115 protein-coding genes (2 of these 115 cut by a window edge) are annotated in these 111,317 nt (G+C 65.4%); 46 read left to right on the top strand and 69 right to left on the bottom strand.

Annotation, left to right across the window (positions count from 1 at the left end):
* From FYJ91_RS09170 to FYJ91_RS09140, 7 genes are all read right to left on the bottom strand, one after another.
* Positions 1 to 355: the 5' portion of an endonuclease domain-containing protein gene (locus tag FYJ91_RS09170; protein WP_149521946.1), read on the bottom strand. It extends 29 nt beyond the left edge of the window; only the first 355 of its 384 coding nucleotides appear in the window; it begins with the start codon at positions 353 to 355; the stop codon falls past the left edge of the window.
* A gap of 77 nt (positions 356 to 432) precedes the next feature.
* Complete coding sequence (nagZ, locus tag FYJ91_RS09165) at positions 433 to 1,476, bottom strand: beta-N-acetylhexosaminidase (protein ID WP_149521945.1); 1,044 nt, start codon at positions 1,474 to 1,476, stop codon at positions 433 to 435.
* Positions 1,473 to 2,273, bottom strand: a complete 801-nt coding sequence (locus FYJ91_RS09160) for an SPOR domain-containing protein (protein ID WP_149521944.1) — start codon at positions 2,271 to 2,273, stop codon at positions 1,473 to 1,475. The genes nagZ and FYJ91_RS09160 overlap by 4 nt, the downstream gene beginning before the upstream one ends.
* A 1-nt stretch (position 2,274) precedes the next feature.
* Complete coding sequence (argS, locus tag FYJ91_RS09155) at positions 2,275 to 4,005, bottom strand: arginine--tRNA ligase (protein ID WP_149521943.1); 1,731 nt, start codon at positions 4,003 to 4,005, stop codon at positions 2,275 to 2,277.
* A 41-nt stretch (positions 4,006 to 4,046) separates the two neighbouring features.
* Complete coding sequence (locus tag FYJ91_RS09150) at positions 4,047 to 5,936, bottom strand: M20/M25/M40 family metallo-hydrolase (protein WP_149521942.1); 1,890 nt, start codon at positions 5,934 to 5,936, stop codon at positions 4,047 to 4,049.
* The gene (locus FYJ91_RS09145; RefSeq protein WP_149521941.1) at positions 5,926 to 7,089 is read right to left on the bottom strand and encodes a deoxyguanosinetriphosphate triphosphohydrolase; all 1,164 of its coding nucleotides are present in this window, start codon (positions 7,087 to 7,089) and stop codon (positions 5,926 to 5,928) included. The genes FYJ91_RS09150 and FYJ91_RS09145 overlap by 11 nt, the downstream gene beginning before the upstream one ends.
* 27 nt (positions 7,090 to 7,116) lie before the next feature.
* Complete coding sequence (locus FYJ91_RS09140) at positions 7,117 to 7,383, bottom strand: hypothetical protein (protein WP_149521940.1); 267 nt, start codon at positions 7,381 to 7,383, stop codon at positions 7,117 to 7,119.
* A gap of 192 nt (positions 7,384 to 7,575) precedes the next feature.
* Between FYJ91_RS09140 and FYJ91_RS09135 the strand changes: the two genes are divergently transcribed.
* The 3 genes from FYJ91_RS09135 (at position 7,576) to FYJ91_RS09125 (ending at position 10,643) form a co-directional block, all read left to right on the top strand.
* Positions 7,576 to 8,106: a hypothetical protein gene (locus tag FYJ91_RS09135; RefSeq protein WP_149521939.1), complete on the top strand. Its 531-nt coding sequence runs from the start codon at positions 7,576 to 7,578 to the stop codon at positions 8,104 to 8,106.
* A 100-nt stretch (positions 8,107 to 8,206) separates the two neighbouring features.
* Positions 8,207 to 9,457 carry a sulfotransferase family protein gene (locus FYJ91_RS09130; RefSeq protein ID WP_149521938.1) on the top strand — a complete coding sequence of 417 codons (1,251 nt, stop codon included), beginning with the start codon at positions 8,207 to 8,209 and terminating at the stop codon, positions 9,455 to 9,457.
* Between the two features lie 13 nt (positions 9,458 to 9,470).
* The gene (locus FYJ91_RS09125) at positions 9,471 to 10,643 is read left to right on the top strand and encodes a DUF1214 domain-containing protein (protein WP_149521937.1); all 1,173 of its coding nucleotides are present in this window, start codon (positions 9,471 to 9,473) and stop codon (positions 10,641 to 10,643) included.
* 15 nt (positions 10,644 to 10,658) lie between these two features.
* Here the strand turns inward: FYJ91_RS09125 and FYJ91_RS09120 are convergent, their stop codons facing one another.
* A complete protein-coding gene (locus FYJ91_RS09120; protein ID WP_219822573.1) occupies positions 10,659 to 11,135 on the bottom strand; it encodes a carboxymuconolactone decarboxylase family protein in 477 nt (158 codons plus the stop codon).
* Positions 11,136 to 11,287: 152 nt separating this feature from the next.
* Here FYJ91_RS09120 and FYJ91_RS09115 point away from each other — a divergent pair, with 152 nt between their 5' ends.
* On the top strand, positions 11,288 to 12,346 hold the full coding sequence (locus FYJ91_RS09115) for a GGDEF domain-containing protein (protein ID WP_149521936.1): 1,059 nt from the start codon (positions 11,288 to 11,290) through the stop codon (positions 12,344 to 12,346).
* 12 nt (positions 12,347 to 12,358) lie between these two features.
* Here the strand turns inward: FYJ91_RS09115 and FYJ91_RS09110 are convergent, their stop codons facing one another.
* From FYJ91_RS09110 to FYJ91_RS09010, 21 genes are all read right to left on the bottom strand, one after another.
* Complete coding sequence (locus FYJ91_RS09110; protein WP_149521935.1) at positions 12,359 to 13,771, bottom strand: SPOR domain-containing protein; 1,413 nt, start codon at positions 13,769 to 13,771, stop codon at positions 12,359 to 12,361.
* A gap of 127 nt (positions 13,772 to 13,898) precedes the next feature.
* Positions 13,899 to 15,380, bottom strand: coding sequence for a cell division protein FtsZ (gene ftsZ, locus FYJ91_RS09105; RefSeq protein WP_149521934.1), 1,482 nt, complete (start codon positions 15,378 to 15,380; stop codon positions 13,899 to 13,901).
* A gap of 169 nt (positions 15,381 to 15,549) precedes the next feature.
* Positions 15,550 to 16,809, bottom strand: a complete 1,260-nt coding sequence (gene ftsA, locus FYJ91_RS09100; RefSeq protein WP_149521933.1) for a cell division protein FtsA — start codon at positions 16,807 to 16,809, stop codon at positions 15,550 to 15,552.
* Complete coding sequence (locus FYJ91_RS09095) at positions 16,809 to 17,747, bottom strand: cell division protein FtsQ/DivIB (protein ID WP_246152542.1); 939 nt, start codon at positions 17,745 to 17,747, stop codon at positions 16,809 to 16,811. The genes ftsA and FYJ91_RS09095 overlap by 1 nt, the downstream gene beginning before the upstream one ends.
* A 47-nt stretch (positions 17,748 to 17,794) precedes the next feature.
* Positions 17,795 to 18,718 (bottom strand): D-alanine--D-alanine ligase, encoded by a 924-nt coding sequence (locus tag FYJ91_RS09090; RefSeq protein ID WP_149521932.1) that lies wholly within the window; start codon positions 18,716 to 18,718, stop codon positions 17,795 to 17,797.
* A complete protein-coding gene (murB, locus tag FYJ91_RS09085) occupies positions 18,715 to 19,668 on the bottom strand; it encodes a UDP-N-acetylmuramate dehydrogenase (protein ID WP_181008419.1) in 954 nt (317 codons plus the stop codon). Before murB ends, FYJ91_RS09090 begins: the two co-directional genes overlap by 4 nt.
* Positions 19,665 to 19,859: a hypothetical protein gene (locus tag FYJ91_RS09080; protein ID WP_149521931.1), complete on the bottom strand. Its 195-nt coding sequence runs from the start codon at positions 19,857 to 19,859 to the stop codon at positions 19,665 to 19,667. The genes murB and FYJ91_RS09080 overlap by 4 nt, the downstream gene beginning before the upstream one ends.
* Positions 19,856 to 21,265, bottom strand: coding sequence for a UDP-N-acetylmuramate--L-alanine ligase (murC, locus tag FYJ91_RS09075; protein ID WP_149521930.1), 1,410 nt, complete (start codon positions 21,263 to 21,265; stop codon positions 19,856 to 19,858). The genes FYJ91_RS09080 and murC overlap by 4 nt, the downstream gene beginning before the upstream one ends.
* A complete protein-coding gene (gene murG, locus FYJ91_RS09070) occupies positions 21,262 to 22,422 on the bottom strand; it encodes an undecaprenyldiphospho-muramoylpentapeptide beta-N-acetylglucosaminyltransferase (protein WP_149521929.1) in 1,161 nt (386 codons plus the stop codon). The genes murC and murG overlap by 4 nt, the downstream gene beginning before the upstream one ends.
* A complete protein-coding gene (locus FYJ91_RS09065; protein WP_149521928.1) occupies positions 22,419 to 23,648 on the bottom strand; it encodes an FtsW/RodA/SpoVE family cell cycle protein in 1,230 nt (409 codons plus the stop codon). The genes murG and FYJ91_RS09065 overlap by 4 nt, the downstream gene beginning before the upstream one ends.
* Positions 23,645 to 24,943 carry a UDP-N-acetylmuramoyl-L-alanine--D-glutamate ligase gene (gene murD, locus FYJ91_RS09060; protein ID WP_149521927.1) on the bottom strand — a complete coding sequence of 433 codons (1,299 nt, stop codon included), beginning with the start codon at positions 24,941 to 24,943 and terminating at the stop codon, positions 23,645 to 23,647. Before murD ends, FYJ91_RS09065 begins: the two co-directional genes overlap by 4 nt.
* The gene (mraY, locus tag FYJ91_RS09055) at positions 24,940 to 26,010 is read right to left on the bottom strand and encodes a phospho-N-acetylmuramoyl-pentapeptide-transferase (RefSeq protein WP_149521926.1); all 1,071 of its coding nucleotides are present in this window, start codon (positions 26,008 to 26,010) and stop codon (positions 24,940 to 24,942) included. The genes murD and mraY overlap by 4 nt, the downstream gene beginning before the upstream one ends.
* Positions 26,010 to 27,404, bottom strand: a complete 1,395-nt coding sequence (locus FYJ91_RS09050; protein ID WP_149521925.1) for a UDP-N-acetylmuramoyl-tripeptide--D-alanyl-D-alanine ligase — start codon at positions 27,402 to 27,404, stop codon at positions 26,010 to 26,012. The genes mraY and FYJ91_RS09050 overlap by 1 nt, the downstream gene beginning before the upstream one ends.
* A 112-nt stretch (positions 27,405 to 27,516) precedes the next feature.
* Positions 27,517 to 28,944, bottom strand: coding sequence for a UDP-N-acetylmuramoyl-L-alanyl-D-glutamate--2,6-diaminopimelate ligase (locus FYJ91_RS09045; protein ID WP_149521924.1), 1,428 nt, complete (start codon positions 28,942 to 28,944; stop codon positions 27,517 to 27,519).
* Complete coding sequence (locus tag FYJ91_RS09040) at positions 28,922 to 30,685, bottom strand: peptidoglycan D,D-transpeptidase FtsI family protein (RefSeq protein ID WP_149521923.1); 1,764 nt, start codon at positions 30,683 to 30,685, stop codon at positions 28,922 to 28,924. Before FYJ91_RS09040 ends, FYJ91_RS09045 begins: the two co-directional genes overlap by 23 nt.
* Positions 30,682 to 31,347: a hypothetical protein gene (locus tag FYJ91_RS09035; protein WP_149521922.1), complete on the bottom strand. Its 666-nt coding sequence runs from the start codon at positions 31,345 to 31,347 to the stop codon at positions 30,682 to 30,684. The genes FYJ91_RS09040 and FYJ91_RS09035 overlap by 4 nt, the downstream gene beginning before the upstream one ends.
* Positions 31,344 to 32,306: a 16S rRNA (cytosine(1402)-N(4))-methyltransferase RsmH gene (rsmH, locus tag FYJ91_RS09030; protein ID WP_149521921.1), complete on the bottom strand. Its 963-nt coding sequence runs from the start codon at positions 32,304 to 32,306 to the stop codon at positions 31,344 to 31,346. The genes FYJ91_RS09035 and rsmH overlap by 4 nt, the downstream gene beginning before the upstream one ends.
* A complete protein-coding gene (locus tag FYJ91_RS09025) occupies positions 32,303 to 32,827 on the bottom strand; it encodes a division/cell wall cluster transcriptional repressor MraZ (RefSeq protein ID WP_149521920.1) in 525 nt (174 codons plus the stop codon). Before FYJ91_RS09025 ends, rsmH begins: the two co-directional genes overlap by 4 nt.
* Positions 32,828 to 33,209: 382 nt before the next feature.
* Positions 33,210 to 33,476, bottom strand: a complete 267-nt coding sequence (locus tag FYJ91_RS09020; protein ID WP_149521919.1) for a hypothetical protein — start codon at positions 33,474 to 33,476, stop codon at positions 33,210 to 33,212.
* A 39-nt stretch (positions 33,477 to 33,515) separates the two neighbouring features.
* Complete coding sequence (locus tag FYJ91_RS09015; protein ID WP_149522334.1) at positions 33,516 to 34,514, bottom strand: cysteine synthase A; 999 nt, start codon at positions 34,512 to 34,514, stop codon at positions 33,516 to 33,518.
* A 140-nt stretch (positions 34,515 to 34,654) separates the two neighbouring features.
* On the bottom strand, positions 34,655 to 34,909 hold the full coding sequence (locus FYJ91_RS09010; protein ID WP_149521918.1) for a hypothetical protein: 255 nt from the start codon (positions 34,907 to 34,909) through the stop codon (positions 34,655 to 34,657).
* Between the two features lie 63 nt (positions 34,910 to 34,972).
* On the opposite strand from FYJ91_RS09010, the gene FYJ91_RS09005 reads away from it, so the two are divergent.
* The 3 genes from FYJ91_RS09005 (at position 34,973) to FYJ91_RS08995 (ending at position 36,209) form a co-directional block, all read left to right on the top strand.
* Positions 34,973 to 35,230: a hypothetical protein gene (locus tag FYJ91_RS09005; protein WP_149521917.1), complete on the top strand. Its 258-nt coding sequence runs from the start codon at positions 34,973 to 34,975 to the stop codon at positions 35,228 to 35,230.
* The gene (locus FYJ91_RS09000) at positions 35,227 to 35,730 is read left to right on the top strand and encodes a DNA-deoxyinosine glycosylase (protein ID WP_149521916.1); all 504 of its coding nucleotides are present in this window, start codon (positions 35,227 to 35,229) and stop codon (positions 35,728 to 35,730) included. Before FYJ91_RS09005 ends, FYJ91_RS09000 begins: the two co-directional genes overlap by 4 nt.
* 92 nt (positions 35,731 to 35,822) lie before the next feature.
* Entirely contained in the window at positions 35,823 to 36,209 is a 387-nt protein-coding gene (locus tag FYJ91_RS08995) for a hypothetical protein (protein WP_149521915.1), read from the top strand.
* Positions 36,210 to 36,276: 67 nt separating this feature from the next.
* On the opposite strand, the gene FYJ91_RS08990 is transcribed toward FYJ91_RS08995, so the two are convergent.
* The gene (locus tag FYJ91_RS08990; protein ID WP_149521914.1) at positions 36,277 to 37,428 is read right to left on the bottom strand and encodes an acetyltransferase domain-containing protein; all 1,152 of its coding nucleotides are present in this window, start codon (positions 37,426 to 37,428) and stop codon (positions 36,277 to 36,279) included.
* Between the two features lie 103 nt (positions 37,429 to 37,531).
* On the opposite strand from FYJ91_RS08990, the gene FYJ91_RS08985 reads away from it, so the two are divergent.
* Positions 37,532 to 39,604, top strand: coding sequence for a TonB-dependent siderophore receptor (locus tag FYJ91_RS08985; protein ID WP_246152541.1), 2,073 nt, complete (start codon positions 37,532 to 37,534; stop codon positions 39,602 to 39,604).
* A 1-nt stretch (position 39,605) separates the two neighbouring features.
* Here the strand turns inward: FYJ91_RS08985 and FYJ91_RS08980 are convergent, their stop codons facing one another.
* The 8 genes from FYJ91_RS08980 to FYJ91_RS08945 all read right to left on the bottom strand — a co-directional run bounded on the left by FYJ91_RS08980 (position 39,606) and on the right by FYJ91_RS08945 (position 47,706).
* Positions 39,606 to 40,073, bottom strand: coding sequence for a VOC family protein (locus FYJ91_RS08980; protein WP_149521913.1), 468 nt, complete (start codon positions 40,071 to 40,073; stop codon positions 39,606 to 39,608).
* A 37-nt stretch (positions 40,074 to 40,110) separates the two neighbouring features.
* A complete protein-coding gene (budC, locus tag FYJ91_RS08975; protein WP_149521912.1) occupies positions 40,111 to 40,890 on the bottom strand; it encodes a meso-2,3-butanediol dehydrogenase in 780 nt (259 codons plus the stop codon).
* A 43-nt stretch (positions 40,891 to 40,933) separates the two neighbouring features.
* Positions 40,934 to 41,341, bottom strand: a complete 408-nt coding sequence (locus FYJ91_RS08970) for a VOC family protein (RefSeq protein WP_181008418.1) — start codon at positions 41,339 to 41,341, stop codon at positions 40,934 to 40,936.
* Between the two features lie 46 nt (positions 41,342 to 41,387).
* On the bottom strand, positions 41,388 to 43,592 hold the full coding sequence (locus tag FYJ91_RS08965) for an acyl-CoA dehydrogenase family protein (RefSeq protein WP_149521910.1): 2,205 nt from the start codon (positions 43,590 to 43,592) through the stop codon (positions 41,388 to 41,390).
* Positions 43,589 to 45,100, bottom strand: a complete 1,512-nt coding sequence (locus tag FYJ91_RS08960; protein ID WP_149521909.1) for an AMP-binding protein — start codon at positions 45,098 to 45,100, stop codon at positions 43,589 to 43,591. The genes FYJ91_RS08965 and FYJ91_RS08960 overlap by 4 nt, the downstream gene beginning before the upstream one ends.
* A 2-nt stretch (positions 45,101 to 45,102) precedes the next feature.
* Positions 45,103 to 45,516, bottom strand: coding sequence for a Zn-ribbon domain-containing OB-fold protein (locus tag FYJ91_RS08955; protein ID WP_149521908.1), 414 nt, complete (start codon positions 45,514 to 45,516; stop codon positions 45,103 to 45,105).
* A gap of 14 nt (positions 45,517 to 45,530) precedes the next feature.
* Complete coding sequence (locus FYJ91_RS08950) at positions 45,531 to 46,694, bottom strand: thiolase family protein (protein ID WP_149521907.1); 1,164 nt, start codon at positions 46,692 to 46,694, stop codon at positions 45,531 to 45,533.
* Between the two features lie 109 nt (positions 46,695 to 46,803).
* Entirely contained in the window at positions 46,804 to 47,706 is a 903-nt protein-coding gene (locus FYJ91_RS08945; protein WP_181008417.1) for an acyl-CoA thioesterase, read from the bottom strand.
* Positions 47,707 to 47,872: 166 nt separating this feature from the next.
* Here FYJ91_RS08945 and FYJ91_RS08940 point away from each other — a divergent pair, with 166 nt between their 5' ends.
* The 4 genes from FYJ91_RS08940 to FYJ91_RS08925 are packed head-to-tail and all read left to right on the top strand — an operon-like array spanning position 47,873 to position 50,736.
* On the top strand, positions 47,873 to 48,718 hold the full coding sequence (locus tag FYJ91_RS08940) for an SDR family NAD(P)-dependent oxidoreductase (protein WP_181008416.1): 846 nt from the start codon (positions 47,873 to 47,875) through the stop codon (positions 48,716 to 48,718).
* A gap of 13 nt (positions 48,719 to 48,731) precedes the next feature.
* Positions 48,732 to 49,556 carry an SDR family NAD(P)-dependent oxidoreductase gene (locus tag FYJ91_RS08935; protein ID WP_149521904.1) on the top strand — a complete coding sequence of 275 codons (825 nt, stop codon included), beginning with the start codon at positions 48,732 to 48,734 and terminating at the stop codon, positions 49,554 to 49,556.
* A 2-nt stretch (positions 49,557 to 49,558) separates the two neighbouring features.
* Positions 49,559 to 50,047 (top strand): nuclear transport factor 2 family protein, encoded by a 489-nt coding sequence (locus FYJ91_RS08930; protein WP_181008415.1) that lies wholly within the window; start codon positions 49,559 to 49,561, stop codon positions 50,045 to 50,047.
* Between the two features lie 2 nt (positions 50,048 to 50,049).
* Positions 50,050 to 50,736 (top strand): hypothetical protein, encoded by a 687-nt coding sequence (locus FYJ91_RS08925; RefSeq protein WP_149521902.1) that lies wholly within the window; start codon positions 50,050 to 50,052, stop codon positions 50,734 to 50,736.
* Between the two features lie 49 nt (positions 50,737 to 50,785).
* Here the strand turns inward: FYJ91_RS08925 and FYJ91_RS08920 are convergent, their stop codons facing one another.
* Genes FYJ91_RS08920 through FYJ91_RS08910 form a run of 3 tightly spaced genes read right to left on the bottom strand, consistent with a single transcriptional unit; the run spans position 50,786 to position 53,014 of the window.
* Entirely contained in the window at positions 50,786 to 51,643 is an 858-nt protein-coding gene (locus FYJ91_RS08920) for an alpha/beta fold hydrolase (RefSeq protein WP_149521901.1), read from the bottom strand.
* Positions 51,644 to 51,658: 15 nt separating this feature from the next.
* The gene (locus tag FYJ91_RS08915; RefSeq protein ID WP_149521900.1) at positions 51,659 to 52,516 is read right to left on the bottom strand and encodes a hypothetical protein; all 858 of its coding nucleotides are present in this window, start codon (positions 52,514 to 52,516) and stop codon (positions 51,659 to 51,661) included.
* A gap of 27 nt (positions 52,517 to 52,543) precedes the next feature.
* Positions 52,544 to 53,014, bottom strand: coding sequence for a nuclear transport factor 2 family protein (locus FYJ91_RS08910; RefSeq protein ID WP_181008414.1), 471 nt, complete (start codon positions 53,012 to 53,014; stop codon positions 52,544 to 52,546).
* A gap of 122 nt (positions 53,015 to 53,136) precedes the next feature.
* Between FYJ91_RS08910 and FYJ91_RS08905 the strand changes: the two genes are divergently transcribed.
* Together FYJ91_RS08905 and FYJ91_RS08900 are read left to right on the top strand one after the other, a co-directional pair.
* Positions 53,137 to 54,126: a LysR family transcriptional regulator gene (locus tag FYJ91_RS08905; protein WP_181008413.1), complete on the top strand. Its 990-nt coding sequence runs from the start codon at positions 53,137 to 53,139 to the stop codon at positions 54,124 to 54,126.
* A gap of 27 nt (positions 54,127 to 54,153) precedes the next feature.
* On the top strand, positions 54,154 to 55,383 hold the full coding sequence (locus FYJ91_RS08900; protein WP_246152540.1) for an NADH:flavin oxidoreductase: 1,230 nt from the start codon (positions 54,154 to 54,156) through the stop codon (positions 55,381 to 55,383).
* A 163-nt stretch (positions 55,384 to 55,546) separates the two neighbouring features.
* On the opposite strand, the gene ppdK is transcribed toward FYJ91_RS08900, so the two are convergent.
* The 5 genes from ppdK to FYJ91_RS20575 form a co-directional block, all read right to left on the bottom strand.
* Positions 55,547 to 58,225: a pyruvate, phosphate dikinase gene (gene ppdK / locus FYJ91_RS08895; protein ID WP_149521897.1), complete on the bottom strand. Its 2,679-nt coding sequence runs from the start codon at positions 58,223 to 58,225 to the stop codon at positions 55,547 to 55,549.
* A gap of 58 nt (positions 58,226 to 58,283) precedes the next feature.
* On the bottom strand, positions 58,284 to 60,593 hold the full coding sequence (glyS, locus tag FYJ91_RS08890; protein WP_149521896.1) for a glycine--tRNA ligase subunit beta: 2,310 nt from the start codon (positions 60,591 to 60,593) through the stop codon (positions 58,284 to 58,286).
* 115 nt (positions 60,594 to 60,708) lie between these two features.
* Positions 60,709 to 61,584, bottom strand: coding sequence for a glycine--tRNA ligase subunit alpha (locus FYJ91_RS08885; protein ID WP_181008412.1), 876 nt, complete (start codon positions 61,582 to 61,584; stop codon positions 60,709 to 60,711).
* Positions 61,585 to 61,660: 76 nt separating this feature from the next.
* Positions 61,661 to 62,380, bottom strand: a complete 720-nt coding sequence (locus tag FYJ91_RS08880) for a TorF family putative porin (protein ID WP_181008411.1) — start codon at positions 62,378 to 62,380, stop codon at positions 61,661 to 61,663.
* Between the two features lie 5 nt (positions 62,381 to 62,385).
* The gene (locus tag FYJ91_RS20575) at positions 62,386 to 62,790 is read right to left on the bottom strand and encodes a hypothetical protein (protein ID WP_181008410.1); all 405 of its coding nucleotides are present in this window, start codon (positions 62,788 to 62,790) and stop codon (positions 62,386 to 62,388) included.
* A gap of 148 nt (positions 62,791 to 62,938) precedes the next feature.
* Here FYJ91_RS20575 and FYJ91_RS08875 point away from each other — a divergent pair, with 148 nt between their 5' ends.
* From FYJ91_RS08875 to FYJ91_RS08865, 3 genes are all read left to right on the top strand, one after another.
* A complete protein-coding gene (locus FYJ91_RS08875; protein ID WP_246152539.1) occupies positions 62,939 to 63,817 on the top strand; it encodes a TraB/GumN family protein in 879 nt (292 codons plus the stop codon).
* A complete protein-coding gene (locus tag FYJ91_RS08870) occupies positions 63,814 to 64,380 on the top strand; it encodes a hypothetical protein (protein WP_149521894.1) in 567 nt (188 codons plus the stop codon). Before FYJ91_RS08875 ends, FYJ91_RS08870 begins: the two co-directional genes overlap by 4 nt.
* A 329-nt stretch (positions 64,381 to 64,709) precedes the next feature.
* Complete coding sequence (locus FYJ91_RS08865) at positions 64,710 to 65,390, top strand: 50S ribosomal protein L25/general stress protein Ctc (RefSeq protein WP_149521893.1); 681 nt, start codon at positions 64,710 to 64,712, stop codon at positions 65,388 to 65,390.
* A gap of 232 nt (positions 65,391 to 65,622) precedes the next feature.
* On the opposite strand, the gene FYJ91_RS08860 is transcribed toward FYJ91_RS08865, so the two are convergent.
* Positions 65,623 to 66,054, bottom strand: a complete 432-nt coding sequence (locus tag FYJ91_RS08860) for a hypothetical protein (protein WP_149521892.1) — start codon at positions 66,052 to 66,054, stop codon at positions 65,623 to 65,625.
* 254 nt (positions 66,055 to 66,308) lie between these two features.
* On the opposite strand from FYJ91_RS08860, the gene pth reads away from it, so the two are divergent.
* From pth to FYJ91_RS08815, 9 genes are all read left to right on the top strand, one after another.
* Positions 66,309 to 66,878 carry an aminoacyl-tRNA hydrolase gene (gene pth / locus FYJ91_RS08855; RefSeq protein WP_149521891.1) on the top strand — a complete coding sequence of 190 codons (570 nt, stop codon included), beginning with the start codon at positions 66,309 to 66,311 and terminating at the stop codon, positions 66,876 to 66,878.
* Between the two features lie 58 nt (positions 66,879 to 66,936).
* Entirely contained in the window at positions 66,937 to 67,581 is a 645-nt protein-coding gene (locus FYJ91_RS08850; protein WP_149521890.1) for a glutathione S-transferase family protein, read from the top strand.
* Between the two features lie 76 nt (positions 67,582 to 67,657).
* Complete coding sequence (locus FYJ91_RS08845) at positions 67,658 to 68,272, top strand: hypothetical protein (protein ID WP_149521889.1); 615 nt, start codon at positions 67,658 to 67,660, stop codon at positions 68,270 to 68,272.
* Between the two features lie 213 nt (positions 68,273 to 68,485).
* On the top strand, positions 68,486 to 69,583 hold the full coding sequence (gene ychF / locus FYJ91_RS08840) for a redox-regulated ATPase YchF (protein WP_149521888.1): 1,098 nt from the start codon (positions 68,486 to 68,488) through the stop codon (positions 69,581 to 69,583).
* Positions 69,584 to 69,593: 10 nt separating this feature from the next.
* Positions 69,594 to 70,040 (top strand): MaoC family dehydratase, encoded by a 447-nt coding sequence (locus tag FYJ91_RS08835; RefSeq protein WP_149521887.1) that lies wholly within the window; start codon positions 69,594 to 69,596, stop codon positions 70,038 to 70,040.
* The gene (locus FYJ91_RS08830) at positions 70,037 to 70,984 is read left to right on the top strand and encodes an MBL fold metallo-hydrolase (protein WP_219822572.1); all 948 of its coding nucleotides are present in this window, start codon (positions 70,037 to 70,039) and stop codon (positions 70,982 to 70,984) included. Before FYJ91_RS08835 ends, FYJ91_RS08830 begins: the two co-directional genes overlap by 4 nt.
* A 124-nt stretch (positions 70,985 to 71,108) precedes the next feature.
* Positions 71,109 to 72,062 carry an SDR family NAD(P)-dependent oxidoreductase gene (locus tag FYJ91_RS08825; protein ID WP_181008409.1) on the top strand — a complete coding sequence of 318 codons (954 nt, stop codon included), beginning with the start codon at positions 71,109 to 71,111 and terminating at the stop codon, positions 72,060 to 72,062.
* 1 nt (position 72,063) lies between these two features.
* A complete protein-coding gene (locus FYJ91_RS08820; RefSeq protein ID WP_149521885.1) occupies positions 72,064 to 73,218 on the top strand; it encodes an epoxide hydrolase family protein in 1,155 nt (384 codons plus the stop codon).
* Entirely contained in the window at positions 73,215 to 74,267 is a 1,053-nt protein-coding gene (locus tag FYJ91_RS08815) for a phosphotransferase family protein (protein WP_149521884.1), read from the top strand. The genes FYJ91_RS08820 and FYJ91_RS08815 overlap by 4 nt, the downstream gene beginning before the upstream one ends.
* A gap of 182 nt (positions 74,268 to 74,449) precedes the next feature.
* Here the strand turns inward: FYJ91_RS08815 and FYJ91_RS08810 are convergent, their stop codons facing one another.
* The 3 genes from FYJ91_RS08810 to FYJ91_RS08800 are packed head-to-tail and all read right to left on the bottom strand — an operon-like array spanning position 74,450 to position 77,906.
* On the bottom strand, positions 74,450 to 75,325 hold the full coding sequence (locus tag FYJ91_RS08810; RefSeq protein ID WP_149521883.1) for an SMP-30/gluconolactonase/LRE family protein: 876 nt from the start codon (positions 75,323 to 75,325) through the stop codon (positions 74,450 to 74,452).
* Positions 75,326 to 75,347: 22 nt separating this feature from the next.
* Positions 75,348 to 76,103, bottom strand: coding sequence for an SDR family NAD(P)-dependent oxidoreductase (locus FYJ91_RS08805; protein ID WP_149521882.1), 756 nt, complete (start codon positions 76,101 to 76,103; stop codon positions 75,348 to 75,350).
* A gap of 21 nt (positions 76,104 to 76,124) precedes the next feature.
* Complete coding sequence (locus FYJ91_RS08800) at positions 76,125 to 77,906, bottom strand: flavin-containing monooxygenase (RefSeq protein WP_149521881.1); 1,782 nt, start codon at positions 77,904 to 77,906, stop codon at positions 76,125 to 76,127.
* An 80-nt stretch (positions 77,907 to 77,986) separates the two neighbouring features.
* Here FYJ91_RS08800 and FYJ91_RS08795 point away from each other — a divergent pair, with 80 nt between their 5' ends.
* Positions 77,987 to 78,583 carry a TetR/AcrR family transcriptional regulator gene (locus FYJ91_RS08795; protein ID WP_219822571.1) on the top strand — a complete coding sequence of 199 codons (597 nt, stop codon included), beginning with the start codon at positions 77,987 to 77,989 and terminating at the stop codon, positions 78,581 to 78,583.
* On the opposite strand, the gene FYJ91_RS08790 is transcribed toward FYJ91_RS08795, so the two are convergent.
* From FYJ91_RS08790 to metZ, 5 genes are read right to left on the bottom strand one after another with little or no spacing between them, the layout of a single operon-like run.
* Positions 78,558 to 79,481 carry an AEC family transporter gene (locus FYJ91_RS08790; RefSeq protein WP_149521880.1) on the bottom strand — a complete coding sequence of 308 codons (924 nt, stop codon included), beginning with the start codon at positions 79,479 to 79,481 and terminating at the stop codon, positions 78,558 to 78,560. The two genes, FYJ91_RS08795 and FYJ91_RS08790, sit on opposite strands and share 26 nt — an antisense overlap.
* Positions 79,482 to 79,488: 7 nt before the next feature.
* Positions 79,489 to 79,695: a hypothetical protein gene (locus FYJ91_RS08785; protein ID WP_149522327.1), complete on the bottom strand. Its 207-nt coding sequence runs from the start codon at positions 79,693 to 79,695 to the stop codon at positions 79,489 to 79,491.
* Positions 79,696 to 79,739: 44 nt separating this feature from the next.
* Complete coding sequence (locus FYJ91_RS08780) at positions 79,740 to 80,525, bottom strand: LysR family transcriptional regulator (protein WP_149521879.1); 786 nt, start codon at positions 80,523 to 80,525, stop codon at positions 79,740 to 79,742.
* Positions 80,522 to 80,920 (bottom strand): Co2+/Mg2+ efflux protein ApaG, encoded by a 399-nt coding sequence (gene apaG / locus FYJ91_RS08775; protein WP_149521878.1) that lies wholly within the window; start codon positions 80,918 to 80,920, stop codon positions 80,522 to 80,524. The genes FYJ91_RS08780 and apaG overlap by 4 nt, the downstream gene beginning before the upstream one ends.
* A gap of 12 nt (positions 80,921 to 80,932) precedes the next feature.
* Positions 80,933 to 82,138 carry an O-succinylhomoserine sulfhydrylase gene (metZ, locus tag FYJ91_RS08770; protein ID WP_149521877.1) on the bottom strand — a complete coding sequence of 402 codons (1,206 nt, stop codon included), beginning with the start codon at positions 82,136 to 82,138 and terminating at the stop codon, positions 80,933 to 80,935.
* Between the two features lie 156 nt (positions 82,139 to 82,294).
* Between metZ and FYJ91_RS08765 the strand changes: the two genes are divergently transcribed.
* The 3 genes from FYJ91_RS08765 to FYJ91_RS08755 all read left to right on the top strand — a co-directional run bounded on the left by FYJ91_RS08765 (position 82,295) and on the right by FYJ91_RS08755 (position 83,732).
* On the top strand, positions 82,295 to 82,843 hold the full coding sequence (locus tag FYJ91_RS08765; RefSeq protein ID WP_149521876.1) for a glutathione peroxidase: 549 nt from the start codon (positions 82,295 to 82,297) through the stop codon (positions 82,841 to 82,843).
* An 80-nt stretch (positions 82,844 to 82,923) separates the two neighbouring features.
* Positions 82,924 to 83,355 carry a PaaI family thioesterase gene (locus FYJ91_RS08760; RefSeq protein WP_149521875.1) on the top strand — a complete coding sequence of 144 codons (432 nt, stop codon included), beginning with the start codon at positions 82,924 to 82,926 and terminating at the stop codon, positions 83,353 to 83,355.
* The gene (locus FYJ91_RS08755) at positions 83,352 to 83,732 is read left to right on the top strand and encodes a PaaI family thioesterase (RefSeq protein WP_149521874.1); all 381 of its coding nucleotides are present in this window, start codon (positions 83,352 to 83,354) and stop codon (positions 83,730 to 83,732) included. The genes FYJ91_RS08760 and FYJ91_RS08755 overlap by 4 nt, the downstream gene beginning before the upstream one ends.
* A gap of 6 nt (positions 83,733 to 83,738) precedes the next feature.
* Here the strand turns inward: FYJ91_RS08755 and FYJ91_RS08750 are convergent, their stop codons facing one another.
* Both FYJ91_RS08750 and FYJ91_RS08745 read right to left on the bottom strand, forming a co-directional pair.
* Positions 83,739 to 85,301, bottom strand: a complete 1,563-nt coding sequence (locus FYJ91_RS08750; RefSeq protein ID WP_149521873.1) for a methyl-accepting chemotaxis protein — start codon at positions 85,299 to 85,301, stop codon at positions 83,739 to 83,741.
* Between the two features lie 4 nt (positions 85,302 to 85,305).
* A complete protein-coding gene (locus FYJ91_RS08745) occupies positions 85,306 to 85,629 on the bottom strand; it encodes a hypothetical protein (protein WP_149521872.1) in 324 nt (107 codons plus the stop codon).
* Between the two features lie 187 nt (positions 85,630 to 85,816).
* Between FYJ91_RS08745 and FYJ91_RS08740 the strand changes: the two genes are divergently transcribed.
* Genes FYJ91_RS08740 through FYJ91_RS08725 form a run of 4 tightly spaced genes read left to right on the top strand, consistent with a single transcriptional unit; the run spans position 85,817 to position 88,048 of the window.
* The gene (locus FYJ91_RS08740) at positions 85,817 to 86,116 is read left to right on the top strand and encodes a hypothetical protein (protein WP_149521871.1); all 300 of its coding nucleotides are present in this window, start codon (positions 85,817 to 85,819) and stop codon (positions 86,114 to 86,116) included.
* Between the two features lie 43 nt (positions 86,117 to 86,159).
* On the top strand, positions 86,160 to 86,609 hold the full coding sequence (locus tag FYJ91_RS08735) for a TlpA family protein disulfide reductase (protein ID WP_149521870.1): 450 nt from the start codon (positions 86,160 to 86,162) through the stop codon (positions 86,607 to 86,609).
* A 23-nt stretch (positions 86,610 to 86,632) separates the two neighbouring features.
* Positions 86,633 to 87,319, top strand: coding sequence for an extensin-like domain-containing protein (locus FYJ91_RS08730; protein WP_246152538.1), 687 nt, complete (start codon positions 86,633 to 86,635; stop codon positions 87,317 to 87,319).
* Between the two features lie 33 nt (positions 87,320 to 87,352).
* Positions 87,353 to 88,048, top strand: a complete 696-nt coding sequence (locus FYJ91_RS08725; RefSeq protein WP_149521868.1) for a glutathione S-transferase — start codon at positions 87,353 to 87,355, stop codon at positions 88,046 to 88,048.
* Here the strand turns inward: FYJ91_RS08725 and FYJ91_RS08720 are convergent.
* Positions 88,045 to 88,755 carry a hypothetical protein gene (locus FYJ91_RS08720; protein ID WP_149521867.1) on the bottom strand — a complete coding sequence of 237 codons (711 nt, stop codon included), beginning with the start codon at positions 88,753 to 88,755 and terminating at the stop codon, positions 88,045 to 88,047. The two genes, FYJ91_RS08725 and FYJ91_RS08720, sit on opposite strands and share 4 nt — an antisense overlap.
* A 12-nt stretch (positions 88,756 to 88,767) precedes the next feature.
* Entirely contained in the window at positions 88,768 to 89,976 is a 1,209-nt protein-coding gene (locus FYJ91_RS08715; protein WP_149521866.1) for a toxic anion resistance protein, read from the bottom strand.
* A gap of 358 nt (positions 89,977 to 90,334) precedes the next feature.
* On the opposite strand from FYJ91_RS08715, the gene typA reads away from it, so the two are divergent.
* Both typA and FYJ91_RS08705 read left to right on the top strand, forming a co-directional pair.
* A complete protein-coding gene (gene typA, locus FYJ91_RS08710) occupies positions 90,335 to 92,155 on the top strand; it encodes a translational GTPase TypA (protein ID WP_149521865.1) in 1,821 nt (606 codons plus the stop codon).
* An 88-nt stretch (positions 92,156 to 92,243) separates the two neighbouring features.
* Positions 92,244 to 93,836 (top strand): hypothetical protein, encoded by a 1,593-nt coding sequence (locus FYJ91_RS08705; protein ID WP_181008408.1) that lies wholly within the window; start codon positions 92,244 to 92,246, stop codon positions 93,834 to 93,836.
* A gap of 63 nt (positions 93,837 to 93,899) precedes the next feature.
* On the opposite strand, the gene FYJ91_RS08700 is transcribed toward FYJ91_RS08705, so the two are convergent.
* Positions 93,900 to 95,813, bottom strand: coding sequence for a flavin-containing monooxygenase (locus FYJ91_RS08700; protein ID WP_149521863.1), 1,914 nt, complete (start codon positions 95,811 to 95,813; stop codon positions 93,900 to 93,902).
* A gap of 1,187 nt (positions 95,814 to 97,000) precedes the next feature.
* On the opposite strand from FYJ91_RS08700, the gene FYJ91_RS08690 reads away from it, so the two are divergent.
* A complete protein-coding gene (locus tag FYJ91_RS08690) occupies positions 97,001 to 97,840 on the top strand; it encodes a transglutaminase family protein (protein WP_149521861.1) in 840 nt (279 codons plus the stop codon).
* A 9-nt stretch (positions 97,841 to 97,849) separates the two neighbouring features.
* On the opposite strand, the gene FYJ91_RS08685 is transcribed toward FYJ91_RS08690, so the two are convergent.
* The 4 genes from FYJ91_RS08685 to FYJ91_RS08670 are packed head-to-tail and all read right to left on the bottom strand — an operon-like array spanning position 97,850 to position 102,556.
* Positions 97,850 to 98,350 (bottom strand): DUF1543 domain-containing protein, encoded by a 501-nt coding sequence (locus tag FYJ91_RS08685; protein ID WP_149521860.1) that lies wholly within the window; start codon positions 98,348 to 98,350, stop codon positions 97,850 to 97,852.
* Positions 98,347 to 100,011: an FAD/NAD(P)-binding protein gene (locus FYJ91_RS08680; protein WP_149521859.1), complete on the bottom strand. Its 1,665-nt coding sequence runs from the start codon at positions 100,009 to 100,011 to the stop codon at positions 98,347 to 98,349. The genes FYJ91_RS08685 and FYJ91_RS08680 overlap by 4 nt, the downstream gene beginning before the upstream one ends.
* Positions 100,008 to 100,475 carry a hypothetical protein gene (locus FYJ91_RS08675; protein ID WP_149521858.1) on the bottom strand — a complete coding sequence of 156 codons (468 nt, stop codon included), beginning with the start codon at positions 100,473 to 100,475 and terminating at the stop codon, positions 100,008 to 100,010. Before FYJ91_RS08675 ends, FYJ91_RS08680 begins: the two co-directional genes overlap by 4 nt.
* Entirely contained in the window at positions 100,472 to 102,556 is a 2,085-nt protein-coding gene (locus FYJ91_RS08670; protein ID WP_149521857.1) for a catalase, read from the bottom strand. Before FYJ91_RS08670 ends, FYJ91_RS08675 begins: the two co-directional genes overlap by 4 nt.
* A gap of 217 nt (positions 102,557 to 102,773) precedes the next feature.
* On the opposite strand from FYJ91_RS08670, the gene FYJ91_RS08665 reads away from it, so the two are divergent.
* Positions 102,774 to 103,778, top strand: coding sequence for an FAD-dependent monooxygenase (locus FYJ91_RS08665; protein WP_342788004.1), 1,005 nt, complete (start codon positions 102,774 to 102,776; stop codon positions 103,776 to 103,778).
* Here the strand turns inward: FYJ91_RS08665 and FYJ91_RS08660 are convergent.
* Positions 103,759 to 103,950 (bottom strand): hypothetical protein, encoded by a 192-nt coding sequence (locus FYJ91_RS08660; protein WP_149521855.1) that lies wholly within the window; start codon positions 103,948 to 103,950, stop codon positions 103,759 to 103,761. The two genes, FYJ91_RS08665 and FYJ91_RS08660, sit on opposite strands and share 20 nt — an antisense overlap.
* A gap of 3 nt (positions 103,951 to 103,953) precedes the next feature.
* Here FYJ91_RS08660 and FYJ91_RS20570 point away from each other — a divergent pair, with 3 nt between their 5' ends.
* Entirely contained in the window at positions 103,954 to 104,100 is a 147-nt protein-coding gene (locus FYJ91_RS20570; RefSeq protein WP_181008407.1) for a hypothetical protein, read from the top strand.
* Between the two features lie 322 nt (positions 104,101 to 104,422).
* Here the strand turns inward: FYJ91_RS20570 and FYJ91_RS08650 are convergent, their stop codons facing one another.
* Positions 104,423 to 104,620, bottom strand: coding sequence for a hypothetical protein (locus FYJ91_RS08650; RefSeq protein ID WP_149521854.1), 198 nt, complete (start codon positions 104,618 to 104,620; stop codon positions 104,423 to 104,425).
* 108 nt (positions 104,621 to 104,728) lie between these two features.
* Here FYJ91_RS08650 and FYJ91_RS08645 point away from each other — a divergent pair, with 108 nt between their 5' ends.
* Together FYJ91_RS08645 and FYJ91_RS08640 are read left to right on the top strand one after the other, a co-directional pair.
* Positions 104,729 to 104,911 (top strand): DUF3008 family protein, encoded by a 183-nt coding sequence (locus FYJ91_RS08645; RefSeq protein ID WP_149521853.1) that lies wholly within the window; start codon positions 104,729 to 104,731, stop codon positions 104,909 to 104,911.
* Positions 104,912 to 104,970: 59 nt separating this feature from the next.
* On the top strand, positions 104,971 to 105,219 hold the full coding sequence (locus tag FYJ91_RS08640) for a hypothetical protein (RefSeq protein WP_149521852.1): 249 nt from the start codon (positions 104,971 to 104,973) through the stop codon (positions 105,217 to 105,219).
* A gap of 219 nt (positions 105,220 to 105,438) precedes the next feature.
* On the opposite strand, the gene FYJ91_RS08635 is transcribed toward FYJ91_RS08640, so the two are convergent.
* From FYJ91_RS08635 to FYJ91_RS08625, 3 genes are all read right to left on the bottom strand, one after another.
* Positions 105,439 to 105,774, bottom strand: a complete 336-nt coding sequence (locus FYJ91_RS08635; RefSeq protein WP_181008406.1) for a hypothetical protein — start codon at positions 105,772 to 105,774, stop codon at positions 105,439 to 105,441.
* A 17-nt stretch (positions 105,775 to 105,791) separates the two neighbouring features.
* Positions 105,792 to 106,376, bottom strand: a complete 585-nt coding sequence (locus tag FYJ91_RS08630; protein ID WP_149521851.1) for an ATP-dependent Clp protease proteolytic subunit — start codon at positions 106,374 to 106,376, stop codon at positions 105,792 to 105,794.
* Between the two features lie 62 nt (positions 106,377 to 106,438).
* A complete protein-coding gene (locus tag FYJ91_RS08625; RefSeq protein WP_149521850.1) occupies positions 106,439 to 106,948 on the bottom strand; it encodes a hemerythrin domain-containing protein in 510 nt (169 codons plus the stop codon).
* 308 nt (positions 106,949 to 107,256) lie between these two features.
* Between FYJ91_RS08625 and FYJ91_RS08620 the strand changes: the two genes are divergently transcribed.
* The 5 genes from FYJ91_RS08620 to FYJ91_RS08600 all read left to right on the top strand — a co-directional run.
* Positions 107,257 to 107,847 (top strand): SRPBCC family protein, encoded by a 591-nt coding sequence (locus tag FYJ91_RS08620; RefSeq protein WP_149521849.1) that lies wholly within the window; start codon positions 107,257 to 107,259, stop codon positions 107,845 to 107,847.
* A gap of 6 nt (positions 107,848 to 107,853) precedes the next feature.
* Positions 107,854 to 109,047: a zinc-dependent alcohol dehydrogenase gene (locus FYJ91_RS08615; protein ID WP_149521848.1), complete on the top strand. Its 1,194-nt coding sequence runs from the start codon at positions 107,854 to 107,856 to the stop codon at positions 109,045 to 109,047.
* Between the two features lie 12 nt (positions 109,048 to 109,059).
* On the top strand, positions 109,060 to 109,878 hold the full coding sequence (locus tag FYJ91_RS08610) for an SDR family NAD(P)-dependent oxidoreductase (protein ID WP_149521847.1): 819 nt from the start codon (positions 109,060 to 109,062) through the stop codon (positions 109,876 to 109,878).
* The gene (locus FYJ91_RS08605; protein WP_149521846.1) at positions 109,878 to 110,252 is read left to right on the top strand and encodes a hypothetical protein; all 375 of its coding nucleotides are present in this window, start codon (positions 109,878 to 109,880) and stop codon (positions 110,250 to 110,252) included. The genes FYJ91_RS08610 and FYJ91_RS08605 overlap by 1 nt, the downstream gene beginning before the upstream one ends.
* Positions 110,253 to 110,316: 64 nt before the next feature.
* Positions 110,317 to 111,317: the 5' portion of a catalase family protein gene (locus FYJ91_RS08600; protein ID WP_149521845.1), read on the top strand. It continues 85 nt past the right edge of the window; 1,001 of the gene's 1,086 nt are visible here — the first part of the coding sequence; its start codon is at positions 110,317 to 110,319; its stop codon lies off the right edge, out of view.

Below are 111,317 nucleotides of genomic sequence, written 5' to 3'. Positions count from 1 at the left end.
TGGGTGAGGGTCTCACCTCTCCAAGTGCGATCCGCAGCGAGGCGAGAACTCCGTCAAAATTGTCGACCACTTCATTGTTCCAGAAGCGGATCACCCGATAACCGGCAGCTTCGATCAATGCCGTCCTCGACGCGTCACGCTGTTCGCTATGCGGCCCTCCATCCAGTTCGATAACCAACCGAGCCTCTATACATAGAAAATCAACGACATAACGGCCGATCGTGGCCTGGCGCTTGAATTTCCAGCTATCGAGACGACGGCCTCGCAACGCCATCCACATGCGCATTTCAACGTCGGTCGCATCCTGCCGCATGGCGTGAGCAAAGGGGCTGATCTGGCGGCGAACGGGCGGCATCGTTTCGGATGCTATGTCATCGCCCAGCGGAGAGGAAGACCCTCACCCAAACCCTCTCCCCCACGCGGGAGAGGGCTTCAGTAGTTGGTCGGATCCGCGCCCACCGCCGTATCCAGCACCGGCGCCATCATCGCATCGCGTTCGGCCATCAGATCGGCGAGGCTACGCGACGATATTGCGCCTTCGATCGTCGCCATCGCGCGGTCGAGACGCGACTTGGCGACGTCGGAGATCGGGCCGACCGCGCCAGCAACGGCCTCCATCTCTTCCAGCTTGCCCGAACAGTGGAGGATGATGTCGCAACCGGCGGCAAGCGCCTGTTCCGCGCGGGTGCCGAAATCGCCCGACAGCGCGTGCATGCCCAGATCGTCGGTCATCAGCAGGCCGTCGAAGCCGATGCGGCCGCGGATCACGTCGCCGATGACGGTGGGCGAGAGCGTCGCGCAATGATCGGCATCCCAGGCGCGATAGACGACATGCGCGGTCATCGCCATTGGTGCGCCCTTGAGCGCGATGAACGGCGCGAGATCGGTTTCGAGCGCGTGGATATCGGCATCGACGACCGGCAGCTCGACATGGCTGTCGGCCATGGCGCGGCCATGACCCGGCATATGCTTGACGACGCCGACGACACCGCCGGCCGCCAGTCCCTCGATCACCGCGCGGCCCATCGCCGCCACGCGGACCGGATCGGCGCCCAGCGCGCGATCACCGATGATGTCGTGCGCGCCCGGCTGTCGCACGTCGAGCAGGGGCAGCAGATCGATGTTGATCCCCGCATCGCGCAGGATCGCCGCCAGCGCCATCGCGTTGAGCCGGGACGCCTCGATCGCGGTGATCGGGGCGATGTCGTAGAGCCGGTCGAACGCCTCGCCCTTCGGAAAGGCCGGCCAGTGCGGCGGCTGCATCCGCGCGACGCGGCCGCCCTCCTGATCGACCATGATCGGCAGACCTGCGCGCCCCGACAGATCGCGCAGGCTGTCGGTCAGCGCGCGAAGCTGTGACGGATCCTCGACATTGCGACGGAACAGCACGAACCCCGCCGGATCGATCGACGCGAAGAAGGCACGCTCGTCATCGGTCAGTACCGGGCCCGAGAGCCCGAGGAAGAGGGGTGTCACCCGATCACCGAGCAGCTTTCCCCCGCAGTCTTCAGGCGCGCGCAGATGTTGCGCGCGTCGCCACCGCTGGCGCGCAGGCGGTAGAGGGTCTTGTCCCCAGACTGGACCGGCGCGACCGACTGGGTGAGGCCCGACAGGAAGGAGAAGCGGCCCGAAAGCGACTTCCAGGCGGAGTTGGCCTTGGCCGGGCTGGAGAAGGCACCGAGCTGAACCATCGACCCACCACTCGCCGGAGCAGGCGCCGAAGCCACCGGGGCCGCCGCTACCGGCTTGGGCGCGGCAGGCTTGGCGACAGGCGGGGCGACCTTGGTCGGGACCGCGGCATCGGCGGTCTTGGCCGGCGCGGTCGCCGCCGGCGGCAGGCCGGCCTGGGCGGTGCGCGACGGCGGGATCGCGACCGTGACGGGCGCCTGCGCGCGATCGACGTTGATCGGAGCCTCTGCGGCGCCACGCGTGTCGACCTCGCTCGCCACCTCGTTACCCTGGCTGGCGCTATAGACGATCTCGTCACCCGAGCCGACGTCCATGCCGCCCGGATTTTCGGGGCGCTGCTTGTAATAGTCGTCGGGCGCCCTGATGACCGAACCATCGCCCGAGGCGGCGACGTCGCCGCGTCCGCGCAGCCAGAGCACCGACCCCGCGATCATGCCGATGACGACGAGCAGGATGATCACGCCGATCGCGATCTTCGCGGGGCTGAGCCCGCGCTCCTCCTCATAATCCTCCTCGACCGGTTCGAGCCACGGCAGACGCTCTTCATCGTCCGGCCCCAGCCGATCGCGGGAGTAATCGGTCATCTCACTGCATCTCCTCAGCCGCGGCGACACCCATGACGCCCAGGCCGTTGCGGATAACCTGCCCGATCGCGTCGGACAGCGCCAGCCGCGCCCGGGTCGTTTCGGGATCGTCCGCCAGCAGGAAGCGACGAGCCGGGTCGTCATTGCCGCGATTCCACAAAGCGTGGAACATCGCCGCCAGATCGTAGAGGTAGAAAGCGATGCGATGGGGCTCATGGCTCCCCGCCGCCGCCTCGACGATCCGGGGGAATTGCGCCGCGAACTTCACCAGCGCGAGTTCCTCGGCATCGAGCAGAGACAGGTTGGCTGCCGGCGTCACGTCGATACCCGCCTCGCCTGCACGCCGGTGCAGCGAGCGTCCGCGTGCGTGGGCATATTGGACGTAGAAGACCGGGTTGTCCTTGGAAGCCTCGACCACCTTGGCGAAATCGAAGTCCATCTGCGCATCGGACTTGCGGGTGAGCATCGTGAAGCGGACGACGTCCTTGCCGACTTCGCGCACCACATCGGCCAGCGTCACGAAATTGCCCGCGCGCTTCGACATCTTCACCGGCTCGCCGCCACGCAACAGGCGCACCATCTGGACAAGCTTGACGTCGAGCGGAACCTTTCCGCCGGTCAGCGCCTGCACCGCCGCCTTGATCCGCTTGACCGTGCCGGCATGGTCGGCGCCCCATATGTCGATCAGCAGATCGGCGCTGTCGGCCTTCTGCGCGTGATAAGCGAGGTCGGTGCCGAAATAGGTCAGCCCGCCGTCGGACTTGCGCACCGGCCGATCGCTGTCGTCGCCGAACGCGGTGGCCTTGAACAAGGTCATCTCGGTCGGCTCCCAATCGTCGGGAAGCTCCCCCTTGGGCGGCTCGAGCGTGCCCTGATAGACGAGCCCTTCGGCCCGCAGCCGATCGAGCGCGGCGTCGACCTTGCCCGCCTTCTGCACGGCGGCTTCGGACGCGAACAGATCGTGGTGGATGCCGAGCAGCGCGAGATCGGCGCGGATCATGTCCATCATCTTCTCGACGGTGAATTCGCGGAAGATATCGAGCCATTCGCCCTCAGGCGCGCCCACATATTTGGAGCCGAATTCTGCGGCGAGCGCCCGTCCGATCGCAACCAGATAGTCCCCGGGATAAAAGCCCTCGGGGATCTCGATCGTCTCGCCCAGTGCCTCGCGGTAGCGCAGGTGCGCCGAGCGGGCGAGCGTCTGAACCTGCGATCCGGCATCGTTGACATAATATTCGCGCGTGACGGCATAGCCCGCATATTCGAGCAAAGCGGCGAGCGCATCGCCCACCACCGCGCCACGACAATGGCCCATGTGCATCGGCCCAGTCGGGTTGGCCGACACATATTCGACATTGACGCGAACGCCCTGCCCTACGGTCGAGCGGCCATATTCGGTGCCGGTCGACAGGATCGTCGCGAGTTCGTCTCGCCAGGTGCCTTCGGTCAGCCGTACGTTGATGAAGCCGGGTCCGGCAACCGAGGCGGCCTCGATCTCGGGCAGTTCCGCCAGCTTCGGCACGATCAGGTCGGCCAACGCGCGCGGATTGGTGCCCGCAGGCTTGGCGAGGACCATCGCGACGTTCGTCGCCAGATCGCCGTGCGAGGGATCGCGCGGCGGCTCGACCGCGACATTGCGGCGATCGATGCCGGCGGGCAGCGCACCCGTCGCTTCGAGGTCTTTCAGGATGGCGCCGATCCGATCGGCGAAACGCTTGTAGAGCGTGGTCAAATCAATGTCCGTTTCAGGGCTTGGCAGGTAGGGGAGCGCCCTTACTTGGTTTTGCGCCCGTCAGAAAGGCTATAGGTCGCGACGCTCGGCGCGATGGGGTCGCATCGAACCCACAGAGCGATGCCGATCGCCATGATCAGCAAAGGTACAGCCACCCGCCAGTCGTCGCGTTCGGGCAGCAATGGCCAGAGCAACGGCAAGCCGGCGAGCAGCGCCACGACGAGCACCACAGGCAATTCGGCGCCCAGCGCGAGCATCACGAAATGCGCCATGCTGCCGATATGACCCAGCCCGATCGCGGCGACGAGCGCCGTGACCACAAGGCCGACGACGGGCGGCAGCAAGGTGCGCGAGGCGCCCCCTATAGCGACGAAAAGGAGCGGCCAAGCGAAGAAGGGCGCGGCGGTCGGGGCGAGAATTTGTGTAGCGAGTGCTACACAAAGCAGGAGCACGGTCGCCCCGGCGGGGCCATCGCCGTCGCGCGGCAGAACTGCGGCAAAGCCCATCGCGACCACCGCGAGGATGACGAGCAGGATCGCCGGCCCACCGCTCAGCAGCCCGATCCACATCATCGCCTGCCCGGGAACGATGGCGAGCAGCTTGATCTGCGGGCGGCGGATCAGCGGGAGCAGCGCAATCATCGTGACCACCGCAAGCCATGCCTGCACCTCCAGGCCCGGAAGCGCGGCGAGCCGGTCGTAATAGTTGGCGTGCCCGCTACCCGAGAGCGCGTTCAGCGCGGTGAGCAGAAGGGCGGTGTGGGCCAGAAAGGTCAGGGTGACCAAGGCTCCCCTTTCCACTCCGTTCATGACGAGCGAAGTCGAGAGACGGTCCCTCCCGCCAACGGCTCTCGCCTCCGCTCGGGACGAACGGCTGGGCATGAATAGAAGCAGAAGAGCCACCCCCAGCACCGCCCAGCCCCAGCCGACCGGATAGACGATCATCCACCGCCCCATCAGGTCGGCGAAAGCGGCATCGGGTTCGCGCGCCGGCAGATCGCTGGCGAAGGCCATCGCGCGGATCACCCCGAGCGTCTGATCGCCCATGTCCTGAAGGGTGCCGGGATCGAGCGCGGCCGGTGTCGACAGCGGCGAGTGGTAGGTCCAGGCGCGATCGAGCGGTGCGATGTTGAAGCCGGGGACGCCGCGCGCCTTCGCAGGCGTGTAGTCGGTCGAGTTCGGCATCCGATCATAGACCAGCACCGACACCGAATTGGCGGCGGGCCGCGCGATCGCACCGGCATAGAGCCGCATCATCGCGCCATTGCCGCGCCCCGTCTCGAACATGTTCGCGCGTCCGCCCGCTCCACGGGAATCGAGATTGACGAGCGCGCCGACGCGACCGGCCAGAGGATGGCCCTTGAAAAACACCTTGGCGCCGCTCAGGCCGATCTCCTCGCCATCGGTCAGGATCAGCAGCACGTCGCGTTCGGGCGGGCGCCCGGTGGCACGGATCGCGCGCAGAGCCTCGACAGCGGTCGCAACGCCGATCCCGTCGTCGGCGGCACCCGGCGAACCCGCAACGCTGTCGTGGTGTGCCATGATCGCAACCGCCGGCAGCGCAGGATCACGACCGGGCAGGCGCGCGACGATGTTCGTGCCCGTCACCCCATCGGCAGGCCGGCCGAGCCATTTCGCCAGCCGCTGCCTGGGCTTGCCGTCGAGCGGCACGGTCTGTTCCGACACGTCCGCACCCAGATCGCGCAGCCGCGTGGCCAACCAGGCCCGGACCCGCGCGTCGGCGTCGCTCCCCGTGACATGCGGCTCGTGACCGACAGCGCGCACAACCTCCATCGCGCGGATCGCGGAGAACTCGGTTGGTGGCGTATCTGCGCCACGCGCAGCAGGCGGGATCGACGCGAGGACGACCCAGACGAACGCCCCCGCCAAAGCCGCGACCAGCGCGATCCAGCGAGCGACGTTAGAAAGCATCGCCGATCTCGATCGGGCCGATCAGTTCGCGGTAGCGCGACAGGGCGTAGCGATCGGTCATCCCCGCGATGAAGTCACCGATATGGCGCGATCGGGCGGGTTCCTCCGCCGGTAGCGTCTCGCACCATCCACCGGGCAATAGCGACGGATCGCCGAGATAAGCCTCGGCCAGCGCGGCGACCACATGCCCCGCCTGCTCCGCAATCGCGAGCTGCTGCGGGTGGTGATACAGATTGGCGTACATGAAGCGGGTCAGCGCCTTTTCGCGCGCCGCCATCTCGTCCGAAAAACCGATCAGCGCGCGGCCGGCGGCGCGGACATCCTCGACCGAACCGGGCGCGGCATCAGCGATCCGTCGCCGGCTTTCGGCGAGCAGATCGTTGACCATCGCGCCGATCTGTTCGCGCACAAGCTCGCCCAACAGGCGATGCTCGGCGACGTCGGGATAGCGCGCACGGGCACGATTCCAATTGGCGGCGACGAGCGGATCCTGTCGCACCTGTTCGATGGTCAGCAGACCCGCGCGCACGCCATCGTCGATGTCGTGGTTGTCGTAAGCGATGTCGTCGGCCAGCGCGGCGACCTGCGCCTCCAGGCTTGGCCAGCTGTCGAGGTCGAGCGGCCAGGCCGCGTCGATCTCCGCCATCGCCCAGCTGGGATTGGCCAATGGGCCGTTGTGCTTGGCAAGTCCTTCGAGCGTCTCCCAGCTGACGTTGAGCCCCGGATGCGCCGGATAGGGCGCCTCGATCCGCGTCAGCAGGCGCAGCGTGTGCGCGTTGTGATCGAAGCCGCCGGTCGCGCTCAGCGCGCGATCGAGCGCGGCCTCGCCCGCATGACCGAAGGGCGGGTGGCCAAGATCGTGGCCAAGGCACAAGGCCTCGGTCAGATCCTCGTTCAATCCCAGAGCCCGGGCGATCGTGCGACCGATCTGCGCGACCTCGATCGAATGGGTCAGGCGGACGCGATAATGATCGCCGTCGGGGGCGACGAACACCTGTGTCTTGTGGCGCAGGCGGCGGAAGCTGATCGAATGGATGATCCGATCGCGATCGCGCTGGAATTCGTCACGCGGCCCGCGGGTTTCGGCCGAAGGCGTGGCGTGGAAGCGGCCCCGGCTGCGGAAGGGATCGGCGGCGTAGGGGGCAAGCGTCATGCTCCGCCTGATGGCGGAGCGGCGCGCTCAAGTCGAGGGGTTCAGGCGGTCGGCCTCTGCGCGAACCGGCGCATTGCGCGGTGCATCGGCCTCGGCCTCGATGCGCGTGACTCGGGCGAGCATGCGCCAGCTGTCGAGGCTCAGGGTCGAGGTCGGATAGAGCCGTTCGGCACCGCGCGGTTCACCGGCGACGCTGTTGGCGGCCTGGATGCCCTGCGCCGCCGTGGTGGCGAAAGCAGGAGCAGCGGTGGCAAGCAGAGCGACGGCAAACATCGGACGGACGGTACGCAACATCGACTCTACTCCCCTGAACGAGTCGGAGATTGCCCGATGTGCGGTTAAGAAAGGGTGTGACCCGGCAATGATTGCCGAAAATGGCGGATCACCGCGCGTTTCGGCCAAGCGGCCGATGATGCCGTCGGGATCGGGGGAACCATCGGCGGCGCACGGATTTGGCCTATCATAAGGATAAGCGAGAGGTTTCGAATGCACGCTTCCGTCCCCACCGCCCTGATGATGGCGCTCGCACTCGGCGCGTGCAGCCGCCCCGCCTCCACCAACGAAGCCCGCGGCGACAATCTGGCGCAAGCCGAGGATGGCAATATTGCGGCGAACGAAGCCGAGCCCACGATCGGCGGCGACGGATCGGACATCGTCCTGTCGTCGCTTACGCCCGCCGAAGTTGGTTCGGCGAAGCTGCAGGGCGAACTCGGGTGCAGCTTTACGGCGACGGGCGGCGACATATTGTTGATCGCCAAGGGCAATGTCGGTTCGAAAGATCCGGCGTTCGGCATCGTCAAGGTCGGCGATTATGTCGAGCAGGTCGCGACACCAGGCGGCTATGACGCGATGATCAACGGTGCAACCTTCGGCGGCAAGGGCAAGACGATCCGCATTGCGCTGACCGGCCCCGCGATCGGCAGCGGCGAATCCCCGCCCCGCCCCGCCAGCCTCACCTACGATCGCACCGACGGCGCGCAGCGCAGCTTTGCGGGGCAGTGGACCTGCGGCCCGTAGGACTTTCCGGCTGACCGGAGCCGCGCGTTCCGGTCGATGCATCCCACCGCAAAGACCATAGCCTGTCCCGCAACGAACAAGATCGGGAGAGGCGAAAGCGATGACGTGGGATCCGGGCGCAAGGCCGGCATGGGTGCAGCATGCCATCGATGGCGAAGGCGGCCCGCTCTACGCAATCTCGCGCCAGCCACTGGTCGTCGGCGACTTGCTGGCCGAGGCCGAGCTGACCACCGGTCTGTCCGATTGGGGGCCTGACGATTTCCGCGAACCGCTGGACGTGTTCATCGCCGCGATCGAGGCCGAGGCGAACCTCCATCCTGCGGGTCGACTGCGGCTGCGTGGCGAAGTGATCCACGCATTGGAAAACCGGCTGCGCCACTATCGCCACCTCGCCGAATATCCCGCCGTGTTCGATGAAAGGATCGTCGCGCCGATCATCGTGACGGGCAGCCCACGCGCGGGCACGTCCATGATGCACGAACTGCTTGCGCTACTCCCCAACATGCGTGCGCCGGTAACGTGGGAATATTGGTGGCCGACGCCCTTTGCCAACCATCACGGCGGGCGCGATCCACGCATCGAGCTCGCCAATGCCGACGTTCGCCTGCTCGCCGAACTGTCGGTGTCGATGGATGGCATCCACACCTATGGCGGGCTGCAGTTGCGCGAAGACCCGTCGGCGATGCTGCCGGCCTTCCGCGCCGATCCCTTGTGGACCTATTCGCGCGTTCCCTCCTACGATCGCTGGATCCAGGCGAATGGCCTACGGCCCGGCTACGAATATCACCGGCAGGTTCTCCAGATCCTTCAGCATCAGGCGCGAGACGGGCGGACCTGGGTGATCAAGGCGCCGTCGCACCTCGGCTATCTCGAACTGATGCTCGAACTCTATCCCGACGCGCGGATCGTCGTGTGCCATCGCGATCCGATGGCGATGATCAGTTCCGTCACCAGCCTGATCGCGACGCTGCGCTGGAGCAGCGCCGAGGGCGTCGATTTCCAGGAGGTGGCGCGCGAAAGCATGGACCAGTTCGGCCGCAACCTCGATGCGGTGCTCGACTTGCGCAAGCGCGGCGTGCTGACCGACGATCGCTGCATCGACGTGACCTTCGATCAGTTCACCGGCGACCAGGCCGGCACGGTGAAGCGGATCGCCGAACGCTTCGGCATCCCTTTCAACGCGGCGACCGAGCAGGCTCTGGCCGATCATCTGGCCGCCAAGCCGCGCGGGCGCCACGGCGGCCACGCCCATGATGTCGACGCGCTGGGCATGGACATCGCGGCCGAACGCGCGCGCTTCGCCGAATACATGACCTATTTCCACGTCCGGCCCGAAGAGGCCGGCGACTGACGGGAGACCGACGATGAACGGCAGCGATCTGACCAGCGGGCAGGCATGGCGCGATTTCTGCGCGCGGCTTTCCGATCTGGGCGACAAGATCTTCGATCCCGGCAAGGATTATAGCGAGGCCGACCGGGCCGAGGGCTATCGCCACCTGCTCAATCAGGTCGCCTGCTGGAGCACCTATGCGGTGGGCAGCAGCGACCCGGCCCAGCCCTTGCTGTTCCGCCACAACGACCTCGTCTATCGCTGGGGCGGGCCGAACGTCGACCAGAACGCCCGGCGCACCACGATTTCGGGCCAGCACACCTATCGCCTGTCGGGTTCGATGGGCGCGTGCGAGGAATTCGCGGTGCAGGCCAAGCGCGGAGAGATGCACAACAAGGGCGGCGGCGGAGTGGACGTTACGCTGTGGGCTTCCGATCTGGGCATCGGGCCGGGCGATGCGTTCGACATCCTGATCTCATCCGATCCGGCCGACAATCCGACCCTGCTGATGAGCCCGGATTCGAGCCTGCTCCACGTCCGCGATTATTATTATGACTGGCAATCTGCCGAACCCGCCACCTTCGTGATCGAACGGATCGACCGCGTCGATACGCCCGGCCGCCCCACCCCCGATCGGATCGCGGGGATGCTCGATAACGCGCTGGTACAGATCGAAAATTCGATGCTTTACTGGCCGCCCTATCAGGACGCCCGTCGCGCGGAAGCGCCGCTCAACGAATTCAGCACGCCCGGCCTCGTCGCGGAGGGCGTGGGCGACCTCTTCTATTCGCATTGCTTCGTGCGGATCGAGCCTGACGAGGCGCTGGTCGTCACTGTTCGCCCCGACGATGCCGCGCACTGGAACCTGCAACTCTACATGCGCGAATGGTATGAGCCGCTCGACCACGTCAATCGCATCACCAACCTGAACGAAGCGATGGCAGCGCGCGATGCCGACGGATCGGTCCGCATCGTGATCAGCGCCCGCGACCCCGGCGTCGCCAACTGGCTCGACACCGAAGGCCGCGTCGAGGTGATGGCGACAAGCCGCTGGACCAAGCCCGAAGGCATGCCCGCGATCACGACCCAGCGCGTGAAGCTGTCCGATCTCGACGCGCTCGGCCTCGGCCCGACGATCGATGCCGAAGCGCGGCATCAGCAGATCGAAGCGAGGCGCTCGCACCTGGCATGGCGGTGCCATTGCTGAGATGCGGGCTTCGTCTCACGCTTTCGCCGCCACCGGCAACCGGAACGGCGCGCCGAGCCGGTTGAAGGCGTTCATCGCGGCGATGGCGATCGTCAGGTCGACCAGATCCTTGTCGTCGAACGCGCTGGCGGCCGCCGCATAGGCCTCGTCCGGAGCGTGGGTGACGCTGAGGTTGGTCACGTCCTCGGCCCAGGCGAGCGCGGCGCGATACTGATCGCTAAACAGATGCGGCACTTCCTTCCACACCGGCACCAAGGTCACCCTGTCGACCGACATCGTCTTGCGCAGATCGCGGCTGTGCATGTCGATGCAATAAGCGCAGCCGTTGATCTGCGACACGCGCAGGAAGATCAGGTGGATGAGTTCTTCGGGCAGGTTGGTGCCCTTGGTGACGTAATGATGCACGCCGAACAGCGCCTTTGCGCCTTCGGGGGCGACTTCGAACCATTTCAGGCGATCCACGATGATGTCCTTTCCGTCAAAGCTGAGCATTGGCGCTCGCTTCCTTGACGGGGCGGGACGGCGCGATGTGACATCGCCCGTCAAAAACATTCTCACGACACCCAAATTAGTACAGATCCGCCGTATCAGCGGCGTCGATTTTTCGCTATTTTCCTTAGTATTTTGAGGGGGTTCGGGGGTCAATGGGGGACGGCTTCGCCTTCCTGTTTCCAATCATGTTCATCACACTGGCGGGCATGTTCCTGCTGGTGTGGCGCTGGGGTGCGCCGATCGCCAAGTGGTGGGGGCTCGGATTTCTGTGCTCGGGCCTGGCGGCGAGCGTGCCCGCGCTGCCCAATGTGATCCCGATGATGGTGCGCGGGACGATCGCCAACGCGCTGTTCGGCCTCGCCTTCTTCCACTTCGGCGGCGCGTTGCTGCGCAGGGCCGATGCACCGTTGATGACGGGGGTGCGCATCGCAATCCTCGTCGTTTCGGTTGGGGGCGCGGTGTTCGGGCTGGCGATCCGCAACCTGCATCTGCAGATCTTCGCATCGGACCTCGGCTGCGCCCTGCTCATGGGGATCGGCCTTCCGGCAACGACCAAACGCCTGCGCGACCTGATGGACTGCGCGCTGTTCGCGATCGTCGCGCTGGTGACGTTCGAGACCTTCCTGCAGGCCGTGACCGTCACGATCACGCTGCCCGAACAGGATGGCACTGGCGTCTATATGACGAGCACCTATGCCTTCCTGATGCAGAGCAGCGCGGTGGTGCTGGGGCTGATCCAGGCGCTCGTCGCGCTGGCGTCGGTCGTGCTCGACCGGATCGAAGCCGATCGCCAGACGGACCTGCGCGATCCGTTGACGGGCCTGACGACACGGCCGGGTCTGGACCATGCGCTGAAGGTGAAGCCGCGCGGTTCCGATGCGACCTTCATTCTGTGCGAGGTCGATAATCTGCGGGAAGCCAGCGACTTGTTCGGCCCGCAGGCGCCCGACCGCATCATCATCCGCATCGCCGATATGATTCGTGCCGAATGCCCGGTGGGCGGCGTGGCAGCGCGGATCGGCGACCAGCGCTTTCTTCTCTACGTGCCGACCGGTGGACCGGCCGCAGCCGCACCGATCGCTGAACGGCTGACGAATGCCATCTATCGGTACGACTGGAGCGGCAGCGGCGTGGTTCCCGCCGCACTGGGTGGCCTCAGCCTGGCCGCGCTGCTGTCGATAAAATGCCAGGTTTTGCGTGAGCCTTTTTAGAGGCTGGCAGGCTCAGTCGAGCCGTTCGACCTTCTGGCCCGCGCTGGTCGTGACGGGCACCGTGCCCCAGCCCGCCTGACGCGCATCGTTGACGAAGTCCTGCGCGGCGTCCTTCGACGCGAATGGGCCGACGAGCAGACGGTTGGTCGACTTGTAGGGCATCGTCCACGGCGTCTTGCCCGCGAGTTGCTTGGAATGGGCCTTCTTCTGCTTGTCCCATTCCTTGTCGAGATCGGGCTTGTACGAGCCGCTGGCGATCTGGACCCAGAAACGCCCCGGATCGGACGCCTTGGCCTTGGCCTCTTCCTTCTCTTTCTTCTTCTTGTCCGCGGCTGCCTTCTCGGCGGCGGCCTTGCGGGCCTCGGCGCGCTTGGCGTCCGCCAGGCGCTTGGCCTCGCCCGCCATCGACTGGGCTTCGGTCGGGGTCTGCGGCTTTTCGATCGAAACGGCTTTGCCCGTAGTCGGATCGACGATCGGCGCGGTGACGACGCCGACACCCGGCGTTACGTTCGCTTCGGCGGTGCGGGCTGGCACGAACGCGCGGCTTGGCACCGGCGTCGCGACGACGGGTGCGCCCTTGGCCGAGGCCGGCGGGCTGACCGACGCCATCCTGGGCGCCTTATCCTCGGGGAAATGTCCGAAATGGACGGCAGCAGCCTTTTCCGCGGGCTTGAGCGTGGCCAGGCGGCCGAGGAAGGGGCGAAGCTGATCCGCTTGATAGCGTGGCAGCACCGCATAGGCGGCCTGTTCGGCACCCGGCGTATCGCCGGTCATCGCCAGCACGAAGGCGCGCACGCGCCACGCCGGAATGTCCTGGCGCCGCAGCAGCGGATCGAGGATCGCGAGCGCGCCCGCCTTGTCGCCCGCTATGCCCAGCGACAGCGCCATCCGCCGCGTCGCCTCGGCATTCTGGCCGGCACGCAGCGCGATGCCATATTCGGTCTGTGCCCGCTTGGCATCGCCGCGCAGATCATAGGCCAGGCCGCGATCGAGCGCGACGCTGGCGGGGGGCACGCCCAGATCGAGCGCGTCGTTGAACATGCGCAGCGCCGCCTGGGGCTGCTCCTTCTGCACGAGCGCGGAGCCAAGCCCGGCCTTCACCTTACCATTCTTCGGCGCGAGCTTTTCGGCGCGGACATAGAAGTTGATCGCCGCATCGGCATCGCCGACCGCCAGCGCCGCATCGCCCGCCCCCGTCAACGCCTCCAGATCGCCCGGATCGCGCGCCAGCACGCGCAGATAGCGGGCAAGCGCCTCGGCCGGGTCGTTGCGCGCCATCGCGTCGCGGGCCTGCGCCATCGGATCAACCATCACCGGCTCGGAAGCCGACTGATCGGCGGAGATATAGGGTCCGGCCTCCTGCGCCTGTGCGGTGGCGGAAAGCGCGATGAGCAGCGACGGGGCGAGGAGGAGACGGTGTATCATGGGGATGGGGCGCTTAAAGCCGGTCGCGGCTTGCTCCGCAAGAGCGATGATGCGGGTCCAACGCCGAAGCGGGTGAGGCGAGCGCCCATCAGAAAGCCCCTCCCGGTCGGGAGGGGCTGAACCGGTCTTACTGGTTGCTCTGGCGGTTGAGGAACCGGGGCACGCTGCCCTCCGCCGGGGCATCGGCGTCGTTATCGACCTGCGCCTTCGCGGCGCCGCGGGCGATGTTCGACATACGCTCGAACAGGGTGGCGCTGCCGGCGGAGCGCGGGCGCGCCTCGGCCTGCGGCTCGGCGACCCAACGGCGGGTGCCGGCATCGGCTTCGGGCTCCGGCGCGGGCTGCGCGGGGGCGGGCACCACCGCTTCGGCACCGAGCAGCAGCTCGTCGCTGAACAGCGAGGATGCGGGTTCCGGCGCCTGCTGGGCGACTACCTCGGGCGCTTCGAGCGTCAACGGCTCGTCATCCTCGACGGTCGCGGTCGGTTCGGCCGGCGATTCAAAGATGGTGGTCGGCTGCGGCGCTGCGGGCGCGGCCGCCACGGCCGGCTGCGGGATCGCGATGGCCGGCTTGTCCTCGCCACCGCGCGGCGGGGTGCGCGGCGCGAAGCTCAGCGGCTTGGCGGGCTCGGCCATCGTCGAAGCGTCGACCTCGATGCCGGTCGCGACAACCGAGACGCGGATGATGCCGTCCAGATCATTGTTGAACGCCGAACCCCAGATGATGTTCGCGTCCGGATCGACCAGCTCGCGGATATGGTTGGCGGCCTCGTCGACCTCCATCAGGCGCATGTCCTCACCACCGGTGATCGACACGATAACGCCCTTGGCGCCCTTCATCGAGACGCCGTCGAGCAGCGGGTTGGCGATCGCCTTCTCGGCCGCCTCGATCGCGCGATTATCACCGGTCGCTTCGCCGGTGCCCATCATGGCCTTGCCCATCTCCGACATCACCGAGCGGACGTCGGCGAAGTCGAGGTTGATGAGGCCGGGCATGACCATCAGGTCGGTGATGCCGCGCACACCCTGCTGCAACACCTGATCCGCCATCTGGAACGCCTCCTTGAAGGTGGTGTTCGGATTGGCGATCAGGAACAGATTCTGGTTCGGGATGACGATCAGCGTATCGACGTGCTTTTGCAGCTCCTCGATGCCCGCATCGGCCGCCTTCATGCGGCGCGAACCTTCGAAGCTGAACGGCTTGGTGACGACGCCGACGGTCAGGATGCCCTTGTCACGCGCCAGCTTGGCGATGACCGGCGCCGCGCCGGTGCCTGTGCCACCGCCCATGCCGGCGGCGATGAAGCACATATGCGATCCTTCGAGCGCCTTTTCGACGAATTCCATCGTCTCCTCGGCGGCGGCGCGACCGATTTCGGGCCGCGAACCGGCGCCGAGACCCTGGGTGATCTTGAGGCCCAGCTGGATGCGACGCTCCGCCGGCGAGGCGTTGAGCGCCTGCGCATCGGTGTTCGCGACGATGAAGTCGACGCCCTGGACGTCGGCAACGATCATGTTGGCGATCGCGTTGCCGCCGGCACCGCCGACGCCGATAACGCTGATCCGGGGCTTCAGTTCGTCAACCTGCGGCCGCATGAACTCGATAGTCATCACTCGATCTCCCCTGCCGCCGCACTCGCCCGAAGCCGACGCAAATCACTATGTTTGAATCTTGCCCCAACCGATTCGGCGAATCACGCGAAAAGTTTGGGACAGGTCAATTTTCAAGGTTAACGGAACCACCGACGGGGTCGCCCGTTGTGGCCGCCCCGAAACGCTTTCAGTAACCCTGCTTGAACGCCGATACCATCCGCTGAAACAGCCCGCCCGCCGCCGTCCGGTGGACGGTCTGCGGCTCGAGCGAAATCTGGCGCAGATCGATCGGATTGCTCGCCGCGACCATCGCCAGGCCCGAAAGCGTCGCGAAGGCCGGACCGCCATGCGCGTCGGGCAATCCCGCAAGCCCGCGCGGGCGACCGATCCGCACCGTGCGGCCCAGCACGCCCTGCGCATAATCGGCGATGCCCTTGAGCTCGGCGCCTCCGCCGGTCAGCACCACCTGACGCCCGACGGGCCCGGTATAGCCGAGTTCGGTCAGCGCCTTGGACACCGCATCCATCCAATGATCGAGGCGCAGGCGGATGACCTGGATCAGCTGCGCGCGGCTGATCCGCGGCGGTTCGAAGCCGTCGCCCTCATCCGCCGCGCCGATGTCGATCATCTCATGCGTGTCGCGCGGGGAGTTCTGCGCCGATCCGTGAAAGCATTTCAGCCGCTCGGCCTGCGCGCGACGGATCGAGAAGGCCGACGCGATATCGTCGGTGATGTCGGCGGCGCCCATCGCCAGCGAGGAGAGTCCGACCAGCAGACCGCCCGCGAACAGCGACACGTTGGTTACGCCTGCGCCCATTTCGACCAGCGCGATGCCCATTTCCTTGTCCTCGTCGGTGAGGCAGGCGGCGCCCGTCGCGATCGGCGACGCGACGATCGATTTGACGCCCAGATGCGCCGAACGGACGCACAAAGCGAGGTTGCGGACGGGCGAAGGCTCCGCCGCGACGACGTGGATTTCGACGCCGAGCCTATCGGCATGGAGACCGAGCGGGCTCTTCACGCCGGTGAGGCCGTCGAGCGTGTAGAGGGTCGGCTGCGCGTGGAGGACCATGCGGCCATCGGGATTGAGCGAGCGACGGCCCTGCTTGAGCAGGTTGTCGATATCCTCCTGCTCGACCTGAACCCCGCCCAGATCGACCTCGACCTGCGCCACGTCGCTGACGAGACCACCGGCCGAGAAGCTGACCCAGACATGGTCGATATTGGTGCGCGCGATCGTCTCGGCCTGCTCGACCGCTTCGCGGATCGCGGCCTCGGTGCCCTCCATGTCGGCGATGTAGCCGCGCTTGACGCCACGGCTCTCGCGCTGGCCGGTGCCGAGCACCTCGAGATCCCCGGTCTCGGTTCGGCGCGCGATCAGGGCCGACACCTTCGAGGTGCCGATATCGAGCGCGGTGATCAGGGCATCGTTGCGATTTTGCGCCATCAGGTTGTGACCGTATTAGCAGGCGGGGAAACGGGGGCGGAGACCGGTGCGGTCTGGAGCGGCGGCGGCGTCTGGATAGCCGGCGCAACTGGTGGAGGCGCCGGCGCGTCGATCTGCCCGCCTGGCTCGCGCGCCATGCGGACGACGGTGCGCGTCGGATCGCGCATGTCGATGCCGACGATGCCGCGGCCGAGCAGATGGCTCTGCTTGTCCTTGCGCGCGAACCAGGCGAGCGCCTTGATCGCTTCGCCATCGCCTTCGGGCAGCTTCAGCGTCTCGCCCGACTGGAAGATGATGTCCCAGCGGCGCGAGCCCTGCCACACCGATGCGGTGATCAGGGGCTTGAGCGCGGGCTGCGTATCGAGCAACGCCGTCAGCGCCTCGACCTGGCGGCGCGCACCGGGGCCGACCACGACGGGCAGGTCGGGCATCGCGCGATCGTCGACCGGCGCGATCTCCGTCCCCATCCGATCGACCAGGACAAGGCGACCGCGATATTGCCAGATGGCGGCGGGCACCCGCTCGACGATGTCGACCACGAGCGTATCGGGCAGGCGGCGCGAAATGCGCGCGTCAGCGATCCAGCCGAGCTTCATCAGTTCGGATCGCGTGCCGGTCAGGTCGACCAGCGGCATCGCGCGCGACTGCTGGCTCATCGCGATATCATAGACGACATCGGCATCGGCGCGCTTGCGGTTGAGGATTTCGACATGGCGGACGGTGAAGCCCGCCTCGCCGATCGCGCCTGCCGTCGCAGCCCACGCCATCTGCGGAATGCCCATGGCAACAACGCCCATCACCAGCCCGCCGAAGACGAGCAGGCCGAGAGTCCAATTGCCCATCGTGCGCAGCGCGTCGCGCGGCACGGGGATCTGCGCGACCGCCCGATCGAGCGCGGAGCCGCGCCGCTTGGGCGCTGGACGCTTAGCCGTCGTCACGCGGGGGCGCCGGTCCGCACCTTTGGCACTGCGGGCCGGCCGCGCGCTCATAGGGCGTCCTCGACGATGGCCTGCACCAGTTCGGCGTAGGTCATGCCGACATGCTTGGCCTGTTCGGGAACGAGGCTGAGCGGGGTCATGCCCGGCTGCGTGTTGACTTCGAGCAGATACAGTCCCGCTTCCCCCTGTTCGTCATCCCAACGGAAGTCCGAACGCGAGGTTCCCTTGCAGCCCAGCAGGCGGTGCGCATCCAGCGCCATCTTCATCGCCGACGCCTCGATGTCCGCCGGGATCTTCGCGGGGCAGACATGGGTGGTCAGGCCATCGGTGTACTTGGCTTCGTAATCGTAGAAGCCGCTGGTCGGCACCAGTTCGGTAACGCACAGCGCACGATCGCCCAGCACCGCGACCGTCAGTTCGCGCCCCTTGATGAAGGGTTCGGCGAGCAAAGTATCGAAGCGCTGCCACGGCCCATGCGCGTCGCGATGGATCGGCGTGCCGTGATTGTCGCGATCCTTGACGATCGCGACGCCGACCGACGAACCTTCGTTGACCGGCTTCAACACATAAGGCCGCGGAATCGGATCGGACTCGTACAGGCTCTCGCTGTCGACGATCTTGCCCTCGGGCATACGGATGCCGTGGGGGACAAGCTGCTGCTTGGTCAGCTCCTTGTCGATCGCGATGACCGAGGTGGTAAGGCCCGAATGGGTATATTTGATCCCCATCAGGTCCATCAGACCCTGAACGGTGCCATCCTCCCCCGGCGTGCCGTGGAGCGCGTTGAACACGACGTCGGGCTTCGCCTCGTGCAGCTTGATCGCGACGTCATGGCCCATGTCGATCCGCGTGACCTTGTGGCCCAGCGTCTCGAGCGCATCGGCGACACCGTTGCCCGACGTCAGCGACACGTCGCGCTCGGACGACCAGCCGCCCATGAGGACCGCGATATGGAGAGTAGCGTGGCTCATGCGGGCACCCCCACGGGCTTTTTGCTGGCGTCGTCGGCAAACATGCCGACGCGCTGTATTTCCCACTCCAGCGTCACGCCCGAATGTGCCTTCACCTTGTCCCTTACCTCTTCGCCCAGCGCCTCGATATCGGCGCTCGTCGCCGAGCCGAGGTTGAGCAGGAAATTGCAGTGCTTCTCGGAAACCTGCGCATCGCCGCGCGTCAGGCCGCGACAGCCCGCCGCATCGACGAGCGCCCACGCCTTGTGGCCTTCGGGATTCTTGAAGGTCGAACCGCCGGTCTTGGAGCGGAGCGGCTGCGATGCTTCGCGCTCGGCGGCAATACGGTCCATCTCGGCCTGGATCATGGCGGCCTCGGCAGGGTTGCCGCGCAAGGTCGCCGAAATCACGATCGCGCCGTCAGGCAGCGCGCTGTGGCGGTAGGTGTAACCGAGATCGGCGAGCGACAGCGTCCGGCGTTCGCCCGATCGCAGCACGACTTCCGCCTCGAGCAGCACGTCCTTGACCTCGCGGCCATAAGCGCCGCCGTTCATGCGAACGAAGCCGCCGACCGTGCCCGGGATCGATCGCAGGAATTCGACCCCGCCGATCCCTGCGTCGCGCGCGGTGGAAGAAACGAGGATCCCGCTCGCCCCGCCCCCGCAGCGCAAGGTCACGTCATCGAGACGCTCGCACTTGGCGAACGCCTTGCCGAGCCGGACGACCACGCCCGGCACGCCGCCGTCGCGGACGATCAGGTTGGAGCCAAGACCGAGGCCCATCACCGGCGTCGCTGGATCGAGCCCTTCAAGAAAATCGCACAGATCGTCGGCGTCGGCCGGCTCGAACAGCCATTCGGCCGAACCGCCGCTCTTGAACCAGACGAGCGGCGCCAGCGGCGCGCCGGCCGTCAGTCGCCCGCGAACGGGCGGCATGACGGTATCGGTCGCGGCGCCGGCGGCTGCCATCATCCCCTGGGCGTCCACAAGGCGAGCCAGCCTTCCCAGGCCTTCACCTGCGCATCACCGATCTGGCGCGCGGTTTCGGCCGCACCGCTGAACGGCGTGTTGCCCATCGCCCGAAAGGCGGTGTCGAGGTTCTGCTTGTGGAGGTGGAGCGCCTGCTCCTGCAACTTCACCCAGGTGCCGAAATAGTCGGTCATTTCACCTTCTCCTTCGCAATCGCGTCGGCGAGGCCGGCGGCCCATTTGGTGATGTCGCCGGCGCCGAGGCAGATGACCATGTCGTCCGCCTGAACGCTATCCGCAAGAGCCGCTGCCAACGCGTCGGCCCCTTCGATCACCTGCGCGGCGCGGTGTCCGCGCTGCTTGAGGCCGCTGACGAGGGCGGCGGCATCGACCCCCTCGATCGGCTGCTCGCCCGCCGGATAGACCGGGGCGACATAGACGATGTCGGCATCGTTGAACGCGGTCTGAAAATCGACCATCAGGTCGCGCAGGCGAGTGTAGCGATGCGGCTGAACGACTGCGATCACGCGGTTCTTCGCGCCTTCGCGCGCGGCGGCCAGCACCGCGCGGATCTCGACCGGATGATGGCCGTAATCGTCGATGATGGTCACGCCATCGACCTCACCAACTTTGGTGAAGCGGCGCTTGACGCCTCCGAACTTGGCGAAGCCACCCGCGATGATATCGTCCGAAATGCCCATCTCCAGCGCGACGCCGATCGCGGCGAGTGCGTTCTGGACATTGTGACGGCCGGGCATCGGCATATTGACGCCCTCGATCCGGCGCAGATTGCCGTCGCGGTCGCGGATCACGACGTCGAACTGGTTGCCGCCGGGAACGGGCGTGACATTGTCGCCGCGCACATCGGCCTGCGCCGAGAAACCATAGGTCACGACCTTGCGATCGCGCACGCGCGGAATGATCGCCTGCACTTCGGGGTGGTCGATGCACAGCAAAGCCGCGCCGTAGAAGGGGACGTTCTCGACGAACTCGACGAAGCAGTCCTTCACCTTCTCGAACGAGCCATAATGGTCGAGATGTTCGGGATCGATGTTGGTCACGACCGCGATCGTGCCGTCGAGGCGCAGGAAGCTGCCGTCGCTCTCGTCGGCTTCGACCACCATCCAGTCGGACGCGCCGAGGCGGGCGTTCGAACCGTAGCTGTTGATGATGCCGCCGTTGATTACGGTGGGATCGACCCCGCCCGCGTCGAGCAAAGCGGCGACCATCGACGTCGTCGTGGTCTTGCCGTGGGTGCCCGCGATCGCGACGGTCGACTTGAGCCGCATCAGTTCGGCCAGCATTTCGGCGCGGCGGACGACGGGAATGCGCTTTTCGAGCGCGAGTTCGACTTCCGGATTGCCGCGCTTGATCGCGGTCGATGTGACGACGACGGCGGCATCGCCGAGGTTCTCGGCCTTGTGGCCGATCATCACCTTGATGCCCTTGGCGCGCAGCCCTTCGACCACATAGCCTTCGGCGACGTCGCTGCCCTGAACCTTATAGCCCAGATTGGCCATGACCTCGGCGATGCCGGACATGCCGATCCCGCCGATGCCGATGAAATGGATGGTGCCGATGTCGGTCGCGACGCCCTTCATGCGAACGCGCCCTTCAGGGGCCGAAGCTCAAGATTTTCCACAGGGATAGGGTCCATGATCGGTTGGCGGCCGATGCTCTCCACCAGATCGGCGAGATCCTCGGCCGCGTTGGGCCTGCCGACGCCATAAGAACGCTTGGCGGCATTGAGAAGCGCCTTCGGATCGAGCGCCAGCTTGTGCATCTGCTTCGACAGTTCCTGCGCGGTGAAGTTCGACTGCCGGATCGCGCGCGCGCCGCCTACCTCGGCCAGTTCGCGCGCATTGGCAGTCTGGTGGTCGTCGGCGGCGGACGGCAGCGGGATCAGGATGGCGGGACGGCCCGCGACCGTCACATCGGCGATCGTCGACGCGCCCGCACGCGCGATCACCAAGTGCGACCAGGCGAGCCGTTCGGGCAGATCGGTGAAATAGGTGGCGAGATCGGCGGGGATGCCCAGCACCTTATACTTGCTGCGTACCGCTTCGATATCCTCGGGCCGACACTGCTGCGTCACCTGAAGACGGCGACGGAAGGTGAGTGGGAGGAGGCCCAGCGCATCGGGCACGACGTCGGACAGGATGCTCGCGCCCTGGCTGCCACCCGTCACCAGCAGGCGGAAGATGCCGTCAGGGCCAAGATCGGGAAACGGCGCGTTGCGGATTTCGCGGACGATCGCGCGGACCGGATTGCCGACGAGGTGGGTCTTCGCATCGAACTTGGGGTTGAGCCGCTCGACATTGGGATAGGCGGTCGCGATCCCCGTCACCTTGCCCGCGACCAGCCGGTTGACCCGGCCCAGCACGGCATTCTGTTCGTGGATCAAGGTCGGCACGCGATTCTTGAACGCCGCGCGCAGCGCCGGAAGCGCCGGATAGCCGCCGAAGCCGACAACGGCGGCCGGATCGAACGTCTCGTACAACTGGCGCGACATGGCGGTGCCAGCGCGGATATCCTTCCACGCCTTCCACATCGCCATGATGCCGCCCCCCAGCCGGCCGGCCGGGATGATATGGGTCTGGACGCCGTCGAACAGGCCGGGGATCCGCGCGCCGCGTTCGTCGGTGACGAGCGCAACGCGGTGGCCACGGCGCATCAGCTCACCCGCCAGCGCGTGCGCGGGAACCATGTGCCCGCCAGTGCCGCCGGCGGCCAGGACGAAATGACGTACGATACTCATCGCGGATTCCAGCGCACCGTGTAGCTCGATTCCTTGAGGTGGGGATTCTCGCGGGTGAAGGCGAGCAGCAGCCCGAAGCCGATCGACAGCGCGATCATCGATGAACCGCCATAGCTGATGAAGGGCAGGGTCATGCCCTTCGACGGCGCCAGCCCGACGTTGACCAGCATGTTGATCAGCGCCTGGAGCCCGAACTGCGCAACGAGACCGGCGCCAGCGTAGAGCAGGAAATCATCCTCTTCGCGCAGCAGGCGGGTGCACACGCGCGCGACGATCGCGAGGTAGAGGCACGCGATCGCGATGCAGGCGATCAGGCCGAACTCCTCCCCGATCACCGAGAAGATATAGTCGGTGTGCGGTTCGGGCAGCGAGAACTTCGCCGTGCCCGCGCCGGGGCCGGTGCCCAACAGGCCGCCATGCGTGATCGTGTCGTGCGCGCGATCCATCTGAAACGTGTCGCCCTGCTTGAACAGGAACTTGTCGATGCGCGCCGTCGCGACCGGATAGAAGAAATAGGCGGCTAGGACGGCGACGAAGCCCCCCGCGCCCAGCATGCCCAGCGCCCTCATCGACGCGCCCGACAGCATCAGCAGGATGATCCACACCGACACGAAGATTACCGTCTGCCCGAAATCGGGTTGGAGCATCAGCAGCACGGCGATCGAGCCGACCACGCCGGCCGAAATCAGCGTGAAGGGAAGGCCGGGATTCTTGGATCGCAGAGAGAACAACCAGGCCATCGCGACCACGAAGAGCGGCTTCAGGAACTCGGAAGGCTGGAGCCGCGCGGGTCCGCCGAACGAGATCCAGCGGGTCGCGCCGTTCGTCGTGCTGCCGAGCACCGGCACCAGCGCCAGCAGGACGAAGAAGATGCCCGCGCCGATCAGTGCGCAGCGCCGCGCAACCTTCTGCGGCAGCATCGAGACACCGACCATGATCGGCGCCGAAACGACCATCCAGCCGAGCTGCATCCAGAAATAGTAGCGCGCGGCGACGACGTGCCCCGCGCCCGAATAGCGCACGGCAGCGGCAGGCGCGGCGGCCGCGACCGCGATCAACCCGACGCCGATCAGCATCGTCACGAGCAGCAGCAGGACGCGATCGATTTCCCAGAACCAGCGCGCAAGCGGCGTGTTCGACCCGCGCCCGACGCGCGAACGCCGGATCGCAGGTTTCTTACGCCGCACAGGGACCGTGGAATCGAGGAGCGCCACCACGCTGGTCATAAGCCAAGCCCCTCCACCGCGCTACGGAAAGCGGCTCCGCGCGCTTCATAATCGGTGAACTGATCGAACGACGCGCAGGCCGGCGACAGCAGCACCACCTCGCCGGGTTTCGCGGCGGCGGCGGCGTCCTTTACGGCCTGCGCCAGCGTGATGCTTTCGGTCACGGGCTTGCCCGCCTCGCCGAGAATGCGGGCATACATCGGCCCCGCATCACCGATCGTATAGGCCGCGACGACATGGCCGAACTGCGGCGCACAATCTTCGAGATCGTCGGTCTTGGGCACGCCGCCCAGGATCCAGTGGATCTTCGGATAGGCGGCGAGCGCCGGCGAGGTCGCCGTCGCGTTCGTCGCCTTGCTGTCGTTGACGTAGAGTACGCCGCCGATCTCGGCGATCCGCTCCATCCGGTGCGGCAGGCCCGGATAGGTGGCGAGACCCTTGGCAATCGCCTCTTCACCGATGCCCAGCGCGCGCGCGGTCGCGATCGCGATGATCGCATTCTGGGCGTTGTGCGGCCCCTGCAGCGCCGGCCAATCGGACTGGTCCGCGACATCGGCCGCCTTCACGCGAACCACCGGATCTTGCGCGCGCGTCGCGAGCAGGCTGGTGGCGATGGCGCGGGTCGGTTCGTCGTCGACAGCGATCACCGCGACATGATCGGGCGACTGCATCGAAAACAGCTCGGCCTTGGCGCGGGCATAACCTTCGAACCCGTCATAGCGATCGAGATGGTCGGGGGTAATGTTGGTCAGCACCGCGACATCGCAATCGAGGCTGCGGGTCAGATCGATCTGGTAGCTCGACAGTTCGAGGACATAGACCCCGCCAGCGGCAAGCGGATCGCGCGACAGGATCGGCAGGCCGATATTCCCGCCCATCAGCACCGGCACGCCCGCCGTCCCGACAATATGCGTGATCAGCGCTGTGGTGGTCGACTTGCCGTTGGTGCCGGTGATGCCGACGACCTTGTGCGTGGGCAGCGCCGCGCGGGCCTGCGCGAACAGTTCGATATCGCCGACCACGGGTACGCCGAACCTGCGTGCGTGCGCGACGATCGGATGCTTGTTCAGCGGCACGCCCGGCGACACCACGACGCCGGCATAGCCGGTCAGGTCGATCTCCAGCGGATCGGCCAGCGTCACGCGAGGATCGGCCTTCGCCCGGGCCTCATCCTTCCCATCCCACGCCGTCACGTCCGCGCCGCTCGCGAGCAGCGCGTCGACGGTCGCCAGACCCGACCGGGCGAGGCCCAATACGGCATAGCGTTTACCGGCGAAGGCGGGGGAGGTGATCACCGCAGCTTCAGCGTCGCGAGGCCCGCGAGCGCGAGCACGAAACTGATGATCCAGAAGCGGATCACCACGGTCGGCTCGCTCCAGCCAAGCTGTTCGAAATGGTGGTGGATCGGCGCCATGCGGAAGATGCGCTTGCCGGTCCTCTTATAGAAGAAGACCTGCAGGATCACCGACACCGTCTCCATCACGAAGAGGCCGCCGACGATCCCCAGCACGATTTCGTGATGCGCGACGACCGCGATCGTGCCGAGTGCGCCACCGAGCGCGAGGCTGCCCGTATCGCCCATGAACACGGCCGCAGGGGGTGCGTTGAACCAGAGAAACGCCAGGCCGCCGCCGATGATCGCGGCGGTCAGGATCGTCAGATCGCCCGCCCCCGGCACATGTGGAATGCCCAGATAGCTGGCGAACACCTTGTTGCCGACCAGATAGGCGATGACGAAGAAGGCGAGGCTGGCGATAACGACCGGCATGATCGCGAGGCCGTCGAGACCGTCGGTCAGGTTCACCGCATTGCCGAACGCGACGATCGTGAACGCCGCGAACACGACATAGAACGGGCCGAGATCGATCACCGCCCCGTTATAGAACGGTACGTACAGCTCGGTCCCGTTGCCCGACACGATCAACCAGCTCGCAAGGCCCGCGATCAGGAACTCGCCCGCCAGGCGAACCTTGCCCGACACGCCCTTGTGGCTGCGCTTCTTCACCTTGTCGTAATCGTCGAGAAATCCGATCAGGCCGAAGCCGACCGTGACGCCGATGCAAGCCCAGACATAGCGGTTGGCCAGATCCATCCACAGCAGCATCGATATCATCACCGAAACCAGGATCATCAGCCCGCCCATCGTGGGGGTGCCGACCTTGGCTAAATGGGTTTGCGGCCCGTCGGCGCGGATCGGCTGCCCCTTGCCCTGCTTGACACGCAGCCAGCCGATGAAGCGCGGGCCGATGACGAGCCCGATGAACAACGCCGTGACCGCCGCCGCGCCCGCACGGAAGGTGAGGTATCGAATGAGATTCAGCAGCCCTGGAAACCCGAGCTGATCGGCCAGCAAATAAAGCATCAGATCCTTCCGCCCGACAGAGCCCCGCTCCGCAGCCTTTCGACCACGCGCGACAGCCCGATCGCGTTCGACCCCTTGATGAGAATGGCATCGCCCGGCGAAATCAGCCCCGAAAGGGACTCGATCGCCGCCGAAGCGTCGGGCACATGCGCGAAGTCGATCCGCCCTTCAAGCGCATTTGCGAGGGCCGCCATTTCGGGTCCGACGAGCAGCGCATAACCCACGTCGGCCGCCATCAGCGGATCGAGCAGGCCGGCATGATATCCGGGCGCCCCCTGCCCCAACTCGCGCATCTCGCCCAGCACGACGACGCGGCGATCAGCCGGCTCCTCGCCCAGCATGCGGATCGTCGCCGCCATCGAGGCGGGGTTGGCATTGTAGCTTTCGTCGATGATCAGCGCTTCGCCGTCGCCGACGGGCACGATGCTGCGCTCGCCGCGTCCGGGGAGCCCCGGCATCTCGGCAAAGGCAAGGCCGGCCGCGGCGAGATCGCCGCCCACCGCCCAGACGGCCGCAATCACCGCCATAGCGTTCGACACCCAATGGTCGCCCGGTGGCGCCACCGTGAAGGTCAGTTCCGCGTCGGGCAGGATCAGCGAGCACAGCGTGCCGCCCGGCTGGCGATGTTCGTCGCACAAGGTGATGTCGGCCGCCTCATCGCGCCCGAAGGTGACGATACGCGCCGCATAAGGCCGCGCCGCTGCGATCAACCGGTCTCGGTGCGGGCTGTCATAGGGAATGATCGCGATGCCGCCGGGCTCGAGCCCTTCGAAGATTTCGCCCTTGGCGTCGGCGATCGCGGCTTCGCTGGCGAAATGCGCGCTGTGTGCGGGAGCGATCGCGGTGACGATCGCGACATGCGGACGGACGAGCCGGGTCAGTTCCGAAAGTTCGCCCGCATGGTTCATTCCCATTTCGAAGATGCCGTAGCGGGTCGATGCCGGCATCCGCGCAAGGCTGAGCGGTACGCCGGTGTGATTGTTGTAGCTTTTGACCGAACGATGCGCCTGTCCGGGGTTCGGGCGGTCGAGGCAGGCGAACAGGGCCTCCTTGGTACCGGTCTTGCCGACCGAACCGGTCACGCCGATCACCTTGCCGTTCATCCGCGCGCGTGCCGCCACGGCGAGCGCATCGAGCGCGGCGGTGGTATCGGCAACGCGCACATGTGGCCCGACGCAGGCATCGGAGACGATCGCGCCCGCCGCACCGCCCGCAAACGCCTTGTCGAGAAAGCGGTGGCCGTCGGTCGCCTCACCCTTCATCGCCACGAACAGGTCGCCGGGGCCGATCTCACGGCTGTCGAACGCGACGCCATTCGCATCGAACGCGCCGAACACCTCGCCATCGGTGGCGGCGGCGATATCGAACGCGGTCCAGAGGGGGAGCTTGGTCATCCTTCAACCCCTCCGTTCGTGTCGAGCGAAGTCGAGACACATTGGCTGGGCGCTTGGGAACATGTCTCGACTTCGCTCGACACGAACGGATTGGGGAGGAGAGCAAGCCGCATCACGCCGCGCACTCCCGCACCACGGTCACGTCGTCGAAGGGAAGGATGCGGTCACCCACGATCTGGCCCTGTTCGTGCCCCTTGCCCGCGACGAGAACGATGTCGCCCGCCCCCGCCTCGGCCATAGCCGCCGCGATGGCCGAGCGGCGGTCGCCGATCTCGGTCGCCTTGGGCGCACCCGCCAGCACATCTCGGCGGATCGCGGCGGGATCTTCGGAGCGCGGATTGTCGTCAGTGACGATAACGTGATCGGCAAGCCGCGCGGCGACTTCGGCCATCAGCGGGCGCTTGCCGGTGTCACGGTCGCCACCCGCGCCGAACACGACGATCAGGCGCTTGTCGGTGTGCGGGCGCAGCGCCTGGATCGCGGCTTCGAGGCCGTCGGGCGTATGCGCATAATCGACGTAAGCTGGAGCGCCGGCGCGATTGATCGCCGCGCGCTCCAGCCGTCCGCGCACGGGGGCAACGCGCGCGAGAGAGGTGAAAACCTGATCGACCGATCCGCCGGTCGCGATGACGAGGCCCGCCGCGACCAGCGAGTTGGCGGCCTGATAGGCGCCGATCAGCGGCAGCTTGAGTTCGCGGGGCTTGCCGTCGACTTCGATGATGAGCGTCTGGCCGAGCGCGGTCGGTGTGCGATCGAGCAGGCGCAGCGTCTCGCCCGTCTCGCCAACCGAGATCAGCCGCAGCCCGCGCGCCTTCACCGCATCGATCACCTTGGTCGACCAGATATCGTCGGCCCAGACGACCGCCGCGCCATCGGGCTCGATCACGTCGGTGAAAAGCCGCAGCTTGGCCGCGAAATACTCCTCCATCGTGCCGTGATAATCGAGGTGATCGCGGCTGAGATTGGTGAAGGCGCCCGCGCGGACCGGCAGGCCCTCGGTACGATATTGCGACAGACCGTGGCTCGATGCCTCGAAGGCGGCGTGGGTCACCCCTTCCTTCTTCAGCCCCGCCATGTTCGACAGGAAGGTGACGATGTCGGGCGTGGTCAGCCCGGTCGAAACCTGATCGTCCGCCGTGGTGACGCCCAAAGTCCCGATCGACGCGGCGTGGAAGCCCGCCATACGCCACAGCTGGCGCGTCAGTTCGACGGTCGAGGTCTTGCCGTTGGTGCCGGTGACGGCGACGGTAGTGTCGGGGAAAGGCGCGAAGAACTTCGCCGCCAGCCGGGCGAATGCCTGGCGCGGCTCGGCGTCGGCGACGTGAATCGCGCCTTCGACCTTGACCTCGGGTGCCGCAACGACTGCGATGGCGCCCGACGCGATCGCCTCGGCAATGAAATCCTCACCGTTGAAGCGCGCACCCTTGAACGCGCCGAACACGGTGCCCGGCGCGACTTTGCGGTGATCGATGGCGAAACCCGTCACGCTGACATCAGCGGCGGATCCCTCCACGGTCTCAATCAGGTGCTTCACCCGCATGCTTTTCCACTTTGATGTAGGGCATCAGATCGGTGACATCGACGTCGCGGCTGGCATCCGGCATCACGCCAAGCAACGGGCCGATCCGCGCAATGACCTTCTTGATCGCGGGCGCCACCGTCCAGGCGGCGGTGCGGAAACCATAAGTGTCGGCGGTGCCGTGCGGCTCGTCGAGCGTGCCGATCAGAACATAGCGCGGCTGATCCATCGGGAACACCGCCGCGAAGGTGACGAGCAGCGAATTGCGGATGTAACGACCGTGCAGGTTCTTTTCGGCGGTACCCGTCTTGCCGCCGACGCGCAGCCCTTCGACATTCGCGGCCTTGCCGGTGCCTTGGGTGACGACGAGACGCATCATCTGCCGCATCCGCGCGCTGGTCGCTTCGCTGATCACGCGACGGCCGGGCACCTGCGCGCCGGGTTCGACCTTGAGCATCGTCGCGTTGCGGAAGGTACCACCGTTGACCAGTGCCGCATAAGCATTGGCAAGGTGGAGCGGCGTCACCGCGATGCCGTGGCCATAAGCGGTGGTCATCACCGTGGTCCGCGCCCAGAAACCGGGCCAGATCGGCTTGGCCGCACCGCGAAGCTCGATATCGACCGGCTTGTCAAAACCCAGCTCGCGGAAGAAGTGCGACGTACGCTCCTGACCCAATTCGTCCGCGATCCGCGCGGTGCCGATGTTCGACGAGTGGATCAGGATTTCAGGCGTCGTCATCCAGCGGTTCTGAGGGTGATCGTCGCGGATCTTGAAGCCGCCGACCATCAGCGGCGCGGTCGCATCATATTTGCGACCCATATCGGTGATGACGCCCTTTTCGATCGCGTTGGCGACCGTGATCATCTTGAAGGTCGAACCCAGTTCGAACACCGATTTGATCGCGCGGTTGAAACGCGCGTCCGGCTGGCGCTCGTCCTGGCTGACGGGGGTGCGGCCCGGCGCATTGGGATTGAAGGTGGGCAGCGACGCCATCGCCAACACCTCACCGGTGCGCACATCGAGGACGATGCCCGCCGCGCCAACCGCGCTATGCTTCACCATCTGCGCGTAGAGCGCGCTTTCCATCGCCGCCTGTACGCGGCTGTCGATCGACAGAGCGACGGGCGCGCCGTTGCGGGTGGTCAGATCCTTCTGTAGCGATGCCTCCATCCCCGACACGGGCGTCTTGCCGTCGAGATCGAGATAGCCGAGCACCTGCGCGCCGAGCGTGCCCTGCGGATAGAAGCGCTCTGACTCGCGGCCCAACTGAAAAGCGGGCTCGCCGAGCGTATTGATCGCCGACACCGTTTCGGGGACGGCATTGCGCTTCAGATAAACGAACGGCCCGCGGGTCGGCTTGCCGTCCTTGCGAGGTTTGGCTTTGCGCGGGTTGAGCAGGGCGCGATATTGCGCCTGCGTCTTGCCCGGAATGATGCGCGCAAGTTCGGCGGCCAGATGATCGCGATCGCCGATGATCTGGTTCGGGAAGATACCGATCGACCAGTTCTTGATCGTCGAGGCGAGGACGATCCCGTTGCGATCGGTGATCATCCCGCGCGGCCCCACGGCCGCGACCGAGGCGCCGCCATCGCGGAAGTTCGCCACGGCGAGATAGAGCAGGCGGGATGCGATCACCGCCGTCACAAGGGCGAAGGCGGTCAGCAGGAAGATCAGCCGCTGCTGCGCGACGCGGATCGTTTCCGCGGTGCGGACGGGTGCGCGCGAACGCGGAAGATCGGCCGAGAGGGCCGCTGTGGTCACGGCCGCGCCTTGCGGGCGGGCTTGGCATCTCCGGTGATGTCGGCGAGCCAGGCATCGTCGAGGCTGGTCTTCTTCTTGGCGGCGGGCTTCGCGGCAGGGGACACCGCCGCGACCTTGCGCAGCGATGCCTCATGGATCGCCGAAGGCGCGGCGGGTGCCATTGCCTGCGGCCTGGCCTGCACGAAGCTGGCCGAGCGCAGCGTCGGCTGCGGCTCAGGCGCAGAGGCGAGCGTGACCTGCGGCGGAGGCGCTGCGTGAACGACCGGCGGGGTTGAAACCGGGACCGGCGCGGGCGCGGCGACAGCCGGCGCGCTCGGCACGTCGAGGCTCGCCTGACGGACCGGATTGACCGCCTGCGACATGGCCGGCGTGTTCGGTTCGAGGATCGCGGCGAACTGCACGGCATTCTTGAACTGCTGCACCTTGGGCGCTTCGAGCCCATAGACGCTGATGTTCCAATGCTCGATCTGCCCCATGCCCGAACGGGTGCCGATCTCGGTCTCCAGCTGCGCGATTTCCGCCCGCGTCCGCGCGATCTCGCGATCGGTGCGGGCGAGTTCAGACCGCTTTGCGGCGACGAACTGCGACATCAGATAGAAAGCGAGGATGGCGAAACACGCCGCCCCCGTCCACACGATCGACCGAAAACGCATCGCGATCATCGTTGTGATCCTTCTTGACGGGTACGCAAATTCCACGCGGACGCGGAGGTGCGGCGGGCGACGCGCAGCGTGGCCGACCGCGAACGGGGATTACGGGCAAGCTCGGCCTCGCCGGCGCGAACCGGCTTGTCGACATCTTCGAAGCTGGGGCTTGGCCCGGAGCCACGCGCATCGGGCAGGTGACGCGAGCCAGCGGGCGTGGCGCCGCTGCGTTCACGCAGGAACCGCTTCACGATCCGATCCTCGATCGAATGGAACGACACGACCGCGAGCCGACCACCGGGGCGCAACACCTTCTCGGCCGCGGCCAGCCCCTGCTCGAGCTCGTCGAGTTCGGCATTCAGGTGGATGCGGATCGCCTGGAAGGTGCGGGTCGCGGGATCTTTCTTCTCGTGCGGGCGATGGCCCAGCGCACGACGCACGACCTCAGCCAGCTGCGACGTCCGCGTGATCGGCCGCGCCGCGACGATCGCACGGGCGACGCGACGCGAACGCGGTTCTTCGCCCAGCGTGTAGAGCACGTCGGCGATCTCTTCCTCTTCCGCCTCGTTGACGAAATCGGCGGCGCTCATGCCCGACTGCTCCATCCGCATGTCGAGCGGACCGTCTGACTGGAAGGAAAAGCCGCGATCGGCGCGATCGAGCTGCATCGATGACACGCCGATATCGAGGGTGACGCCATCGACCTGATCGACGCCGCGCTCCGCCAGCGCCTCGGCGATACGCGAGAAGCGTTCGGGGACGAGGATCAGATTGTCTTCGGACGCTTCGAGACCACGCCCCTCCGCGATCGCATCGGGATCGCGATCGAAGGCATAGACGCGTGCGCCCGTCACCAGGATCGCCCGCGTGTAGCCACCCGCACCGAACGTCCCGTCGACATGGGTCTCGCCAGCCTGCGGAGCCAGGCCGGCAATCACCTCGTCGATGAGGACGGGAATGTGGGGAGCCGCGCTCATGCCTTGGCCGCCCCGCGGCGAGACGCCTTGCCCTGCTCCATCTGGCGGATCAGCATCGGCACGTCGGCATATTCGGCCGCGAACTTTTCCGGGCTCCAGATCTGGAAGCTGTCGCCGCCGCCGAAGAACACGGCCTCGCCCTGGATGCCGGCCTCGTCCCGCAGCAGTTGCGGCAGGACCATGCGGCCCGCCTCGTCATAGGTGACGTCGGTGAACAGACCCAGGCGGCGGAAGATCTTCTTCTGGAACAGCGCCTTGGCCTTGACCTTGTCGCCTTCCGCCTCGGCCTCGCATTCGGCCATCACGTCGGACTTCACCTCGGCGATCGTGGTCGCGTCGACCACTTCGATGCAGCCGAGATCCGACGGGCTCATCTTGACGGTGCGCAGCGCTTCACCGTGGAGATCGTGGCCGGCGAAGCGGCGCTCGATCGTCGCGCGGAACGCGGAAGGCATGGAGACGCGACCCTTCTGGTCGACCCCATTCACCTGCAGACCGCTGAAATCCGCGAAAACCGCCAAGCCAAAACCCCTTGTCAGCAAGGTTCCGCCTCAGGCCCGATTTACCTCGGTCCTCGTGGCTTAGAGCGCCACGGCAGAATCCTTGCCCACCACCTGCATGAACACAGGTTTATATCGGGGCCGAAGGGGTTTCAATGGTATTTTATGGTCTAATACGGAATCTTATGGATCCGATTGGGGATAATTCGGGAAAGCACGGGTGATCGCGGAGATCGGGAAAGGCCGATTCCGGGCGTATGGAGCGGGCATTTCACGACCCTTGAGCCTGTGGATAACTATGTGTGCAAAGCTGCGGGCACATGCTGGACAGCCGCGACGGCAAGTGTGAATCATTTTCCCCGCAATGCCAATTCAGCCCGGCAGAGCGGGCGAATCGGAACCGTCAGCGCGCGGCGGGGTCCGGCTTGGGCGGCGGCGGCGCGCTTTCGGTGGTCGTGGGCTGACCGCCCGGCGCGACGCCGAGTTCGGCGAGCGGATCCTTCGGGGCTTCGGCGGCGGCGGCTTCGTTGTTCAGGACGGCGCCATTGTCCGCCTGCTCCGCGTCGCGGGTGCGGAAACCGACGACGGCAGCCGCGAACAGCACCACGAGCAGCACGACGGCCAGCCCGGTGATTCCTATTCTGATGCGTTGCGTGTGATCGTCGGCCACGCGCGTAATGTCGGATAGCGCGCGGCCGTCGTCAACGGCTTACCGCCGCAACATCTCCGGCACCGGAAGCCCCTTGGCCTCCAGCCAGGCGGGGTTGAACAGCGACGAGAGGTAGCGCATCCCGCTGTCGCACAGCATCGTCACCACCGTCTTGCCCGGCCCCAGTTCCTTCGCCAGCTTGATCGCGCCGGCGACGTTGATGCCGGACGACAGGCCGACGCACATCCCTTCACGCTCCAGCAGGCCAAAGACCTGCTCCAGCCCCTCCTCGTCCGAAACGCGGAACTGGGTGTCGATCGGCGCGCCATCGAGATTGGCGGTGATGCGGCTTTGGCCGATCCCCTCGGCGACGCTGTTGCCCTCGGCCTTCAATTCGCCATGGGCGTAGAAATTGTAGAGCGCGGCGCCATGCGGATCGGTGAGGCCGATCACGACATTCTCGTTAAATTCCTTGAGGCCCAACCCGACGCCGGCGATCGTGCCGCCGGTGCCCGCCGCGCAGGTGAAACCGTCGACCTTGCCGCCAGTCTGCGCCCAGATTTCGGGGGCGGTGGTACGGATATGGGCAAGGCGGTTGGCGGTGTTGTCGAACTGGTTGGCCCAGAGCGCCCCCTCCATCTCCTCGGCGATGCGACGCGAGGTGTGGACGTAATGCGCGGGGTTCGAATAAGCGGTCGGCGCGACCAGGACGAGTTCGGCGCCCAGCGCGCGCAACGTATCCTGCTTCTCGCGGCTTTGCGTGTCGGTCATCACGATCACGGTCTTGTAACCCCGCGCATTGCCGACGAGCGCGAGGCCGATGCCGGTATTACCCGCGGTCCCCTCGACGATCGTACCGCCAGGCTTGAGCAGCCCCCGCGCCTCCGCATCGGCGATTATCGCGAGCGCGGCGCGATCCTTGACCGATCCGCCGGGGTTCATGAACTCGCACTTGGCGAGGATATCGCAACCGGTCGCCTCGCTCGGTCCCTTCAGGCGGACGAGCGGGGTGTTACCGATCAGGGCCAGCGCGTCGCCGGCAAAACTGTCTAGAGCCATGCGTCGGAGATAGCGGAGGCGGAACGGACTTGCCAACATAGCTTCTCTTGGGACGCGCGGAGCGATGTTACCGTGAAAGCCACAATGGTCGTGGCTTTCGTGGCCTTAGTAGCTTTCGCCATTGCAAAGAGCCGGCACCCTTACGGGCGCAGAAAGCCGATCCCGAAAGCCGCAGGCGGCAGGAAAGCAGGATCGATGACGGCGATTGGGGTGTCGGGCAGGATATCGGGGCGACGGCCGCCGCGGCGGAAGCTCCGGCGACAAGGCATTGCACGCTTGCCCAGTCGCGGCGCGCCGAAATCGAGCACGCGGACGATCACACCCCCGCCGCACTGTGCAGCAGCGCGGCGACCGAGGAAGGCGGACAGGATCAGCAGGACCAGCGCACGGAGCATCTCGCCCGACTAGAACATAAAGAGAACATTGTCAAGAGGCATCATAGCTGGCACGGTCCGCCAATGGACGACGATCGCTATCGCGGAGCCTTCACCCTCGGCGGCGGCCTGGGCTGCCTCGCCGCCCTCGCCTTCTTCTTCACGATCGGCAGCGCGATCCTGTTCGGAATGCTGTGGGGATGCGCCCATCACGCCGTCCCCGACCCCGCGCCGTGCGGCCGGGCACGGTTGCCGATCACCTTGGGACTGGTGCTGCTGGCCACCATCGGCGTGTGGTGGATCGTGCGTGCGATCATAAACTGGGCCCTGCGCGACCGATGACCCGCAAAGCCAGCTTCCCGCCGATCGTCGATGCGCGCACGCGCGTGCTGCTGCTTGGCAGCCTGCCGGGCGAGGCCTCACTGAAGGCGGAGCGTTATTATGCGCATCCGCAGAACCAGTTCTGGAAACTGGTGGGCGGCGCGATCGGGGTCGATCTGCACGCGATGGATTACAACGCACGGCTCGCGGCGTTGCGCGCGGCGCATGTGGGCGTGTGGGACGTCGTGGCCGATGCGGTGCGCGCAGGTAGCCTTGATGGCGCGATCAAGGATCATCGCGGCAACGACCTGACCGGGCTGATCGATCGCCTGCCCGCGCTGCGTGCCATCGGTTTCAACGGCGGGACTGCAGCGCGAATCGGGCGAAAATTGCTCGCCGGAGCGACGCATCCGCCGCTGATCGACCTTCCATCGTCGAGCCCCGCCTTTACCAAACCCCTTTCGGAAAAGCAGCACGCGTGGAGCGCGGTAAGTTTTTGGCTCGGTGCAGCGAAAATCTGAATGCTTATTACGCAATTGGCCGATTCTTGGGCGTAATGCGACGTCTGGCCTCTTGACGCAGCGCACACAAGAAACGCAAACACAGCCCCGCTATGCAGATCAAGCTCACACTTTCCGCCGTCGCGCTGGGCGCATCGCTGCTCCTCGCTGCCTGCAACTCCAAGCCCGAGACCGTCGTCGCCGGCGATATCCCCGATCCGGATGCCGCCAAGCTGAACGCCGCCGCTCCGGTCGAGCTGCCGCCGTCCATCGTCAGCAGCCATGCCTATCGCTGCAAGGACAACAGCCTGGTCGACGTGTCGTTCTTCAACAACAACACCGCCACGCTGAAAACCGCCAAGGAAGGCCCCACCACGACGCTGACCGCGCCGGCCGATGGTCAGCCCTACGTCGCCGAGGGCGGTTACGCCATCAAGGGCAACGGTTCGACGATCGAGCTGACCGCACCCGGCAAGGGCACGCTGAGCTGCAAGGCCTAAGCCTTCGCTCCATCCCATTTCGAAGGCCGGCGGGGCGACCCGCCGGCCTTTTTCTTTGTCCCTCTGCCTAGAGATAGCGCATCCACCAGGCGTCGCTGGCGCGCTTCGCCGCCCCGAAGCGTCGGCAGGCGAACCAGCATGGCAGCGCCACCATCACAGCCAGCAGCCAGATAGCACCCACGGATGGGACGCTGACCGGCCCGTCGCGCCCCAGCATCATCCCCACGCCCCGGTTGAGCGCATGCAGGACGTAGAGGTGCAGGATGTAGAAGAATAAGGGGGCCGACCCGAACACTGCCAGCGCCGTGGGCAGGCGCCCCCTCATCGCCTCCAGCGCCACCAGAAGCCAGGTGCCGATGCCCAGCGTAAGGAGCAGGAGGTCGAGCGACGGCGGATATTTGGTGAGGTTCACGAAGCTCATAGTCGTAAGCAGCGCCGTGTCGCCTGCCGCCCAGGGCAACGGCTCGCCATAGATGTTGATCGAGCGCAGCAGCACGAAGCCGAGCAGCATGACCGATCCGGTCGCCATCAGTCGCTGGCGGCGCAAGGCAGGTGCCACGGCGCGCGCGAACCAGGGGCCGACCGCATAGCCCAGCGCCATCACCCCGATCCACGGCAGCAGCGGATAGGAGGTGCGTGCCTGTCCGCCCCACGGCAGATCGATCAGGCCGCGATCGTGAAGGATAGACCAGATCACATGCCCCGGCTCACCGGGCGCGATCGCGATCGGATCGAGAAGGTTATGGCCCGCCACGATAATCACCCCGACCGCGATCAATGCAGACCGCGGCAGATGCACCAGCCCCGCCAGCGCGATCATCGACAATCCGATCGCCCAGATCACCTGCAGGAAGATCACAGGCGGCGTCGGATCGAACGTCCAGGCGAAGTTCACGGCCGTCCATTCCAGGACCACCAGAAACAGCCCGCGCTTCAGAAGAAAGCCCGAAGCCGCCCCAGCGCCGCCGCGCGGCGCGGCATAGAGCCAGGCCGCCAATCCGGTGAGCGCGACGAAGACAGGCGCACACAGATGCGCGGCGAGACGGGTAAAAAACAGCGACGGGGCGGTCGCTTCCACATCCATCGGATCGCTTACCTGCGCGTGAATGAAGAAGAATTCGCGCGTGTGATCGACGAGCATCAACAGCATCACGAGCCCGCGCAGCGCATCGATCGAGCCGATGCGGGAGCGAGAGGCCGACGCGGGCGAAACAGGCATGACAGCATCGGCGCTGTCCGCGCGGCGACCATGAGCGAGGGTTGACAGAGTGGGTCTCCTTCGGTCAGTGGCGATGATACATCATCACAGATAAGGCAAGAGCTTGTTCCGCGAACCCGTCGCGATGGCGCTGCTGTCGCCCATGCTGCTGTGCGCCGATCCCGCGCTTGCCCAATCCGCACTGCCGGTCCCCACCACCGACGACGACGCGGACGAAATCGTGGTGCTGGGCACACGCGCCACGCACCGCGATACGACGATCGCGTCAGATGTCGCGACCAGGCGGATGTCGCAATCGAGCCGATCGATCGAACGCGATCTGATCGTCGCGGCGGGTGCCTATCGCCTGTCCGATGCGCTCGAACTGGTCAGCGGCATCAGCAACCAGAACAATCGCGGCGGCGTGATGGACAATTTTGCGATCCGCGGCTTCCTGGGCACGCCGGATGGCGGCGCCGAATATTATGTCGACGGTTTCCTGGCCAATCGCGGCATGGGGCCGCCGCGCGATCCCGCAACGGCCGAACGGATCGAGCTGCTCAAAGGCCCGGCCGGCGCCTTGTTCGGCGATATCGACCCGGCAGGCCGCGTCAACATCGTGACCAAGACGCCGGCGTTCACGCCCGCCGCCAGCGCGACGCTGACCTACGGATCGTTCGACACGCGACGGATCGAGCTGGATGCCACCGGGCCGTTATCATCCACGATCGCCGCCAGGATCGTGATCGCGGCGGAGGATTCGGATGGATGGCGCGACCTCGTCTCGCTGAAGCGGCGGGTGGTGTCGCCATCGATCAGCTGGCACCCCAGCGACGCCGTGCGGCTGACATATGTCGGCGAGTTCAATCGGTTCGACACGCCGTTCGATCGGGGCGTCCCTGCCATCAACGGCGATGCCAACGGGGCGAAGCGCACCACCTTCTACGGCGAGCCCGCAGATGGGACGACGCGCTTTCGCAACGAGAGACACCAGCTGACGACGACGGTGGATCTGGGCAGCGGATGGGCGATCAACAGCGGCCTCGCGTGGCGCACTGGCACGTTGAAGGGCTTTTCCTCCGATCAGTCGCGCCTGGTGGGCCGCGCTTTGTGGCGCCAGCGTCGATCGCGCGACTTCTCGGTCGACGACCTTTCGGCGCGGCTGGAAGTGTCGGGCCGAATCGGCGCCCACCGCATCGCCGTCGGTGCCAAGGGATATCGGCTCGACTATGGCGAGCGGTGGATGCGGCGCAACCCGACCGCAGACGCGACCTATGCGATCGACGTGTTCGCGCCGGTCTATGGCGCCGCGCCGCCGGTGCTGTTGCCGTTCACCAACAATGACGAGAAACGCTGGTCCGGCACGCTATACGCGCAGGACATGTGGGCGGCGACCGACCGCCTCACCCTGTCGGGTGCGGTGCGGCTGGATGCCTATCGCCAGCGCATCCGCAACAATCGCACCGGCCGGATCGGAAAAGCGATCGACGAGCCCGTGACCTTCCGGGTCGGCGGCCGATATCAGGTCAACGATGTCATCGCCGTCCACGCCAACTGGGGCGAAAATTTCGTGCTCAATTCAGGCACCGATCGCAATGGAGAGGGCTTCGAGCCCGAAACCGGCAAGGGGTATGAGGCCGGCATAGCGCTGCGTCGCGGCGGCATCGATGTGGCGATCACATGGTTCGACATCCGCAAGCAGGGCATCCTGACCAACGATCCGACGGACGCGAACTTCCTCGCGCCCGTCGGCCGGCTGCGCAGCCGGGGGATCGAGGCGGATGCGTCGGTGAAGATCACACCGCACTGGCAGATCATCGCCAATTATGCCTGGACCCACGCGCGCGCCGACGATGCCAGCTTCGCCACCGACCGCGTCCTCAACGTGCCGGCGCACAACGGCGCGCTGTTCGCCGTGGGCCGGTTCCTCGACGATAGCGGGCGCGGCGTGTCGCTGAGCGGCGGGCTCACCTATGTCGGCGATCGGGCCGGTGCGATCGATGCGAGCGGGCTGATCCTGCCCGGCTATGTAAAAGCCAAGGCCGCCTTGGAATATGCCTTTTCCCGGCAGCTAAGCCTGCGGGTCGAAGCCGACAATCTGTTCGACAGACGTTACGCGCAGAGTTCGTACAGCCCGCTGTGGATATATCCCGGGCAGCCGAGGACCATCCGCATATCCGCGCGCATGACCCTTTGACCTAGGCGAACTGCTCCGCAAACGCCTTCATCCGCCGGCCCATCTCGTCGGGCGTGACATCTTCGACATGGGTGGCGAGCATCCATTTGTGGCCGAAGGGATCGACCACGCCGCCCATCCGGTCGCCCCAAAACTGGTCGGTCAGGGGCTTATCCTCGGTGCAGCCGGCGTCGATCGCCCGCTTGAACGCGGCGTCGACGTCGTCGAGATAGAGCATCAGGCTGCCTGATGCGCCGCCCAGCGTCTTGGGGCCGCAGATCTTCATCTCCGGAAACTCGTCCGCCAGCATGATGATCGCGTTGCCGATGCGGATTTCGGCATGGCCGACGCGGTCGCCCATCTGCATCCGCATGATTTCGACCGCGCCGAACGCCTCGCCGTAAAATTCGATCGCGGCCGCCGCGCCATCGACCGTGAGATAGGGGGTTATGCTGGTATAGCCTTCGGGTGGATTCTTGACCGCCGACATCCTCATCCTCCTGCGACTCGCGTGGGACGGGGCCAGTTTAGCGGCTATAGGCCTGGGTCAGGAAGCCGACGATATCGGGCTGGCCAGTATGCGCCGTGAGGCCGCCGTCGACCGCGATATTCTGCCCCGTGAGATAGGCGGCGTCATCGCTGGCGACGAAGGCGATGACCTTGGCGATCTCCTCGGCCTTGCCGACGCGGCGCATCGGCGTGACGCGGCCGAATTCGGCGAGCAATTCGGCCGGCATATGCGCCATCAGCGGGGTATCGATCGGGCCCGGGCTGACCGCGTTCACGCGCACGCCCTGCGCGGCATAATCGATCGCGAGATTCCTGGTGAGGCCAAGAACACCGGCCTTCGCGCTGTTATAAGCGGTGAAGCCATAGTCCGCGCCCATGCCCGAAATCGACGCGGTGGTGACGATATTACCCTTCGCCTCGATCAGGTGCGGGAGCGCCTTGCGGCTGGCCAGGAACACCGCGTCGAGATCGATCGCCATCACCTTGCGCCACATCGCCGGATCGAGATCGGCCGCCTTGCCCAGCGCACCGATGCCGGCATTGTTGACGAGGATATCGAGCCTGCCGAACGTCGCGATGCAGGCGTCGACCATCGCCTCCGCCTGCGCGCCGTCGGAAAGGTCGGCGACATGGCCCGTGGCCTTGCCGCCCAGTTCGGTGACGAAGGCGTCGAGCCTATCGGCGGCGATATCCACTGCGAAGATCGTCGCACCCTCGGCCGCCATCAGCCGCGCCGTCGCGGCGCCGATGCCGCTCGCCGCGCCCGTGACCAGAGCCACCTTGTCCTTGAACCGCATCGCCCTCTCCCCTTTTTCCGATTTGCCTTCGGATAACCGGGAATCAGAGGTCGCGGAAGTTCATTTCGAGCATGATGCCGTTGGGATCGATCGCGAACAGCTGGAGCATGTTGATCGACGGAATCGCATTTTCGCTGACCTCGAGTCCGGCCGCTTCCAGCCGGCGGCGCATGTCGGGCGCATCGGTGCACGCGATCGCGACATGGTGCACCGCGCCGCTGCCCGAAGCCGGCGTGAAGGGATGGACGCTGTCGCTCGGATAATTGAGTTCGGGGCTGCCGACATGGATGATCGGGCGCTTGGCGGTGTCGAGCACCCAGCCCGATCGTGTGATATCGTTGGCGCCGGGGGCCGGAACCACCTCCATCCCCAGCACGTCGCGATAGAAAGCGAGCGTGCCGGCGATGTCGGTCGTCCGGACGTTGACGTGATCGAGCGCGGCAACGGGCATAGTCCTGATCCTCTCCCATGCGCGCCGATTTTCCGGCTGCGCGACGTTAACGGCTGCGCGGTAGGCCCAGCTCCTTTTCCGCAACCTGGCTGCGCTGCACTTCGCTGGTGCCGCCATAGATGGTGGTGGCGGCGGCATGGCGGTGGAGCAATTCCAGCTCGCCTGTGCCGTGCTTGCCCAGCCATTGGGTGTCGGGCGCGGCGAGATCGAGCAAGTCGTGCCCGTCGCGCAGGAACAGTTCGGACGAGAACAGCTTCGACATCGGGCCGGAACCGCGATCGTTCGGATCCTTTTCCTGCTGCCACAGCGCACGCATCACGGTGAGCCGCGACAGTTCGACATGGGTCGCGGACTCGGCGAGCCGTTCGACGATGCGATCATTTTCGAGCGCGGGGCGACCATGACGGGTGGCCGACTTCGCCCAGGCGACCGCCTCCGCATAGAGACGCTTGTGCGGGCCGAAGAAGCCGTAGCCGCCCTGTTCGAGCGCGAGCGCATAGCCGAGAACTTCGGTGCCGCCGTTGATCGGCCCGAGACGGTGATCGTCGTTGATCCGCACGTCGGTGTAGAAGGTGGCGTTGGTCCGCTCCTCCTGGAAGGTGAAGACCGGGTGGATCTCGACGCCCTTGTCGTCGAGCGGCACGAGGAACATCGTGATGCCCGCATGCTTGGGCGCATCGGGATCGGTGCGGGTGAGCAACATCACCCAGCTGGCGAGGTTCGCGCCGCTGGTGAACATCTTCTGCCCGTTGATGATCCAATCGTCGCCGTCGCGAACCGCCTTGGTCTTGGCGGCGAAGATATCCGATCCCGAATGCGGCTCCGAATAGCCGAGGCTGACGAGCTTCTCGCCGCTGGCGAGCCTGGGCAGGATTTCGGCCTTCGCCCAGTCCGACCCATAACGCATGATCGCCGAGCCAATGAAGTTGGTGACGTTCTGCGCATGCGCGGTGACGCCGAGTTCGTCCCACACGTCGAGACCGGCGAGCGAATCGAAATGGCTGAGGCCCATGCCGCCATTTTCGACCGGCCAGTCAGGGAAGAGCAGCCGTTCCTTGCCCATCGCGATGTTGAGCGCATCGTCGTGGCCGTCGAACGAATAATGCGACTTGGCATGCCATTCGGGCGTCAGATGCTTTTCGAAGAATTCGTAGAGCTTGGCGCGCAGCGCCTTGCCTTCCTCGCTCCATTCGAAATCGATCTGAATCGGGCCGGCTTCGGGCAGCGGCACCTGACCATCGGCGAACAGGCGCTTGCCCGCTACCAGCAGTTCATCGCGCGGATCGCCGAACTGGAGCGCGATCCCCTTGGCGCGGCGATGATAAAGCTGGATGTCATATTCGTTGGTTAGGCCGTAGCCGCCGAAGGTGTGGAGCGCGCGGGCCACCGCGTCGCCCGATGCCTTGGCCGCCCACCAGAAGGCCATCGAGATCGTCGCGGCGGCTTCGGGATCGCGATCGGCGACCTTGCGAACCGCCGACCAGACCAGCAACTTGGCACCGACCATGTCGGCATGCCGATCCGCAAGCGGATGCGCGACGCCCTGGAACGAACCGATCAGACGATCGAACTGCTTGCGCTCCCGCGCATATTCGGCCGCCATTTCGATCGCGCGGCTACCAAGGCCCGAGAGGAAGGCGGCGGTGAGCAGCTTCCATTCCTCGACCGCGGCGAGATAGGCGCGGCGGGCGGCGTCGCCCTTCGCGACCACGATCGCCGCCGGGCCGTCACCGTCGAGAACCATCGTCGCGATCGGCAGGCTGCCATGGTTCGGAGCGGCGCTGTTCGCGGGTTCGATCGTCGCGAGGCGGACCTCGTCGCCGACGAGGTGGAGAACGCCGCTGGCGACGGCGCCGCCGGGGATGAGCTGTGCAACGCCCTTTTCGGTCGGGGCGGTCGCCAGGGTGACGACCGTGTCGCCCGCGACGACCTCACCCACCAGCGCATCCTGCCCACCGAGCTGCGCGAGCAGACGTGCTGCGACGATGACCTCGACGATCGGCGCGGAGGCCAGCGTGCGACCCGCTTCTTCCAGGATCAGCGCGACGTCGAACAGACCGAAGTCGGCGTCACCGCCCTCGCCCGGCAGGCGCATCCCCAGCGCGCCGAGTTCGCCGAGCCCCTTGAGCAGCGCCGGATCGTGGCCCAGCGCCTCGACGGCGCGGACGCGCGCGATCGGTGACTCATCCTCGAAGAAACGACGGAACGTCTCGACGAGCATCGTCTGTTCGTCGGTGAGCGCGAGGTTCATGCGGCAGCCTCTTCCTTCTTATCTGCGAACATGGCGCGCACCGCGCCCAGATCGACCTTGAGCGATTGGGTGCGCGGCATCCGATCGATGAAACGCACGATCGCGGGAACATTGGTAGAAGGGAGCTTGCCGCGCACAATCTGCTGCAACTCCTCCTCCGTGGGGGCGGAGGCCCCCTCCTTCAGCTCGATCACCGCGGCCGGCACCTGGCCAAGGCGCGGATCGGGCGCGCCGACGACGCAGGCGACCGCGACCGAGGGATGCTCCAGCAACGCGGCCTCGATCGGCCCCGGCATCATCTTGAACCCGCCCCGGCTGATCGCGCCATCGGCACGGCCGCGAATGAACAGGAAGTCGTCTTCGTCGATCACGACGATGTCGGTGGTGCGGATCCAGTCGGGGCCGACATAGGGGACCAGGACTTCGAGCAGCCCTTCCTCGTTGGGGCCGAGAACCTTCGTCGGATCGTTCTGATCGACGACGCGCAGCTTGACGCGCGGATCGGCGCGGCCGGCGGTGCCGAACTTCGTCTCGCCAAAACGCTTGTGAAGATCGGCGGTCATATAGGCGGCGGCGCCGGCGAATTCGGTCGCGCCATAGGAGTAGAGGATCGGCACGCCGAACCTTTTTTCGAAGGCGCGCCAAAGGCCATGATCGAGCCCGGTCATCCCCATGCTGATATAGCCGACCCCCGCCAGCGCATCGTCGGGCAAGTCGCTGTCGAGCAGGGTGCGCACGCCCGCCGCCGGCAGGATCATCGCGGCCGGCTTGTAGGTCTGCGCGAAATCGAGCCATTCGGGCAGGTTGAAGCGCGAGAGAAGGCGGACCTTGCGCCGCGCGACGGCATAGGGGACGAGCGAGTAGATGCCCGAGATGTTCGAGAAGGGAAATTGGACAATGCCCGGCGGCAAAGTCTGCCCGTCGACGGCGCCGGCATCGAGCATATTGCCCTCGATGATCGCGGCGTAGATCGTGCTGTAGCGGGTCGGCTGGCGCTTGGGCGCGCCGGTCGTGCCGCTCGACAGCAGCTCGACCACCGGCTCGCCAGTGCTTTCACGCAGATGCGAGCGATCGGCGGTGAGCGAGCCTTGAAGATGGCGCACCGGTTCGGGATCGAGCGCGTCGGCGATGCCGATCGCGATCGCGCCTTCGGGCAAAGCCGCGAGCATTTCGGGCGCCCAGGCATCGAGCGCGGCGATATAGGCCGGCGCATTGAGCTTCACCATGTCGGACGCGATCACCGCCGGCGCCTGGAAGCCGTAGATCATCGAGATCGTCCGCCGCCCCGCGAACAGGCCGAGAAGGGTCGCGGCGAAGGCGGGCGTGCTTTCGGGGATGAAGGCGACGGGGGTGCAGGGGCCGATCCCGGCCTCGTCGAGCAGCCCGTTCACGGCGTCGGCAACGCGCTTCATGTCGCCCCAGCGGACGACCTGATCCTTATATTCGATCGCGATCCCGTCCGGATCGCCTTCGAACGCCGTGGCGACGACCGTGTCGAGGCTTGCCACCGTCAAGCCGCCTTGAAGCGCCAGATCGAGATATCCTCGTCGGCGATATCCTCGAACACCACCTGCATCCGCATGCCGACCTTCAGATCCTCATGCGGGGTATCGACGATGTTGCCGAGCATGACGATCGAACGCGGGCGTTCGTCCAGTTCGACCAATGCGGTGACGTAGGGCGACGGGAAGCCCGGAGGACCACGGCTGACGATCGACCAGGTCATCAGCGTGCCGTAGCCGCTGGCCGGGGTCCAAACCTGATCTTCCGACAGGCAGGTGCGGCAGCCCGGATAGGGTATCCAGTTCCAGTCGCCGCAATTGTTGCACTTGGGGATGACCAGCCGATGTTCGGCCGCGGCTTCCCAGAAGGGTTCGGTGCCGGGCGACTTGGCAGGCAGCGGGCGGAGATAGGGTTCGCTCATCTCTTCGATCCTTCTCAGTCGGCAGCCATGATCGCGACACCGGCGAGGCCGTGGACGGCCCAGCCCTGCGCCAGCGTCAGCCCGATCTTCGCATCGGGCACCTGGCGTTCGCCGCATTCGCCACGCAGCTGCTTGACGACCTCGATCGTGTGCATGCCGCTGGGGTTGCCGTTGTGGCTGTGGCTCAACAGGCCGCCATCGGTGTTGGACGGCATCTTGCCGCCCAGCCGCAGATGGCCCGCCTTGATATAGTCCGCCCCCTCGCCGAGCTTGCAGAAGCCCAGTTCCTCAAGGTCGCGCGCGACCGTGACGGGGAAACAGTCGTAGAGGCCGGCGACATCGATCTCGTCATGCGTGATGCCGCTATTCTCGAATGCCATCTCGCCGACGCGGCGCACGGCCGCCCCCTCGTTCGAAATCCACGGCGAGGTGATCGTGCGATAGCTGTCAGTATAGGTCGCTTCCGCGCCGCCCAGAACCCAGATCGGCTTCTTCTTGCAATCGCGGGCGATATCCTCGGCCGCGACCACGATCGCATAGCCGCCGTCATTGTCGAGCGGGCATTCGAGCAGGTGGAGCGGATCGGCGATCGGGCGCGAGTTCATCACGTCGTCGACGGTGATCTCGCCGCGCTTGCCCATGATCGAGGCGGGGTTGAGCGTTGCATGGTAGCGGGCGATCACCGAATATTCGGCCAGATCCTCCTGCCGGACGTTGAACTGGTGCATGTAAGCGCGGGTCCACATCGCGTACCACACCGACATATAGGCACCGTGGACCATATAGTCCCAGTCGTCGACGCGCGGCGCCTTGTCGTGGCGCTTCTGCGCGCCCGGACCGTTGCCGTTATTGGCGTTGCCGAAATAGATCACGCAGACCTTGCACAGCCCGGCATCGATCGCCGCTGCCGCCTTGGCGACCGCGCCCGCGCCCGAACCGACATCAAGATAGGTGATCGGCTTGCCGCCCAGCTGCTCGGTCCACGCCATGTGGAGGTTCAGCGGCGTGACATAGGCCATCGGGATCAGGCCATCGACCTGATCGGGCCGCAGCCCGGCATCGTCGAGAGCGCCCTTGATCGCCTCCAGTTCGAGCGACCAGGCGGTGCGCGGAAGCCCCCTGCCCTGTTCCGTCAGGTAAACCCCGACGACCGCGGCCTTGCGCGACGGAAATGCCATTCAGAAAGCTCCCAACTGGCGCGGCTCCAGGCCTTGCGCAAATCTATCTCGAACCTTCCCATTGGAAGGGGCGGCTATTGCGTCAAACGCAAACCGCGCATCACTTTGATTACGGAAAGGCATCGCCCGCCTTTCGGGTCAACCGCACCACGCCTTCCTGCGTGAAAGTCGCTACCAGCGCCCCGGCGCGATCGTAGAACGACCCGCGCACGAAGGCGCGACCGCCCTGCGCCGACACCAGTTCGGTCGAACAGAGCAGCCAGTCGTTCAGGTCGAAATCGCGGTGAAACCACATCGCGTGATCGAGGCTGACGACCGAAAGGTTGCCGTTCGACCAGCCGAACCCGAAGGGAAGCAGAGCCACCTCCAGCGCCGGATAGTCGCTGATATAAGCGAGCGCGGCGCGATGGAGCATCGGATCATCGCCCAGCGGCTCCTGCGACCGCACCCACAGGCGCTGAACGCCCGGCCGCGGTGGCCCGCCGGGATAGGGATCGATCCAGCGCGGCTCGAACCCCGTCGGGCGCAGTGCAGTGGTGATCAGATAAGCGGGATCGCTGGTGTCGGTCGGGGCGCCGGCGCGGGTGGTCGGCAGATCTTCGGGTGCCGGCGCGGCGACGGCTTCGAGCGCCTGATGCTCCAGACCCTCCTCGGGCCGCTGGAACGACGCCGACAGCGAGAATATCTCGCGCCCGTTCTGGAAGGCGCGGGCGCGCCGGATCGAATAGCTGGCGCCGTCCTTGACGCGATCGACCTCGAAATCGATCAGCGAGGCAACGTCGCCGCGCAGCCCGAAATATGCGTGGAGCGAATGGGCGACCTGCGGCCCTTCCACCGTGTTCGACGCGGCCAGCAGCGCCTGCGCCATCAACTGCCCGCCATAGACGCGCGGCCGGGTCTGCGAGTTGCGGCCGATGAAACGGTCCTTGCCCGCCAGCTCCAACGACAACGCCGTCCGAAGTCCGCTGGGCGCGTCCCCGCGCTCGCCGCTGCTCTGAGTCTCTCCCAACATAGAGTTTACTCTATTGAGGAAGGATCGCCGCCGCGCAATGGCGGAAAATGAAACGCGATATGCAACAGCCGCATCGATCGGCCGCGATAATAGCATTTGCTACATCGATCGCTCGTGCGACTATTTTGCGTACAGACCGGTACGGCCGGCGGCGAGAGGAGGCTGGATGAGCGCGAAGGCATTGGCTGGACAGGTCGCGCTGATCACCGGCGGTAGCGGATCGATCGGCAGTGCGACGGCGAAGGCGCTCGCCGCCGATGGCGCCGCGATCCTGCTGATGGCGCGCGACGCCGGCAATCTCGATGCGACGATCGCCGAACTACGCGGCCAGGGCGCGACGGTCGACGGATTCGTCGGCGATGCGGGCAACGAGGCCGACGTGAAGGCGGCGGTCGCCGCCGCGGTCGCGCTCGGCGGGCGGCTCGACATCGTCGTGGCGACCGTGGGCGGCGGGGGTGGCTGGCGCCCCTTCATGTCCTACGAGGCCGAGGAATTCCGCGCGATCGTCGAGCGCAATGTGATGACCACCTTCCTCGCGATCCGCCACGGTGCTGCGCGGATGGAGCATGGCGGATCGATCATCTGCCTGTCGGCCACATCGACCCAACAGGTCGTCCCCTATCTCGCCGCCGCCGCGACCGCCAAGTCGGGAGTCGAGGCGCTGATGCGCGCGGCGGCCGAGGAGCTTTCGCCCGCCAACATCCGCGTCAATGCGGTGCGCCCGGGCCTGATCCCCGGCGGCAATACCGGGCGACTGATGGCGCCCGACATGCTCGAACGCGGCAAGGCGCAGATCCCATTGGCGAAGCCTACCGGCCGCGTCGGCAAGCCCGAGGATGTGGCGGCGGCGATCCGTTTCCTTGCGGGGCCGGAATCGTCGTGGATCACCGGGCAGAGCTTCGCGATCGACGGCGGGCAGGAACTGCGCAAGGCCGCCGACTACGAACCCATCGTTCGCGAACAGCATGACGAAGAGGCGTTCCGCATCTTCGGCCATCGCGGCGCCATATAAGAGAGGAATGAGCATGGACCTGCATCTTACGGGCAAGACCGCGATCATCACCGGCGGCAGTGGAGGGATCGGCTACGGCCTGGTGATGGAGTTCGCCCGCGAAGGTGCGAATGTCGTCAACGCCAGCCGCAACGCGGTGTTCGGTGAGGAGATCGCCAAGCGCGCCGCCGAGCAGGGCCTGCCCGGCAAGGTGATCGCGGTAGCGACCGACGTGACCGATCGTGCCTCGGTCGACGCGATGGTCCGTCGCGCCAACGAAGAGTTCGGCCCGGTCGACATCCTCGTCAACAATGCGGGCGGCATCGCGACGCGCGGCGGCTTCGAGGAGATATTGGCGGAGGATCGCGCCAAGGAAATCCGGCTCAACATCGACGGCGTCACCAACTGCATCCAGGCGGTGAGCCACGACATGCTGTCGCGGGGCACCGGATCGATCGTCAACATCTCGTCGCTGGCCGCGCTTGACGGACAGGCCGGCTATAACAGCGTCCATTATGGGTCGGTGAAGGGCTTCGTGCAGTCGCTCAGCCGCACGCTCGCCTACGAATGGGGCCCGAAGGGCGTGCGCGTGAACGACATCGCACCAGGCTGGACCGTGCCCTACGACCTGACCGACGTCGGCGAAGGCAGCGCGTGGAAGCGGATCGCGCTGCGTACGCCAGCCGAGATGGAGCAGGATCTGAAGGACGGAAAGCTGCGCAACACCCCAGAAATCCCGGTCGGACGATTGGGTCGACCCGAGGATATCGCCAAGATGGCATGTTTCCTCGCCTCCGATGTCGCGGGCTACATCACCGGGCAGTGCGTCGCGGTGTGCGGCGGCGTGTGGCAGAACTGACGATGTCGGAAGATCGCATCGCCCGCCTGGAGGCCGAAGTTCGCGAATTGCGCGACCAGCTCGAAATCCGCGAGATCCTCGCCAAATACGGCTTCACCGCCGACATGGGCCATTCCCGCGCTTATGCGGAATTGTTCACCGAGGACGGGGTCTATGATCTCGACGACGGCTGGACGATCGAGGGGCGCGATGCGCTGGCAGCGATGATCGAGGATCCGAACGGCCTGCATAAGCGCGAGATCGAGAATCGGTCGCAGCATGTGCCGACCAACATCCTCGTCCGCGTCGATGGCGACACCGCCTGGTCGGAAAGCTATTCGCAGGTGGTCGTCGGCACGCCCGATGGCGGATATCGTGTGATGACGGCCGGCTACAACCGCTTCGACTACGCCCGTGTCGACGACCGCTGGCTGATCAAGCGCCGCCTGCGTCGCGCGGTCGGCGGGCCCGAATGGGGCGGTGAGACGATCAGGCGTTTTCAGGAAGGATGAGCATGTCGGGTTTTGGTGTCGTTACCTTCTATCACCCGGGCGACGCGGGCTTCGACGCCTGGCTGGCGGGCGAGCATCTGGCCGCAATGCGAACGCTGCCGGGCTTCGTCCGCATCCTGCCGTTCCGGATCGCCAAGCACCAGATCCTGAAGGATCAGCCGCAGCCGTGGCAGGGTGTGCTGATCCACGAATTCACCGAAGGGCCGACCGCCGAGCAGATGGCGGCGATCACCCACAGCTTCGAACAATCGCCCGTGCTCGACGGCGGATCGATGCGGTCGCTCCATGTGTTCGACTGGCTTGCCGACTGGCGGCGTCAGCCCGGCACGTCGAGCGCCGTGACCCACCTGACCCTCGTCATGGCCAATGCCAATAAGGGGCAGGATGCCGAATATAATGCCTGGTACGAAGATCATCACATCGCCGACACGCTGACTGTGCCCGGCAATGTCGCGATGCGCCGGGGCAAGCTGTCCGATCGGCAGATCGCCGCGGATAACCAGCACCCCGCCGGCTATGTCGTGATGGTCGCAATGCAGACCGACGATGTCGTCGCCATCACCGGCGAAACGGGGCTGCGCAGCGTCGGCAAGAGCGAGAGCGGCTATGTCTTCAACCCGCGCTCGCCGGCCGTATCCGACGACCGGACGATCCACGTTCTGGAAGCGACGGGGGCGGAACTGCGCTGACCTGATCGATCCTCCCCCGCCGGGGGAGGATCGGAACGCCATTTCGCCCTCAGTGGCTGTCGAGGAAGTCGAACAGCACCTTGTGGAAAGCGTCGGGGGTCTCGATGTGGGCGCAATGCCCGACATCGGGCATCTCGATCGCGGTTGCCGACGGGATCTGTTCGGCCAGTTCATGGGCGAAACCGCGCGGCTTGAGCTTGTCCTCCGCCCCGGCGATCAACAGCATCGGCGTCTTGACCGCATCGTAGCTCATCTGGTTGCGGGTCGCGCGCTCATAGGCGGATTCGCGCACGATGTTCGGCGCGTGCAGGCGGGCCGCAGCGCTGCATTCCCACGCACCGGGGATGATCGAGCTTTCGAAGCGACGCTCGATATAGGCTTCGTCCTCATACCAGACCTTGTCGTGGAACAGCGCCCACAGGACGCGCTTCATCGACGGGACCGTACAGTCATAGTCGGTGAGCGCCGCGCGCGCCTCGTTCGCGGGCACCGCGCCGCCGCCACTGATCGCCACGAAGCTGCTGGCCGGGATGAGCGGCTGCGCATTCGCGACGTCGCGGATCAGGAAGTTCGCGCCCATCGAATTGCCGACGAACGGCACGTTGGCGAGGCCGAGCTGACGGCAGAAATTGGCGATGTGCTGAATCTTGAAGACGACGAAATCGTTGAAATCGTGCACCTTCGCGGTCGCGCCGAAGCCCACGAAATCGGGCGCATAAACGTGATATTTCTCGGCCAGCGCCGCGAAATTATACTCCCAGCTCAGTTCCGCGCTCGCGCCGAACTCACCGCTGTGGAGCAGCACCAGCGGCAGCCCCTCACCCGCTTCCCAATAGCGGGTTTCGAGACCATCGACGTGGATGACGTGCGATCGCGCATCATGTTTTGCAGGTGTGGGCACAGACATGCTTGGCGCTCCGCCTTAGAAATTGACCGGCTTCTGATTGGGATCGGGCTCATGATCCATTGAGATCGAATGGCCGCGGTCGAGCGGATTGCTCTTGGCGCCGACGAGGACGCGGCCATCATAGGTGACGCCCCGCGCCGCCGCCTCGGCGCGCCATTCGAGCGCCTCCTTGTCGGTGCGGCGGGCATCTTCATAGGCCGGCCAGTCGGCGAACTTGGGCAGCGCCCAGATCATCAGCCCCTGATCGTCGTTGGTGAACAGGGTGCGGTATGATCCGACGAACTTCAGGCCCAGCCGCTCGGCGATCGGCACATAGCTTTCGAGATGGCCGAGATGATCGTCGATCATGCCGGGCGGCGTATTGATGTGGTAGTGAAGATAGGCCTCACCCTTCACGCCATTCGCGTAGAGTTCTTCCATCGTCGGGCTGTAGGCGGTCGAGCACATCAGCCGGTCCATGCCCTGCGTGTCGGTGACGCCCTCTGCAGCACCGCCCCAGGCGAAGGCCCAGATGTCGCCCGCGCCGTCATCCGAATGGAAGTGCGACCAGGCGCCGGCGAGGCCATCGAACATCGCCGCCTTGTTCGGCCATTCCCACATGATCACGCCTTCGGCCCAGCGGTGGCTCATGCCGATCGTGCCCCACACGCCGAAGGCGCGGTTCGTGCCCGCGACCGAGCCCGTCGCATCCGCCCAGTGCGAGAAATGATCGAGATAGGCGCGGCGATGCTTGACCGAGATGTCGAGCAGTTCGTGGCAGTAGATGCGTTCCTCGCGCGTGTGGGTCGCGGGCTTCAGAAGCGCCTCACGATCGATCGCGCCGCCAACCTCGTAGCTGCCGGGCTTGCGGGTAGGTTCATAGGGATGGGACATCGGGCAATCCTCTGTTTGACACGGCTCTTATCGGCCGGTCGGCTCCATCTGAGCATAATTGGCGGGCCGCTCTTCATAGACCGGCTGGAACAGGAACATGGTGCGCTTGGCGAAAAACCACTTGCCGTCGATCCGCACGCATTCGTCGAAATATTCGCAAACCAGCGCGCCGAAGCCCGGCGCCATCGGGGTCTGCATGAGACACCAGCCCTTGGCCGTATCGCCATCGACCTTGATGATCTCGTTGCTGATCAGCGGAAGGACCGCACCGATCTTGCCGATCTGCGGGGCCAGGAAATCGCCCAGCGCCTTGTTGCCGTTGATGATGCCGCGGCCCTTGCCCGCGCCCATCGGGCCATCGAACACGCAATCTTCGGTGAAGAGGCTGGCGACGCCATAGGCGTTGCCGCTGGAGGCGAAGCGGGCATAGGCCGATCGCAGCTCGCTGATCTTCGCGCGCGATTCAATCGCGTCGATCCGGTCTTCCAAGGTCGCCAAGGCTGCTCTCCCAATTCTGCTTATGCGCCTTTATGTGTAGTCAGCGCACCGATGCACATGCATACCCTCTTTGCGGTATCTCACGCCGACGGGTAAAACCTATCACTCTATATGTGGAGAGAATGCCCCAACCTGCGGAGCGCGACTGGCAGGACGCCGGGGATACGCGCGTGATCGAGCCCGTCGCTGCGCCAGATCCGACGCCGCCGACCCCGCCGTTGCGCCATGTGATCCTGCGCCATCTTCCCTATTTCCTGGTCGTCGCGCAGGAACAGCATTTCCACCGCGCCGCCACGATCCTGAACGTCACCCAATCGGCGCTGTCGCGGCGTATCCAGGCGCTGGAGGGCGAACTGGGCGTCGTCCTCTTCAACCGGGGCCAGCGCGGCGTGACGCTGACCGAGGCGGGACGGATCTTCTACGAGGAATCGAAGCCGATCCTGAGCGAGTTCGAGCGCGCGGTCGGCCGGGTGCGCGCGGTGGTGCGCGGCGAGGAAGGCCGGCTGCGCATCGCGATCAACGAAGGCGCGGTGCGATCGCCGGCCGTTTCGAACGCGCTGCGCGACTATCGGCGCCTTCTGCCGCGCGTGAAGCTGGACATCATGCCGATGCTGACGTCGGAGCAGCTCGACGGGCTGCGCAACCAGTCGATCGATCTCGGCATCCTCTACGATCTTGCCGGCATCGACCTGCCTGAAGCGCAGTTCGTGCATCACCTGATCGAAGAAGAGCCGATGGTGCTCGCGCTCCCGTTCGATCATCCGCTCACGGCGCGCAACGACCTGCGGATCGAGGATCTGGCCAACGAACCGCTGACCTGGCCGTCGCGCGATCGCGGGCGTTACCTGCACGACGCGATGATCGCCGCCTTCCAGGCATCGGGCTTGTCGCCGATCATGTCGATGGAGGTTCTGACCGCCGAAACGACCGTCAACCTGGCCGCAGCGGGCCTGGGCATGGGTTTCGTCGGGCAGCGCCAGCATGTGCCGCCAACGGTGGCACTCAAGCCCGTACAGGGGTTCGACGTCGCGCTGAAACTGCAATTGGTCTGGCAGCGCACCAACCGACTGCCCAGCCTGCGCCCCCTGCTGGAACTGATGGGCGCGGCCTGAACCGCAAATACGATAAAGGGAGAGTGGATGATGAGCGCAGTGACGCCTGACGGTTCCGCGAAATATATGGCCGATCGGCTCGCCGATGTCTCGCGCTCGCGCCATGGCGACCTGACGTCGACTATGCCCGTCGAAACCGACTTCAGCCAGGATGGCGAGTTCCGCCCGGCGGCGTTGTTCGAGCCGCTCGATGTCGGCCCCATGCATCTCGACAACCGCATCGTGATGGCGCCGATGACGCGCAGCCTTTCGCCGAACGGCATTCCCGGCAAGGACGTCGCCGCTTATTATCGCCGCCGCGCCGAAGGCGGCACCGGCCTGATCATCACCGAGGGCACTTTCATCCCGCACGAGACGGCGGGCTTCTGCTCCTCGGTCCCCGACTTCCACGGCGACGAAGCGCTCGCGGGCTGGAAGCATGTGGTGGACGAGGTTCATGCCGGCGGCGCCAGGATCATGCCGCAGCTATGGCATACCGGGCTGATGCCGCTGCCGACCGACGACGTCACCGGCATTCCGGCAGCGTCGCCTTCGGGTTATTATCTCAAGGGTGACAAGCGCGGCGAACCCGCGACCGACGCACTGATCGCCGACATCATCGAGGCATTCGGTCGCGCGGCCGAAAGTTCGGTCGCGCTCGGCTTCGACGGACTGCAGATCCACGCGGCGCACGGCTATCTGATCGACCAGTTCTTCTGGAGCGACGTCAACCTGCGCGACGATCGCTATGGCGGTGGCCTCGTCGATCGCGCCGGTCTGGGCATCGAGATCGTCAAGGAATGCCGTCGGCGGACTTCGCCTGATTATCCGATCTCGCTACGCTTCTCGCAGTGGAAGCAGCAGGATTTCGCCGCGCGCCTGGCGCAGACACCCGACGAGCTCGAAACCTTCCTCGCGCCCTTCGTCGACGCAGGTGTCGACCTGTTCGACTGTTCGACCCGCCGCTTCTGGATCCCCGAATTCGACGGCAGCGACATGAATCTTGCCGGCTGGACCAAGAAGCTGACCGGTAAGATCGTGTCGACCGTGGGTTCGGTGAGCCTGAGCCAGGACTTCTTCGTCAGCCTGCAGACCGAGGTCGGGACGTCGAGCAACATGACGCGCCTGATTCACATGCTCGAACGCGGCGATTTCGACCTGGTCAGCGTCGGCCGCGCGCTGATCACCGACGCGACCTGGCCGCAGAAGGTGAAGACCGGCGATCTCACCAAGTTGATGAGCTACAATCCGGCCGACCTGAACACGCTGGATAGCTGAACAGGAGAGGCGGCGACCCGCCCTCCCCACTCGTCATTGCGAGCGTAGCGAAGCAATCCAGTCCCCCGTGAGAGAGGCTCGTGGCCCACCTAGTGCGGGCCTGGATTGCTTCGTCGCCTTCGGCTCCTCGCAATGACGAGTTAGGGGTTAGACGAGGTGGGCGTTACTTCCGCGCCGCCAGCGCGGCCTGCGCCGCTGCAAGGCGAGCGATCGGCACGCGATAAGGCGAGGCCGAGACGTAATCCAACCCGATCTTCTCGCAGAAGGCGATCGACGCCGGATCGCCACCATGTTCGCCGCAGATGCCCAGCTTGATGTCGGGGCGCGTCTTGCGGCCGCGCTCGGCCGCAATCTCGATCAGTTCGCCGACGCCTTCGATGTCGAGGCTGACGAACGGATCCTTGGGGTAGATGCCCTTGTCGACATAGGTCGTGAGGAACCGGCCCGCATCGTCGCGCGAGACGCCGAGCGTGGTCTGGGTCAGATCGTTGGTGCCGAACGAGAAGAACTCGCCCACCTCGGCGATCTCGCCCGCCTTGAGCGCCGCGCGCGGCAGCTCGATCATCGTGCCGACGAGATATTCGAGCGTGACGCCGCGTTCGGCGAAGACGGTCTTGGCCGCCTTGTCGATCACCGCCTTCATCAGCTCCAGCTCGCGGCGGGTCGCGACCAGCGGGACCATCACCTCGGGGATCGGCGCAGCCTTGCCGCCGTCCTTCGCCGCGACGTCGCACGCCGCCTCGAAGATGGCACGCGCCTGCATCTCGTAGATTTCGGGATAGGTCACGCCCAGGCGACAGCCGCGATGGCCGAGCATCGGGTTGAACTCGTGCAGTTCGGCCGCGCGGCGCTTGAGTGTCTCGACGCCGATCCCGGTCGCCAGCGCCACCTCGGCGAAATCCTCCTCCGCATGCGGCAGGAATTCGTGGAGCGGAGGATCGAGCAGACGGATCGTCACGGGAAGACCCGCCATGATCTCGAAAATCTCGGTGAAGTCGGCGCGCTGTTCGGGCAGCAGCTTTTCGAGCGCGACGCGGCGGCCCTTCTCGTCCTCCGCCAGGATCATCTGGCGGACCGCGGTGATGCGGGCAGCGTCGAAGAACATATGTTCGGTGCGGCACAGGCCGACACCCTCGGCGCCGAAGATCCGCGCGGTCTTGCAGTCGAGCGGGGTTTCGGCATTGGCGCGCACCTTCAGGCGACGGACCTTGTCGGCCCACTCCATCAGGATGCCGAAATCGCCCGCCAGTTCGGGCTGCACGGTCGGGACCGCGCCGATCATCACTTCGCCGGTAGCACCGTCGATCGTGATGATGTCGCCTTCGCGAACCTCACGGCCCGAGACGCGGAAGACCTTCGCCTTGGCGTCGATCGCGAGGCTGCCCACGCCCGAGACGCACGGACGGCCCATGCCGCGCGCGACGACCGCGGCGTGGCTGGTCATGCCGCCGCGCGCCGTCAGGATGCCCTTGGCGGCGTGCATGCCGTGAATGTCCTCGGGCGAGGTTTCGGTGCGCACGAGGATGACCGCATCGCCCATCTCGGCGCGCTTTTCGGCGGTGTCGGCATCGAACACGACGAGGCCCGAGGCCGCGCCCGGCGAGGCGGGCAGACCCTTGGCGATCACGTCGCGCGGCGCCTTGGGATCGAGCGTGGGGTGGAGAAGCTGGTCGAGCGCCGACGGATCGACGCGGGCGACGGCTTCCTCCTGCGTGATCAGCCCTTCGTTCGCCATGTCGACCGCGATCTTGAGCGCGGCCTTGGCGGTGCGCTTGCCCGATCGCGTCTGGAGCATCCAGAGCTTGCCCTGCTGCACCGTGAACTCGATGTCCTGCATGTCGCGATAATGCGTTTCGAGCAGGTCGAACACCTTGGCCAGCTCACTATAAACAGTGGGCAGCGCCTCTTCCATCGACGCGGGCTTGGCCCCCGCCTGCTCGCGCGCGGTCTTGGTCAGATATTGCGGGGTGCGGATGCCGGCGACGACGTCCTCGCCCTGCGCGTTGATCAGGAACTCGCCATAATAGGCATTATCGCCCTTCGACGGATCACGCGTGAAGGCGACGCCGGTGGCCGAGGTATCGCCCATATTGCCGAACACCATCGCCTGCACGTTGACGGCGGTGCCCCAGTCGGCGGGGATGTCGTTGAGGCGGCGATAGACCTTGGCGCGTTCGCACTGCCACGAACCGAACACCGCGCCGATCGCGCCCCAAAGCTGTTCGTGCACGTCCTGCGGGAAGGGCTTGCCGTCCCACAGCTCGACCACGATCGCCTTGTACTGCGTGACGAGCGCCTGCCAGTCCTCGGCGGTCAGCTCGGTATCGAGGCTGTAACCCTTGTCTTCCTTGGCGATCTCCAGAGCCTCTTCGAAGGCGCCGTGATCGAGTTCAAGGACGACGTCCGAATACATCTGGATGAAGCGGCGATAGCTGTCCCACGCGAAGCGCGCGTCGCCCGAGGTCTTGGCCAGACCCTCGACCGTCTCGTCATTGAGGCCGAGGTTGAGGACGGTGTCCATCATGCCCGGCATCGAGATGCGCGCGCCCGAACGGACCGAGACGAGCAGAGGATCGGCCGGATCGCCGAACTTCTTGTTCGTGATCGCTTCGATATGCGCGAGCCCCAAGGCAGCTTCGTCACGCACGCTCTGGGGGAAGCTTTCGCCTTCCTCATAATAACGCGCGCACATTTCGGTCGAGATGGTGAAGCCCGGAGGAACCGGCAGGCCGATCGACGCCATCTCGGCCAGGTTCGCACCTTTGCCGCCGAGCAGGTTCTTGTCGCCCTTGCCACCGTCCGAAACGCCGCCGCCGAAGCGATACACATAGCGGGTCGTCATACGCCGTCACTTCCTCCAGAGATCGCCCGCCGCTGTCGTCGCGGCTGGGCACACCGACTCACCCCTCAATGCGCGAGAAGTCGGCGACATTGTGCATTGCAGCACGAATTTGTTCAAGGATCGCGAGGCGAGCCTTTCTTTTGTGCGCCAAAGGATCGTTGACGGTAACTTTATCGAAGAAGCCATCGATCGGCGCACGCAGCGATGCGAGCGCGGTCATGGCGCCCGCAAAATCCTCGGCCTCGACCGCCGCCTTGGCGCGCGGCTCGGCATCGGCGAGCGCGGCGACGAGAGCGGCCTCGGCCGGCTCCATGTCATAGGCTTCGTGCGCGCGGATGCCTTCTGCGACCAGCGGGTCTTCGAGTGCGGCGCCCGGATCCTCCTCGCCCGCCGCGCTGAGCGTGGGGGCTTCCTTCTTGAGGATGTTCGCGGCGCGCTTGTAGCCGGCGAGCAGGTTACGGCCGTCCTCGGTCTCGACGAAGGCTTGCAGAGCCTTCACGCGGGCAAGCAGGCGGACGAGATCGTCCTCTCCGCCGAGCGCGAACACAGCGTCGATCAGGTCGTGGCGAACGCCGGCTTCGCGCTGCTGGACCTTGAGGCGGTCGGCGAAGAAGTCGAGGAGCTTGAGGTTTCGCACAGCCTTTTGGGCGGCTTCGTAACTCGCTGGCAGGAAGTCGCCGTCCAACGGCGAGCCGCTCTCTTGCTTCGATGCAGCCAAAAGGGTCGAATGCTCAATGTTGAAGCGCTCACCGACGACATTGAGCAAATTGAGGCGCAAATTATTCCGAAGTGCCAAAGCAATGACACCTAGCGCCGCACGGCGGAGGGCGAAGGGATCTTTGGAACCTGTCGGAACTAGCTCGATCTCAAAGAACTCGATCAGGCTATCCAGCTTATCCGCCAAACTCACCGCGACCGTGACCGGCGCAGTGGGGACGTCGTCGCCCTGCCCGACCGGCTTGTAGTGATCGCGGATCGCGTCGGCGACGGCATCGGGCTGGCCTTCGGCGCGGGCATAATAGCCGCCCATCACGCCCTGAAGCTCGGGGAACTCGCCGACCATGCCGGTGACGAGGTCGGCCTTGGCGAGACGCGCGGCCTGTTCGGCGAGCGCTGCAAGATCCTCCCCGGCACGGGGAGGGAGACCATCCACAGGATGGTGGAGGGGGCTGGCGACAGGCGCAGCGTCGTGGGGAGACGAACCCCCTCCACCGCTTCGCGGTCCCCCTCCCCGTTCCGGGGAGGATTGTATGACGCCGCTTTCCACCAGCCAGCGCGCCAGCTTGGCGACGCGTTCCACCTTGTCGGCGACGGTGCCGAGCTTTTCGTGGAAGACGATGTCCTGGAGCTTGGGAAGCTGATCCTCCAGCTTCGTCTTGAGATCCTGTTCCCAGAAGAATTTGGCATCCGAAAGCCGCGCGGCAAGAACCTTGCCGTTGCCCGCCGTGATCGCGACGCCGCCATCCTTCGCCTCGATATTGGCGGTGCAGATGAAGGCGGGCGCCAGCGCGCCGGCTGCGTCGTTCAGCACGAAATATTTCTGGTTGGTGCGCAAAGTGAGCTGGATCACTTCGCGCGGAACTTCGAGGAAGCTGGCATCGAAGCGGCCAAGCAACGGCACCGGCCATTCGGTGAGGCCCGCATTCTCCGCGACCAGCCCCTCGTCGGGAACGAGCGTCATGCCCGCCTCGGCCGCCAGCGCCTCGGCCCGCGCGCGGATAATGTCGCGGCGTTCGGCCGGGTCGACGATCACATGGCAGGCGCGCAGCTTCGCGGCATAATCATCCGCATTGCCGATCGTGATCGGGCCGCTGTGGTGGAAGCGGTGGCCGACGGTCGCGGCGCCGCTGACGACGCCGTCGATTTCGAACGCCACGACATCATCGCCTAGCAGCGCGACGATCCCCTGCAGCGGGCGCACCCAGCGCAGGCTCGCGGTCGACGCGGACGCCTTCCCCCAGCGCATCGACTTGGGCCACGGAAAGGCGCGGACGACCGCGGGGATCGCCTCGGCGATCACGTTTGCTGTGGCACGTCCGGGCTTGTCGACGACGGCAAAGTAAACGCCGTCGCGCTCGACCAGCTGATCCTGCGTAAGGCCGGTCTTGCGGAGGAACCCTTCGAGCGCCTGCGGCGGGGCGCCGACCTTCGGCCCCTTGGTCTCCTCGCTGACAGCCGCCGTTTCCAGCGGCAGGCCGCGCGCGATCAACGTGAGGCGGCGGGGCGTGGCGTAGGTGGTCAGGCCCTCGGCCTTGAGGCCCGCCTTCGCCAGTTCATCACCGAACATGCGCGCCAGATCTGCCTGCGCCTTATCCTGCATCCGCGCGGGGATTTCTTCGGACAGCAGTTCGAGGAGGAAGTCGGTCATCAAAAAGAAATCCGTTCGTGTCGAGCGAAGTCGAGACACGTTGGCTGGGTGGTGCGTGGGAACGTGTCTCGACTACGCTCGACACGAACGGTGATGGGGAGAAGCGGCATGAGGATCACGCCTCCCACCCGTTATGCGCCATCCAGGCGGCACAGGCGCCCTTTGCGAGTTCGCGGACGCGGCCGATATAGGCCTGACGCTCGGCGACCGAGATGACGCCGCGCGCCTGCAGCGTGTTGAAGATGTGGCTCGCCTCGATCGCGTGATCATAGGCCGGGAGCGGGAGCGGCTTTTCGCGGTCGAGCAGCGCTCGGCATTCGTCGGCGGCCTGCGCGAATTGCTTGAACAAGGTGTCGGTGTTCGCGGCCTCGAAATTATAGGCGCTGAACTGCTTCTCATTCTCCAGGAACACGTCGCCATAAGTGACGCCCGCGTCGTTGAAGCGCAGGTCGTACACGTTGTCGACGCCCTGGATGTACATGGCGAGGCGCTCCAGCCCGTAGGTCAGTTCGCCAGCGACCGGCTTGCAGTCAAAGCCGCCGACCTGCTGGAAATAGGTGAACTGCGAGACTTCCATCCCGTCGCACCACACTTCCCAGCCGAGGCCCCAGGCGCCGAGCGTCGGGCTTTCCCAATCGTCCTCGACGAAGCGGATATCGTGATTGCCGAAATCGATCCCGATCCGCTCAAGGCTGCCCAGATAGAGATCCTGCAGGTTCGGCGGGCTGGGCTTCAGGATCACCTGATATTGGTAATAATGGCCGAGCCGGTTCGGGTTCTCGCCATAGCGACCGTCGGTCGGCCGGCGGGACGGCTGGACATAGGCTGCATTCCAGCTGTTCGGACCCAGCGCGCGCAGCGTGGTGTACGGGTGGAAGGTGCCCGCCCCCATTCGCATATCGTAGGGCTGCAGGATCACGCAGCCATGATCGCTCCAATAATTATGGAGTTCGAGGATCAGGCGCTGGAACGAGAGCGGCTTGCTGGCCAAGATCGATGCCTTTTACGCGGAGGATATAGTCCCGCGCCCTTTGCGGCAGGGGCCGCAAGGGGTCAAGGCGAGCCGATCAGAAGCTGAGGCCGGCGCTCACGGTGACGCGGTGGCCCGTGTCGCGATCGACGAAGCGGCCGGGTGGGGTCTTGCCGATGTCCGTGCCGGTATAGGCGATGCCCAGGCGCAGCGGCCCGGTGACGTGATCGACGCCCAGTCGCCAGTCCCAGTAACTGCCCTCAGGACGGAGGCGGCGCGCGTAAACCGCATCGCGCACCGATCCGCTCGATCGGCCGATCGAACCCGAGACGGTGAAGGGGGTCATCGGCACCGCCACGTCGGCCTGCGCGGCGATGCGCAGATTGTCGCCGCCGATCGCATCCTGCCGCGGGGCATAATCCGCGCTCAGCCAGAATTGCGCGGGACCGATCAGAGTGCCGACCAGCGCCTGCCCCTCGACATAGCGGAGCCCCGAGTGACCGGGAAAGAGATAGCCGGTGACGCCGCCGCCGAATTGCACCGCGCCGGCATTGCGGAAGTAGCGCAGCGACGGGCGGATCAGCGCATCGGCGCCGCCGTGACGCGCACTGCCGCGCAGGCTGGCGGCGGTGACGCCGAGGTCGATCGCGTCGGTCAGCGACACGCGGGCATTGGCCGTGACGGCGGGTCGCCCGTCGCTCCAGCTCAGCCCGCGCACGCGATAGTCGCTCGCGACCTCCACACCGCCGCTTATGCCAGACGCGGCGGCGGGGGCCGCGAAGGCGGCGAGCGCGAAGAAGGGAAACGCCCGCCGCAAAAGGATCAGTTCATCGCCAGGCCGTGCGCGGCCTCGATATCGGCGATCAGCGCGGGACGATCGGCCTCGGCGACCTGGCGGACATGGCCATGGATCTCGTCGGAGCGCGCGGCGACTTCGGTCGCGACATGCTTGCCGACCATCTTGCAGCTGCCCGGACGCTGGCCGGTGATGCGCTTGTCGCTGTCGACCGTCTTCACGAGGCCGCCCACGCGCCGCTCGACCGCGACATTGGCTTCCCAGCGGCAGGCTTCGTTGCCCATGCGCGTACCGACCGACATGCCGACCGTCTTCATCCGCGTTTCGACGCGCGCGTCATAGACCGCCTGCACAGCCGCGCCCTTGTGATCGACCGACACCGGATGGCTGGCCGAAGCAACGACGGAGAGAGCGAGAATGAGAACCGACATGATGCACCTCCTACATTAATCTGCTTGTTTTTAAGGCTTCAAGCCTATTTTTTATACATACAGCATTTGGAATAAGCAGATTGCCGGAAAGTTTCTGCGGGGCGTGTTTTCATTGCGATACTCGTCATCGGGCCACCGGCACCCTATTATGACGTTCATGAAATGGTTTCGCCGGCTCACCGCCGCCCTGCTTTCGCTGATCCTCGCGGCACCGGCCGCGGCCTCCCCGGCGATGTGGAAGTTCGGCGACGCCGATACGACCATCTACCTCTACGGCACGATCCACGCGCTGCCCGCGAACTTCCAATGGCGCGACGCCAAGCTGGAAAAGGTGCTGGAAAGCGCCGACACGCTGGTGATCGAGACGATGATCGACAAGGATCCGGCCGCGATCGCCAAACTGATGCCGCCGCCCGATCCGACGCTGCCGCCGATCCTCGATCGCGTGCCGGCCAAGTCGCGCCCCCCTCTCGCCGCGATGATCGCCAAGGCGGGATTGAGCCCGGCGCAGCTCGATCCGATGCCGACATGGCAGGCGGCATTCTACCTGATGGGCGCGATGATGCGCGACATCGGCGCCGAGCGCGGCGCGGGCGTCGAACAGAATTTGACCCCGGTGTTCGAAAGCGGCGTGAGCGGGCCGCGCAAGATCGAGGCGCTCGAAACCGCCGCGAGCCAGCTCAAGCTGTTCGAGGATCTGAGCGAGGCCGATCAGCGCGAATTGCTCGCGGGCCTCGTCGACGGGTCGGGCGACGCCAAGCGCGATTATGCCAAGATGCTCAAGGCGTGGGCGTCGGGCGATGACAAGGCGATCGCCAAGAGCTTCGCAAAGGACGAGGATCTGACCCCGCATCTGCGCGAGGTGCTGCTCAAGAAGCGCAACGAGGCGTGGACCGTGTGGCTCAAGGACCGGCTCGACAAGCCAGGAACGGTGCTGGTCGCGGTCGGCGCGGGACATCTGGCTGGGCCGATGTCGGTCCAGTCGATGCTCGCCGCGCAGGGCGTGAAGGTGGAACGGGTGCGATGATCGGCGCAGCCCTTCTTGCGCTGGCCACCGCCTCCACAGCCCCGTCGGGCGAAAAGCTGATCCAGCCGCCCGCGCCGGGGTTCGTCTCGGTGCTGAAGGTCGACAAGGGCGCGAATGCGGTCGAGCAGTTCGTGCCCGAAAAGCAATCGCTGACGAAATGGACCGACATGATCACGGTCCAGCGCTTCGCCGGGCAAGGCACGGACGGCGGCGGGCGCGATCCGGCGACGTGGCTTGAAGGCTGGGGCCGCACCTTCGCCGCCGCATGCCCCAAGGCGCAGCACGGGCCGATCGGGCGCGGCGCGGTGAACAATTATCCCGCCGCGATCCTCGCGATCCAATGCGCGGTCGGCGCCGAAGATCCGAAGCGCGAAAGCGTGTTCCTGCGCGCGATACAGGGGAAGGACGCCTTCTACGTCGTCCAGTTCGCGATGCGCCGCATACCCCGCCGCCCCGAGGTGGAGCTGGTCGATCGCTATCTGCAGGCCGTCAGCCTGTGCGACGATCGCGATGCGCGGCACCCCTGCCCCGTGTTGGACGCCGCCGCGCCGCGAAATCGATAGTTTCACAAATATTTACCTTTGTGCCGCGCGTCACAGTGGGCCCCGTCGAATCGCGGCATCAGCCCCCTCGGTTCACCCGGTCTTGTTTGGCGACCCGGCCGGGTGACATGGGGGCTGGTTCAGCGGGTCTGGGCCAGCGGCGGCCCGGCGCGCTCCCCTGCCCGATCTCCCCCGATCCCGGGGTGATGCGGGCGGGCGGCGTGCCGGGCCCGCCAACATATCGAATCCTTGCGTTGCGGGCGACTCTCCCCTAAGCGCGCGCATCCCGTTCCGGTCATCCCTGGAGGCGGTTCGGGTTTGGAAACATCTAAGCGAACTGGAGACATATCATGAGCGAAGTGCTCGATCTGTCGGCCGAGGCGCGCGAGCGGGCAGGCAAGGGAGCCTCCCGTGCAATGCGTCGTGAAGGCCGCGTCCCCGCCGTGATCTACGGCAACAAGCAGGAACCCGTGTCGGTTCACGTCGAAGAGAAGGTGCTGATGAAGCTCCTTCACACCGGCCATTTCTTCAACTCGGTCGTCATGCTCGACGTCGCCGGCAAGAAGATCCGCACGCTCCCCAAGGACGTCCAGTTCCACCCGGTCACCGACCGCCCGCTGCACGCAGACTTCCTGCGCATCGGCGAGCACACCAAGGTCACCGTCGACGTGCCCGTCCACTTCAAGGACGAAGAGCTGTCGCCGGGCATCAAGAAGGGCGGCGTGCTGAACATCGTCGTCCATGATCTGGGCCTGACCGTCGACGCCGCCGAAATCCCCGAGGAGATCGTGGTCTCGCTCAAGGGCCTGAACGTCGGCGATTCGATCCACCTGTCGCAGATCAAGCTGCCCAAGGGCGCGACCGCGGCGGACACCGACGACGTCACGATCGCCACGATCGTCGCCCCTTCGGCGCTGAAGGCCGAGGAAGCGGAAGCTGCTGAAGCCGCCGAAGCCGAGGCTCCTGCCGAGGACGAAGCCGCTGAGGGCGAAGCCCCGGCCGCCGAAGGCGAGGAGGGCGCCGAGGGCTGATCGCCTTCGCGTCGTTCACGACCAGACACACGAAACCCCGGTGGAGCGATCCGCCGGGGTTTTGTTTTGTCTGCAGTCGGCGGAAGTCAGCGAAGGCCAGAATGCCCTTGGTTGCCAACGCCGCCATCGTCACCCGGACTTGATCCGGGATACCGCTTCTTCTTTTCTGAAACCGCCCCTCTATGCGGGAAGCAGACAAGAATGCTGCCAGCTAACGCCCCGCTTGCGGACATCAAAGCTCGGCTATTATTGCCGCTATGGCAGGGTTGGTATGTTCCGCGACGGGATCATCGGACTGGTCTTTTCGTCGGTGCCATTCACCATCATCGAACGCATGATAAACCTTCTCAAGTTTTTCGGAGCAGTAATGCTCTTTCTCATTCGCGGGAGAGTCAGCCATTATCCAATAAATCTCGTTTATTACGTCGTCGCAAAAGGCAAAATCTGCCTGACGAGCGTGATATAGCGTCGCTATCTCGACCGCGAGCCGGTCAAACAATTCAACAAAGCGACCTTTGATATCGCTCCAGCGAACAAGATCATCTTCAGTGACGTAGGAAGCGCCTAGCTGGTCCCGTCTTTGGCGGAGGTCGTTAAGTGCTGGCGACATAGCACCAGGCTGCCACATCAACGGCGATTTCTCAACGACTGGTTCCCACGCCATAATCGACACTCTTACCGCCTCTCTGACGATGAGAGACAGAGGAAGCTGGACCCCGGATCAAGTCCGGGGTGACGTCGGAGAGGGAAGAGCGCTTCCTGCGAGTTTCGTTATCGCGCGCGTAGCGAAGCAATCCATCTCTAGGATGGGAGATGGACTGCCGCGTCGCCTGCGGCTCCTCGCAATGACGAGTGGGAGGCGGGCGCGTGCCCAAGTTCAGCATGACGGCGCAGTCATAGGCGGCTAAGGCGCACCCCATGCAGATCTGGGTCGGGCTGGGGAATCCGGGCGCGCAATATGCGATGCACCGGCACAATGTGGGCTTCATGGCGGTCGATACGATCGCCGAGGTCCACAATTTCGATCCGTGGAAGAAGCAGTTCCAGGGCTGGGCCGCGCAAGGGCGGATCGGAAGCGAACGCATCCTGCTGATCAAGCCCGCGACCTTCATGAACGAGAGCGGCCGCGCGGTGGGCGAGGCGATGCGCTTCTTCAAGGCGGAGGTGGGCGACGTCACCGTCTTCCACGACGAACTCGATCTGGCGCCCTTCAAGGTCAAGGTGAAGATCGGCGGCGGTACGGCGGGGCATAATGGCCTGCGATCGACCGAGGCGCATATCGGCAACGCCTATCGCCGCGTGCGGCTGGGCATCGGTCATCCAGGACACAAGGACCGGGTGACCGGCCATGTGCTGGGCAATTACGCCAAATCGGAGCTGGATCCGCTGGCCGACATGCTGGGCGCGATCGCATCGGAGGCCGAGTGGCTGGCCAAAGGCGACGATGCGCGCTTCATGAACGACGTGGCACTGCGGCTGGCGGAATGACATTGTCCGTCATCCCAGCGAAAGTCGGGATGACGTTAGTAGGATGGGATGCAGATCGATGGACCTCACCTTCTGGTATCACCCCTTCTCCTCCTTCTGCCGAAAGGCGCTGATCGCGCTCTACGAAAGCGGGATTGCGTTCGATAAGATCGAGGTGGACCTCGGCAACGCCACCTCGCGCGCTGATTTCCTGGCGGTGTGGCCGGTGGGAAAGTTCCCGGTGATGCGCGATGAGACCAGCGGCGAATTGCTGCCAGAAAGCTCGATCATCATCGAGTGGGTGGCGGACAAATTTCCCCATCTCGGCCTGATCCCCGCCGACACGCGGGCCGCGCGGCATTGCCGGATGCTCGATCGCTTCTTCGATTTCGAAATCCATCTGCCGATGCAGCGGATCGTGGCCGACTATCTGCGGCCTGAGGACAAGCGCGATCCGTTCGGGCAGGCGCAGGATCGCGCGAAGCTGCGCAAGGGCTATGGCATTGCCGAAGACCTGTTGGGCGACGGCCCGTGGGCAGCCGGCGATGCCTTCACGATCGCAGATTGCTCCGCCCAGCCCGCGTTGCATTTTGCGAGCCTGGTGGAGCCGTTGGACGGTCATCCCAAGCTCGCCGCCTATCTCGAGCGGCTCTACGCGCGCCCTTCGGTGGCACAGACGATGGACGAGGCGCGACCGTTCGAGCCCTATTTCCCGGTGAAGTGAGGCGCTCATTTATCGTGGGTTCAGCTTGGGCGGGATAGCCTTCGGGCCATTCATTCGACCGAAGGGGAGCAAAGAGATGCGTTTCACCCGGAAGACCATGATCGCGGGCGCCGCCGCCTTGTCGCTGGCGGGCGCGGCCTATGCCGCCGACCAGCACGCCAACGTGATGAAGGTCCAGCTGCCCGATGGCAGCATCGAGGAAATCCATTATACCGGCGACGTCGCGCCGCGCGTGGTGTTTGCGCCGGTGGCGGCGGTCGATCCGGCCTCGATGCTCGAGGCGGCGTTCGGCGCCGACTCGGTCTTTGCGCAGATGGAGCGGATGCAGGCGCAGATGATGGCGCAGCATCAGGCGATGATGCAACAGGCCGCCACGATGGCCGCGCAGGCGCCCGCCGCTGATACGAACCGCCTGCACATGACCAGCATCGGCGATGCGCCCGCTGGCGCGAGCTACACCTATATCTCGACCACCACGACGCAGAATGGCTGCACCCAGACGATCGAGATCAGTTCGAAGGCGGGCGACAAGGCCTCGCAGGTCCACAAGACGAGTGCTGGCGACTGCACCGCCGCCAAGGCCGGCGCGACGCCTGCGATCGAGACGGCCCCTGCCGCGCGTCCGGCGCCTGCGGTGAAGCCGGTGAGCGCGCCCGCGCCGGTGAAGACGGTTCCGGCGAATACGATCTGATCGGCGCGACGACGCCCCCTCCCCCACCTCGTCATTGCGAGCATGGCGAAGCACTCCAGGCCCGCACTTGAGTTAGGTCACGAGCCTCTCAAGTGCGGGCCTGGATTGCTTCGTCGCCTGCGGCTCCTCGCAATGACGAGGTGAGGTGGCGCCTCTGGCAAATCCCGTCCGCACCCGCTATCGGCGGCCCCAACAAATTGAGGTCGATATCAGATGGGTTTTCGTTGCGGCATCGTCGGGCTTCCCAATGTGGGCAAGTCCACCCTTTTCAACGCGCTGACCGAGACGGCGGCGGCGCAGGCGGCCAATTATCCCTTCTGCACGATCGAGCCGAATGTCGGCCAGGTCGCGGTGCCCGATCATCGGCTGAACGAAATCGCGAAGATCGGCGGTTCGGCCAAGATCATCGAGACGCAGCTCGGTTTCGTCGACATTGCCGGCTTGGTGCGCGGCGCGTCGAAGGGCGAAGGGCTGGGCAACCAGTTCCTCGGCAACATCCGCGAATGCGATGCGATCATCCACGTCCTGCGCTGCTTCGAAGGTGAAGTGACCCACGTCGAGGGCAAGGTCGATCCGATCGCCGATGCCGAGACGGTCGAGACAGAGCTGATGCTGTCCGATCTCGAATCGCTCGAAAAGCGCGTCCCCGCCTTCGCCAAGAAGGCCGCGCAGGGCGACAAGGAGGCCAAGGCCGCAGCATCTGTGCTGGGCCAGGCGCTCGATCTGCTGCGCGAGGGCAAACCCGCGCGGCTGACCCAGCCCAAGGACGATGACGAAGCGCGCGTGTTCGCGCAGGCGCAGCTGCTGACCGCCAAGCCCGTCCTCTACGTCTGCAACGTCGACGAAGGCTCGGCGGCCGATGGCAATGCGCTGTCGGCGCGGGTGTTCGAAAAGGCCAAGGCCGAGGGCGCGCAGGCCGTGGTCGTCTCCGCCGAGATCGAGGCCGAGATCGTGACGCTCGACCCCGCCGACCGCGCCGATTTCCTGTCCGATCTGGGGCTGTCGGAAACCGGCCTCGCCCGCGTGATCCGCGCCGGCTACGAGTTGCTCGGCCTGCTGACCTTCTTCACGGTTGGCCCCAAGGAAGCGCGCGCGTGGACGATCGACAAGGGATCGAAGGCGCCACAAGCCGCCGGCGCGATCCACAGCGATTTCGAACGCGGCTTCATCCGCGCCGAGACGATGGCCTATAAGGATTATGTCGCCCTTGGTGGCGAAGCGGCGGCGCGCGAAGCGGGCAAGCTGCGGTCCGAAGGCAAGGAGTATGTCGTGCAGGACGGCGACATCATGCTGTTCCGCTTCAACGTCTGAGGGGCATCTCATGCGGTGGTTCGAGGATTATGAAGTCGGCCATATCGAGCGCTTCGGCGCCTATGTGGTCAGCCGCGACGAGGTGATCGACTTCGCCACCAAGTTCGATCCGCAGCCCTTTCACCTCGACGACAGGGCGGCCGCCGCCAATCCGATCTTCGGCCGGCTGGCGGCGAGCGGATGGCATAGCTGCGCGATGCTGATGCGGATGCTGACCGATCACTGGACCGAGGACGGCCATTTCTCGCTCGCAGGCACCGGCGTCGACGAACTGCGCTGGTTGAAACCCGTCTATCCGGGCGACGTGCTGAGCGCAGAGGCCGAGGTGCTGGCGAAGAAGGCGTCGGGTTCAAAGCCGATCGGCTTTATCGATTACCGCCTCGCGATGTTCAATCAGCTGGGCGACACGGTGATGACGCTGAAGGTCACCAACATTCAGCCGCGCCGCCCGGAATGATGAAAAGGCTGGTCGCCGCGCTGGCGCTGGCCGCCGCCCCCCTTCACGCGCAGAGCTTCGACGTGACCGCGATCGGCGTGCGCGGCGGGGTCGACGACGGCAATCTGACCGCGTGGATGATAGCGCCGCACGGCGACAAGCGCGCGGTGATGTGCGACGCGGGCAGTCTGGTGAACGGGATCGAGGCGGCCCGCGCCAAGGGCAGCCTCAAGGGCAGTCGCGAGACGATCCTGCACGACGATATTCGCGGCTATATGATCAGCCACGCGCATCTCGATCATCTGGCCGGCATGCTGATCGCGGCGCCCGACGATTCGAAGAAGCCGATCTACGTCCTGCCCTCGGTCGGACAGAAGATCCTCGACAGCTATTTCAACTGGGATGCCTGGGCGAACTTCACCGATCGGGGCAAGGCGCCGGCGCTGGGCAATTACAGGCTGACCGATCTGACGCCCGGTGAGACGCGGCCGATCGATGGCACGGCGATGACGCTCACGGCCTATCCACTCGCGCATGGCGGGGTGGAGTCGACGGCGTTCCTGGTGTCGACCAACGAGGCGAGCCTGCTGTGCCTGGGCGATACCGGCCCCGACAGCCTGGAAAAGCAGCCGCGCCTTCGCGAGCTTTGGCAGGCCGTCGCCCCGCGCGTGCGCGAGCGCAATCTCAAGGCGATCATCATCGAAGTCTCCTATGCCAGCGAACGGCCCGACAAGCAGCTGTTCGGCCATCTGACGCCCGCCTATCTGCTCCGCTCGCTCCACGAACTTGAGGCGGCGGCGGACGGCAAGGGCGCGCTCAAAGGGCTGCCGATCATCGTCAGCCATATCAAGCCGGCGCTGTCCGGCCCCGATCCGCGCGTCACGATCCTGCGTGAACTGAACGCCGGCAACGATCTGGGCGTGCGCTTCATCCTGCCCGATCAAGGGCAGCGCTGGGCTTTCTAAGTCCGCCCCCGTCAGGGGGAGGATGACATGTAAAATGGCGGGCGATGTGAAGCCGTAGCCGCTTGTCGCCCTCCCATCCCCACCGCACACTAGCCTCAGCTCGATAGAAGCAATGGAGAGGTATATGGCGGGACGTCTGGACGGCAGGGTCGCGATCGTGACCGGGGGTGGCGGCGGGATCGGGAGGCAGTTCGCGCTGCTGCTCGCATCCGAGGGCGCATCGGTGCTGGTGAACGATCTGGGCACGCGCACCGGCGCCGATGCCGCATCGGTGGTGGCCGAGATCGAGGCGGCGGGCGGCCGCGCGGTGGCCGACACCAACAGCGCGACATGGAGCGGCGCGGACGCGATCGTGCGGCACGCGATCGACGCGTTCGGCCGGGTCGACATGCTTTTCAACAACGCGACCGCCGGCGGCCACCCCGCGCATCTGTGGGAGGTGACCGAAGAGGCGTGGGACACATCGTTCGAGGTCAACGTGAAGGGCTATTTCGCGATGATCCGCGCGGTGGCGCTGCACTTCATCCGGCAGCGTTCGGGCGTGATCCTGAACATGAGTTCGGGCGCGGGCTTCGGCCATCCGGCGATGCAGGCCTATGCGTCGACCAAGGAAGCGGTGATCGGCCTGACCCGCACCGTGGCGCGCGAACTGGGGCGCTTCGGCGTCCGCTGCAACGCGATCCGCCCGCTCGCACTCGCGCAATCATCCGATGAATATATGGTGGTGATGGCACCGTGGCTGAAGCTGCTCGCGCTCACAACCGGTGGCGGGGGCATCCGCCCCGAGGAGAGCGGTGCGAACCCGACGACGCACCCGCCCGCCAAGATCGCGCCGATGGGCGTGTGGCTGGCGACCGATGCGGCCAAGGAGGTCAACGGCCGCACCTTCCATGTGCGCGGCGACAATATCGCTTTGTTCAACGAGCCGACGTACGAAAGCTCGATCGGCATGCCCGGCGGCTGGACGCTCGACGCGCTCGACGCCGAGGCGCCCGAGGGGCTGTTCAAGGGGGTGACAAACGACTTCCTTCTGAACGACCATCCCGACCTGCAGCATTTCGAGGAAGCGGCCGAATAGGATGACGATCACCCCGTTTGAGTGCCACGTTCCGGACAGCGTGATAGACGATCTCTATCAACGGCTCGACAACACGCGCTGGCCCGATCAACTGCCCGGTGTCGGTTGGGACTATGGCACCGAACGGGGTTTCCTGCAGGAGCTGTGCGATCACTGGCGCAACCGCTTCGACTGGCGCGCGGCCGAGGTACGGTTCAATGCCTTCCCGCAGTTCACCACCGAGATTGCGGGCGAGCATCTCCATTTCTACCACATCCGCTCGCCCGAGCCCGATGCGCTGCCGCTGATCATCACGCATGGCTATCCGGGGTCAGTCGCGGAATTTCTGGACATCATGGGGCCGCTGACCGATCCGGCGACACATGGCGGTTCGGCGAAGGACGCTTTCCACGTCATCGCGCCGTCCATTCCCGGCTATGGCTTTTCGGGGCCGACTCGGACCACGGGTTTCGACATCGGGCGCGCGGCCGACGTCAACATCGCGCTGATGGAGATGCTCGGATACGATCGCTACTTTGCGCAGGGCGGCGACTGGGGATCGGCGATCTCGACCGCGATGGCGGTGAAGCAGCCCGATCGGGTGATCGCGCTGCACCTGAACTTCATCACCGGCCACCCCGCCGATCCTGCCAATCCGCATGCGGGGCTGAGCGAAGCCGAGGTGAAGGCGCTCGAATGGAAGGCCAATTATGATCGCTGGGAAAGCGGATATCAGGCGATCCAGGGCACCAAGCCGCAGTCGGTGGCCTATGGCCTGAACGACAGTCCGGTGGGGCTGGCGGGCTGGATCGTCGAGAAGTTCAAGACGTGGAGTGACTGCGGTGACGCGGTCGAGACCTTCAGCAAGGACAAGCTGCTGGAGAACGTCATGCTCTATTGGGTGACGGGCACGATCAATTCGGCGATGCGGCTTTATTATGAGGTGATGGCGCCGAACCGGTGGAAGGGCGTGCCTTCGGAGAGGGTGAGCGTGCCGACCGGCCATGCCCGCTTCCCCGCCGAAATCCGCCCGACCCCGCGTATCTGGGCCGAGCAGGTCTATACAAACCTGATCCACTGGCGGGAGATGCCGGCGGGCGGGCATTTCGCGGCCGACGAGCAGCCCGAGGCGTTCGTCGACGAACTGCGCGGCTTCTTCCGGCAATTTCGCGGGTGAGCATCCCCGTCCCGACGACCGTGGCGGGTGCGCTGGATCCCGTCTGGTGGACCGCGATCATGCAGGATGCGGTACCGGGTTGCCGCATCGACCGGGTCGAACTGGTCCAGACGATCCGCGTCGTCGCCAGCAAGCTGCGCGTGCGGCTAGTCTATGATCCGGCGGGACCGAAGGGGCCGGAGGCGTTGTGCGTGAAGGCCTTCCTCGACTGCGATCCCTATATGGACCGCCTGTCGTTCATGTCGTCGATCGAGGCGCGTTTCTACGCGCAGGTCGCGAACCACGTACCGATGCGGATCGCGCGATCGCCCTATGCGGCGGTCGATCCGGAAAGCGGCCTCGGCCTGATCGTGATGGACGATCTGACGGCGCTTGGCGCGCGCTTCATGTCGGCGATCGAACCCTACGGCGTCGATCGGGCGCGCGAGAGCGTGGGCCAGCTGGCAGCGCTGCACGCGACCTATGCGGGCAAGGTCGACGGGCCGGATTTCGCCTGGGCGGGATCGATCCTGCAGCGGATGGTCGCGCAGCCGCCGATCGCCGATGCGCCGCTACAGGACCTGCTCGACGGCGAGCGCGGCGAGACGCTGTCGCGCGACGTGCTCGATGCCGCGCGGATCGGGCGAGCGCTGCGGACAATGACCGAGATCGACGCCAGCCTGCCACAGACATTGCGCCATGGTGACTGCCATGCGGGCAATGTGTTCGACACGGCCCAGGGTCCGGGCTTCACCGACTGGCAACTCGTCCAGCGGGGACATTGGGCGGCCGACGTCGCCTACCATCTGCCCGCAGTGCTCACGGTCGAGGAGGCCGAGGCGAACGAGAAGGCGCTGATCGCGCATTATCTCGATTGTTATGCGGCGGCGGGCGGGGTCGCGCCGTCGTTCGACGAGGCGTGGGACGATTATCGCCGATCGATCCTGTACGGTTATTATCTGTGGATCACGACGATCCGCGTCGATCCGCCGATCATCGCCGAATTCTGCAAACGGATCGGCCACGCGATGATGCGGCACGATACGCTGGGGCGGATCGAGGGCTATTGATCCTCCCCCCGCCAGGGAGCGCGAGGTTGAACATGCCCCCCGGCATGTTCAAGGATCGTCCGGGGGACGACCCGACCTTGCACTGAGGCGCCGAAGGGGGAGGATACGAGCCTCCAGTTGGTCGTCGCCTCCCCCTCCGTCAGCTGTGCTGACACCTCCCCCTGGCGGGGGAGGATTTTGGGTCAGGCCGTGTAGTTCAGCTTGAGCGGCGGCCAGGGCCAGGCGATCGCGTAGAGCTTGCCGCGGCCCGACGAGCAGATGAACGCCGTCCCGTCATCCGCAAAGCAGATGTTGGTGACGAACGAGTCGTACTCCTCGGTCTTGATCAGGCCGATCAGTTCGCCGGTGGGCGAGATCACGCTGATCCCCGATTTGACGAGGTTCGATCCGCAGACGTTGCCCGCGCCGTCGACCGCGAGGCCATCCCAGCCGTGGCCGTCCGCCTGATAATGGAGCGTGCGGTTGGCGAGTTCGCCCGCGCCCGTCACGTCCCACACCCACAGCCGGCCCGAATAGGTTTCGGAGCCATAAGCGCGCTTGCCATCGGGCGAGAGGCCGAAGCCGTTGGGCGCCTCCAGCCCGGTTTCGGCGACGCGGATCGTGCGGGCGATCGGATCCATATAATAGAGGCAGCCCTTGGCCGTATCGACCACATAGGCGCCGCCGCTCGTATCGAACACGGCGTCGTTGAGCGACAGGATAGGCTGGCCATCAACCTGCGTAAAGATCGTCTCGATCGCGCCGCTGGCGAGATCGAGACGCTGGATGTTGCCGCCGGTCCAGCCATCGCGGAGGGCGTGGGGAAAACGGATGCCGTCCTGCGTCATGAAGGCGAGGCCGCCATCAGTGCAGACATAGACCGCGCCGTCCGGGCCGACCGCCTGCCCGTTCGGGCCGGGATCGCACGGATAGCGCCGGATCGATCCGTCGGGCGAGACGCGCGCGAGCGAATTGCCCTCGATCTCCGTCACCAGCACCGTTCCGTCGTCCAGCGCGATCGGCCCCTCGGGGAACATCAGCCCCGAGGTGACGACCTTGGTTGCGGTCAATTCGATCATCGTCTTCCCCTATCCCTGCCGATCAGCCCGCGGTCGTGCCCATATCGAGCACGAAGCACGAACCGTGCGCCACCTTGCCGCGCGGCGAGGCGAGGAAGAGGATCATGTCGCTGAAATCCTCGGGCTGGTTCATGCCGCGCAGCCCGGTGAAGCGCGCGATCAGGCTGACGTCGATATCCTGCGGGAAGCTCATCGTCCCCGCCATCGGCGTCGCAATGCCGCCCGGCGCGATCGAATTGATGTGCACCTTCGAATGGATCGTCTCGATCGCCATCGACTTGGTCAGCTGCACCAGCGCCGCCTTCGACGACGAATAAGGCGCCAGATAGCTATGGCCGAGGATCGCCGAGTTGGACGCGATGTTGACGATACCGCCCTCGGTCTTGTGAAGGTGCGGCAATGCCGCCTGCATCAGGAAGAAGGGCGCGCGGACGTTAACCGCATAGACGCGATCCCAGTCGGCAAGCGTCACCTTGTCGATCGGGTTCATCACGATCGTGCCGGCGACGTTGACCAGCGCATCGAGCCGGCCGTGCGCGGCGGCGGCATCCTCGACAAACTTCGCGCAGGCCGCGGTGTCGATCAGGTCGAGCTTGTTCGCCGTCACCTTCACACCCTTGGCACGCGCCAGTTCGGCGACCTCCTGCAGCTTTTCCTCCTGCACGTCGCCGATCGCGAGGGTCGCGCCCTGATCGGCGAAGGCCAATGCGGTCGCCCGCCCCAGCCCCGAAGCCGCACCCGTGACGATCACGACCTTGCCGTCGAATTCCTTCGCCATGTCATCCTCCTCCGTTGTCGATTATTTGGTGATTTCGAGACCTTCGAGCGATCCTTCGGCCCGCCACGCGCGCAGGATGTCGATATAATCCATCGTCTTGCCCATGTACGGCGCGCTGCGCGCCGTCGCCATGTCGCCCATGCTGCCTTCGTTGTTGGTATAGCTGGGCGTGCATTCCAGATTGAACTTGGCGGTCGCCATCAGGAAGCTGAAGATCACGCCCATCCACGCCTGTTCGGCGGCCTCCGTCGGCTCGACCGTGCGGGCGCCGTCCTTGAGCAGGCCCGAGACGATTTCACCGACATGGATCGACAGTTCGTTGATGCCGTGCAGGAAGTTGATCCCCTGCCCGCCCTGAATGATGCTGAACATCACGAGGTTGGGGAAACCGCGCGTGAAGATGCCGTGGAGGGTGTGCGCGCCCTCTTTCCAGCTGTCGGTGATCGCCTCCCCGCCCTTGCCGTGCATTTCGAAGCCGAGGCGACGGGTATAGCCGGTCGTCACTTCGAAGCCCGATGCGTAGATCAGGCAATCGACTTCATATTCCTTGTCGCCGACGACCACGCCGGTTTCGGTGATCCGCTGTACGCCGTGACCATCGGTGTCGACGAGGGTGACGTTCGGACGGTTGAACGCCGGCAGATATTCGTCGTGGAAGCAGGGGCGCTTGCACATGGCGTTATACCAGGGCTTGAGCGCCTCGGCGGTCGCGCGATCCTTGACGGTCATGTCGACACGCGCGCGGATCGCCTCCATCTTGGCGAAGTCCGCGATCTGGCGCCGTTCCTCGTCGGTGTTGGTGGCCGCCAGCGGCACGTCGCCGCCCAGGATTTCTGTCCAGCCGTCCTTGATCAGATCCTCTTCGACAGGCGTGCCGGTGACGATCGCGGTGAAATTCTCGATCCGCCGCTGCTGCCAGCCCGGCTGGAGCGACTTCGCCCATTCGGGATCGGTCGGCTGGTTGCCGCGCACGCCGACATTCGATGGCGTGCGCTGGAAAACGTAGAGGTGCCCCGCCGCCTCGGCGAGCTTGGGGATCGCCTGCACCGCGGTAGCGCCGGTGCCGATGATGCCGACGCGCTTGTCGGCAAGCTTGACCATCGGCTCGGTCGGGCTGCCGCCGGTATAGTCATAGTCCCAGCGGCTGGTGTGGAAGCTGTGGCCCTTGAAGCTTTCGATGCCCGGAATGCCCGGCAGCTTCGCCTTGTGGAGCAGGCCGCCCGCGACGATCAGGAAGCGGGCGCTCAGCTTGTCGCCGCGATTGGTGGTGACCTGCCAGCGCGCGCTGGCCTCATCCCAGTCCGCGCCCGTCACCAAAGTCTGGAACAGCGCGCCGTCATAGAGATCATGTTTGCGGGCGAGCGACTGGCAATATGCGAAGATTTCGGGCGCCTTCACATATTTCTCGGTCGGGACGTAACCCATCTCCTCCAGCATCGGCAGGTAGATGTAGGATTCGACGTCGCAGGCCGCGCCCGGATAGCGGTTCCAATACCAGGTGCCGCCGAAGTCCCCGCCCTTCTCGATCACGCGGATGTTGGTGACGCCCTGCTGGTGGAGCCGCACCCCCGCGAGCAAGCCGCCAAAGCCGCCGCCGATGACCGCGACGTCGAGTTCCTCGACGATCGCGTCGCGCGTGTAACCCTGCTCGACATAAGGATCTGCATCGAAATCGCGATAGACGCCCGACAGATCGAGATACTGGGCGTTGCCGTCGCTCCGAAGCCGCTTCTCGCGCTCGATCCGATATTTTTCCTTGAGCGCATCGGCAGAAAATGCGTTCGCAGCAGCCTGTTCAGTCATACCCGCTCCATTCTTGTAAACAGTCGTTTACTCGGGCATGACGGCCGGTGCAATCGGACATTGTGGGAGGGAAACGAATTTTGGCGAGCGCGACGGGCAAAACGGTTGTGCGCGATGCGGAAGGCACGCGGGCCAGGATCCTGGCGGCCGCCTGCATGCAGTTTGGCGCGCGCGGCTTCGCCAATACGGGCGTGCGCGACATCGCGGCCGAAGCGAGCGTGAACCCCGCGCTGGTCCTGCGCTATTTCGGATCGAAGGAGGCGCTGTTCCGCGCCGCGCTCGATCATTCGATCTTCATGGACCCGGTGCTTGAACTCGAGCCCGCCAAGATGGGACGGCAGGTCGTCGAAATCTTCCTGGCCGCCGATGAGATGCCGAGCCCGCTGTCCATGATGATCCTGTCGGCGGGCGATCCCACCGCCCATGCGATCTCGGTTCGCGCGCTCGACGAGAAGGTGATCCGTCCGCTTGCCGACTATCTCGGCCCGCCACATGCCGAAGCGCGCGCCGCATGCCTCAACCTCCTGTGGAGCGGATTCCTGACCGCGTGGAAGCTGCTGCCGATCGCGCCGCTTTCGGATGATCGCCTGCCGATGATCGCCACATGGCTCGCCGATGCGACGCAGGCGATCGTGGACGGCAGATTCGGCCCTACAGGATCGCCATCAGGATCGTGATCGTCACGATCGACAAGGTCGTGGTCGCGAGAATCGTTCGCGCGGTAAGGTTGGCCTCACGCCCGTAAAGTTCGGCGAGCATGAAGGGGCCGGTTCCCGTCGGCAGCGCGGCGATCAGCACCGCCGCCTTCGCCCACACCGGCGGCAACGGCAAAAGGACATAGGCGACCAGCCAGGTGACGGCCGGCTGCGCAAACAGCTTGAGGCCGGTCAGCAGGCCAACGTCCTGGCCGGGCACGCGCCCGCGCGGTTCGCCGACGAACAGGCCCAGCGCGACCAAAGCGCAGGGGCTGGCCGCCGCGCCGAGCAGTTCGGCGAAACGCGCGACCGGAACGGGCAACTCGACGCCGCCGACCGAGAACAGGGCACCTGCCGCCGGGGCATAGACCAGAGGATTGCGCGCCGCCGTGATCAGCGCCCGACCGATCAGGACGGGCAAGCTCGCCTCGGGCTGCAAGGCCGCCTCGATCAGCAGGATCGAAAGCGCGAACAGCAGGCATACCGTCAGAATCGACGCGATCGACGCGGCCATCATACCCGTCGCCCCGAGCAGGCTGAGGCAGAGCGGTATGCCGATGAAAGCGGTGTTCGAATATCCCGCCGCAAGCCCATCGACGATCGCGTCGGCGGTAGGCACCCGCCGCCGACGGATCAGGATCGCGGCCACGAAGATCGTGAGCGATCCGGCGCCCGAAGCGACGATGAAACCCGGCTGCCAGATTTCGGCGGGTCGCGCCTCCGCCATGATACGGAACAGCAGCACCGGCAGCGCCAGCTTCGTCACGAACCGGGTGAGTTCGGCATGCGATGCCGGCCCGAACGGCCCCCAGCGCCGGCCGGCATAACCGAACCCGATCGCGGCGAAGATCGGCGCGATTGCCGAGAGGACGGTCAGCATCGCCCGATCAATAGCCGCGCTCAGCCTGGCGGCGGCGTTCCTTCTCGGCCTTCTTCGCGGCCTTGCGGTCGCGCTCTTCCTGCTTGCGCATCTCGCGGCCGCGATTGCGATCGGCCTCGTCCTGGCTGGTGGTGGTCCAGTCAACGGCTTTGCCCGCGACCTTGAAGGGCGCGGTGACGACGGTCTTGGCGGTCGAAATGCAGCCAGCGAGCATCGCGAAGCTGCACAGGATCAAAATCTGACGCACGGGGAGAGCCTTTACGAAGCGGTGAGCATGGCGACGAGCGCCTTCACCTTCTTCTGACGCCATTGTGGCGTCGGTGCGACCAGCCAATAGCTTTTCGGCACTGGCTTGGCATCGCCGTGCACGCGCACGCGGCCCTCGGCCACGTCACGCTCGACCAGCAAGGCTGGGACATGCGCGGTGCCGAAGCCGGCCGCCGCCGCATCGATCGCAAGGCCCGCATCGGCCACCGTGAGCGCGCCCTCCTTGTCGGCCGCCGGGCAACCCGGCCAGCCGATCGGCGCGCCATCGGCCAGCCCGATCGTCACGATCGCGCCCTCGGCCAGTTGCACGCCCTCATTCTCCCCCGGGCCATCGGCGTAGCAGATCGCGAGATCGAGATTGGCCTGGGTGAAATCGAGTCCCTCATCCGACGAGAGCAGCACGAAGCGCGTCTCCGGATCGGTGCGGCCGAAATCGGCAAGGCGCGGCGCGAGCCATTTGGCGGTGAAGTCGCGCGGCGCAGCGATCGTCAGCGTCTTCGACGACTGCCCCGCCTGCATCGCGCGTACGGCCTCCTCGAACTGGAGGAATCCCGCGCGCAGCGCCTCGAGCCCCGCTTCGCCCTCGGGCGTAAGTTCCAGCCCCTTGGCGGTGCGGCGAAACAGGACGACGCCGAGCGTGTCCTCAAGCGCGCGGATCTGCTGCCCGACGGCCGCCGGCGTCACCGCCAGCTCGTCCGCCGCACGGGTGAAGGACAAGTGGCGCGCGGCCGCGTCGAGCACGCGCAGGCCGTTCAGCGGAAGGTGGGTGCGCTTCACTGGATCACCGCCGGGCCGATCAGCGTGAAACGCGGGATCGCCGCTTCGAAAGTGGAACCGTCCTCGGCGACCATATGATAGCTGCCCTCCATTGCCCCCGTCGGCGTGCCGAGTGGGCAGCCCGAGACATAATCATAATTCTCACCGGGTTCGATCACCGGCTGTTCGCCGACCACGCCTTCGCCGCGCACTTCCTGCTTCACGCCGCGTCCGTCGGTGATGATCCAGTGGCGGGTGAGGAGTTGCACCGCATGGCGCGCGCCATTCTCGATCCGGATATGATAGGCCCAGAACCAGCGGCCACGGCCGGGTTCGGACTGTTCGGGCATGAAGGACACCGACACCCGCACCGTGACGCCCCGCGTCTCGGTGGCATAGGAGAAGAGGCTCTTCATCCCGCCATATCCTTACAGCCCGACCGCCTTGAGCGCACGATCGAGATCGTCGATCAGGTCGAGCGGATCTTCGAGGCCGACATTCAGGCGCAGCATCCCTTCCTCGACGCCCATTTCGGCGCGCACCTCGGCGCTGAGGCCCGCATGGGTGGTCGAACAGGGATGCGTCATCAGCGAGCGCGAGTCGCCGATATTGTTCGAGATGTCGATGAGCTGCAGCGCATCGAGCAGGCCGTGCGCCTGCGCCCGATCCTTGACGAAGATCGACAGGATCGTGCCGCCCGCCGTCATCTGCTTCACCGCAAGATCATATTGCGGGTGGCTGGGCAGGAACGGGTAGAGCGTGCGATCGACGCGCGACTTCAAAAACTGGGCGACCTGCAGCGCATTCTCGCTCTGCCGACGGATGCGCAGATCGAGCGTCTCCAAACCCTTGAGCACCACCCAGGCGTTGAACGCGCTGAGCGTCGGCCCGGTGTTGCGGGTAAAGCTGAGCAAAGTCTCGTTAATGAACTTGTCGGTGCCGCAGACCGCGCCCGCAAGCACGCGCCCCTGCCCGTCCATCATCTTGGTGGCCGAATAGGCGACAATGTCCGCGCCATAATCCATTGGCCGCTGGAGCATCGGGGTGGCGAACGCATTGTCGACCACCGTCAGCACGCCCGCATCCTGCGCGATCCGGCACACCGCCTCGAGATCGACGATCTCCAAGGTCGGGTTGGCCGGCGTTTCGAAGAAGAACAACTTGGTTTCGGGCTTGATCGCGGCCTGCCACGCATCGGTGTCGGTGCCGTCGACGATCGTCGCGCTGATGCCGAAGCGCGGCAGCAGCGTGTCGGTCAACCAGCGGCACGATCCGAAGGCGGCGCGGCCCGCGACAATATGGTCGCCCATCTGGAGCTGGCACAGCAGGGCCGCGGTCATCGCGGCCATGCCGGTCGCCATCGCGCGGCACGCTTCGGCGCCTTCCATCAGCGCGATCCGCTCCTCCAGCATCTCCACGGTGGGATTCTGGAGGCGCGAATAGGTCATCCCCTTCTGCTCGCCCGCGAAGCGCGCGGCGGCATCGCCCGCGCAGTCATAGGCGTAGCCCGAGGTGAGGAAGAGCGCCTCGCTCGTCTCGCCGAAATGCGAGCGCGCGGTGCCACCCCGGATCGCCTGCGTCGCGGGGCGCCAGTGGCGGGTGATCGAACGGTCCTGACCGGTCAGCTTCTTCATGCGCGCCGCTTTGCCGCCGATAGGGCGCGATGGCAATGGCGGAGGGCGTCGCGCACCTTAATCCTCCCCCGCCAGGGGGAGGATTTGGGGTGGGGGTCTTGTCCCCGTCACGATCCGCCCGATATGCCGATGCGGTTCACAGGAAAGGATGATTCGATGGCGACGGCGATTCAGGAAGTCCCGCTCAAGACGATCGACGGCAAGGATACGACGCTCGGAGACTATGCCGGCAAGGTGCTGTTGCTGGTCAACGTCGCATCCAAGTGCGGCCTGACCCCGCAATATGAAGGGCTGGAGAAGCTCTACACCGATTACAAGGCGAAGGGCGTCGAGGTTCTCGGCTTCCCGGCGAACAATTTCCGCGAGCAGGAGCCGGGCAGCGACGAGGAAATCGCGAGCTTCTGCACCACCAATTACGGCGTCGATTTCCCGATGTTCGCCAAGATTTCGGTCAAGGGCGACGATCAGCACCCGCTGTACCAGAAGCTGACCAGCGAATATCCGTCGGCCTTCTTCAAGGACAACGTGTTCAAGGATCGCCTGGAAGGCTTCGGCATGAAGCAGGACAATCCGTCGGACGTGTTCTGGAATTTCGAGAAGTTCCTGATCGCCAAGGATGGCACCGTCGCGGGCCGCTTCGCGCCGGATATCGCACCGACCGATCCGATCATCACCGACGCGATCGAAAAAGAACTCGCCAAGTAAGCCTGCCGATCGGCCCCTCCCGCGGGAGGGGCCGTGACAACGTATTTGCGCCGATCGCCCAACCGCCTATGCAGGATCGCATGGAGCCGAACGACGCACCCCCGCTCGAAATCGATACCAAGCTTGTCGCCTCGCACGGCCATTCGCAGGCGATCGGCCTGCGTTTCGTGGCCAGCGGCGACGACTGGGCCGAAATGGCGTTCGATTACGATCCCAAGCTGGCGATGAGCGCCGAGACCGGCGTGCTGGCATCCGGCCCGCTCATCTCGCTGATCGATTCGGCGAGCGCCGTCGCGATCCTGGCGAAGACGGGGCGCGGCCGCCCGATGGCGACGCTGGACATGCGGATCGATTATGTCCGCGCGGCCAAGCCCGGCCGGCCGATCATCGCGCGCGGCGAATGCTACCGCGTCGCGCGCAACGTCGCCTTCGTGCGCTGCGATGCGCATGATGGCGATCCGGACGATCTGGTCGCCCATGCGATCTGCAGCTTCTACATGAGCGACGAATGAGCGAACGCCAGCCCCCTTATGCCGATTTCCTGGGCGTACAGCGTGTGCCGGATGCCGGTGAACCGCGCATCATGATGCCCTATGCCGACAATGTTCAGGGCCGCGTCGGCTTCGTCCACGGCGGCGTGATCGGGGGGCTGTTGGAAATGGCCTGCTACGAGGCGCTGATCGCTCAGCTTGGCGACGATCGCCCCAAAATCAAGCCGATCAACGTCGCGATCGATTTCCTGCGCGGGGGCGTGATGCAGGATACGTTCGCCGTGGCGACGATCCAGCGGATCGGCAAGCGCATCGCCAACGCGCAGGCAATAGCGTGGCAGGACGATCGCAACCGCCCGATCGCAACCGCCCGGATGCACTTCCTGCTCGATCGATAATCGGCCTCAGGCCGCGCGACGACGCCGTGCCGGTGCCTCGGCCGCCGTCTGGCCCAGCCGGTAATGGCGCACATTCTGCCCGAGCCGCGCGGTGAGCGCGCGCAGGCGCCGCACCGATGAATCGCATTCGTGGGCCATGCTGGCCGAGACATGCGTCCCGCGCGACAGCGCCTCGACCGAGCGCGCCATTTCGCTGAGGCTGTCCGACTGATTATCGGTCGCCGCGACGATCTGCTGCATCAGCGACGTGACCCCGCCGATCGATGCGGCCAGTTCGTCGAGCACGCCAGCCGAGCCCGAGACATGTTGCATGCCGATGTCGAGACGGTCCTTGGCGTTGCCGATCGACTGACGCACCTCACGCGCCGCGCCGGCTGTGCGTTCGGACAGCGCGCGCACTTCATGTGCGACCACCGCGAAGCCATGCCCCGCCTCGCCCGCACGCGCCGCTTCGACGCCCGCGTTGAGCGCGAGAAGGTTTGTCTGGAACGCGACCTGATCGATCAGGTCGACCATCGCGACGATCCGTGAGGTCGACGCCACCACTTCGTCCATCGCGCTGCGCATCGCCGTCGCGAGTTCGCCGCCGCGGGCCGCCTCGCGCTCCATCGCGCCCATCCGGCCGGCCGTGTCGCGGGCGCGCGACGCGATCGTCGACACTTCGTCGGACAAGCGACCCAGCGTGACGGTGGCCTGGCCGATCGTCTCGGCCTGGTGGCCGCTATGATCGGTGAGTTCGGTCGATGCCTCGGCGATCAACCCGCTTTCGCTCTCCACCTCATGCGAGGCCGAGACGATCAGGCCGATCATCTCGGCAAGGCTGGCGATGCTGGCGTTGAAGTCCTGCTCTATCTGGCGATATTCGGCCGGCAACGTCCCGATCCGGCGGCCGAGATCGCCCTGCGCGATCGCGCCGAGAGCACCCTGAAGTTCCCGCGTCATCGTGGCCTGCGCCTGCGCGACGGCCGCGTGTTCAGCGGCACGCTCGGCTTCCGCCTCGGCACGGGCGGCTTCGGCGACGATCAGCCTTTCGCGCTGCGCGGCGATCGTGTTGATAAGACGCGCCAGTCGCACCGCCAGCACCATCAGCGCGCCCGATTCCACCAGCAGGATCACGGCGTGGAGCATCACGCGCCAGATGTCGCCTTCGCTGTCGAACACGAAACGCGGCATCACGAAGCTGAGCACGAGATGGTGGAGCGCAGTGGCCAGCGTCGCGATCAGGATCGGGCGCCAGTCGCACAGCAGCATCAGCGCGGCGACGCCCGCAAAGAAGATCATGTGCATGTCCATCTGCCACAGATGGCCGCGCAGGGCGAACAGCATGATCGCCGGAAAGGCCGGAACCGCAAAACCGAAGGTGGCGCGCGCAACCATGTCGTGCCGACCACATAGCGCCATCACGACCGGCAGCGCGAACACGCCGATCACCATAGCCGACACCAGCGGCATATCACCCCGATGCATCAGCCATGCCGTCGACACGGCAACGATGCCCGCCAGTACGAGCCCCGCGCCCAGCACGCGGACGCCAATGCGACGAAGTTGATCGAGTGACAAAATGGGCATGGTTTCAGCTCGCTTCGGCTAGTCGCGTCGTGCACAGCGCGGGAGACGCCGGCAGCAGAAAGGCGCCATGCGCGATCGCATCGCCGAACAGGGCGTCGCGATCGGCGATGACGATGATCGAACCCGGCAGACGGCCGAGCCCGGAATAACGGATGTCGCTGCGTCGATCGAGCCAGGGCTTCACGGGGCCGCCGGTCACCGGCACGACCAGCATCGGCCCACTGCGGGCGGGCATGGCCGCGACGAGGCCCAGCCCGACGAACGTGAGCGCGCATTGCGCCACAACCGCCGCCGCCCCACCAGCCTTTTTCCCCACAACGCCACGCATCGACACCTCACACAGACGTGAAGGCATAATCGCAAAGCTTTGCGGAATGCTTAAAGTTACAGTTATTCAAGATTCCCGAAAAGTATGATCGGGATTATCGGGATCGTTTCGACCAAGCACATGACCCATATCACATCGCGACCCGCCGCCTGGTCTTAATCCAGGCTGACGACAGGGGAGTAAGACGATGGCCTTTCAGGATTTCGGGATCGCGCCGCCCTCCGACGCCCCCGCCAGCACCGCCCGCCCGTCCGGCACGACGGCCGTGACCGCAACCCCGGCTCGCCGCCGGATCGCAGCGCCCAAGCGCCGCATCGACACCAGCCGGTTGATGGCCGCCTTGTTCGTGGGCCTCGTGATCGCCGCGATCGGCATCCGCGCCGGCCACGCGACCGAATCGCTCGCGATCGGCATCCTCGCTGCCGACATCGCCTTCCTCCTCGTCGCCGCCGGCTGGTCGGCGGTGGCGGGCGGCAAGACGCGCTGAACTCCCCCCTGTTCGCACCGCTCTGATTTGGTAGAGCGGTGCGATGGCGATCCGCAAACCGCTCCGTCTCCTGATGGCGTGCCTGATGCTGGGTGCCGCCGCCCCGCCAACGCCGCGCCTGATCGACGGCGCCGGCGCCGCCGCATCCCTCCCCAAACCTGCGATCGTCCTGTTCTGGGCGGCATGGTGCGCGCCGTGCCGGGCGGAGGTCCGCGACTATGCCGCGCTCGACAAGGCGGCGGGCGATGTACCACTGATCGTGCTTTCGACCGAGGGCGATCCGCGCGCGCAGAGCTTGCTTACCAACGTGCCGCCGGCGCGGCGCCGCTTCCCCGTCGACAGCGCCACCAACATCCTTGCCGCTTATCCCGAGACGCGCGGAGCGTTGCCCTTCGCCATGGCGCTCGATCGTGAGGGGCGGCTCTGCGTCACCCATGCCGGCGCGGTCGACGCCGCGACCATCGCAGCGTGGCGCGAGCGCTGCGGCCGATGAGTTTGCGTAAGCTCGGTCCTCGCTTGGCTGTCGCGGTCCTCGGCGTCGCGCTGGCGCTGGGGATTTGGGAATATGGCACGCGCAATCCGGCGACGGTGCCGTGGGGGCCGCTGACCCTCGCCGACCAGGTCGGTCCGTTCACCAGCTTCAAGCTCGACAAGCTGCGCGAGGATTTTCCGGGATGCCGCGCGCTGCTCGACGGTGCGGGGCAACGTTACCAATTGCTTCCGCCGATCGATGGCGGCTTCTACTGTGGCTATCGCGACGGTGTGCGGCTGGGGCCGGGTGGCGGCGCGCCGTTCTCGCCCGCCGCCACGACATCGTGCACGGTCGCCGCCGCCCTGTTCCTCTGGCAGAAGCAGATCATCGATCCCGCCGCCGAACAATATCTGGGCGCGCGCGTGACCCGGATCGACACGTTCGGCAGCTATAATTGCCGTGGCATACGCGGCGGGCGCGAAGGGCGCTGGAGCGAACATGCCACCGCCAACGCGATCGACATCGCCGGCTTCCGCCTGTCCGACGGCCGCCGCATCACGATCGCGGGCGACTGGAACCGCGACGACGATCGCGGCCGCTTCCTGAAGGCGGTGCGCGACGGCGCATGCGAGATCTTCTCGACCACCCTCTCCCCCGACTATAACGCCCTCCACCGCGACCACCTCCACCTCGACCGCGGCCGGCGCGGCGGTTGGACCTATTGCCGCTGAAACCGCGTTGTCTGCTCCGAGAGGAGCCGCGCGATGGCCTATCAGCTCTGGTATTGGACCGGGATTCCCGGGCGCGGCGAGTTCGTGCGGGTGGTGCTGGAGGCGGGTGGGGTCGCTTATGTCGATTGCGCGCGCGAAAAGGGCGACGAGGCGCTGGTGAAGGATATGGCGAAGCGCCGGCCCGAGCCATTTGCGCCGCCGTATCTGGTGACCGGCGATCTGGTGATCGCACAGACGGCGAACATCCTCGATTGGCTGGGCCGCAAGCATGGCCTGGCCCCGAAGAACGAGGCGGGACGGCGAGCCTGCGCGCAATATCAGCTCACGATCGCGGACATGGTGGCGGAGACGCACGACACGCACCATCCGGTCGCATCGGGCCTCTATTATCAGGATCAGAAGAAGGAGGCGACGCGGCGCGCGGAGGATTTCCGGACGAACCGCATGCCCAAGTTCCTGAGCTATTTCGCCCGTGCGCTGGGCAAGAATGACTGGCTGGTCGGGGACCGCTGGACCTATGCCGATACGTCGCTGTTCGTGCTGGTCGACGGGCTGCGCTTCGCTTTTCCAAAACGGATGAAGGCCGTCGAAGCGGATCTGCCCGCGCTCCACGATCATCTCAAGCGGGTCGCGGCGCTGCCCGAATTTTCCGACTATCTGGTCAGCGACCGCCGCCTGCCCTTCGGCAAAGGGATTTTCCGTTATTATCCGGAGCTGGACGCCGATTAAGCCTCGCTGGCGTCGCCGCGATATTTGAGTTCGAGATAGCGGCCCTGGGTCGCGAGCTTGTTGAGATCGCCGCTCGCAATCTGCTGGCTCATTCGCGACAATTCTTCGTCGACGACCTTGAGCCCTTCGACCAGCTGCCTGTCGGGCGAAAGTCCGCCATTGCGCGCATCGCGGCGCAGTCCCTCGGGCAGCTTGCGATAGCCGTCGACGAGTTCGGGCAGTTCCTCGGCGATCAGCTTGCGGAATTCGAAGGCGGCGGGTTCGCGCGGGTCGAGCGTCGCGAGTTGGGGCCCGATCGCTTCGAGCTTGATGCCGATCTCGTCGGCGAGCCGCTGCGCCGGAGCCGGCAGCGCGGGGCGCTGCGCCTCGAGCCAGCGTTCGGTCTTGGCGGGGAGTGCGGGAAGGTCGCTCTTAGCGATCTGCTCGGGCGTCGGCTCGGCAGCGGTCGGCCAGCCCATGACGGTGAAGAAGACAAGCGCCATGCCGACCAGCATCGCGAGGAAACCCCATACGCCGATCGGCATCATGCTGCCGATCACGCCGGTCGCGAGCATGACCGCCAACACGCCCATGATCGCGATCTTGAGCCGGCGGAAGAAGCCGATCACGCGGCGGCGGTGCGCCTTGATCGCGCGCGGCGAGGTCTGCGCGCGCACGCGGTTCAGCACCTCTTCGGCGCGGTCATAGGTGCCGCGGGGGTCGACCATCAGCTAGCCCTGTCAGCCTTCAAGTGCGGCGAGCGGGTCGGCGCCGCGGCCTTGCGATTGGGCCTGGGCGGCGCCCTCGGCGCGGGCGATATAGCCCTTCGACTTTTCGACCTCGGTGGTGAGCGTGCCGACGGTCTGCTTCATCGACGACAGGGCCTCGACCTTGAAGCGATCGATCGCGTCCATCGTGTCGTAGATGTTCTGAAATGCGCGCTGCAGCGTTTCGACCGGTATGGTCGACGACGCCGCCTGCTTGTGGATCTCGCCCGTCTGGTTCTTGAGCATCGTGCCGGTGCTCTCGATCATGTTGGCGGTGGTCGTGTTGAGCGCGGTGATCTGTTCGAGCACGAGCTTCTGGTTGCCCAGCGCCTGTGCGACCGTGACGGCAGTGCGGAGCGCCGCAACCGTGGTGGTCGATGCGCGATCGACGCCCTTCACCAGCTCGACATTGTTCTTCTTGACCAGATCGAGCGCCAGATAGCCCTGCACCGTCACCGCCATCTGGGTGAGCAGATCCTGGCTGCGCTGGCGGACGTAGAACAAGGCCGTCTCACGAATCGCCTTGGCCTTTTCCGGATCGCTGCTGTCGAGTTCGAGCGCCTTGGTCTCAAGCCGCTCGTCGAGCGTCTTCGAAAGGTGGATCATCTGTTCGAGCCGGCCCATCGCCGCCCACAGATTCTGCCGTTCGACATCGATCGCGGCATTATCCTTGATCAGTTCGTCCTTGCCCGAAGCCAGGCTGCGCAGGATCGAGGCGATGTGGCTCTGCGCGCTCTTATAGCTGTCGAAATAGTCGCGCATCTTGTTGCCGAACGGGATGATACCGAACAGCTTCTTGCGCTGAAACAGGTCGCCACGCGCGCCGGGATCGAGATCCTCGATCGTGCGACGCAGCTGGGCAAGGTCCGCGCCGACCCCGGTATCGGCGTCGATCGCGCGCACGGGGCGGTCGAGGAAACGGTTCGACTGGCCCGCGGCCTCGGCGATTTCCTTACGGCCCATATTGCTGATCGAATCGACCTGCTTGCCGAATTCGGGGCTGTTGACGTCGTGCGAGACCAGCGCCTCGATGAAGCCGTCGACTTTCTCGTCGAGCTTCGATCGCTGTTCGTCCTTCAACGGCACCAGTCCCGCCGCCTTTTCGGGGGCGAGAACCTTGACCGGCGCGGGCGCCTGGAGGACCAGATCGGCTTCCTCGGTGGCGGTGCTGGTCGTGGCCATTCGCTGGGTCTCCCTATTCCGGCAGCCAAGATGGCCGCCTCAGGTGCATTATTCAAGCGATACGGTCTCGGGATCGTTTCGGCCCGGCGCGAGTTGCAGAAAGTGAAATCGTCGCAAATTGCATGAAACGCAATCGTGCTTGCTGCATCAACATTTGTCGAATCATCCACTGCACCACAAAAGGGACGGGCCTTTCAGGCATCCTCTCCTAAAAACTTTCGGGCCGGTTCCCCAAGGAGCCGGCCCATTTTTTCGCCCAGCGGCCGTCAGGATGATCGTGACGGCGCCCGCCCTTGTTGCGCCGCGCCAAATCCGATATGGGCCCGCCAACTTCTCCATACTTCAGGAATTCGAGACCATGAGCCTGCGCAACGTGGCTATCATCGCGCACGTCGACCACGGCAAGACCACGCTGGTCGACCAGCTGTTCCGCCAGTCCGGCACCTTCCGCGACAATCAGCGCATCGAAGAGCGCGCTATGGACTCGAACGATCTGGAAAAGGAACGCGGGATCACCATCCTTGCGAAGCCGACCTCGATCGATTGGGAAGGCACCCGCATCAACATCGTCGATACGCCCGGCCACGCCGACTTCGGCGGTGAGGTGGAGCGCATCCTCTCGATGGTCGACGGCGTGATCCTGCTGGTCGACAGCTCCGAAGGCGCGATGCCGCAGACCAAGTTCGTCACCGGCAAGGCGCTGGCGCTGGGCCTGCGCCCGATCGTCGTCGTCAACAAGGTCGATCGCCCCGACGAGCGCATCCAGGAAGTGCTCGACGAAGTGTTCGATCTGTTCGTCACGCTCGAAGCGACCGACGAGCAGCTCGACTTCCCCGTTCTCTACGCGTCGGGCCGCAATGGCTATGCCAGCGATGATCCCAAGGCGCGCTCGGGCACGCTGACCCCGATGTTCCAGAAGATCGTCGATCACGTGCCGCCGCCGGCGCTGGACGTCGATGCACCCTTCACCTTCCTGGTGACGCTGCTCGATCGCGACAACTTCCTGGGCCGCGTGCTCACCGGCCGCGTCACCTCGGGCACCGTGAAGGTCAACCAGCCGATCCACGCGCTCGACATGGACGGCAAGGTGATCGAGACCGGCCGCGCGTCGAAGATCATGTCGTTCCGCGGGCTCGATCGCGTGCCCGTCGACGAGGCGAAGGCCGGCGACATCATCTCGCTGGCGGGCCTGACGGTCGCCACCGTTTCCAACACGATCGCCGACGTTTCGGTTTCGGTGCCGATCCAGGCGCAGCCGATCGATCCGCCGACGCTGTCGATGCGCTTCGCCGTCAACGATTCGCCGATGGCGGGTCGTGAAGGGTCGAAGGTTACGTCGCGCATGATCCGCGACCGCCTGTTCCGCGAAGCCGAGAGCAATGTTGCGATCAAGGTGGTCGAAAGCGCCGACAAGGACAGCTTCGAAGTCGCCGGCCGCGGCGAACTTCAACTCGGCGTGCTGATCGAGACGATGCGCCGCGAAGGCTTCGAACTGGGCATCAGCCGCCCGCGCGTTCTGTTCCGTGAGGACGAGAATGGCGGCAAGACCGAACCTTACGAAACCGTCGTCATCGACGTGGACGACGAACATTCGGGCACGGTCGTCGACAAGATGAACCAGCGCAAAGCCGAGATGACCGACATGCGTCCATCGGGTGGTGGCAAGACCCGCATCACCTTCTCGGCGCCGTCGCGCGGCCTGATCGGCTATCATGGCGAGTTCCTGTCGGACACCCGCGGCACCGGCATCATGAACCGGCTGTTCGAAAAGTACGGCCCGCACAAGGGCGCGATCGAAGGCCGCAAGAACGGCGTGCTGATCTCCAACGGCGCGGGCGAAGCGAACAGCTACGCGCTCGGCCCGCTCGAAGAGCGCGGCATCCTGTTCGTCGGCCATGGCGAGGCGCTCTACGAGGGCATGATCGTCGGCGAGAACGCCAAGACGGATGACCTTGAGGTCAATCCGATGAAGGCGAAGCAGCTGACCAACTTCCGCGCTTCTGGCGGCAAGGACGATGCGATCCGCCTGACCCCGCCGAAGAAGATGACGCTGGAACAGGCGATTGCCTATATCGACGACGACGAAATGGTCGAAGTCACGCCGAAGTCGATCCGCCTGCGCAAGCGTCACCTCGATCCGCACGAGCGCAAGCGCGCAAGCCGCGCCAAGGCCGCCTAAAAATCAAACAGCCCCCGGCGAGCTTGCTTTCCGGGGGCTTTTGCTGTCCGCCGGCACCGCCTAGCAAGTAAGCTGGAGGGGCCATGTCATGATCAGCATCACGACCATACGGCTTGCGCCGATTTTGCGCGTGGCGATTGTGCTGGCCTTCGCCATTATCATCGTTGGTACGGCTCAGCGGTCGCTTTGGTTCGACGAACTGATGGCGATGGCGAACTATCCGGTTCGCGATCTCGCCGGACTGATCGATCCCTTGCCTTATTATTCACAGGCGTCGCCGCCACTGTTCAATCTGATCTGTTCGGGCGTGGCGCGCCTCCACCCAATTGCAGCGCGGCTTACCTTGGCACTGATCGTAATCGCCGGGTTGACGATCGCCGTCGCACGGATTGTGGGATTTCGGATCGCATTGGCGGTTGTCGCGCTCTACGCGGCGCTCGTTCCCTCGCTCGCCATTTATGCCACCGAGCTCAAATATTATGGGGTCGAAATCGCCGGAACTGCGACTATCGTAGCCTGGTTCGTCTCGAAGTCGCGGCGCGCGCCATTCGCCTTGCCCGACCTCGCGATCCTCGTCGCGGGAATTGCCTGCGGTATATCCACCATCCTGAGCGCGGGCATCGCAACTGGATGCTGGGCCGTCTTAGCCTTTATCAGGCGCCGGCGTTTCTCCGCATCGGAACTGGGCTTCGCCGCGATACTCGCGGTCATCGCGGTCGGGTATTATGCGCTGATCCGACATGGCTCCGCGGTCCAGATACACAATTTCCCTAATGCTTATGGGCAAAGCGGCCAGCACGCAGCCTTGGCGGTACCAAGCGCCATCTTGGGTCTGTTCGGTAATCGTGCGCCAGTCCTTGCTTTGATCGTTCTGATCAATCTGACCGGATGGCGCGCTGCGGCGACGCAGCGGCTGTTGCTGATCCTTGCCGTCATTGTGCTGAGCTGCACCGCACTCGCCGCCTTCGGCGTATATCCCGCGACTGCGCCACGCCACGTCGCGTGGTTCCACGGCTTTGCGCTGCTGCTACTCGCCAATGCCCTGCAGATCCTGATCGCTGGCCAGCAACGGCGCACCCACACAGCACGGACTGCGCTTGTCCTGTTCCTGGGCGCGATTGCCGCCGCTGCGACGGGTATGACGATCGCCAAGGCATTCACCACCCATTTCGCGCACGAGGAGAATGATCCGATCGTCGCTTGGCTGGCGCAACCGCGCGACGTGCCGATCGGTCTGTGGGGCGGCACACAACCTTTGATCCAATATTATCGCACCCAGGACCCAGCGGTCGGCCGGCATCGTATCTTTGGTCTCGCGGATCCCCGATCAGCACCGGTCCCGCCGCGCCTGTTCTCGCCGACGTTTTTGCAGCAACCATATGATCGTATCGCGGCGGCAGTAGAAGCAGGCCGAATGCTTCCCGGCGGCTTTGATCTGCGTATCCTCTATCAGCTGCGCCACGACTATCACGGGGCGGCGGAAGCGCTGCTCGCCGAAGCCCCACGCGGATTACCTTTCTATATCGTTGCAAGCCACGTTGATTGGGACGCGCCAGTGCCGCTCTCCGCCGAACCACGCTCGGCGTTGCTGGATGCACTGGAAGCCCAGAAATGTCGGTATCTGCTGGAGTTGAAGGCGAAGGAGGTCTTCATCCTGCGCGCGATCTGCCCGGAACGCTGACAAATAAAAAGGGCCCCCGCGACATGATCGCGGGAGCCCTTCACCGTCTCGACCGGCCGCCGCTTATTCAGCCGCTTCGGGCACCTTCAGCGCGCCGGTGATCTCCAGTTCGTCCCACACAGGCGTGCTGCACAGCTTGTGATAATAGGGGCTGTAGAACGGCGAGTTGACCTGCAGGCGCATGTGCTCGGTATTGACGTAGTAGTTCTTGCCGACGCCGCCGACCTCATTCATCGAAATCAGCTTGTGCGCTTCGGCGTCCAGCTCCGCATTGTAGCGATCATAGGCGTCCTGCTTGACGTCGACCTGCGCATGGCCGGTCTCAAGCATCTTGATGATGCACTGGGTCGCATAGCCGCACCAGATCGCGAACCACACCGGCTGGGCGGGGCCGCCCGAAACGGGCTGCGAGTTCGGGCCGTAAAGCGTCCACAGATTTGGAAAGCCCGGGTGCATCATGCCGACATAAGCGCGCGGCCCATCGCCCTCGTCCCACTTCTGATGAAGGTCGACACCGTCCTTGCCGGTATATTCCGCCGGCCAGAGATACTTCACCACGTCGAAACCGGTGGCCGTGACGAACACGTCGGCCTCATAAACCTTGCCGTCGACGGTCTCGACGCCCTCGGGGACCAGCCGTTTGATCTGGGTGGTGACCAGCTCGACATTGTCGTTGGTCAGCGCCTTATACCATCCATTGTCGACGATCGGGCGACGCGAGAAGGGTGCGTAATCGGGCATCACCTTGTCGATCAGGTCCTGCCGCCCGCCGAGCTGGTAGGTCATATAGGCGGTCAGATCCTTGCGGATCTGGTCGTTCGCCTCGCTGACGATGCCGCCCTTGGCCTGCCATTCGGGATCGACCTGCATCAGGCCATGCGTCTCGAACAGGCCCGAGGTCGCGCTGTAGCGCCACCAGTTCCAATAGCCCGGCAGATTGTGGACGAGCCACTGCACTTCGGGCTCCATCGCCTCGCCATATTTCTCGCGCGGCATCATCCACTGCGCGGTGCGCTGGAACACCGTGACCTCGCTGCCTTCGCGCGAAAGCGCGCCGAGCATCTGGATGCCGGTCGACCCCTGGCCGATCGTCGCGATCTTCTTGCCCTTCAGATCGATGTCATCGTTCCACAAGGCGGTGTGGACGATCTCGCCCTTGAAGTTCTCCTGCCCTTCCCACTCGACGACCTTGGGAGTCGCGAACAGGCCCGCGCATGAGATGATCGCGTTGGCCTCTTCCTTCAGGATCCCGTCGGGCGTCTCGAACTCGAGCTTCCAGACGTTGCGCGCCTCGTCCCATGTCGCCTTCTTCAGGTCATGCTCGAAGCGTGTCTTGTCGAAGACGCCACGCTTCTTCGAAACCTTGCGCAGATATTCACGAACCTCCGCGCCGCGGCCGAAATATTCGGACCATTCATGGCCGCGCTCGAACAGGAATTCGTAGGTGATCGAGATCGTGTCGACGCGGACGTCGGGATAACGATTGATGTTCCACACGCCGCCCGGATCGGCGCGACGCTCATAGACGGTGTAGGGAATGCCGAGATTGTCGAGCTGAACCCCGGTGCCGATGCCCGCGAAGCCGCTGCCGATTACCGCGACCTTGAACCCCTCGGGAATCTCGGGCTTCCCGTTGGTCCAATCGACCATATACGGGAATTCCTTGAAGCCGGTCAGGTCACGGCGGAGGTTGAACTCCATTTCGCCGTTGGGAATGCCGGTGACCATGTCCATCATGCGCCGCAGGTCGGCCTCTTCCGGCTCGGTCAAGTCGGCGGGGCCGGCATTGGCCTCGAGCCAGGCGACCGTCTTGTCGGTCAGCCATGCCTTCTGTTCGGCGTCCATCTTCGGCCCGACGGGGAGCGCCGCGATCGCCTCGTCACGCGTGATGTGGAACATCGCCAGCTTGACCGCATTCGGATCCGCCAGCTCCACCGCGCGCCGAATATAGGCGGCATCCTTCTTCGCTTCGCTCACTCTCGCTCTCCCGCTCCCATCGGCCCTCTGACGGGCCCGACTCCACGATCACATGGCTAAGTCAGCCAACGGCGCCAGTCAAGTTATCGCAAAATCAATATTGCAATAGCGAAATCCTAGGCACCAGACGCGCGAAAGCCGCGCATGGACCAGGAAGGCCAATACGGAGCGTCGGAAATCGCGATATCGGGAAACGGCTGGATGCCCCGTTATCATCTCGCCGTTACGCCGCCTGGGAAACCGGCGCACTGCTCGAAGGAATAATTGCCCTCGCTGTCAGATCCTCGAGTCCCTCGACAATCCAACGCGAATAATGTTTCTCGATCATCGCCACAATCGTGTCATGCTCGCGGCAACCAATCTGATCGGCAATCCGGCCGCTATGCCTCGAACAATCGACGAATGCCGCATTGCGTAAGGCACGACACCGCCCAGCCCAAGCTTTTCGCAAAGCGCGGCCCATGGTCGCGTCAATTCTGCTGCCGACGTCCATTCTCCTCGGCGATCTCCAACCCATTCGGCCGGGCCGACCTGCTTGTGCCGCCAGCATTCGAGCAAAGGCTCATCGGCGCGGCGAGCCAGCGCCCACCCGCGCGCGTCTTCCGATATCCAAGATGATATCATGATCGATACCCCGCCAATGAAGGCCCATTGGAAGTGCGCCTCTTGCCGAGCGTGTCGTGATAGGGCTTTCTATCAACCGACGAGTAATCTGATCCTGCCTGTCCAAGGTCGTGTGGCTTGGCCAAAACACGAAAATAACCGTGTAAAAAGCCGTTGTCGGAGGACCATGGACGAAGACGATCAACTACCAGGAAAATTCAGTTTTTTTCAAGATCATGGACGAACGATGACGCACAGGGACATACGCTAAAATTGGAATTTCGCAGCCCTCTCACGGCGAAAACACGGGTTCGAGTCCCGTAGGGGTCACCAGCGTTTCCGGGCTTTTTGAGCGAACGACGCTCATTCGGTACAGAATACGTATCCAGTTTTTGGAACGTAGCCCACTCCCAGTATCTAGAAAGGCTATGAGAACCCCGGAAACCCGGGAGTTTCTCGCGTTCTCAGGCAAAATCGCCTCCGGTTTTCGCCGTAGCTGAATGAAAATATGCCTTCGCGAGCCGTCCGCGCCGGGGCTTCGCAATATTTAGGGGCTATCGTTCGCGGCTGAGCGTTGATCGGTAATGCACCTCTCCATCCAGCACACCACTCACTATCGATTCAACCGCCCTGTCTTGCTGCTGCCGCACCGTCTCCTCGTCACTCCGCGGGGCGGCAACGAATTGCGGCTGATCGAACTAACCATCGATGCAGGCCCGGGCGTGACGATCGACTGGACTGATGACGTCTTCGCCAACCGCGTCGCCACGATCAGCTTCGGCGATCCGCGCGCCGACCTCGCGCTCGCGATCACCATGACGGTCGAGCAGGACGCGCCGGCCTTCCCGATCTTCACGATCGCGGTCGACGCGCACAGCTACCCCTTCGCCTACTCGGAGGATGACCGCATCGACCTCGGCGCGCTTGCGGTGGCGAGCGCGGACGCCGACGCCGTCGCGACCTGGGCGCGCGGCTTCGTCGCGTCCGACCCGCTCGCGCTGCTCAAGGATCTCAATGCCGGCATCACGCCGGTCGTCGCCTACCGGGTGAGGGATGAAGAAGGCACGCAAAGCCCGGCCGAGACGCTCGCGATCGGCAGCGGTTCGTGCCGCGACATCGCCGCGCTCTTCATCGAGGCCGCGCGCCATCTCGGCTTCGGCGCGCGCGCCGTCTCGGGCTATCTCCACGATCCCGAGCAGCGGCCCGATGATCCCGGCTCGACCCATGCCTGGGCGGAGGTCTATCTGCCCGGCGCGGGCTGGATCACTTTCGACCCGACCCACCAGCGGGTCGGCGACGCCCATCTCATCCCGGTCGCGGTCGCCCGTCACAATGGTCAGATCATGCCGGTCACCGGCGGCTATCTCGGCGCACCAGAGGACGCCGCCGGCATGGAGGTCTCAGTCCGGGTCAGCGCGGCCTGAATCGAAGCCCTATTTGAGCGGCTTATAGGCGCAGGTGAACTTGGGCGGACGCCGGTCCGCGCCCGGGACCAGATGGATATGGAGGCGGTCGCCGATCATTTGGTCGAGCGCGAAAATGCCATCGGCCTCATAGAGTTCGTCGCGATGCGCATCCGTCCAGCCTTCGATGGCGCTGAGCGCCTGCGCCTTGGCGGCGGTCGGCGAGGTCGCGACGACGAACATATTCTTGTGCTGCTCGGCGAAGCCTTGGCCGTCATAGCCGCCCAAATTGACGAAGAAGAGTTTCTCCTTCGCGGTCGCGGGCTCGGGTCTTAGTGCGATATCGAAGCCGTCGACATGATCGATCTCGGCCCAGCAATCGACATGGAGCGTGCCGGGCGTTCCCCACCAGTCGGCGCGCAGGCGATCATAGGTGTCGCGGATCGAGGACGCGACGACGAAGCGGACGTCATGCACCTCGATATTGGCACCCGGATGCTCGCCGCCGATATAGATCGCGAAGAGCTTCATGCCGCCTCTCCCTCCACGGCAGGGACCGGCGCCGCGATCGACCGCGCCAGATCGGCGCCGACGATGGCGCCGATCTCGTGCGAGCTGGTGATGCCCTGGATGAACGGGTGGCGGCTGAGGATGAAAGGGATGCTGAGGCAGAACAGTCGCTCCGCCGCCGGATCCTCCGACACCGGATGGAAATGCTCGTCGACCGCGATGCCCTTCGGCGCATTGTCTTCGCCATCGCCGGCATCGTTGACGATCCCCTGCTCAAGCAGGGTAGGGAATGGGAATTTCTCGAGCCCGAGCGGGCGCTGGCCCATCGCGTCGATGAAGACGGGATAATGTGTCTTCTCGCCATCGATCGTTACGATCGCGCCGGGCTCCTCGCCATGGGTGTTCACCTTGTGGTTCGATCCGAGCGCAACAACATCGAGACAGCCGGCGCGGTGGAGCGCCAGCAGGCGTTCGATCGAGAGATGCGGGACGGTGGCATATTCGTCGACGAAGATCGGTTTGAAATAGCGGTTGAACCGCTCGAGCGCGTCGACGTCGAGGTGAGGGACGATCTCGGCGATCACCTCGTGCATGCGCAGGATCGCATAGCGCCACGGCACCGTGGTCTCGCTCTCGTAGTTGGCCTTGGCCTCGGCGAGATTGTCGACCGCCCAGTCGAACGGGTCGACGGCGGCGCGATCGGCGAAATAGCGCTCGGCGAAGTCCTCGAGCGCCAGCGCCTCAAGGCCGACATGCGTTGAATAGTCCGGGTCGGCCTGCGCCAGCTCGCGCTTGAACAGATCATAGGACCGGTCGAGCAGCTGCGGACAATCTTCCGCGATCAGCCGCGCGATCGCCTCGGGGGTGCAGATCGCGAGCGGCTCATAGGGGACCGGGTGATAGAAGTCGGCCTCGGGCAGCAGCCCCTTGCGCGACATCATCGTCACGCGGAACGCCTCGGCCCCCGGATGAATCCGATAGTCGATCGGATCGCCTTCGGTTTCGAGGAAGGTGCCATGCGCCACCGCCAGTGCAACGGCGGCATCGATCGCAGTCAGCGAACTGCCGCGGATGCCGATCGTCGTCGCGGGGACGCGCTGGAGCGCCGTCGCGGGCCAGGGGCTGAGGAAATAGCCCGGCCGCACCTCGGGCTCCTCGGGCCATTGATGACCGGTCGCGATCACGACCTGGTCGAACGACAGCTCGGCGGATTCGCCATATTTCGGCGTCACGCTCAGACGCAGGCCATCCGGCTCAGCGCTGATGTCGGTAACCCGGGTATAGGTCGCGATCTCGACCCTGACACCCTGCTCGCGGGCGCGGTCGATCAGCGCGTTGAATTGGTCGAGGAAATATTCGCCGAGCGCGAGCCGCGGATAGAAGGCATGATCGTCAATCTCGTCGGGGTCGATCCCGAGCCGCACCAGCCGGGCGCGGGGCTGCCGCTCAAGCCAGGCGATCAGCGTCTCCTCGATCGGCGGAATCTCGATGCTCGCGATGTTCGACAGCATCGCCGGGTCGTTCCAGCCTGGCCGATAGGGCGTGCCGAGCCCGGCACGGGGCTGATCCTCGTAGATCACGACCTCGGCCGGTCCGGCGACCTCGTTAAGGAAGGCGCAGAAGGTATAGATCGTCGTCGGCCCGGCACCGACGAAGGCGATCGACGGCAAACCAGCTGTCATTTGGCCTTCGCCCGCTTAAGCCGCCGCGCATTGCCGGTGGCGGTACGATGGACCGGCGCGAGCGCGCCGCGCCCGAGCTTCGCCCCGGCGGTCATCGCGCCGACCGCATAGTCGGCGCTCTGGGTCATCAGTCGGCTCGCTTCACCGATCGTCGGCATCCGCCCCAGCAGCATCATTTCGCCGACCCGCTGCATCTGCGTCGCCCAGGCGGCCTGCATCGCCATGCCGTCGCGCGCGATCGCAGCAGCACTGCGGCTGAACGCCTCGACCTTCTCCGGGACTATCCTCGCAAACTCGGCGACATCGGTGGTCAAGGGCGACGTCGCCGCGTCGCGCATCTTATCGGTCCGGGCACCGATCACGGCGCCCGATGCCTGCACGGTCTCGAGCCCACGCAGCCAGGTCGATTGCATCTCGACCCCGGCGGCGAACATCCGGCTCCAGACACTGAACGGATCGATCATGCGAGTGTCCGCAGCGACGGCTCGCGATCGTAGAAGCGCTGACTCGCCGCTTTCACGAAGGCGCCATCGAGGCCGGTGACGCCGTCATCGAGCACCACCCCAGCCTTGTCGAGCAGCGGCTTGGCCGCTTCGCTCGCACCGATCGCCTTCAGATGACCGAAGGCGTTCATCACGAATTCGACCGCCGCGCCCTCCCTCAAGAGCGCCTTGGTCCCATCCTCCGACAGCAGGACTGCGATCGCGTCGAAGACCTGGCTCGGCGAGCCGGCGAGTTGTCCGTCCGCCTTCTGCTGCGAACCGTCCGAAAGCTTGGCCCCGCCGACCTTGGGCGCGACGATCACAGCCTTGCCCTTGGCCTTGGTGATATCGGCAACAAGTTTCTTCAGCGCGACCGCGTCGCTGCCATCGGCGATCAGGATCCCGACCGAGCGGCCTTCGAGTGTGTCCTTCATATTCTTGTGGATAGACAGCGCGTCGGACGGCTCCATGTCGACGGGCTCCTTGGCGGCAGGCGCTTTCTTCGGCAGCGCGATGCCGAGCCCGTCGGCGACCCGCTTGGCGAGGTCCTCATCGACGTTGCGCAGGTTTGCGACCATCCGGCCGGGGACCTGATCGAGCAGCCCGACCTTGGACAGCTCGAACACGAAGGACGAGGCGATATGCGCCTGCTCGGCCTCGGTCTGCGAGCGGTAGAAGAGCCGCGCCTGGCTATAATGGTCGGCGAAGGTCGCGGCGCGCACGCGCAGCTTGTCGCCGCTCTCGTCGGGGCCGGTCGCGGCGTTGGCGGTGACGAAGCCCTGCGCAGGGCTTTCACGGGGGCCACCCTCCTCGCCATGCGCAGCGAGGCTGTTCGGCTCGTAATTCGCCCGACCCTTGGGCACCATTGTCTGCATCTTCCCGTCGCGCTGAAAATTGCCGAACGGGCAGCGCGGCGCGTTGACCGGGATCTGGTGGAAATTGGTCGTGCCCAACCGCGAGTTCTGTGTGTCGAGATAGGAGAAGAGCCGGCCCTGCAGCAGCGGGTCATTCGAGAAGTCGATGCCCGGCGGGACATTGCTAGGCAGGAAGGCGACCTGCTCGGTCTCGGCGAAGAAATTGTCGACGTTACGGTTCAAGGTCAGCGTGCCTATCAGGCGGACCGGCACATCCTCCTCGGGGATCAGCTTGGTCGCGTCGAGCACATCATAGAGCTGCGCATCGGCGAAGGCCTGATCGAAGACCTGGATGCCGAGATCCCATTGCGGGAAGGCGCCTGTGTCGATGGCCTCGAACAAGTCGCGGCGGTGATAATCATTGTCTGCGGCCTGGAGCTTGAGCGCCTCGTCCCATATCGTCGATTGGAGGCCCAGGCGCGGCTTCCAGTGAAATTTGACGAAGCTCGCCTTGCCGGCGGCGTTGACCAGTTTGAAGGTGTGGACACCGAAGCCTTCCATAGTCCGTAGCGAGCGCGGCAAGGTGCGATCGGACATTGCCCACATCAGCATATGGGTGGTTTCGGGCATCAGCGATGCCCAGTCCCAGAAGGTGTCGTGCGCGCTGCCAGCTTGAGGGTATCCGCGATCGGCCTCCATCTTCACGGCATGGACAAGGTCGGGGAACTTCATCGCGTCCTGGATGAAGAACACGGGGATGTTATTGCCGACGAGGTCCCAATTGCCTTCTCGTGTGTAGAGTTTGACCGCGAAGCCGCGCACGTCGCGCGGGGTATCGACCGAACCGGCGCCGCCGGCAACTGTCGAGAAGCGCACGAACACCTCGGTCTTCTCGCCTTTGATGAAGACTGCGGCCTTCGACAGGTCGGAGATGTCTGCGGTCGCCTCGAACACGCCATGCGCGCCCGAACCGCGCGCGTGGACGATCCGCTCGGGGATCCGCTCATGATCGAAGTGGAAGATCTTCTCGCGCAGGACGAAGTCCTCGAGCAGGGTCGGCCCCCGCGCGCCCGATTTGAGGCTATTCTGATTGTCGCTGACGGGGACGCCATGATTGGTCGTCAGGATCGCGGTCGCATCGCCAGCGTCGACGGTCTGGTGGGTTTCGCCGCCGGTCGGACGGGCGGTGCGGGTCGGTGTCTTGGCCATGCGGCTCCCCTTCTTCGGATAATGTCGCGTAGGCCGGACGGCGAACGCGCGTGGAGACAAGGTCAGGAATCCCCGCCCTTTTGCCCTCCAACGCGCCAAGGTCGCTTTGGCCGCACGCCCGCCCGCCAATTCGGCTTAATCTCGTTTAAGCGACGACCGATCCTGCGCGTCTGGCGGAACAGGACGGCACCCACGCGGTTCTCCCGCGACAAGGAGCATCGCCATTTCCCACAAGATCCTCGTCACGGGCGCCAGCATCGCCGGCAACGCCGCTGCCTACTGGCTCGGCCGCCAGGGTCATGACGTGACGGTCGTCGAACGCGCGCCCGCTTTCCGCGACGGCGGCCAGAATATCGATGTGCGCGGCGTCGGCCGCGAGGTCATCCGCCGCATGGGGCTCGAGGATCAGGCGCTACGCCAGGGCACCGGCGAAGAGGGCACTGTCTGGATAAAGGCTGACGGCACGCCGGCCGCCTGCTTCCTCGCGTCGCAGCTCGATGGCGACGGCCCGACCGCCGAGATGGAGATATTGCGCGGCGATCTCGCCCGGTTGATCTACGAACCTGCGCAGGACTACGCGACCTTCCGCTTCGGGGATCATGTTTGCGCGGTCGATGAGGACTCCGACGGTGCCACCGTCCACTTCGAGAGCGGTGCGCGCGAACGCTATGACCTTGTCATCGTCGCCGAGGGCGTCGGCTCGGCGACGCGCGAGCTGGTCTTTCGGGAAGAAAATGATCCTCGCTGGATGGACCTGACGACCGCCTATTTCACCATTCCGCGCGCAGCCGACGATGACCGAATGTGGCGCTGGTATCATACGATCGGTGGCCGCAGCATCTCACTGCGACCCGATCGCCACGGTACCGCGCGCGCGACCCTGTCCGTTCAGATGAAGGCGCATGGCGAAGAAGACTGGCCGGTCGAACGGCAGAAGGCATGGCTGCGCGAGACCTTCGCCGACGCAGGATGGCAGGCGACGCGCGTGCTTGCAGGCATGGAATCGACCGACGACTTCTACTTCGATGCGCTGCGCCAGGTCCGCATGCCGCGTTGGTCGAACGGTTGCGTCGTGCTGACAGGTGATGCCGCCTGGGCAGTAACCCCGCTCGGCGGGATCGGCGCAACGCTCGCGCTAACTGGCGCCTACGTCCTCGCCGGAGAACTTGCCCGGCACGGCGATATCGGCAGCGCCCTGGAGTTTAGAGGTCCAGCGCCGTGATCAGGATTTCGATCCCGTCGTCGGTTTCGGTCCAATAGCCGCCCGCGAGCAAGTCCTGCGCTGCAGCCTTTATCGCTGGCGCCCGGGCACGCAACGCTTCGGTCACCGCGTCACCAGGCCCTACCCTACCCGCCAACGCCGCGAGCGCCGCGACGTCGAAGCGGACGATCAAAGGATGCTCATCGATCTTTCCGAGGAAAGCCGGAGTGGGACCTTCACGATCGATGTCGACAAGCTCAAGATCGCCGATGACGGCGGCGCGGTATGGCATGGGCTCCTCATCGCTCGCAGCCGCCGTAGCGGCAAGCTGCGCCCGATCTAGTCCGACTCAGCGCGATTCGGGAAGAGCAGGAATAGCCAGCCCAGATCGCTCAGAGGCCAAGTTTATCGAGCGTCGCCGCCAACTCACCGCGCGAAGCGGCATCGTCCTTCGAAGACAATCGCTTGAGGACGGTCTGGATCCTGCTCTGCGCAACCTGAAGGGTCTTATGGCGAATTTCACGCGTCTGGTTGGTCCGCCAAGACCTGCTCTCGCCGAGTAACGCCGCCCACTTCGCTTCCTCGGCGGTGAGCACGGCTAGGGGAAGGCGCAGTCCCTCGCGCTGTCCGCGATCATAGTCAGGGCCCTCGACCCTGCCTCCACCTTAATCCTTCAGCGTACCGTCGCCATTGATCGGCCGTCCTTTCTCGTCGACCACATCGGGGGCTCCGCGCTTTCGGGGGCTCTTGTCGGTGGGTTCGCCGACATGCGCGTCTGCCGCCTCGGACTTGTCGAGAGTGTCGCTCGGGTTGCGGTCACTGCCTTTGGGCTGGTGCGCAGTCGAGATGTTGGCTCGGTCCATGACATTCTCCTCTTCCTTCGTCGCGCACCCAACGCGCGAAGCCGGTCCGATGTCCGGCAGCGGGATCGGGAGCCGTTCAAAAGCGTTTGACCGCGACAGGAGATTGCCATGCCCGCCACATCCAAAGCCCAGCAGAAAGCCGCCGGCGCAGCACTGGCCGCCAAGCGCGGCGATGAACCGAAATCGAAGCTCAAAGGTGCCTCCAAGCAGATGGAGGAGTCGATGACAGAGAAACAGCTTGAGGAGTTCGCCCACACCAAGCGTAAGGGCCTCCCCAACAAGAAGGGGTGATTGCACCACTGCGGCGACACAATCGCACTGCCCGCCCCAACTTAGCCAGGAGACAAACGATGTCCGATACCCCCGACAGCCTCGACCCGAGCCCCGACAGCGCGCTCGCCCCCGACGCCAAGCAGGCCGACGACATGCCCCGCCGGGGCCCTGCCGGCGACGCCCGGCCGAACGCGCAGGACCCTGACCCGCGCACGCGCGGCGGCCAGCCCCAGGAAGGCGTCGAAGATCGGCCGTCGGTCGGGACGGTCGAGCCCGAGGACTATCCCGAAGAGGATCGCGCCGACAGCCGCCCCGACGGGGTCTAATCCCTTCACAACGGGGGACTTCGTTCCCATCTCCCGATCATCGTCAACAATTGAAAGGAGGTGATCGGATGTCTCATTGTCTCATGTCCGAAGCGGCACGCACTGAAGGTTCGATCGGCTCCCATGGAGCATCGGTCTGAGGACCGCAGTCGCCACGCTGGCGGAGGACTGAACAATGGAAGGGCCGCGCACTCCCAGGAGGCGCGGCCCTTCGCATGTCTAGGGCGCGCCCTCGAGACCGACATACCAGTGGGCGTAGTTCGTTGTTCGCGCCATGTGGCGGTTGAGGTCGGGCGCGCCATCGTCCCACCAGACCGGCCCGCGTTCCCCTAAAGCGCGCTTCGCGGCGTCGACCGCGACATGCGCGGCGCTCTCGGCATCGCCGTCCCCCGCCCGTCGCGCAACCCCGACCGCCCGCCGCGCGGTCATCAGTTCGCCGACCATACGCGTGCGCTCGGCCTCGGAAAGATGCGGATTGGCCCACCGCCAGAGCCGCCCGCGCACGACGATATAGCGGCCGTCGGGCGTCACCGGCGGGACGAGACGGGCGCGCATGGTTAGCGCTTGGTCTTTCAGATGACCGCTGTGACGAGGCCGAGGTCGACCGCCTCATTGGCTTCGATATACCAGTTGGACGGCGCCTTCTCGAGGACGGTCGCCATCGTCACCTGGCTGCCGCGAATCAGATTCTCGAAGCCCTCATTCTGGATCGCGATCGAACTTTCGATTTCGTGCAGGGTCGCCGTGACGCTGGCGATACAGGTGGTGAGCGGGCCTTCGATCTGGAGCGTCTTCGACATCTTGCGCTCATGGATCATTAGCCGGGTGCCGCGGGTCAGATAGCGGTTCTCGATCGCAAAGAACGACATGAAGGTCGTCCCCGCCGAATAGATCGCGGCCTTGCCCAGGAAGACGAAGCGGCGGCTTGGATGGAGGTCGGAGTGGAAACGGATGTCCTCGCCCATCATCCGCGCGACTTCGGGGTCGCCGCCGAGGGTCGACAGCTCGACATGAATGCGGTCGCCATCGCCGGTCTGGCCAAGCGCAGGCTCAAGCTTCGCGCGGAAGTCGCGATACATGTCATAATCAACCGGACCCGACAGCAGGATTGCGGGGGTCTGGAAGTCGGGCGCGGTCAGGGGCGGCGCAGAGGCCATGAGCGGGTCTCACACTAGCAGAAAGGAACCGGGCGGCGCGCGGCCGCCCGGGATAGGGTCGGTCAGGCGGCGACCGGGTTGACCGCGGTGGTCTTGGCGGGAGCGAGGCCCGCGCCTTCGGCCTGCTCCATCAGCTCGGCCTTGAGTTCCAGCATCGCGTCGCGCAGCGCGACGAGATCGACATCGGTCTTGCGGCACTGGGCGAACATGCCCTCGGAGGGCATCTCCTCTTCCTTCACATGGTGGGAGATCTCTTCGGAGAGCACCTTCACCTTGGCGTCGAAGAACGGCGCGCCGGGCTCGTTCGCCTCGATGTCGTTAATCAGCACCTTGGCGCCGTCATGCTCGACATAAGCCTCGTCGAGCGTGTCGTCCTCGATCTTGCCGCGGAACGCCGGATAGAAGATCTCCTCCTCGAGCATCGTGTGGATCTTGAGCTCGGTGCAGATCTGATGCGCGAGCGCCTTCTTCTTGGTGTCGGCGGTCGCCTTCTCATATTGCTCGAACAGGCCCTCGACCTTGCGGTGGTCGGCCTTCAACAGCGCAATGGCATCGGTGTAAGTTTCGGTCATGTGGCGTCTCCGTTCTGTAGGGAGGCGCGCGGCGCGCCCGTCCGCTCAAGACTCCTCGGACCGGTCCGCTGTTCCGCCCCACCGCCAGATCTGAACGGTGCTGGGCGACAAATCGACATGATTCAGATCAACCGGACCGGTCCGGTTCGCCCTGCGGACGCCGATGCGGCCCCACGCGCGGACCCACGGCTCCGCGAACCCCCGAACCGCCGATTGGTTGCAGTCCTTGAGCCGACGAAACGACCGGAACGGCGAGGAGCCCGAACTGTTGAACGGGCTCATCCGCCTTCCCGAAAGACAAGCCGATCATGAGCGACACAGCCGACATGAGAGCCGACGACGCGCCGCTCTCGACGTCCAAACATGCGGGCGCCGCGATCGATCGGGCCACCGCCGAGCTGGTCGAGGCAAAAGGCGACAGCCTGGTCGGACGAACAGTCACGATCAACCGGCCGCGCGCCGAGCTGTTCGCCTATTGGCGCGACTTCACCAACCTGCCGACCTTCATGGACAATATCGTCTCGGTCATAGTGAAGGACGCCGCCACGTCGCACTGGGTGGTGAAGGCGCCCGGCGGCAAGACCGTCGAATGGGATGCGGTCATCACAGAGGAGAAAGACGGCGAGACGATCGCCTGGGCCTCGACCGAGGGCGCCGACGTTCCCAACAGCGGCCGCATCGACTTCCGCGACGCTGGCGCGCGCGGCACGATCGTCACCGCCACGATCGTCTATGACCCGCCCGCCGGCCTCGTCGGCAAGCTCATCGCCAAGATGTTCCAGCGCGAGCCCGCGATCCAGGCGCGCCGCGATCTCAGGCGCTTCAAGCAACTGATGGAGACCGGCGAGATCGCGACCGCATCGCGGACGCGCGCGCAGCTCGAAGAAGAGAAGGACTAACCCGCGATGCGCGCTCTCACCTGGCACGGCAAGCATGACGTCCGCGTCGACACCGTCGACGATCCCGAGATCCTCAACCCGCGCGACGCGATCATCAAGATCACCTCGACCGCGATCTGCGGCTCCGACCTCCATCTCTACGACGGCTATATCCCGACCATGCAGGCGGGCGACATCCTCGGCCATGAATTCATGGGTGAGGTCGTCGAGACCGGTCCCAAGTCGACCCTGAAGAAGGGCCAGCGTGTCGTGGTGCCGTTCACCATCGCGTGCGGCAGCTGCTACCACTGCGGCAAGCACCAATATTCCGCGTGCGACAACGGCAACCCCGCCGACAAGCAGGACATCGGCCAGGAGCTTTACGGTCAGCCCATGTCCGGCCTGTTCGGCTACAGCCATCTCACCGGCGGCTATGCCGGCGGTCAGGCCGAATATGTCCGCGTCCCCTTCTCCGATGTCGGCCCGATCGTGATCCCTGACGGGATAGAGGACGAAAAGGTCCTCTTCCTCTCGGACATCCTGCCGACCGGATGGCAGGCGGCCGAGAATGCCGGGATCGAGCCCGGCGATACCGTCGCGGTCTGGGGCTGCGGCCCGGTCGGGCTGTTCGCGGTGCAATCGGCGTTTCTCATGGGCGCCGAAAGGGTCATCGCGATCGATCATTTCCCGCACCGGCTCGATCTGGCCAAGAGGTTCGGCGCGGAGACGATCAACTTCGAGGAGAGCGCCACCTATGAGGCGCTGATGGAGATGACCGGCGGGATCGGTCCCGATGCGGTGATCGACGCGGTGGGCCTGGAAGCCCATGGCTTCTTCGTCGATAATGTCATCGACCAGATCAAGAAATCGACCTTCCTCGGTACCGATCGCATTCATTCGATCCGCCAGGCGATCGTCGCCTGCCGCAAGGGCGGCCGCGTCTCGATGCCGGCCGTCTATGGCGGCATCGTCGACAAGTTTCCGTTGGGCGCCTTCATGGAGAAAGGGCTGACGCTCAAGACCGGCCAGACCAGCGTCCAGCATTATATGCCCGCGCTCCTGAACGCCATCATCGAGGACAAGATCGATACGACCTTCCTGATTTCGCACCGCATGGCGCTCGAGGATGCCCCCAAGGGCTACCAGATGTTCCACGACAACCAGAATGAAGTGACCAAGGTCGTGCTCAAGCCCGACTTCGCCGCTGGCACGGTCGCCTGAGGAGAGACGCACATGGCTGACAAATTCGCGATCATCACCGGCGCTTCGACCGGCATCGGCTTCGAACTCGCCACCCTCGCCGCGAAGGACGGCTATGACCTGCTCATCGTCGCCGACGAGATGCTGATCGTCGCCGCCGCGGACGACCTGCGCGCGCACGGCGCCCAGGTCGACGCGGTCGAGGCCGACCTCTCGACCACCGCAGGTGTCGACCGTCTGCTCGCCGCCGCCAAGGGTCGCCGGATCGACCTGCTCTGCGCCAATGCTGGCAAGGGGCTCGGCCACGGCTTCCTCGACCAGTCGGTCGCCGATTGGCGCCATGTGATCGACACCAACATCACCGGCACGCTCTATCTGCTACAGAAGGTGTTGAAGGACATGGTCGCGCGCGACAGCGGCAAGATCCTTGTCACCGGATCGATCGCGGGCTTCATCCCGGGCAGCTTCCAGGCGGTCTATAATGGCACCAAGGCCTTTGTCGACAATTTCACCGACGCGCTCAGGAACGAGATCAAGGACGCCAAGGGCGTGACCCTCACCACCCTTATGCCGGGTCCGGTCGAGACCGAATTCTTCGACCGCGCCGACATGAACGACACCTCGGTCGGCGCCGATCCGAAGAAGAGCAACCCGGTCGACGTGGCGCAGGATGGCTGGGACGCGCTGATGGACGGCAAAGCGAGCGTGGTCTCGGGCTGGAAGAACAAGATCCAGCAGGCGATGGCGAATGTCACTCCGGCCGCGATCCTCGCCGAACAGCACAGAAAGATGGCCGAGCCCGGCAGCGCGACCCCCGAGGCGCTCGCCAAGGCCGAGCGAGCCGACCACTGATGGAGGCGAAGACCATCGGTAGCGCGATCGGCGCGACCAGCCTCGCCTTCGGGATCACCGATATCCTCGCGGGCAAGCGCTTCGGTCGCGGCATCGGCGCGGGCGCGGTCGAGGGCGGCACGCTGTTCCGCACGGTCGGTACTCGCGAGGTGGTGACGGGCGCGATCGGTCTGGCCTTCCCGTCGAGTTCAATCCCGGTGTGGACGCGCTTCGCCGCCGATATCGCCGATATGGCGGCGCTTGGCTCCGTCATTGCCAGACCGAACCCGAAGCGGGCCATGGCAGTGACGGCGCTCGCCATCGTTGCCGGGGTCGCGCTCATGGATTTCCTCGCCGCCCGCGCGATCGACCGTCGCACACGCGCGGCCGCCTGATCTTTCACGACGACAGCCGTACCTCCCGCCTTCTCCTCGATCTCGACAACCAAAAGGATTGCCCATGACCCCCGTCCGCTACACCCCCGATGTCGAGACGATCGAACCTGACGAAGCCGAGGTCCAAGCCGAACTGATCGAGACCTTCCGATCGATCCAGGAGACGACCCACGCCGACAGCGGCCATGGCTTTCGCGGCGTCCACGCCAAGAGCCATGCGCTCCTCCAAGGAAGCTTCACCGTCCTCGACGATCTCCCCGCCGAACTTGCCCAAGGCCTGTTCGCGACCCCCGGCCGGCATGACGCCCTGATCCGCATCTCGACCGGCGCGGGTGACGTCCTACCCGACAGCATCTCGCTGCTGCGCGGGATCGGCATCAAGGTGCTCGATGTGGGCGGCGACCGGCTCGAGGGCAGTGAAGGCGACAGCACCCAGGATTTCCTCCTCGCCAACGGCATCGCCTTCCCGGCACCGGGCCCGAAGAAATTCCTCGGCAATCTGAAGCTTCTCGCCAAGACGACCGACAAGGTCGAGGGGCTGAAGAAGGCCGTCTCCGCGGTGTTCCGCACGCTCGAGAAGGGCGTCGAGGCCGTCGGCGGCGAAAGCGGCTTTCTCGAACAGCTCGGCGGTCACCGCCACACCCATCCGCTCGGCGAGACCTTCTTCAGCCAGGCGCCAATCCGCTATGGCGACTATATCGCCAAGCTCGGGCTGTTCCCGCTCTCGCCCAATTTCACGGCACTCGCCGACGAAGAGATCGACATCGACGGGCGCGACAATGCGCTGCGCGAGGAGATCGGGTCGACCCTGGCGCGCGACGGCGGCGCCTGGGAATTGCGGGTCCAGCTCTGCCGCGATCTCGAGGCCAATCCGATCGAGGACGCCTCGGTCGCCTGGCCCGAAGAGGACAACCCCTATATCGCGGTCGCGCGGATCGAGGTGCCCGCACAGGCGGCGTGGAATGACGCGCGGGCCCGCATCCTCGACGATCAGACCTCGTTCAACCCCTGGCACGGGATCCAGGCGCACCGCCCGCTCGGGGCGGTGATGCGCGCGCGCAAGCC

The sequence above is a fragment of the Sphingomonas montanisoli genome, from assembly GCF_008274695.1.
Lineage (GTDB): Bacteria > Pseudomonadota > Alphaproteobacteria > Sphingomonadales > Sphingomonadaceae > Rhizorhabdus > Rhizorhabdus montanisoli.
This window is presented reverse-complemented; position numbering and strand designations above follow the sequence as displayed.

Coding starts and splice junctions, on each gene's coding strand:
- FYJ91_RS09160 (WP_149521944.1), bottom strand. CDS start 2,273: ATGACCGATTACTCCCGCGATCGGCTGGGGCCGGACGATGAAGAGCGT.
- FYJ91_RS09150 (WP_149521942.1), bottom strand. CDS start 5,936: ATGCTTTCTAACGTCGCTCGCTGGATCGCGCTGGTCGCGGCTTTGGCG.
- FYJ91_RS09145 (WP_149521941.1), bottom strand. CDS start 7,089: ATGACGCTTGCCCCCTACGCCGCCGATCCCTTCCGCAGCCGGGGCCGC.
- FYJ91_RS09140 (WP_149521940.1), bottom strand. CDS start 7,383: ATGTTGCGTACCGTCCGTCCGATGTTTGCCGTCGCTCTGCTTGCCACC.
- FYJ91_RS09135 (WP_149521939.1), top strand. CDS start 7,576: ATGCACGCTTCCGTCCCCACCGCCCTGATGATGGCGCTCGCACTCGGC.
- FYJ91_RS09130 (WP_149521938.1), top strand. CDS start 8,207: ATGACGTGGGATCCGGGCGCAAGGCCGGCATGGGTGCAGCATGCCATC.
- FYJ91_RS09125 (WP_149521937.1), top strand. CDS start 9,471: ATGAACGGCAGCGATCTGACCAGCGGGCAGGCATGGCGCGATTTCTGC.
- FYJ91_RS09120 (WP_219822573.1), bottom strand. CDS start 11,135: ATGCTCAGCTTTGACGGAAAGGACATCATCGTGGATCGCCTGAAATGG.
- FYJ91_RS09115 (WP_149521936.1), top strand. CDS start 11,288: ATGGGGGACGGCTTCGCCTTCCTGTTTCCAATCATGTTCATCACACTG.
- FYJ91_RS09110 (WP_149521935.1), bottom strand. CDS start 13,771: ATGATACACCGTCTCCTCCTCGCCCCGTCGCTGCTCATCGCGCTTTCC.
- ftsZ (WP_149521934.1), bottom strand. CDS start 15,380: ATGACTATCGAGTTCATGCGGCCGCAGGTTGACGAACTGAAGCCCCGG.
- ftsA (WP_149521933.1), bottom strand. CDS start 16,809: ATGGCGCAAAATCGCAACGATGCCCTGATCACCGCGCTCGATATCGGC.
- FYJ91_RS09090 (WP_149521932.1), bottom strand. CDS start 18,718: ATGAGCCACGCTACTCTCCATATCGCGGTCCTCATGGGCGGCTGGTCG.
- murB (WP_181008419.1), bottom strand. CDS start 19,668: ATGATGGCAGCCGCCGGCGCCGCGACCGATACCGTCATGCCGCCCGTT.
- FYJ91_RS09080 (WP_149521931.1), bottom strand. CDS start 19,859: ATGACCGACTATTTCGGCACCTGGGTGAAGTTGCAGGAGCAGGCGCTC.
- murC (WP_149521930.1), bottom strand. CDS start 21,265: ATGAAGGGCGTCGCGACCGACATCGGCACCATCCATTTCATCGGCATC.
- murG (WP_149521929.1), bottom strand. CDS start 22,422: ATGAGTATCGTACGTCATTTCGTCCTGGCCGCCGGCGGCACTGGCGGG.
- FYJ91_RS09065 (WP_149521928.1), bottom strand. CDS start 23,648: ATGACCAGCGTGGTGGCGCTCCTCGATTCCACGGTCCCTGTGCGGCGT.
- mraY (WP_149521926.1), bottom strand. CDS start 26,010: ATGCTTTATTTGCTGGCCGATCAGCTCGGGTTTCCAGGGCTGCTGAAT.
- FYJ91_RS09050 (WP_149521925.1), bottom strand. CDS start 27,404: ATGACCAAGCTCCCCCTCTGGACCGCGTTCGATATCGCCGCCGCCACC.
- FYJ91_RS09045 (WP_149521924.1), bottom strand. CDS start 28,944: ATGCGGGTGAAGCACCTGATTGAGACCGTGGAGGGATCCGCCGCTGAT.
- FYJ91_RS09035 (WP_149521922.1), bottom strand. CDS start 31,347: ATGATCGCGATGCGTTTTCGGTCGATCGTGTGGACGGGGGCGGCGTGT.
- rsmH (WP_149521921.1), bottom strand. CDS start 32,306: ATGAGCGCGGCTCCCCACATTCCCGTCCTCATCGACGAGGTGATTGCC.
- FYJ91_RS09015 (WP_149522334.1), bottom strand. CDS start 34,514: ATGGCTCTAGACAGTTTTGCCGGCGACGCGCTGGCCCTGATCGGTAAC.
- FYJ91_RS09010 (WP_149521918.1), bottom strand. CDS start 34,909: ATGCTCCGTGCGCTGGTCCTGCTGATCCTGTCCGCCTTCCTCGGTCGC.
- FYJ91_RS09005 (WP_149521917.1), top strand. CDS start 34,973: ATGGACGACGATCGCTATCGCGGAGCCTTCACCCTCGGCGGCGGCCTG.
- FYJ91_RS09000 (WP_149521916.1), top strand. CDS start 35,227: ATGACCCGCAAAGCCAGCTTCCCGCCGATCGTCGATGCGCGCACGCGC.
- FYJ91_RS08995 (WP_149521915.1), top strand. CDS start 35,823: ATGCAGATCAAGCTCACACTTTCCGCCGTCGCGCTGGGCGCATCGCTG.
- FYJ91_RS08990 (WP_149521914.1), bottom strand. CDS start 37,428: ATGCCTGTTTCGCCCGCGTCGGCCTCTCGCTCCCGCATCGGCTCGATC.
- FYJ91_RS08980 (WP_149521913.1), bottom strand. CDS start 40,073: ATGTCGGCGGTCAAGAATCCACCCGAAGGCTATACCAGCATAACCCCC.
- budC (WP_149521912.1), bottom strand. CDS start 40,890: ATGCGGTTCAAGGACAAGGTGGCTCTGGTCACGGGCGCGGCGAGCGGC.
- FYJ91_RS08970 (WP_181008418.1), bottom strand. CDS start 41,341: ATGCCCGTTGCCGCGCTCGATCACGTCAACGTCCGGACGACCGACATC.
- FYJ91_RS08965 (WP_149521910.1), bottom strand. CDS start 43,592: ATGAACCTCGCGCTCACCGACGAACAGACGATGCTCGTCGAGACGTTC.
- FYJ91_RS08955 (WP_149521908.1), bottom strand. CDS start 45,516: ATGAGCGAACCCTATCTCCGCCCGCTGCCTGCCAAGTCGCCCGGCACC.
- FYJ91_RS08950 (WP_149521907.1), bottom strand. CDS start 46,694: ATGGCATTTCCGTCGCGCAAGGCCGCGGTCGTCGGGGTTTACCTGACG.
- FYJ91_RS08945 (WP_181008417.1), bottom strand. CDS start 47,706: ATGTTGGGAGAGACTCAGAGCAGCGGCGAGCGCGGGGACGCGCCCAGC.
- FYJ91_RS08940 (WP_181008416.1), top strand. CDS start 47,873: ATGAGCGCGAAGGCATTGGCTGGACAGGTCGCGCTGATCACCGGCGGT.
- FYJ91_RS08935 (WP_149521904.1), top strand. CDS start 48,732: ATGGACCTGCATCTTACGGGCAAGACCGCGATCATCACCGGCGGCAGT.
- FYJ91_RS08930 (WP_181008415.1), top strand. CDS start 49,559: ATGTCGGAAGATCGCATCGCCCGCCTGGAGGCCGAAGTTCGCGAATTG.
- FYJ91_RS08925 (WP_149521902.1), top strand. CDS start 50,050: ATGTCGGGTTTTGGTGTCGTTACCTTCTATCACCCGGGCGACGCGGGC.
- FYJ91_RS08920 (WP_149521901.1), bottom strand. CDS start 51,643: ATGTCTGTGCCCACACCTGCAAAACATGATGCGCGATCGCACGTCATC.
- FYJ91_RS08915 (WP_149521900.1), bottom strand. CDS start 52,516: ATGTCCCATCCCTATGAACCTACCCGCAAGCCCGGCAGCTACGAGGTT.
- FYJ91_RS08905 (WP_181008413.1), top strand. CDS start 53,137: ATGCCCCAACCTGCGGAGCGCGACTGGCAGGACGCCGGGGATACGCGC.
- FYJ91_RS08900 (WP_246152540.1), top strand. CDS start 54,154: ATGATGAGCGCAGTGACGCCTGACGGTTCCGCGAAATATATGGCCGAT.
- ppdK (WP_149521897.1), bottom strand. CDS start 58,225: ATGACGACCCGCTATGTGTATCGCTTCGGCGGCGGCGTTTCGGACGGT.
- glyS (WP_149521896.1), bottom strand. CDS start 60,593: ATGACCGACTTCCTCCTCGAACTGCTGTCCGAAGAAATCCCCGCGCGG.
- FYJ91_RS20575 (WP_181008410.1), bottom strand. CDS start 62,790: ATGTCGGTTCTCATTCTCGCTCTCTCCGTCGTTGCTTCGGCCAGCCAT.
- FYJ91_RS08875 (WP_246152539.1), top strand. CDS start 62,939: ATGACGTTCATGAAATGGTTTCGCCGGCTCACCGCCGCCCTGCTTTCG.
- FYJ91_RS08870 (WP_149521894.1), top strand. CDS start 63,814: ATGATCGGCGCAGCCCTTCTTGCGCTGGCCACCGCCTCCACAGCCCCG.
- FYJ91_RS08865 (WP_149521893.1), top strand. CDS start 64,710: ATGAGCGAAGTGCTCGATCTGTCGGCCGAGGCGCGCGAGCGGGCAGGC.
- FYJ91_RS08860 (WP_149521892.1), bottom strand. CDS start 66,054: ATGGCGTGGGAACCAGTCGTTGAGAAATCGCCGTTGATGTGGCAGCCT.
- pth (WP_149521891.1), top strand. CDS start 66,309: ATGCAGATCTGGGTCGGGCTGGGGAATCCGGGCGCGCAATATGCGATG.
- FYJ91_RS08850 (WP_149521890.1), top strand. CDS start 66,937: ATGGACCTCACCTTCTGGTATCACCCCTTCTCCTCCTTCTGCCGAAAG.
- FYJ91_RS08845 (WP_149521889.1), top strand. CDS start 67,658: ATGCGTTTCACCCGGAAGACCATGATCGCGGGCGCCGCCGCCTTGTCG.
- ychF (WP_149521888.1), top strand. CDS start 68,486: ATGGGTTTTCGTTGCGGCATCGTCGGGCTTCCCAATGTGGGCAAGTCC.
- FYJ91_RS08835 (WP_149521887.1), top strand. CDS start 69,594: ATGCGGTGGTTCGAGGATTATGAAGTCGGCCATATCGAGCGCTTCGGC.
- FYJ91_RS08830 (WP_219822572.1), top strand. CDS start 70,037: ATGATGAAAAGGCTGGTCGCCGCGCTGGCGCTGGCCGCCGCCCCCCTT.
- FYJ91_RS08825 (WP_181008409.1), top strand. CDS start 71,109: ATGGCGGGACGTCTGGACGGCAGGGTCGCGATCGTGACCGGGGGTGGC.
- FYJ91_RS08820 (WP_149521885.1), top strand. CDS start 72,064: ATGACGATCACCCCGTTTGAGTGCCACGTTCCGGACAGCGTGATAGAC.
- FYJ91_RS08810 (WP_149521883.1), bottom strand. CDS start 75,325: ATGATCGAATTGACCGCAACCAAGGTCGTCACCTCGGGGCTGATGTTC.
- FYJ91_RS08805 (WP_149521882.1), bottom strand. CDS start 76,103: ATGGCGAAGGAATTCGACGGCAAGGTCGTGATCGTCACGGGTGCGGCT.
- FYJ91_RS08800 (WP_149521881.1), bottom strand. CDS start 77,906: ATGACTGAACAGGCTGCTGCGAACGCATTTTCTGCCGATGCGCTCAAG.
- FYJ91_RS08790 (WP_149521880.1), bottom strand. CDS start 79,481: ATGCTGACCGTCCTCTCGGCAATCGCGCCGATCTTCGCCGCGATCGGG.
- FYJ91_RS08785 (WP_149522327.1), bottom strand. CDS start 79,695: ATGCTCGCTGGCTGCATTTCGACCGCCAAGACCGTCGTCACCGCGCCC.
- apaG (WP_149521878.1), bottom strand. CDS start 80,920: ATGAAGAGCCTCTTCTCCTATGCCACCGAGACGCGGGGCGTCACGGTG.
- metZ (WP_149521877.1), bottom strand. CDS start 82,138: ATGAAGAAGCTGACCGGTCAGGACCGTTCGATCACCCGCCACTGGCGC.
- FYJ91_RS08765 (WP_149521876.1), top strand. CDS start 82,295: ATGGCGACGGCGATTCAGGAAGTCCCGCTCAAGACGATCGACGGCAAG.
- FYJ91_RS08760 (WP_149521875.1), top strand. CDS start 82,924: ATGGAGCCGAACGACGCACCCCCGCTCGAAATCGATACCAAGCTTGTC.
- FYJ91_RS08755 (WP_149521874.1), top strand. CDS start 83,352: ATGAGCGAACGCCAGCCCCCTTATGCCGATTTCCTGGGCGTACAGCGT.
- FYJ91_RS08750 (WP_149521873.1), bottom strand. CDS start 85,301: ATGCCCATTTTGTCACTCGATCAACTTCGTCGCATTGGCGTCCGCGTG.
- FYJ91_RS08745 (WP_149521872.1), bottom strand. CDS start 85,629: ATGCGTGGCGTTGTGGGGAAAAAGGCTGGTGGGGCGGCGGCGGTTGTG.
- FYJ91_RS08740 (WP_149521871.1), top strand. CDS start 85,817: ATGGCCTTTCAGGATTTCGGGATCGCGCCGCCCTCCGACGCCCCCGCC.
- FYJ91_RS08735 (WP_149521870.1), top strand. CDS start 86,160: ATGGCGATCCGCAAACCGCTCCGTCTCCTGATGGCGTGCCTGATGCTG.
- FYJ91_RS08725 (WP_149521868.1), top strand. CDS start 87,353: ATGGCCTATCAGCTCTGGTATTGGACCGGGATTCCCGGGCGCGGCGAG.
- FYJ91_RS08720 (WP_149521867.1), bottom strand. CDS start 88,755: ATGGTCGACCCCCGCGGCACCTATGACCGCGCCGAAGAGGTGCTGAAC.
- FYJ91_RS08715 (WP_149521866.1), bottom strand. CDS start 89,976: ATGGCCACGACCAGCACCGCCACCGAGGAAGCCGATCTGGTCCTCCAG.
- typA (WP_149521865.1), top strand. CDS start 90,335: ATGAGCCTGCGCAACGTGGCTATCATCGCGCACGTCGACCACGGCAAG.
- FYJ91_RS08705 (WP_181008408.1), top strand. CDS start 92,244: ATGATCAGCATCACGACCATACGGCTTGCGCCGATTTTGCGCGTGGCG.
- FYJ91_RS08690 (WP_149521861.1), top strand. CDS start 97,001: ATGCACCTCTCCATCCAGCACACCACTCACTATCGATTCAACCGCCCT.
- FYJ91_RS08685 (WP_149521860.1), bottom strand. CDS start 98,350: ATGAAGCTCTTCGCGATCTATATCGGCGGCGAGCATCCGGGTGCCAAT.
- FYJ91_RS08680 (WP_149521859.1), bottom strand. CDS start 100,011: ATGACAGCTGGTTTGCCGTCGATCGCCTTCGTCGGTGCCGGGCCGACG.
- FYJ91_RS08675 (WP_149521858.1), bottom strand. CDS start 100,475: ATGATCGATCCGTTCAGTGTCTGGAGCCGGATGTTCGCCGCCGGGGTC.
- FYJ91_RS08670 (WP_149521857.1), bottom strand. CDS start 102,556: ATGGCCAAGACACCGACCCGCACCGCCCGTCCGACCGGCGGCGAAACC.
- FYJ91_RS20570 (WP_181008407.1), top strand. CDS start 103,954: ATGCTCATCGATCTTTCCGAGGAAAGCCGGAGTGGGACCTTCACGATC.
- FYJ91_RS08650 (WP_149521854.1), bottom strand. CDS start 104,620: ATGGACCGAGCCAACATCTCGACTGCGCACCAGCCCAAAGGCAGTGAC.
- FYJ91_RS08645 (WP_149521853.1), top strand. CDS start 104,729: ATGCCCGCCACATCCAAAGCCCAGCAGAAAGCCGCCGGCGCAGCACTG.
- FYJ91_RS08640 (WP_149521852.1), top strand. CDS start 104,971: ATGTCCGATACCCCCGACAGCCTCGACCCGAGCCCCGACAGCGCGCTC.
- FYJ91_RS08635 (WP_181008406.1), bottom strand. CDS start 105,774: ATGCGCGCCCGTCTCGTCCCGCCGGTGACGCCCGACGGCCGCTATATC.
- FYJ91_RS08630 (WP_149521851.1), bottom strand. CDS start 106,376: ATGGCCTCTGCGCCGCCCCTGACCGCGCCCGACTTCCAGACCCCCGCA.
- FYJ91_RS08625 (WP_149521850.1), bottom strand. CDS start 106,948: ATGACCGAAACTTACACCGATGCCATTGCGCTGTTGAAGGCCGACCAC.
- FYJ91_RS08620 (WP_149521849.1), top strand. CDS start 107,257: ATGAGCGACACAGCCGACATGAGAGCCGACGACGCGCCGCTCTCGACG.
- FYJ91_RS08615 (WP_149521848.1), top strand. CDS start 107,854: ATGCGCGCTCTCACCTGGCACGGCAAGCATGACGTCCGCGTCGACACC.
- FYJ91_RS08610 (WP_149521847.1), top strand. CDS start 109,060: ATGGCTGACAAATTCGCGATCATCACCGGCGCTTCGACCGGCATCGGC.
- FYJ91_RS08605 (WP_149521846.1), top strand. CDS start 109,878: ATGGAGGCGAAGACCATCGGTAGCGCGATCGGCGCGACCAGCCTCGCC.